Origin of the sequence: Acinetobacter lwoffii (genome assembly GCF_022967985.1) — a bacterium.
Taxonomy (GTDB): Bacteria; Pseudomonadota; Gammaproteobacteria; order Pseudomonadales; family Moraxellaceae; genus Acinetobacter.
Map to the genome: position 1 here is coordinate 1 of NZ_JALJVC010000007.1, position 115,343 is coordinate 115,343.

The window sequence follows — 115,343 nt, forward strand, 5'->3', positions numbered from 1 at the left end:
TAAACCATTAATTCCCATATATTTTTAATTAAATTCCCATGTTTTAAACTATCGATTCCCAGTTAAATAATTCGCCTCTTTATAGTTCTTACTAAAATATGCTCACGCAAAAGTCTCCTTGTAATTAATTGCGTAAGTGAAAATACTGTATTTTTTATAGACATAAAAAAACCATGCCTAAAAGCATGGTCTTCAATTGAGTATCAGTTAATTAGCGCATCCACTCTTTGACCTTTTCCCCATACCACTCCATCAACCTTACTCTCCCATCCCAGTACTGTGCTCGATTATAGGCCGAGCGAATTCTATTTTGAGGTAAATGGGCAAGCTGGCGCTCAATGGCATCTGGATTAAACAGATTCGATTCATTTACGATAGTACTGAATAGAGATCTAAAACCATGTGTGGTCATCCGACCTGCATAGCCCGAACGCTTGATCACAACCCAAATAGACTCACTACGCATTGATTCTTTGTTATTCAAACGATGTGGAAATAACAGTTCCTGATTATGAGTAAGCCTCAAAGCCTTTAACTCAGTAATCATCATATCCGTCAACGGTACAGGATGCTGAAGACGGTTCTTCATACGCTCTTCAGGGGTATCCCACTTACACCCTTCCAGATCAAATTCTTCCCAGCGTGCTTGTAGCAACTCACTAACCCAAACACCTGTCAGCATAATCAGAATAATGGCATGATGTGTCTGAGCATCACTTGGGTATGCTCTTACTTTTCTTAAAAATTCAGGCATTTCAGAGGCAGTAAGCGAAGCCAGGTTTTTAACTCATTTGTTCTTGAGAGCATAAACCAGATCACTTGCTGGATTATCATAACGATAGCCATGTGCAATTGCATACTTCATGACCATGCCGCAACGAGACAAGGTACGTTTTACAATTTCAAGCGAGCCTCTAGCTTCGATCTTCTTAATGATCTGTAGAATCTCAGGTGCCTGAATTTGATTAATATGCTTATTAGCAAGAGCCATATAAAGCGCGTACATTACTAGGGTGTGTCCTCATTTGGCTTTGCACCAAATAAATATACAGGCTATACGAATCATAGATTTATAATTGCGTGCCAGTTTATCAAATCGAGTTGCAATAGCACGGAAATGTTTTAATCTCGAAAATGCATTTTCAACTAAGTGTCTTAATTTATATAGATATTTATCAAATTCCTCATTCGATCTCTTACTGTTTGATCTCAATGGAATAATGGGAATCATATTTTTGTTCTTGGCATATATTCTAATGTGCTCAGCATCATACCCCTTATCAGCAATGAGATAAGTTGCCTCGTCTACCGTATCAATCAGTTGTTTTGCAACTTGACTGTCGTGGACGTCACCCTCAGTGATTTTAAAATCAATCGGTAATCCATTCGCGTCGGTTGCAAGATGTATTTTTGTTGTTCGTCCACCGCGTGATTGTCCAATTGCTCTTTCGAAACCATGCCGAGCTCCACTTGCATGTTGATGCACGCGTATGTAGCTTCCGTCAATGAATACCCATTCTTGATCCAAGATGCCTCGTAATCTAAAAAAAATTTATCCCACAATCCCTTGCTTGCCCAACGATTAAAGCGATTGTAAGCAGTTTGCCAAGGACAAAATTCCTGGGGAATATCACGCCATGTGGCGCCTGTACGCAGTTTCCATAAGACCGCTTCCATGATATTTCTACTATTCTTTGAACAGTAACAACCGTGTAATCGCATAGTATCTTGAATTTGCTGCCAGATATCATCAGTGAGAAGAGTGCGTGCCATTGGAAAAATATAGAAATGAAAAGAGCTTAAAGGGGGGATTTTACGTATTTAAAACCAATTCTTCAAATGAGGACACGCCTAATATGTTTGGATGACCAGGTTTCTTTTTGATTATTGAACCAATTCTCTGCGACTTCCTTAAAATAAGGCTGCTCTTGCTCAACCTCAGTTGTATTTTTGAGTTTATATCTCAGATCAAGCGCGATCTCCCTTGCACGCTTTAAACTTAGCTCAGGGTAGATACCTAATGCCTTGGACTTCCTTTGTCCATTTTCCGCATATCTGAGAGACCAATATTTTTTGCCATTCGGATCGATTCGTAAAGACAGACCATTAATATCAGAAAGGCGGTACTGTATTTTCCAGGGGTAGTGCTTTTTTACACAGCACATCGGTAAGCGACATATCTTTGTCCCAATTTTGACCCCCTAAAGCAAAAATAGGGTCAAACAGCTTAGAATAGGGTCGGCAATGCAGCCAATAAAAAAGCCTTTAAACATTGAGTTTAAAAGCTTTTTTAGATTCAGATGGATTACTTCGGAAAGAATTTTGGTGGGGCGGCGGCAACTTAACTGAAACTACAATTTACTAATATGTATTAAATTAATTACTCTACATTTTTATACATTAATTGATCCAAATAATCAGACCATGATTGCATCATCACTGTACGTTCTTCTAAGTACTTAGTACGGTTGTACGCTCGACCATGCATATCGCGAACCTGATGTGCAAGTTGTTGTTCTATACGTTCAATAGGAAATTTTAGAACTTCATCTAATAAAGTTCTTGCCGTAGCTCTAAAGCCATGCCCTGTTGTCTCACCATTTTTAAAACCATATTGTTTCAATCGTTTATTAATAGTTGATTCACTGATGGTTTTCGTTTTATCTCGCATAGACACAAAACAATATTCGGTATATCCAGTAATGCAATACAATTCTTGGAACAGCTTCAAGACTTGATCAGACAAAGGAACAATATGTTGTAGGGCTGTCTGATTTTTGGTCTTAGGCGGTGTATAACTCCATGTTCTATTTTTAAAATCGATATCTGCCCATTTTGCTGCACGTAATTCTCCAGGACGCACAAATACATGGGGTAAGATTTTGACTGCATAATCAATAGCAATATCCCCACGACCTGCATGTGTATTGATATTCTTTAATAGTTGTCCTAGCTTTTGCTTATCAGTAATAGCCGCTCGATGCTTAGTTTTACCCACCTTCAAAATACCGCTAATTTGGTCAGCAACGTTAAATTGACATAAACCCAAAGCAATCGCATACCGAAACACCTGAGATGCTTTACTTCTCATTCGCTTTGCTGAGTCAGTCTTACCTTGTCTTTCATAAAGACGGCATACTTCCAAAATTTGAGTGGCTGTTATCGAATCAATGGGGAACTCACCAATAGCAACATAAAGCTTATCCCAGATAAACTGATTCCGACGTTGTGTACTTGGTTCCAGCTCTTCTGTCTTACGGTATTCATCTGCTACTGATCTAAAACTATTATTTCGACATTGGGACTGTTTATCTTGCTTTTGAATTGCTGGGTCAATATTCTGCGCAAGCAGTTCTCTAAACTCACTTCGTTTTGCGCGAGCTCTGGCCAATGTACAACTTGGATAAATACCGATAGCTATAGTGGCTCTTTTCTTAGAGATTGGGCGAATATAATCAAAACGCCAATATGCCCCACCTTTTCTATCTAACAATAGATAAAGACCACCACCATCTGAAAGCTTAATATTCTTTTCAAATGATTTCTTTTGTATTGATATTGCAGACTTAATTTTTGAGTCAGTCAGACTGATAACTAATTTAGGCATTTTTACGGTATATTTTTGTCAGAAATGGAATGTACCGTAAAAAATACCGTAAAAGATTACGGTATCCTAAAACGCCTTTGGATAGTATCGGACAACCCAGTTACGTAAGTTATTAATTTTTAATAATATTAGGATTAAATCGGATGTGATCAAACGAGGAAATGGTGCGCTCAGCGGGACTCGAACCCACGCCACAGGCTTCGGAGACCTGTACTCTATCCAGTTGAGCTATGAGCGCATCTTTTTTGGATCGCGCACATCATAACAAAAAAAAGCATAAGGTAAAGCAACTATCTCTAACTTCATCATTTTTATGCTTAAGCTTTATACAATGTTCCAAAACAGCAACACAGAATTGCACGTGAATCACTTGGCTTATTTTGCGAGATCACTCACAATATCTCAACTTTTCACCATTTGAGATATTCATGACTGATGCACTGATCTTAAGGGATGTGTCAAAGACCTATCGCAATGGCTTTCAGGCATTGAAAGGAATTAACTTAAATGTACCAGAAGGTGAATTTTATGCGCTATTGGGTCCTAATGGCGCAGGAAAATCTACTACCATCGGTATTATCAGCTCATTAACAAAAAAAACCTCCGGTACAGTCGAAATTTTTGGTCATAATCTGGATACCCACCCCTCTCAGGCCAAACAGTGCCTAGGCGTAGTGCCTCAGGAATTCAACTTTGCCCAGTTTGAAAAAACCTTTGATATTTTGGTGACTCAGGCAGGCTATTACGGCATTCCTAAAAAAATTGCACAGGAACGGGCGGAGCTTTATCTGACCAAACTGGGTTTATGGGAAAAACGTTCCACTCAGGCCCGCATGTTATCCGGCGGGATGAAACGTCGCCTGATGATTGCGCGCGCCATGATGCACGAACCGAAACTGCTAATTCTGGATGAACCGACGGCAGGCGTTGATATCGAGTTGCGTCGTTCGATGTGGGAATTTTTAAACGAGATGAATGAAAAAGGCACCTCTATCATTCTGACCACGCATTATCTAGAAGAAGCGGAAATGCTGTGTCGCCGCATTGCGATTATCGATCGCGGTGTGATTAAAGAAGACACCACCATGAAGAGCTTCCTAAGTCAGCTCAATGAAGAATCGTTTATTTTTGATCTGGCCGAACCGATTGAACCTTTGCATCTGGATATCATCGGCGTGCGATTTAACCTGATCGATCCGATGACCTTAGAAATTACCATGGACAAGGCGCATAGCATGAATGATCTGTTCCAGTTACTGGAATCACAGAATATTCAGGTACGCAGTATGCGCAATAAATCCAATCGTCTGGAAGAACTTTTTGTGAAAATGGTCGAGAAAAATCTGGATGGAGCTGCGCAATGAACATTAATCAACTCAGCGTAGCTTTATATACCATTATCTATAAAGAAGTCCGTCGCTTTATGCGCATCTGGCCACAGACCCTGTTGCCACCTGCAATTACCATGAGCCTGTACTTTGTGATTTTTGGTAATCTGGTCGGCTCACGCATTGGAGAAATGGGCGGCTATAGTTATATGGAGTTCATTGTGCCCGGTCTGATTATGATGGCCGTGATCACCAACAGCTATGCCAACGTCTCGTCTAGCTTCTTCAGCTCAAAATTCCAGAAAAGTATTGAAGAACTGATCATGAGTCCGGTACCGATGCATGCCATTTTATGGGGTCATGTATTGGGCGGTGTGATTCGTGGGATACTGGTTGCGATCATTGTCAGTGCAGTGAGCTTATTTTTTGCCGATTTATACATCACCAACTGGTTTGTGACTATATATACAGTCTTGATTACTTCCCTGCTGTTTTCCTTGGGTGGTTTTATCAATGCCGTCTATGCCAAATCTTTCGATGATATCTCGATCATCCCGACTTTTGTGTTAACGCCACTGACCTATTTAGGGGGTGTGTTTTATGCTATTTCGAGCTTAAGCCCATTCTGGCAAAATTTATCTTTAATTAATCCTGTCGTGTATATGGTCAATGCGTTCCGCTATGGCATTTTAGGACATAGCGATGTCAATGTTGCCATTTCACTGACAGTGATTACCTTGTGTTGCGCCGTGCTGTATGCAGTGGCCTATCATTTACTCTCCCGTGGTTCAGGAATGCGTGAATAATGAGTGTAGAACAATCTCTCCTTGGTAAAGACACCAATTACCCGACAGAATATCAGCCTGATGTTCTGTTTCCGATTTCGCGCGCGCCTGCCCGTGAACAATACGCACATGTCGAAGCGATTCAGCAAGGTGCAGACTGGTGGCATGTATTTGAAATTTCCTGGTTAAATTCAACCGGTGTGCCGCAAGTGGCTATTGGCCGCATTAGCTTGCCAGCGTCTTCGCCGAATCTGATTGAATCCAAATCCTTAAAACTGTATTTCAATAGCCTGAATTTTGCCAAGTTTGAATCTCAAGATGCCTTTATCACGACGGTCCAAAAAGATTTATCTGCTGCGGCTGAAGCTGAAGTTAAACTGCAATTGTTTCAGGTCGATGAATTAGAGATCAGCAAGCCGGAAGGCATCTGCATTGACGAGCTGACACCTGAGCGCCTAGAAAATCATCCAGATGCCAGTTTATTGGCTTTGGATTCGGATGATGCAGCAGAAGGTGAAATCCAGCTGTATTCACATTTACTCAGAAGTAACTGCCCAGTCACTGGCCAGCCGGACTGGGGAACAGTTTTTATACGTTATCAAGGTAAAAAACCTTGTTATAAGAGTATTTTAGCTTATATTATTTCCTACCGTCAGCACAATGGGTTCCACGAACAATGTGTGGAGCAGATGTTTGCCGATATCTGGCAGCAACTGAAACCGGAAAAGCTGATGGTCTACGCAACCTATACACGCCGTGGTGGATTGGATATCAACCCTTGCCGTGTATCGGATTTAACATGGATGCCTCGCCCTATTCGTTTAGCGCGACAATAAAAAACATTGAGGTTGAACAATGCCATTTTTTGGGTTTATTCCTTCTGCAGAGCTTTTAAATACAATTCAGACTGCACAAAAAAACAAAAATTCAAGTGAGCCGCTTTACCCATTGCGTGATAAAACCGCATTGATGATTAATGATGAAATTATTGATGCGATTCTCACCGAGCTGGTGCGTCGCTTCCCTGCCAGTGATAAACGCGATACTGCGGAAAAACTGGCTGGCTATATCAAGTCGACTGTTGCAGTTTTGCTGAAACAGTTATTGAGTAAAGCACCAAATGACGTAGTCAGAGAGTCGATTGCATTCTCTGAGCGCAGTCTGTTTAAAGATCCTGAAGGGCATTTCCGCATTGGTGAGTCACTAGATGCCAATCTGGTAACTAATTTAAAACATCATTATGCGGAACTTAAAGCCGGTCAGAGTATCGATAAACAAGCGTTCAGTAACCTGTACAAGCAATTTGGTGAAGCGACAGTCCGACATTTTATGGTCGACTTTAATAAAACCCTGGATCTTGGCATGATCAAACGCAAGGCAGCAGATATTGGTGCATCTGCAGTGATCAAGGCCATCAATATGGCAGCAGATAAAATTATTCTGAATTTGAATAAAGATGAGCTGCGTGCCATGGCTGAATATCACGATACTTTGTTCTATACAGAATAGTTTTGGATAGCATGGTTTCAAGATTTTCTACAAATCTTGAGGAATTAGCCTGACTTCGGTCAGGCTTTTTTATGATCAGTGAAATAGCTTGTTACAGATAAGCGGCTCTATAAGACAGACTGCCGTAAAAATAGCCAATCCATCGCTATTTTTGTATAAGCGGCTAGGTCTCTTATTCATCCGAATGTTATCTTTAATCTGGCACTTTAACCCCACGATTGAAAAAATTTATCAATCTTTTTCATGGCATGATTCAAATGACATCGCCAGCAACTCATCAAAAAAACTGGAAATCGTAGCAAGATGTTGAAATCGGATTTTTATAAAAAGTTTAAGCAGCTTTCAATCGCACTTACCGCATTCGGTCTCAGCAGTTTGAGTCTGGCCAACGATTTCCAATATCACCCCTCTTATGCCGTTTTTAAGCAAAACGCCATGCAGCGCTATGGGCTGAGCGCCCAACAAGTAGATTCCGCCATGAACGGTACGCGTAATTTGCCTAATATCATCAATATCATGAATCGCCCAGGTGAAAGTAAGCCTTGGTATTCGTATAAGACTAACTTCCTGGCTGAATCTACCATTCAGCGCGGCGTACGCTTTAAACAGCAATATGCAGAAACGCTTAACCGTGCTGAACAGCAGTTTGGTGTGCCGCAATCGATCATTCTGGGCATTTTAGGTGTAGAAACCGGTTTTGGCAGCAACAAGGGTTCTTTTGTCACTCGTGATGCCCTAGCAACCTTAGGGTTTGGCTATGAACGTCGTGCCCAGTATTTTCAGGATGAACTGGCTGCTTTAATTGCCTGGTCATATAGAGATGGTGTTGCCACCTCTTCTGTGGTGGGTTCTTATGCTGGCGCTGTTGGCTATCCGCAGTTTATGCCGAGCAACATTCCCAAATTCGGCGTGGACTACGATGGCAATGGTCATATTGACCTGCGTAACTCAGCGGTAGATGCGATTGGCTCGATTGCCAACTATCTGGCACAGCATGGCTGGCAGCGTAATCAGCCGATTGCCTTTCCGGCACGTTATACCGGTTCAAATCCCGATGCCGTGATTGCCAAAGATCTGACTCAACCTATGCCTTATGGTGTGTTAAAAACGCAAGGCATCAGCCCAATGAATCCAATCGTAAAAATTGACGATCTGGATCTGGTCAATGTAATTCAATTACAAGAGAATTATGGCTCGATTTACTACATCACTTATCCAAATTTTCAAGTGATTACCACTTATAATCGTAGCCGTATGTATGCTACTGCTTTGTGGCTATTAGGTACCGAAATTACCAGCCGTTAACACTGAAAATTAATATAAATTATGAAAGTCAACATTTTTATAGGTTAATTTGTACGTATTTTAAGCAATTTTAATATAATGTTACAATATTGATTATTTTTTAATCAATAATTGTTTATTTTGCGTTCTTTTTTTAACTATTTTAATTAAACACTAGACAGGGTATTGTCGGCATGAATATTATCCATTTCGTTAAATGTAGTTGCATAAGTTAAATATCAGGCATGTTTATATGGTTTTTCAGCCATTTATGAACAACCAATAGATATGCTGTTAGGAGTTGATTCGATGCATTCTTCAATTTTGAAGTCTTTTATGGCCATTGCCACGATCGTCACGCTGACGCAATCACAGGCAGATATGGTTCCGTCATCTTCATTCACCAATGAAAATGACAATTCGCGTCTTGCAACGCGAGTACTCAATAAAGAAGCTCAAAGCTTCAATTCAAATTTCACAAATTTGAACAGCCTTTCAATCACTGAGCGTTCTGGCGATAAAGTTCGCCGTGAAACCATTGCAGCGAAAATTGAACTTCCTGCAGAAGAGCCTTCAGTGATTGAAAAACTGAATACAGTGGCTTCTAATACTGTACGTAAATTCAGTCAGACAGGTACAGCGTCTTGGTATGGTCGTCAATTCCACGGCCGTAAAACTGCAAGCGGTGAAACCTTTGATATGAACGCAATGACTGCTGCTCATCGTAGCCTGCCATTGAACTGCTATATTCGTGTAACTAACCGCAATAACGGCAAGAGCGTCGTGGTTAAAGTAAATGACCGCGGTCCTTTCCATGGTAACCGTGTTGTTGATTTATCTTACGGTGCTGCGAAACAGTTAGGTATTACCAGTGCCGGTACTGCAAAAGTCAGTATTGAACGTGTCGCTGGCCCAAATTCTTAAGATTTGACCTGCAACACATTTAACAAAAGCCACAGCAATGTGGCTTTTTTTATTGTGCTCATTTTCTAGAAGAATATAAACGCTCCTGCTCAGCCCTATCTTAAAGTTCTTTCAAGAAAATTTTGGTAGGCTCATCCTGCCTAATAAAATCCCTTCACCTGCATGATTAACTTTTGACCATATCCGGATTCTGCTTTATATTTCCAGATAAGCAAAACATGTTCATGGAATGGAGCGAAGAATGAAAACAATATCTAAATGGTTTGATGAATATAGTGACAGCCATCAAAATAAAACCAACAAGCTGATTCACTGGGTCTGCGTACCAACCATCTATTTTTCGATTATTGGCATTCTGGCACATTTCAGCGCTTTGCTGACTACCCTGCTACTGGTTTTGGCTTTTATCTTCTATGCACGCCTGGATCTTGTTTTGGCAGTAGCGATGGCTGTATTAACTTTAGTAATGGCCTGGCTCATCTGGATTCTACCAGTCGGTACCGGATTCTTTATTGCTCTGTTTGTCTTGGCTTGGATTGGCCAATTTTATGGGCACAAAGTGGAAGGCAAAAAGCCTTCATTCTTCAAAGACCTCCAATTCCTCCTCATTGGCCCAATTTGGTGCATGGATGCATATTTAGGTAAAATCCTACCGAACTGGAAATCACGCCATAGCAGCGCAATTATGAGCGTTTAAACGCTATATTCGATTTATCCAATTGGAAGAACCTTATTGATAGGTTCTTCCTTGATGTTTTAACCAGCCATCGACATGTTTTCGCGCAGGGTCATGATGCGTCCAGTGAATCACCCCGCCCTTGTCACTGTATTCATATTCTCCATAAAACTCGACCTGATCCTGTTTTTGAATATTCTGAATACGCGGCGCTAGATCGATATTATGTGCAACCAGTACAGTTTGGCCATTTGGTAACTCGAGGATGAACTTTTGATGACGCGATCCTTCATGATCATCTGGTAAAACAGCAACCACCTGCCCGCTTGAACGGACCTGTAGATCACTCTGGCGATGTTGAAACGCCCGTGCAATTCGATCCAGATCATCAGTCTTTTGAGACGGTACTAAGTTAGGCTCTGAATCAAGCGTTTCAGTTGTAGTATCAGATGCGGATGGAATAAGTGGTTGGGATTGTTGTAGATCCAGGCCCAGATAAGCAGCAATCAACAGTGCAATGACTGCACCGATGCTCAGATTGGTTTTATTTGGCATTTTTATAACTTTTTTATTAAATGATGAATACATGATCTGAGCTCTATCACCAAACCCAAATCCTATTCTTGAATTGCTGATGAAGAATAAATCAACATAAAAAAGCCCCATCAATCAGATAGGGCTTTTTCTAATTCCTAAGGAATTATTTTGCAGCAGCTTGAGCAGCAGCAACTTCTTCAGCGAAGCTCATTTCTGCTTTTTTCTCAATGCCTTCACCAACTTCGAAACGAACGAAGTTTGCAACTGTAGTACCAGTTGCTTTAAGAACGTCTGCAACTTTCTTATCGTTGTCGATTACGTACATTTGACGCTCAAGCACAACTTCATTCAAGTATTTCTCAACAGAACCTACAACCATCTTCTCAACGATATTTGCTGGCTTGCCAGATTCAAGTGCTTTCGCTTCAGCAATTTCTTTCTCTTTCGCGATAAGCTCAGCAGAAACGCCTTCAGCATTTACAGCAACTGGGTTGAACGCAGCAACGTGCATTGCCAAGCCTTTACCTGTAGCTTCATCACCAGTGTAAGAAACAACAACACCGATTTTAAGACCGTGTTTGTAAACTGCAAGGTTTTCGCCTTCAACAATTTTCGCACGACGTACTTGGATGTTTTCACCGATCTTTTGAACAAGAGCGATACGCGCTTCTTCAACAGTTGCACCATCTTCTAGTTTCAATTCAGCGATTTGAGCAGGATCAGTTACGTTTGCAGCAAGTGCAGCAGCAGCAACTTTCGCAGAGAAACCAGCAAAGTTTTCGTCTTTTGCAACGAAGTCAGTTTGACAGTTAACTTCTAGAAGAAGTGCTTTGTTGCCGTCTTGAGCAATTGTGATCGCGCCGTCAGCAGCAATGTTACCTGCTTTTTTAGCAGCTTTAGCTTGACCAGATTTACGTAGGTTGTCGATCGCCAGTTCAACGTCGCCGCCCGCTTCTGTCAAAGCTTTTTTACATTCCATCATTGCAAGACCAGTACGATCGCGCAATTCTTTAACCATGCTTGCTGTAACTGCAGTCATGTTTATCTCCTAAATTCGGTAGAAAATGAATTCTTTTTAGAACAGAAACGGCCCAGAGGAGTTCTCATGGGCCGCCTGCATACATAACGCTTACTTTGCCACCATCACATGTCGCAAAAATGACAAGCTAGCGTCAAACGCATTAAGCCTCAGAAGCTGGAGCTTCTTCTGCTTTAGCTTGTGCATTTGCTTGTGATTGAGCATATTCTTTACCAGCAAGAATCGCATCAGCCATAGCAGAAGCATAAAGTGTTACTGCACGGATCGCATCATCGTTACCCGGGATAACATAGTCTACGTTGTCTGGGTTAGAGTTTGTATCAACGATACCGATTACAGGAATACCAAGGTTCTTCGCTTCTTTGATTGCAATCGCTTCGTGATCAACGTCGATTACGAATAATGCGTCAGGTAAACCACCCATGTTTTTAACGCCGCCTAAGCCACGCTCAAGTTTTTCCATCTCACGAGTACGCTCTAGAGCTTCACGTTTAGTCAGCTTAGCGAAAGTACCGTCTTGAGATTGAGTTTGAAGGTCTTTTAAACGGTTGATAGATTGGCGAAGTGTTTTCCAGTTCGTCAACATACCACCTAACCAGCGGTGATCTACATATGGTTGACCAGCGCGTTGAGCTTGTTCACGGATGATCGCAGAAGCTGCACGTTTAGTACCAACGAACAAAACTTTGTTCTTTTTGCTAGCCAAGTTGTTAGCAAAGTTCAAAGCATCATTTAACGCAGGAACAGTGTGCTCAAGGTTGATGATGTGAATTTTGTTACGCGCACCAAAGATGTAATCACGCATCTTTGGATTCCAGAAACGAGTTTGGTGACCAAAGTGCGCGCCAGCTTGAAGAAGGTCGCGCATGCTTACGTTGTAATCTGCCATTTTCTTTACCTTAAAGTTTGGGTTAGGCCTCCATATACCCGCATTCTCCACCCTAAAGGGCACCCAGAGTAATGTGTCGATATATGTGCGGATTTTTTTGCCTCATCGCACAAAGCCCGTGAAATTTATTCACGAAAAAGCATTTGATAAAATGGGCGGCTATTTATACCATAGTCACACACAAATTTCCAAAAGTTTTTAGAGATCATGAACAACACTTACCAAGCGCCACGTCGACTTATCAAAACCCCTGACGAAATTGAAAAAATGCGTGTGGCAGGGCGACTGGCGGCAGAAGTATTGGATATGATCAAACCGCATATTGTTCCAGGTGTTACTACGCTAGAACTTGATACGATTTGTCATGACTATATTGTTAACCAACAACAAGCCATTCCAGCCTGCTTAGGTTATGGTGCAGCACCAGGTCGGCCTGCTTTCCAGCATGTGATTTGCACTTCTGTGAATCATGTGGTGTGTCACGGCATTCCATCGGATAGCAAAAAGTTGAAAAAAGGTGACATTCTGAATATCGATGTCACTGTGATTAAAGATGGCTATCATGGTGATACCAACATGATGTACATCGTCGGTGGTGAAACATCTATTCTTGCTAACCGTCTATGTAAAGTAGCGCAAGAAGCCATGTACCGGGGTATTGAAACTGTAAAACCAGGGTCAACCATTGGCGATATTGGCCACGTGATTCAAAAATATGTCGAATCTGAACGTTTTGGTGTGGTACGTGAATATTGTGGTCATGGAATTGGCACGACTTTCCATGACGAACCACAAGTATTGCATTACGGCCAGCCAGATACCGGGATGATTTTAGAAGAAGGCATGACTTTTACCATTGAGCCAATGGTCAATGGCGGCGACTGGAAAACCAAATTACTCGGTGATAAATGGACAGTGGTCACCAAAGATCACTCATTGTCGGCACAATATGAACATACAATTCTGGTGACTAAAACCGGCGCGGAAATTTTAACAGCACGCCCGGACGAAGATTTGTCACGCTTTAGTGCGTAACCACAACATCAACAACACAAAATGGTCACTTTAAAGTGGCCATTTTTATTTTATATTTCATGCATCAATATGCATGACCGAGATGTAACAAGTCTCTCCTCGCCTGCTCCCAGCGCATCGAAATTCAAGATAAAGTTCGGTCAATACACCATTTTTTCCTTAAAGTTTTCCAAATTCTTTTGCCCTATCTGCACCATTTTAGGCTAAGATAATGTGCTTTTTATTTTTTAATCCCTATAAGAAGGAATACTGCCGTGGACGTACGTCTCTCTGATCGTGTGAATGCCATCAAACCGTCCCCTACGCTTGCTGTGACTAACAAAGCTGCTGAATTAAAAGCTGCAGGTCATAACGTGATTGGTTTGGGCGCAGGTGAACCAGATTTTGATACCCCTCAACACATCAAAGATGCAGCAATTGCAGCGATTAACAACGGTTTCACCAAATACACCGCTGTTGACGGTACGCCAGGTCTTAAAAAAGCCATTATTGCTAAATTCAAACGCGACAATAACCTAGACTATGCAGCAAACCAGATTCTGGTTTCTTGTGGTGGTAAGCAATCATTCTTTAACTTGGCACTTGCTTTGTTAAACAAAGGTGATGAAGTGATTATTCCTGCACCTTTCTGGGTAAGCTACCCGGACATGGTGATCATCGCTGAAGGCGTACCAGTTATTGTGAAATGTGGTGAAGAACAACGTTTCAAAATCACCCCTGAACAATTAGAAGCTGCAATCACGGACAAAACACGTCTAGTGGTATTGAACAGCCCATCTAACCCTACAGGTATGATCTACACTAAAGCTGAGCTTGAAGCGCTGGCTGACGTACTTCGTAAATACCCAGAAGTGTATATCGCATCTGATGACATGTACGAACCAATCCGTTGGGATGACGAGTTCTACAACATCGCAACAGTTGCACCAGACCTTTATGACCGCACGATTGTGTTAAACGGTGTGTCTAAAGCTTACGCAATGACTGGCTGGCGTATCGGCTACGCAGCGGGCCCTGCTAAACTGATTGGTGCAATGAAAAAGATCCAGTCTCAATCAACTTCTAACCCAACTTCTATTTCGCAAGTTGCTGCTGAAGCTGCATTGAATGGTCCTCAAGACGTTCTTGAACCAATGATTGAAGCATTCAAACGTCGTCATGACCTAGTTGTGAAAGGCTTGAATGATATTCACGGTATTTCTTGCTTGCCTGCTGATGGCGCATTCTATGCATATGCCAACATCAAACCGTTGATTCGTGCCAAAGGTCTTAAATCTTGCACAGAATTCTCTGCATGGTTACTGGAAGAAACTGGTGTTGCAGTGGTTCCTGGTGATGCATTCGGTCTTGGCGGTTTCATGCGTATCTCTTACGCAACGGCTGACGAAGTACTTGTTGATGCACTTGCACGTATCAAAAAAGCTGCTGATTCTATCGAAGGCGTTGATGCTGCGATTGCTTCAATCGAAGCTGAAAAAGCTGAAAAATAATCTAGCTTGCTAGATAAAAAAACCCGCGAATTTCGCGGGTTTTTTTATGTTCTTCAACATGTATTAAACAGTGAGCCGTATTCGCTTATAGCTCAAGTATTTCATGAGTAAACAAACAAAACATAGACTTGCTGCAATCGTGTACGCAATACTCAACATCCACCAAAAACCATGAATCCCCAATGCATTGCTTTGCCAATTGAACAGTGTCATTGGATGATACGCCACATACCAACTACCCCCTAAGCCCACGACCAACACCGTACTGATAAAAATAAACATTGGTCTGACAATTTCACGCCAGCAACGTAGCATTGCCAAACTAATCACCAGTAGCGCATCAAAGATATGCATCCAACACATTAACAAGATCAATGCCAAGGCTAATGCAATCACCTGCGCATCATTGCTAAATAACCCCACAATCCAACTATCTAAGCCCCAAATAGTCAACACGACAACGATAGCTATTAGCATCACAGCCATCAGTGCCCGCTTACTGAGTTGCCATGCAGCATCAATCTGCTCCGCACCGATTTTAGTCGACACCAAAATACCGAAGGCGGATGCCATCGACATCGGCAACATAAACATCAGGCCCAATAAACCAAGCATCACCTAATGTGCATTCACTACAATGTCACCCAAAGGCAAGATCAGCAAAGCAATCGCGCTGATGGCAAATACATCCACAAAAGTCACCACCGCATTGGGCAATCCAATTTTTAAAATTTTCAACAAAGTCTGCCAGTGAAAGAAAACACCAGACCACTGGATCTTTAACTTCTGCTCAAGGAAGAAAAAATAGTAAACAAACAACAGTACCCACTGCACAATTAAATGTGCCATGAATGCACCTTCAACCCCATAGCTTGTAACATAACCCTCAATGCCATAAATCAAGACATAAGCCAAAGCCACTTTGAGCAGTAAATAGATCATATTGGCGTAAAACACACGCTTAGCCTGCCCACAGGCTTGGGTGAAAATATATAAAATACGCAACAATAAATGCGCTGGAATCGTCCAAGCCAACAGCCACAGACATGGCACAATCAATGCCTGTAAGGCCGCACCTGCCTTTAAAAAATAAAGTAAAGGAGTCGCATGATTAAACAAGTACATCGCAACAGCAGAAATCACCAGTACAATCAAAATACTTTGCTTCAGGATACGTTGGATGTCCGCATAATCCTGACGTCCATTGGCTTCTGCCAGCTCTTGCATCATGCCCTGTAACACCCCAATACCCGTCACAAAGCACAAAGAATAAACAGACAAACAGACTGCCAATGCAGCCACATGCTGAGGTGAAAAATGTGATAGAAAAATCACGTCGAACAAACCACTTAGCATAATAATGGCATTACTGAGAAAAATAGGCACCCAAAGATGCAGAAACTGTTTCATCACCCTATCACTCGATTTTTTAATTCTTTTATAAGATTCGTTTTTTTTGGCAGATTATTTAGATCTGAGATATTTCATTAGAAATGTATACCAGTATCGTGCAATAAATTATTCTATTTCTTATTTTTTATAAAAATGATTTTACTCAGGTGCAGGCAATGCACTTCTTACAAAATAATCCGCCATTCCTATACCAGATTGCTATTATCGATGTCACAATTTTGAATTAAACCTCAATAACTCAAGAATAATGAAAGGAAAAGTACAATGAACCCAAAAGAAATGAGCGGTTTAGCATTACTGGAAGCGATGCGTGATGAAAAAATCCCGGCCCCAAGTATTAGCGAAACCATGTCGATGCAACCAGCAGTGATTGAAAGCGGACATGTAGAATTTAAGGTCAAAGCTGATCATCGACATTTAAATCCGCTTGGCGGCGTCCATGGTGGTTTTGCTGCAACCGTTTTGGATACCGTGACAGGCTGCGCGATTCATACTTTACTTGAAGCAGGTGTCGGTTATGGCACCATTGATCTGAATGTAAAGATGTGCCGCCCTATACCTCAGAATGAGCCACTGAAAGCCGTAGGAAAATCAATTAATCTCAGTAAAAATTTAGGTATTTCTGAAGGTCAGATTCTGGATCAAGAAGGTCGCCTGTATGCCCATGCCACTGCGACCTGTATGATTATTCGGACTGAATGAAATTGCTAGCCTGCACAACTCATCAGGTAATTCATTTAAATAATACTGCTTTTCGCCTGCCCCGCTTCAACAAATGACAAGCGTGGTCGAGTTAAGCCTTGAAACTCAAAATAATGCTTGGAAACATTGGCTAATTCCACATCTTGTGTTTGTGTTATTGAGGCTTGCCACGCTTTAGACTGATTGGTTCCCGTCAAAAGATTCCCAGAAATGGCATAGATATAAAGATCTTTGTCTTGCTCTTTCAGATAGTCTGCATTCAGGAAAACTTCAAAGTTAAATTGACGTTCAGTTTCTACCAACCATTTTTCTGCAAACCATAATTGCAGCAAATCACCTAAATAAAGTGATTTTTGCGCCAAGGGCCATAGCGTGATATAAGCGTCTTTAACCGGGATATAATACTGTGCAGGATCAGCAATAATTTGCAGATAGTTTTCTTGATAATAAGCCAGTTGAGAGAAAATTTGAGGGATGCTGAGCGTATTCATTCGCTGTCTCCGGTTTAGCCATTTTTGTGCTGGCAAGTAGGTTTAAATCCACACTGTTTGACCATTTGGTCAAACGACTTTATGGTTTTAATCTAGCAAGTGAAATTTATTCTGACAAGTATTTTTCGTGAAATTTATGCAATTGCCTAAATTAAAAACAGACAGGCTGTATTTATAATAAATATGATAATTTTTGCTTGACCCCTGTCAAAATCTCTCTATAATCGCTTTCAGATTCTCCAATAGCTCAGTCGGTAGAGCGACGGACTGTTAATCCGCAGGTCCCTGGTTCGAGCCCAGGTTGGAGAGCCAAATTCAAGAAAGCCCACTCATAATGAAGTGGGCTTTTTTATTACTTAAAATTTGACGGCTTGTTATTTTCAAATATTTAAAATAAATAATTATTTTCAATCCCTCATAAAACTCGATATATAAATACCCCTCTTTTAAAATTTCGAGATATAAAAAATCCCCCATAGATGGAGGATTTTTAAGCTGTCACCGAGATTAAGCCGCTTGAGCCGGAACACCGCTATGAAAACGGAAAGTTTCATCAGGCGTGAGAATTAGCTGTTTTTCAACTTCACGAATATGCAGGATTCGCTCCTGAATATCCTCTTTCGGATTTTTCAGTTTCGCTGTGGTAGCCACATCCATCGCCAAAGCCAGATAGTCTTCAAAATGGCGAGATTCGGACTTGAGCAGGTAGCGGTAGTAACGTGCTAACTCATCATCAACACGCGAAGCAAGTGCGTAGAAACGCTCACAGGAACGTGCTTCCACAAAGGCACCAATCACCAAGACATCAATCAAGGCTTCAGGCTCAAAAGTGCGGATTTCCTTACGCAAACCACCAGCATAACGCCCTGCACTCAAGTTCTGCCAAGCCTGACCGCGCTTGTTCATCAATTCAAGTACTTGCTCATAATGCAGCATTTCTTCACGCACCAGCTGTGCAAGCTTTACCTGTAGGTCAACAAAATAGCTATAGCGGAACATCAGGTTCATGGCCGTGCTGGCTGCTTTTTTTTCACAGTTGGCATGATCCTGCATCAAGATTTCAAGATTTTCGACTGCCATATCCAGCCATGCTTGCGGTGTTTCACAACCGAGGAACGCAATCACCGGCAGCATCAGTTCATCATAATTAATATTCGACATAACGACTCTGATCTTAACGCGCTGACTTAATCACGGCTTTCATTTGCTGAACGGCTTGTGCTAGGCCAACAAATACTGCATCTGCAATTAAAGAATGGCCAATATTCAGCTCATGAATCTGTGGAATCGCAGCAATTGGCGTTACGTTATCCAGATTTAAGCCATGACCTGCATTCACCACCAAACCTTTAGATGCAGCATATTCAGCACCTTTCACAATGCGTTCCAGTTCCGCTTGTTGCGCTTCTGGAGTTTCTGCATCGGCATAGGCGCCTGTGTGAATCTCAATCGTCGGTGCACCACAAGCAACTGCTGCATCAATTTGTGCAAAATCGGCATCAATAAATAAAGATACATCACAACCAATGGCTTCCAGCTCTTGAGTCGCGGCTTTTACAGCATCAAAATTACCCACGACATCCAGACCACCTTCAGTGGTCACTTCCTGACGTTTTTCAGGAACAAAGCAAACATGCTGAGGCTTGATTTCCTTGGCAAAGGCGATCATTTCATCTGTTACCGCCAACTCAAGGTTCATACGGGTTTTTAACGCAGGACGCATACGACGCACATCGTCATCCTGAATGTGGCGACGGTCTTCACGCAAGTGCAAGGTAATGCCTTCTGCCCCTGCCTGTTCGCAGATCAATGCAGCATTGACTGGGTCTGGGTACGTCGTACCACGTGCTTGTCTTAATGTTGCGACATGGTCAATATTGACACCAAGTAATGCAGCCATAATCTTTTCCTAACTACGATTGAGATTGAGAGTTTTGAATCCAGAGTTGTCGACTTTTTAATGGTCGATCACCAAGCAAGGCCGTGATCACCTGTCGATACAGTTTCGTCAGTAATTGTAACTGTTCCGGATTAAAATCCCCACCATTTTCATGCGTCAACATGCTTAAAATCTGTTGACCAGATAGGGTGGAGCGTAAGGCTTTGGCCGATGGCATAAAGCCGGCATTGAGCTGAAAATAATAGTGCTGTTGTGGATCAATCTGCGCCTGATTGGCATCTACCGAAAAATCCAGACCATAACCGAGTTCTTCCAGCAAAACATACTCAAACTGGCGCAAGATCTGTTTTAAATATAAATTTGGATTAGATTGTACGGATAATTGCTGTAATGCAGTTAAGGTCTCAGCATATTTGGCAAAAGTTTGCGGCATTTCGACTTCTAAAGGACATAACCGCAACAGGATTTCATTCAGATAAAAACCTGAGAAAAAGGCATCGCCAAAAAAGAAAATCGGCTGATTGACAATTTCCAGTTTAGTAAAATTTTTGAGTTCGGATTTACCTGAAGCCTGCAAGCGAATGGGCTGATACTGTGGTGGTGGCATTTGCCTGAGAATACCATCTACCCTGCCATATTCTTGGGTAAATAAATGCACAATATGACTGCGTTCACGGTACTTACGATGATGAATCAAATAGCCATGCAGTACTTCATTACGCATAAGCGGGTACTTTAATCCTTATCTTTTTTTGATTTTTTATCATCTTCTTCGTCATCCCCATCCGGGATCACTGCACCCACAACAGCCGCAGTACCTTTGACTGCGACTTTTGTGGTTTTATAAGCCACCTTGACAGGAACCGTGACCACTTTATGAATACAGCCTTGCAGGAATAAAACACATACAACTACTGCTAACACTTTTATCATCACGGCATTCCTTAAAGGGTCTTACAAATTTTTATCGCTTAGATATCACTATAACCTAAGCTTTTTAATGCACGCTCATCATCAGACCAACCACCTTTGACTTTCACCCAAAGGGTTAGCATGATTTTTTGCTCGAACATTTTTTCCATGTCGAGACGCGCATCCATACCGATTTTTTTCAGTTTGACACCTTTTTCACCAATCACAATGGCTTTTTGGCTCGGACGATCGACAAAAATCGTGGCATCAATATACGTACAGGCTGCCTTCATACGACCGGTTTTTTCATTCAAGACCGGTTCTTCAGTTTTGAAGGATTCGATCTGAACGGTCAAATCGTATGGAAGCTCTTCACCCAGTTGGCGCATGATCTTTTCACGGATAATTTCAGATGCCAGGAAACGCTCTGAACGATCGGTTAGTTGATCCAGCGAGTACAGTGGTGGCTGGAATGGAAGATACTTGGCAATCGTGTCACGCAAATGTTCAAGATTGGCACCACGAAGCGCAGATACCGGTACGATTTCTGCAAAGTTCATCAGCTTTTCGCGTTCACGAATCAGCGGCAGAGCTTCGTTCTTGTTTTCAAAAGTATCCAGCTTGTTAATCACCAGAATGACTGGCATTTCAGCATTTTTTAGCTTTTCCAGAACCAGGTCATCGTTTGGCGTCCACTTTTGTGCATCCACTACGAATAAAACCAGGTTCACATCACGCAAAGCCGAATGTGCCGCACGGTTCATCATTTTATTGATGGCACGGACTTCTTTTTTATGCATCCCAGGTGTATCAACAAATACTGCCTGAGATTTTTCACGTGAATCAATCCCCACGATTTTATGACGTGTGGTTTGCGGTTTACGTGAAGTAATCGAAAGTTTCTGACCCAGAATATGGTTCATTAAGGTAGATTTACCCACATTCGGGCGACCTACAATGGCAACAAAACCACTGCGATAATCCGATGGGATTTCGGTGCCTTGTGCGCTAAAAAATTGACTAATAAGGTCGTGACTGTCGCTTTGCGACTCGTGATCAGCATCAATGTGATCGGAATGAGTAGTCATTAAGACTTATGCTCCAAAAGTTTCAAAATATCCGCCGCAACGGCTTGTTCAGCAAAACGTCGACTCGCGCCTTCGCCTTGCATAGTCGGCAATCCCGCAATCTGGCATTCCACTTTAAAATGCTGATTGGGTGCATCACCTTGAATATCTACAACCTCGTAAACTGGGAGAGGTTTCTTACGTGCTTGTAAATACTCTTGTAAGCGAGATTTAGGATCTTTAAGCTGATCTGTGGGCTCAATATGATCTAAATAGGGTTCGTACCATTTTAACACAATCGGTTCTAGCACAGTGAGATCACCGCAGTCGACATAGATTGCGCCAATAATGGCTTCTACTGTATCTGCCAGTATAGACTCACGATGATGACCACCAGATTTCAATTCACCGGTACTGAGAATTAAATTCTGGCTCAGTTTTAAATCATTGGCGATTTTTCCTAATGCTTCCTGACGAACCAGGGTTGCACGCATACGCGTCAACCGGCCTTCATTTTCACTTGGATAGGCATTAAAAAGATAATTCGCAATGATCATCCCTAAAAGAGAATCGCCCAGAAATTCCAGGCGCTCGTAGTTGTGTTTATGACTGACTGAACGATGAGTCAATGCCAGTTTCAGCAAATCAGCCTGTTTAAACTGATAGCCGATCCGTTTGGCAAGACGTTCATCATTTAGCTTTGACTGTGCTTTGATCAAACTCTTTCTCAAACTTCATCACTAAATCGATATTCATTATGAAATTTTTACGAATTTCATAATTCTTGTGCACCTGTAAACCATCGGTATTGGTGACTTTGGCAATTTCATCAAACTTCAGATCACGAATATTATTCATTTCTAAACGCTGACTCATCTGTTGACGGAATGTTTCTGGCGTTATATTGGCTGGAGCATTTTTTAACAGCGCCTCAATCTCACCATCGACCATACGATCATCGAAGTATGGTCCCCACACCGCAATCGCCACTTTTGCAAGAAATGCAAAGCCCACGATTGCAATTAAAACCCCAATATAAGAAGCACCTTGTTGATGTCTCATTTTTATTTTCCTGATTGAAACAATTAATCGATTGTTCCGTTTCGACCAAACGATGGCAATTTAAAGCCAGGTTCTTTATGCATCCAGATATAGAAGGCACGACCTGTTAAGTTTTCTTCCGGAACAAGCCCCCAGAAACGACTGTCAGCACTCTGATCGCGATTATCCCCCATCGCAAAGTAATGACCTTCTGGTACTTTCACTTCCCAATATAAACCATTTTCACCTGAATATTTACCATTTTCCAAGTAGTTAATAAAAGGTGCCTGACGAGCGACATTCACGCCTTCCAGCTCACGCATGGTAAAGGTATGCTCACCCAAGGTTTCTTTATGATAAATGGCATTTGGAGTATCTAAACGGTCTTTTCCGCGGCTAAATTCTACTGGAACTTTCGCTACTTTTTCACCATTAATGCTCAACTGGCCATGATCATAAACAATATGATCGCCTGGCAAGCCGACAATACGCTTGATATAACTGATGGTCGGTTGCGGTGGATAACGGAACACTGCCACATCACCACGTTCCGGACTGCCGGTATCAATAATTTTGGTATTGACCATAGGCAGTTTGATGCCATAGTCAAATTTATTCACCAGAATAAAATCGCCGGTTTCCAGCGTCGGCACCATCGAATCGGATGGAATATTAAAAGGTTCATATAAAAATGAACGCAGTACCAGCACAATGGTCAGTACCGGCCAAAAGTCATAAGCCCAGGTGATAATGAAATTCTCATGGCCCTTGCCTCGGGTTTGTCTTTGTTTCAAAACAAACTTGTCTAGCAACCACACTGCGACAAAAAACAGGGTCGCAGGCACAAGAATCAAATTAAAATCAAAATCCATGGGCTTATATCCTTATTATTTTAGCGTTCGACTTTTAATACGGCTAAGAACGCTTCTTGCGGGATTTCTACGCTACCCACCTGTTTCATGCGTTTCTTACCTTCTTTCTGTTTAGACAGAAGTTTTTTCTTACGTGACACGTCACCACCATAACACTTCGCCAATACGTTTTTACGCATCGCTTTCACAGTCGAACGTGCAATAATTTGGGCACCAATTGCTGCCTGAATCGCGACATCAAACATTTGACGTGGAATCAGGTCTTTCATTTTTTCAACCAGTGCAATACCACGATGACGTGCATCATTACGGTGGCAGATCATCGCCAAGGCATCGACTTTTTCACCATTAATCAGCACATCTACTTTTACCAAAGATGAGCTTTCAAAACGGACAAAATTATAGTCGAGTGATGCAAAACCACGTGAACAAGACTTCAATTTATCAAAGAAGTCCATGACCACTTCGGCCATTGGAATTTCGAAAGTAATAGAAACCTGATTCGCCATAAACTTCATGTCTTTTTGCACACCACGGCGCTCAACACACAATGTCATGACATTACCCAAGTACTCTTGCGGCACAAGGATATGACATTCAGCAATCGGTTCACGCAGATCTTCAACCGTTGAACCATCAGGCATTTTGGATGGACTGTCGATATAAATCGTCTGTCCATTCTTCATCACCGCTTCATAAATTACAGTTGGTGCAGAAGAAATCAGGTCAAGATCGTACTCGCGTTCCAGACGTTCCTGTACGATCTCCATGTGCAGCATGCCCAAGAAGCCGCAGCGGAAACCAAACCCGAGTGCATCTGAACTTTCAGGTTCAAAGAACAAGGCCGAGTCATTGATTTGCAGTTTATGCAATGCTTCACGGAAAGGTTCAAAATCGCTGGCATCAATCGGGAATAGACCGGCATAAACCTGCGGTTTCACCTTTTTAAAGCCCGGTAATGTTGCCACTTCAGGTGTCGCTGCCAGAGTAATCGTATCACCAACCGGTGCGCCGAAAATATCTTTAATACCAGCAATCACAAAGCCAACTTCACCCGCTTCCAGCATACCGGTTTCAGTATGTTTCGGGTTAAAGATCCCCACGGAAGTAATGATATGCGTTTGACCGGTTGATTTAATCAACATTTTGTCGCCTTTACGCACACGCCCCTGCTTGACCCGAACCAAAGAAACTACACCAAGGTAGTTATCAAACCATGAATCCACAATCAGCGCTTGTAACGGCGCTTCGCGATCACCCTCAGGTGCAGGAATTACATTGACCAGTGTTTCAAGCACACCTTCAATACCCAAACCTGTTTTTGCAGAACAGGTCGGCGCTTCTGTGGCTTCAATCCCGATAATGTCTTCAATTTCCTGAATCACACGTTCAGGTTCAGCTTGCGGCAAGTCGATCTTGTTCAGTACCGGAAGGACTTCCAGACCTTGTTCAATTGCGGTATAGCAGTTGGCAACAGACTGTGCTTCTACGCCCTGTGCTGCATCTACAACCAGCAAGGCACCTTCACAGGCAGCGAGCGAGCGTGATACTTCATACGAGAAGTCGACGTGCCCCGGTGTATCAATAAAGTTCAACTGATACTCTTGACCGTTGGGATGAGTATAGTACAAGGTTACCGAAGTGGCTTTAATGGTAATCCCACGTTCGCGCTCAAGCTCCATTGAGTCAAGGACTTGAGCCTGCATTTCACGATCTTGCAAGCCGCCACAAGTTTGAATAAAGCGATCCGCTAGGGTCGATTTACCGTGGTCAATGTGCGCAATAATCGAGAAGTTACGAATGTTTTTAATATCAACAGATTTTTTAGCTTGCGCCATGGGTTACCTTGAGAAAAAACGCGCTATGTAATTTAAAAATATTACATAACAAAAGCCGAATAGAAATTGCGAAGGATTATAGCAGAATGGTGATCTAGAAAAAGAATTATATTTTTTCCTTTATTCCCTATGTCGCGTACACATCAGTCAGATGAAGTCTCGATCGCCATGATTAGAAAATAGCTCCCCAACTCCACTTCTTCCTCAATATTATCCAGATGTACTGCTCAAACTGGAAAATTTTGTCTCATTAATCCAGATGTAAAGTTGAAAAATCAAAAGGATTTACATGTTCTGAAAGTGGCTGATAAGCTTGAGTAAAAGTTGGTGACATGCGTTTTGGACGTCCGGTGGCCATTTCAATACAGGCCCATTGTGTACTTCCGGTAAATAACACGGTCTGATCCTGTGGTCGATAAAATGCGTATTGTCTAAATGAATACAGGGCATTGATATCATTCAGCCAGGTGCGCAGAATAATCTCGTCTCCTTCAAAAGCTGCCTTGCGATATTGCACCTGATGCTCAACCGCAACCATGGCATGTTTCAGTTCCACATATTGCTTTAATCCCAAGCCCAGTTTTTCAATATGAGCTGATGCGACATCCTGCATCCATTGCACATAGACCACATTGTTCACATGACCCAAGCCATCAATATGTTTGGCTTGTACCTTTAAAGAAAGATCAAAAATACCGCTCACTTTGCTGTTATCCTTTCCATGATTTTAAGGCTATAGAGTCTACCGAATTTATCGCTGGGGTAAATTGCAAAAAATAAAAAACCGCTTATACAAGCGGTCTTTCATGAAAATCTAGCAATTTTATGAGATCCGCATTCCGACCACTGCAAGCTGACCCTGACGAATCAAGGTGACACGCGCGATGCTACCCTTTTTCAGCTCAGACACCTCTTGCACAAACTGATTGGAATTCAGTACTGTCTGGTTATTAATTTGAGTGATCACATCATTCGGCATGATTCGTGCTTGTGCAGCAATACCGCCTGGACGTACATCCTGAATCACCACACCGCCTTTGATTTCCAAACTCGCTAACTCTGCCGGACTAAGATCACGAATTGAAACCCCGATCACTGGCCCTTTGTTGGGTTGAGCCTGCGTGCTTGCTTTTGCTGGGGTATCATCTGGTGCCGCACTTAAAGTCGCTGCAATACTACGACGTTTATCATCACGCAAGATTTCAAGTTGTACCTGCTGCTGAGGTGCAGTACGGTTCAGATAGTTTAATAACTCGCTGGTACGTGAAATTGGGGTACCGTTGTATTTCAAGATGACGTCACTGGCACGCAGACCTGCACGTGCAGCCGGAGAGTTTGGTGCAACCTGAGTTACCAGAGAACCTTCTGGTTTAGGCAGGTTATAAGACTCAGCCAGATTACGGTCGATATCCTGCAAACTCACCCCCAGATATGAACGTGTCACTTTGCCGTTCTTCTTCAATTGATCTGCAACTTCCATCGCCACATCAATCGGGATCGAGAAGGACAAACCCATATACCCACCGGTTCCACTAAAGATCCGTGAGTTAACACCAACTACTTCACCACGCTGGTTAAACAGAGGACCACCGGAATTACCTGGGTTTAGAGCTACATCAGTCTGGATAAAAGGTACTGCAGTTTCACCCATCATGTTGCGCATTTTGGCACTGACAATTCCGGCAGAAGCGGAATAATCAAAGCCAAATGGCGAACCAATGGCGAGTACAGGCTCACCAACACGTAAGCGTCCGACATCTCCTGTCCGTAATTCTGGGAAATTCGAACCATTTACCTTCAGCAAAGCTACGTCAGTTCGTGCATCACTACCGACAACAGTGGCATCAATTTCACGACGGTCATTCAGGGTAATTGTAACTTTGGAAGCATCCTCAACCACATGATGATTGGTTAGCAGATAACCATCCTTGCTGATAAAGAATGCACTGCCATAGCCCGTCTTTTCCTGTGGCATACGCTGCTGCGGAATAATCACCTGATTGCCAAAAAAGCGGCGCAGAATTTCTGGAACTTGTTGTTGTAAGAGCTCTTCTTCGCTCATTTTTTTAACGACATTGACACTGACTACAGCAGGACTGACCTGCTCCACCAGATTTGAAAAATCAACCGGCGTAACCGCCTGCAACTGTGCAGCACTCATGGTGAGAGTGGCTGCAAATAATCCTTTTTTTAAGTCTAGAATTTTCATATAAATTATTCACTCAAATTATTGATAAATTTATGTAAATAGGTTTTATCACAAACACTGTAAAGTTTAAGTAATAATATGTTTCAATACTTTATTCTGGGCAATATCTCATTATTAAAGCATTAAGTTAAGGCTTTGATTAATTTTTTTCATCAATAAATGAGCACTTCAACGCTTGCCTTTTGTACAAAAAAGCGCTGTTATTACCAAACTTTTTTAAAATTAGCTGATGGACATGTCTAATTTATCCCTTACCCATCAATTTGACGTCATTATTGTGGGCAGTGGCGGTGCTGGTTTAAGTTTAGCCTTATCGCTCCCAGATCATTTTAATATTGCAGTCTTAGCGAAATCCACCCTGACAGATGCCAGTACCTTTTATGCTCAAGGCGGCGTGGCCGCAGTATTGGATGAAATGGACTCAATTGAACAGCATATTGATGACACAATGATTGCAGGCGCACAGCTATGTGAAATGGATGCGGTTAAACAGACGGTAGAAGGTGGCAAACCTTCAGTTGATTTCCTGCTGAAACACGGCGTGCAATTTACTCTGGATGAACAGGAACAGTTACATCTCACCCGTGAAGGTGGTCATTCACAGCGCCGAATTATTCATGCGGCCGATGCGACTGGTCGTGCCATTTCCACCACCTTGGTACAACGGGCCCAAGAAAAACAGAATATTAAAATCTTTGAAAATTATATTGCGATTGACCTGATCTGTTCACAAAAGCTCGGTTTAGATGGTGATAATCGCGCGTTGGGTTTATATGTGCTGGATGAAAACACTGAGAAAGTGCATACCTTCTTGGCTCCATTTACCGCCCTTGCCTGTGGCGGTGCTATGAAAGCTTATCTTTACACCTCAAATCCCGACATTGCCACGGGTGATGGTATTGCCATGGCTTATCGTGCCGGCTGCCGGGTCGCCAACATGGAATTTAACCAGTTTCACCCGACCTGCCTTTATCATCCACAAGCACGTTCTTTCCTAATTACTGAAGCAATGCGTGGTGAAGGCGCTTATCTGCGTCTGCCCGATGGTGAACGCTTTATGCTGCGTTTTGATGAACGAGCCGAACTCGCACCGCGTGATATTGTGGCACGTGCTATCGACTATGAAATCAAGCGTCTCGGTATACGTCATGTCTGGCTGGACATTACCCATAAAGATGAAAGCTTTGTCAAAGAGCATTTCCCTACCCTGTATGCCCGTCTGCTTGAACTAGGGATCGATATTACCAAAGACATGATTCCAGTTGTTCCGGCAGCCCATTATACTTGCGGTGGTGTTGTGGTCGATGAACATAGCCAGACAGATATTGCCGGACTCTATGCGATTGGGGAAACCTCTTATACTGGCCTGCATGGTGCTAACCGTATGGCCAGTAACTCACTTTTAGAATGTTTTGTCTATGGAATGAGTGCAGCCAAGCACATTCAGGAAAATTTCAAGGCCGATCAGCCAGCTCCTGCAGTTCCAGCTTGGGATGATTCTCAGGTGACCAACCCGGATGAGGATGTCGTGATTCTGCAAAACTGGGATGAGCTACGTCAGACCATGTGGAACTATGTTGGCATTGTCCGCACGACCAAACGCCTGGAACGTGCGCTACATCGTATTGAAATGCTGAAAAAAGAAATTACCGAGTACTATCAGGATTACCAGGTCAGCAAAAATCTGATCGAGCTGCGCAATCTGGTGCTGGTGTCCGAGATGATCGTGCGCTGCGCCATGCACCGTAAAGAATCTCGCGGTTTGCATTTCACCCTGGATTATCCCGAGCTGCTACCAGAATTACGCAAAACAGTCCTCGTCCCACCAAATTTTGAAGTGGAAACGCCTTTGGTGAATTGTTAAAAGTAGATGGAGATAACATCCTTGGATGATATCTCCTTTTCTTTTTAGATTTTTATCTGCTCAAAGTTAGCTTAGGCTATTTACAGTCAATCTTTTATATTTCAGATAATTAACGTTGTGGTGGAATTGAATATGTTCCGGTCACATGCGCCACAGGTTCATCCTGATCAATCGAATAAATCCAGACTTCTCCCACAATCAATGCTTTGCCCACCTTGATGAGCTTACACTCTCCCCGTATATCTGTTCCACCTGAAGGTTTACGTAAAAAATTGATATTCAAGTTAGTGGTCACAGCCAAACCAACCAATCCAATTTCACCCAGAATCGCGACATAAAGAGCAAAATCCGCCAAGGTCATCATGGTTGGGCCAGAAACTGTGCCGCCTGGGCGCAATTCTTCTGATCTCACCTGATAAAGCAGAGTGGCTCCACGCGGAGAAACGGCTTCAATCCGGCATTTCTCCAGACTTTGCGGAAATTCTTGTTGTAAAAATTGTTCTATCTCAGTTTTGGTCGTTTTCATATGATTAAAAAATCTTGTATATCAGTCTTAATATAGAAGATTCTTCACAGATAAACCTAGAGAAAAATTAAATAAAAAGTATTTTAATTCCAAGCTTATTTTAAATAACTTAAGGCCTGCTCAAATACTTGCTCAGGCGTTTGAGTTGCATCCAGACGTTTGATCCGTTCAGGATGACGTTGCCACAAGCTTTCATATCCTGCTCTCACTTTCTCAAAGAAAGTGACTTTCTCCTGTTCAAAGCGATCCAGCGCACCACGTTCACGTGCTCGGTTCATCCCCAGTTCAATCGGTGCCTCTAGCCAGAAAGTAATGTCCGGCATACGTGCGACAAAGTGGTCATTGAGTAATTGCAACTTGGTTTCGCTCAGACCCCGACCTGCACATTGATAGGCAAAGCTGGCATCGCTAAAACGGTCACACAGGACAATTTTCCCGGCTGCTAATGCGGGCAGAATCACTTGTGCCAGATGCTGGGCACGCGCCGCATACATTAATAACAGCTCGGTATCATGCGCCATGGTTTCTTCATGATTCACTGTCAACAATAGCGAACGAATCTGCTCGGCCATCGGGGTTCCACCGGGTTCACGAGTCAAAATGACATCTTTACCCTGTGCGATGAAATCTTCATAAATCGAACGAATGAGCGTGGTTTTACCTACACCTTCTGTGCCTTCAAAGCTAATAAACATACTCATTCCTTATTTTTCGAGCGTAAAATCGTCAGATATTCCTGTACGGCTTTATTGTGGTCATTCAGATTGCTCGTGAATTTATGCCCACCATTACCGGTAGCGACAAAATACAGGTTGTCAGAATTATCCGGATGCATGGCTGCTTCAATGGCTTTCTTGCTTGGCAAGGCAATCGGTGTTGGCGGCAAACCTGAAATGGTATAGGTGTTATACGGCGTCGGTGTGCGTAAATCCTTGCGAGTAATATTGCCGTTATAGCTGTCACCCATGCCATAAATCACTGTTGGATCGGTCTGTAAACGCATGCCAATTTTTAAACGGCGTACAAATACCCCAGAAACCTGTTCCAATTCACGATCCACACTAGTCTCTTTTTCAATGATTGAGGCCATGATCAGCGCGTCATATTTATTCTGATACGGCAGATCAGTTGCACGTTTCGCCCACGCCTCATCCAGTGCTTTCATCTGGCGCTGATACAGATTGGTCAGAATTTTACGGTCAGTTTCACCTTTGGCAAAGAAATAAGTATCCGGTGCAAACAGCCCTTCAGGATGTGAAAACGGAATATTCAATTCTTTGAGTAATTGCTCAGTAGGCAGATGCAGTACTTCTTTGGTGACTAAATCATTTTTCTTCAGGGCATCAATCAGTTGCTTAAAAGTCGTTCCTTCAATCACCAGAATCCGGCTCATCTGGGCATTGTCTGCATCGGAAATCATCTCCAAGACCTGACGGATGCTCATGCCCTGGCGCACTTCATACACGCCCGCTTTCATGCTGTCATGAATCATGATGCGCTGATACAGCTTGAGAATGATCGGAAAACTCACCTGATTTTCTTTGGCCAGACGATCAATAAAACCGGAATAGGTTTGACCAGATTCAATCGCGAGCAGCTGTTTTTTTCCTTCGACAGGATACTCCTTCCACAAACTGCTTTTCAGGATCAACGCCAAGATCAAAGCAATCCCCATCAGGACCAAGGCAATTCCTTTGAAAGATGAGGAGAATCTCGCTTTATTTTTCTTTTTGGCTTTAGGTTTGGAAGCTGACATATTAAGACATCTGGTTCAATCGAAGACGGTTAAAAATTTCAATACAAGCATCGCCATCCAAGGTTCGCTGCTCAAATTGCGTGACAATTTTCATCGGGCTGAGTGCATTGCAGAAAAACAGGCTTTGAATATGGTTGATTTCATCCATATCGATACAGCGTTGCTGACAGCTAATTCCCTGATCTTGCATACGTTGTAGAATTTCTGCACGCATGACACCGAAGACGCCATTATAACGAAGTTCCGGCGTAATCCATGTATTGTTTATACGAATGAAACAATTACTGCTTACCCCTTCGACAACACCGCCCTGTACATCTGTCACCAGGGCCTCAGGCCAGCCGCTTTGATCTGCTTCCTGTTTCAGCAAAACCTGCTCTAGACGGTTTAAGGTTTTTAGCCCTACCAGACTCGGCATCGTCAGTCCTAATGCCTGCTGTAAAATGCCACTTTGAATCTGCTCAAACTTAAAATCCTGTACGGTTTGAGGATAATAAAATAGCCAGAGATCTGCAGGATGATCCGGCAAGCTATAACCGCGCTGACCAATTCCACGACTCAGCACGATTTTCAATGTGCCATTCAGTTCATGTTCTGATGCACGTAAAATCTGTAAGCTTTCTGCAATCAGATCAAGATTGGCATTCAGGCTTAATTTCTGATTGCTAATGTGCAAACGTGCCAGATGACGATCATATAATTCAATCCGGTTATGCCGAATCCGGGCCGTGGTAAAACAGCCATCACCATAATGAAAGCCACGATCCAGCACATCTATCTGGCTGACCTGTTGGGCATTTTTTAAATACAGCATATTTTACAGCCTCTAAAATGAAAAATTGAGCAGTCAGATTCAGGCTTCACCTATATATCTTTTTTACTCACATCCAATTCTTTTTTAATTATTTTTTATGCAAAAAATCTCAAGCTATTCTTGCCTCATCTAACAAAAGCTAAAAAACTTGAGGCAAAAAATGAACACGCGTAAATTAAAAATTGGGGTACTGGCAGCGCTACTTTCAGCAAGCGCCTTAAGCGTTTCAGCAAAAGATTTCCTGAACGTGTCTTATGACCCGACTCGCGAATTGTACGACAACTTTAATAAAGAATTCAGTGCTTACTGGAAAAAAACCACTGGTCAGGAAGTCAATTATAAACAGTCACATGGCGGTTCAGGCAAACAGGCACGTGCCGTGATTGACGGACTGGATGCCGATGTTGTAACACTGGCACTGGCAGCAGATATTGATGAAATTGCAGAACGTGGTTTGCTGCCTAAAGACTGGCAAAAGAAATTCCCGCAGAATTCGACACCCTATACTTCAACCATCGTTTTTCTTGTACGTAAAGGCAATCCAAAAGGAATCAAAGACTGGGGAGATCTGGTTAAACCAGGCGTAGACATTATTACCCCGAACCCAAAAACTTCAGGTGGTGCACGCTGGAATTATCTGGCTGCCTGGGCGTGGGCCAAACACCAGAAAGGTGGCAATGATGCCAAAGCACAAGACTTTGTCCGTCAAATCTACAAACAAACCAAAGTACTGGATTCGGGTGCACGTGGTGCTACCACGACTTTCGCTGAACGCGGGATTGGGGATGTATTACTGGCTTGGGAAAATGAAGCACATTTGGCCGTCCGCGAACAGCCGGGAAAATTTGAAATCATTACTCCTTCTCTGTCTATTCTGGCTGAACCACCCGTGGCAATCGTAGAAAAAAATGCCAAGAAAGATGGTAATGAACATCTGGCCAAAGCCTATTTAAATTACCTCTATTCACCTGCTGGACAGACTGTGGCGGCGAAAAACTTTTACCGTCCACGTAATGCGAATGTATTAAAGCAATACAGTACCGTATTCAAGTCCTTAAAACTGGTCACCATTGATAAAGAATTTGGTGGCTGGACCAAGGTTCAGAAACAGCATTTTGACAATGGCGGTGTGTTTGATCAGATTGTCAAAGCCAATCACGCAAAATAATACTTTAAATGCAGTTCATTATGGCCTTTATTCATAAGGCCATTCTTATTTCAAACACTTAAGAGCTTATTTATCTCTTTTTTTCATATAAAATTCATTTTTAATTATTTTTTATGCATAAAGAATAAGTTTATTCTGCGCTTATGTTACAGAACATATCAGAGATTCAGTCCAGATGAGCATTTCAAACACATTAAAACTTGGGGTTTTAGCAGCTGTTATCTCGGCAACCTCATTTGGTGCAGCAGCACGTGATTTTCTCAATGTATCCTATGATCCGACCCGTGAACTGTATGAAGATGTAAATAAGAATTTTGGCAAATATTGGGAAAGCCGTACCGGTCAAAAAATCAATTTCAAGCAATCGCATGGCGGTTCAGGCAAACAGGCACGTGCCGTGATTGATGGTCTGGATGCAGATATCGTAACGTTAGCATTGGCTGCCGATATTGATGTGCTGGCAGAAAAAGCTAAACTGTTACCTGCGGACTGGCAAAAGAAATTGCCGCAAAACTCGACGCCTTATACTTCAACCATCGTGTTCCTGGTGCGTAAAGGCAATCCGAAAGGGATTAAAGACTGGGGCGATCTGGTCAAACCGGGCGTAGCAATCATTACCCCGAATCCGAAAACATCAGGTGGCGCGCGCTGGAACTATCTGGCGGCATGGGCATGGGCCAAACATCAGGCCGGTGGCAATGACACGACTGCACAAGAATTTGTTCGCCAAATTTATAAAAACACCAAAGTCCTGGATTCAGGTGCGCGTGGTGCAACTACCACCTTTGCCGAGCGTGGGATCGGTGATGTCTTGCTGGCCTGGGAAAATGAAGCGTACTTAGCGATTCGTGAGCAACCAGGTAAGTTTGAAATTATCACGCCAAGTCTGTCTATTCTGGCTGAACCGCCAGTGGCGATTGTAGAAAAAAATGCAGCGAGAAAAGGCAATAAGCATCTGGCTCAAGGTTATTTAAACTTCCTGTACTCGCCACTGGGTCAAGACCTGGCAGGCAAACATTATTATCGTCCACGCAGTGAAGTAGCTTTAAAGAAATATAATCATGTGTTCAAACCACTCAAACTGGTGACGATTGATCAGGAATTTGGCGGCTGGAGCAAGGTACAAAAAGCCCACTTTGAAAATGGTGGTGTATTTGACCAGATCGTTAAAGCCAACAGCGCGAAATAATCCTCCAGGCTGATTGATACAGGAGCATCGACATGATTCATACGCTTATCGTTCCCGGTGTAGGTGGCAGTGAATATAACCACTGGCAAACCTGCTTACAGCACCGGCTGATGCGATGCTCCCGTGTGCAGCAAAAGGACTGGAATCATCCGGTACTGGATGTCTGGGTGGCAGAATTTGTCAAAACTCTGCAAGCCATTCCAGCAGAGGTTCAGATTGTCGCGCACAGCTTTGGCTGTCTGACCAGTATTGCGGCCCTTGCCCGACATCCGGAACTCAATGCAAAAGTAAAAAATCTGGTATTGGTGGCCCCGGCCAATCCGGCACGGTTTGGGGAAAATGGTTTTGCGCGCGACAGTCAGACAGACTACAGCACCTATTTTCAACAGCTCAAGCTTCAGGTGCCCACCACGTTATTGATCAGTGAAAATGATCCCTGGTTAAGTTTTGAAGATGCGCACATACTGGCCCAAGCCTGGAAAATCAAACCGATCAATTTGGGCGCAGTCGGTCATGTCAATGTCGCTTCTGGTTTTGGCCCTTTTCCTGAAATTGAACAATATCTGATTTCAGAAAACCCTATGCGCCATATCAGCAAATTTGATGAGAGCAAGTATTATTTTAAATTTGCATTTTAGTCGCTGCAAACTATGCTTGTGCCAAATTTATTTTCTAATTTCGCTGGTTATTTTTAATCAGCATTCTCTCTTTTGAGGAGTAATCATGTCGCAGCGATCCCGAGTGCTGCCAGGATTTGGTCTTTCTCTAGGCTTTACCCTAGCGTATTTGTCATTAATCGTTTTGATCCCGCTGTCAGCTGTTTTTATTAAATCACTGGGCATTGGTTGGGATGGCTTATGGGAAATCCTGAGCTCTGAACGTATCTTGAAATCATTGCAGTTAAGCTTCACCGCAGCCATTGTCGCTGCACTGGTCAATGTAGTATTTGGCCTGTTACTGGCGTGGTGTCTGGTACGTTACAGCTTTCCGGGCAAACGTATTGTCGATGCCCTGGTAGATTTGCCTTTTGCCTTGCCCACTGCGGTTGCGGGTATTGCCCTGACCTCTTTATATGCACCGACCGGCTGGATTGGTCAATATTTAGAACCGATTGGCATTCAAGTCGCTTATACCCCGATTGGTATTACACTGGCATTGATCTTTATTGGTCTGCCTTTTGTAGTGCGTACGGTTCAGCCAGTCCTTAGCGATCTGGAAACCGAACTGGAAGAAGCTGCATCTGCATTGGGTGCCAACCGTTTTCAGATTGTGACCAAAGTGATTTTCCCAATTCTGCTGCCTGCGCTGATCACTGGCTTCGCTTTAGCCTTTGCCCGTGGTGTCGGTGAATATGGTTCAGTGATCTTTATTGCTGGTAACCAGCCTTTTGAAACGGAAATTGCACCCTTAATGATTATTTCTCGCCTAGAAGAATATGACTATGCCGGTGCAACCACGATTGCTGTCGTCATGCTACTGATTTCCTTCGTGATGCTATTCCTGATTAACTTATTACAGGCATGGGCTAGCCGTCGTACCGGGAGAACTGCGCGATGAGTTTAAATACCAACAGCAATGCGCTGGCTGAAAAGTTGCAATCCCGTGATGCAACCCGTGAGCCAACTTGGGTACGCTATACGCTGCTCACTATTGCGCTGATTTTCTTTTTAAGCTGCTTGATTCTGCCCTTGATTCTGGTTTTTGTTGAAGCCTTTAAACAAGGGGTTGGCGTTTATACCCAAGCGCTGGTGCATCCGGATACTCTGTCGGCAGTAAAACTTACCTTGCTGACTGCTGCAATCGCAGTACCGCTTAACGTCGTATTTGGTGTTGCGGCAGCCTGGTCTGTGGCGAAGTTTAACTTTCCCGGTAAATCATTCCTGACAACCATTATTGATCTCCCCTTCTCGGTTTCACCTGTAATCGCGGGTATGATGCTGGTGCTGATTTTCGGTACCCAAGGCTGGATGGGCTCTTGGCTGATGGATCATGATATCAAGATCCTTTATGCAGTACCTGCGATTGTTCTGGCGACTATCTTCATTACTGTACCTTTTGTTGCGCGTGAGTTGATTCCGTTAATGGAAGCACAGGGGACCGAAGAAGAAGAAGCTGCGATTGTACTCGGTGCATCTGGCTGGCAGACTTTCTGGAAAGTGACCCTGCCCAATATCAAATGGGGTCTGATCTACGGCGTGATTCTGTGTAATGCGCGGGCTATGGGTGAATTTGGTGCGGTGTCGGTGGTTTCTGGCCATATCCGTGGTGAAACCAACACCTTACCGCTACACGTCGAAATTCTTTATAACGAATATACCTTTAGTGCTGCGTTTGCCGTGTCTTCGCTTCTGGCTCTCCTCGCAATTGTGACCCTGATTTTAAAAACATGGGTGGAACTGCGCCAGGAAAAACAAGACAAACGTAATGAAGATTCAACAGTTTCTTAAGGAATGCCCACATGAGTATTCAAGTACAAAATATTGAAAAACACTTTGGTGCATTCCATGCACTTAAAAATATCTCGCTGGATTTCCCGGATGGTCAACTGGTCGCACTTCTTGGTCCATCAGGCTGTGGTAAAACCACTTTGCTACGGATTATTGCCGGTCTGGAATCAGCAGATGGCGGCCAAGTGATTTTAGAAGGTCAGGATGCCACCAATGTTCATGTGCGCGAGCGTGAAGTTGGCTTTGTATTCCAGCACTATGCCCTATTCCGTCATATGACGGTATTTGACAACATCGCCTTTGGTCTGCGTGTGCGTCCACGTAAAACCCGTCCATCAGAAGCGGAAATTAAAAAACGTGTTACACGTTTACTCGACTTGGTTCAGCTTGGTTTCCTGGCTGACCGATATCCAGCTCAACTTTCTGGTGGTCAGCGTCAGCGTATCGCTTTGGCACGTGCTTTAGCAGTTGAACCGCGTGTATTATTACTGGATGAACCTTTCGGCGCACTGGATGCCAAAGTCCGTAAGGAGCTACGTCGCTGGTTACGTACCCTGCATGACGAATTGCATATCACCTCGATCTTTGTAACCCATGATCAGGAAGAAGCACTCGAAGTTGCAGATCAGATCGTAGTCATGAACAAAGGGAATGTAGAGCAGATCGGTTCACCGCGTGAGGTCTATGAAACACCAAAAACTCCATTTGTATTCGACTTTTTGGGTCAGGCGAACCGTTTTGAAGGTCAGAACCATGGCGGCCTTATTCAGCTCGGTGAAGACCGCATTCAATTCGAGGGTGCAAAAAATGCCGCTCAAGGTGAAGTGATTTTATTCGCGCGCCCAGATGAGCTACGCATTCATGCACAGCCACACGACAATGCCATTCAAGCGACCTTCATTCGTGAATTATGGATCGCGGGTAAAGTAGTTGCAGAGCTAAATGACCGTCAAGGCAACCTGATCGAAATTTTACTAACACCTGATGAAGCGAGAGCGCATCAATTCCGCCCAAATCAAACCGTGTGGTTAAGTGCGGTGAATTTGCATTTATTTGAAAACCAGGTCGCTTAAGATCAAAAGATGGGGCTTTAAAATGCCCCATCCTCTTCTAGGGTAAGAGAATTATGAATTTCCAACAATTAAGAATTATACGAGAAACGGTTAGACAAAACTTTAATTTAACAGAAGCTTCCGCTGCGCTTTATACTTCACAGTCCGGGGTAAGTAAGCATATTAAAGATCTGGAAGATGAACTGGGGGTACAGCTGTTTATTCGCAAAGGTAAACGTCTACTGGGCTTAACCGAACCGGGCCAGGCACTTTTAGGCATTGTAGAACGCATGCTGGTCGATGCCGACAATATCAAACGTCTGGCCGATGATTTCAATAAAGTCGATGAAGGCACATTGACCATTGCCACGACGCATACCCAGGCGCGTTATGTGTTGCCACCAATTGTCAGCCAATTCAAAAAAGAATTCCCTAAAGTTCATTTGATTTTGCAACAGGCCAGCCCGGTTGAAATCACGGAAATGTTACTGCAAGGTCAAGCGGATATCGGTATTGCGACCGAAGCACTCACCACTGAAGATAATCTGGCCAGCGTGCCTTACTATAACTGGCAACACAGTATTATTACCCCGCAGAATCATCCACTGGCAAGCAAAGAACACGTGCTCATCGAAGATCTGGCGCACTACCCGATTATTACCTATCATGGTGGTTTTACCGGTCGCTCCAAGATTGATACCGCCTTTGAAGAAGCTGGTTTTGATGTAGATATTGTGATGTCCGCGCTTGATGCCGATGTCATCAAGACCTATGTAGAAATGAATATGGGCATCGGCATTGTCAACGATGTGGCCTATGACCCGGAGCGTGATTACCGTTTAAAGCAGATTGAAACCGATATTTTCGGCGTAAATACCACCTGGATTGCAGTGCGTAAAGGTCATTTATTACGCGGTTATGGCTACGAGTTTATTTCCCTCTGCTCACCAGACGCAGATATTAAGGCACTGAAAAAAGTGGCTTATCCAGACGAATAAAGTGCAATATTTTAAGTTTTTAATCAAAGAGGCTACATCGCCTCTTTTTTATTTTTTGAGTAGATAAAGAGTACAAATTTCAAGCATAATCACATGCATAATAAATTGAATTATACCAAGATGATCAATAATAAATTTGCTCTTTTCTGCATGGGGTTGTTTTTCTCTGAGTCAGGTTATGCAGCAGCGTTTGAACAATCTGGTCAGTCCATTCAATCTTTTTTTGAAGAAAATCATTATGCTGAAGTTTCTCTAGCTTGGGTCCGCCCTGATATCAGCGGTCAGGTACAACATACCGAAGAGCTGCAACAATTAGGCATCACTGATTTTTCTACAGGAAATCTTACCCATAGCGAATGGATTTCCAATGCCGCATTAAAAGTCCAATTGAATCCTCAAATGTCGTGGGGACTGATTTACGATCAGCCTTATTCTATAGATATCGCTTATCATTATGATCCTGTTTTTGCAGGTGCAACACTTCCAATTGAGGCTGCTACCATTCAGTTTAAGAGCCATAATTTGACCTCATTAATTGGCTTTCAACCAGACGATAACTGGAATTTTTATACAGGGCTAAGTTATCAAAGCTTAGAGGGAAATTTATATTTATCCGGGCAGACATTTTATATATTCAATGGTTATCGGGCCACATTTGAACAAGATCCCGCTTGGGGCTGGCTTGCAGGAATCAGTTATCAGATTCCAGAATATTTTTTTAGAACCGCACTGACCTATCGTTCTGCAATCACTCATCACAATAAAACCACTGAATCGATTGTTGTCGGTACGAATCCAGCACCTTATACAGAAATTCAAACTCCTCAGTCAGTGAATCTAGATTTTCAGACAGCTTTAACTGATCAAAATGCGCTCTACGGCACGCTGCGTTGGTCAAACTGGCAGAATTTCGTGATCCAGCCGCCTAAATTTGGCACTGTAATTGACTATGCGGCCTTACAGCTCCCTGAAGTAAAACCTTTTAGAATGATTGATTATCGTAAGGATCAATGGTCTGGAAAAATCGGACTTGCCCATCAATGGCCATCTTTTGGCATAAATTCTATCGAGCTTTTATGGGATTCTGATACAGGAAATCCGGCTTCAACCTTGAATCCGAGTGATGGCTATTGGGGTATCGGACTAGGTCATCTTTATAAGATTCAAGAAACCTGGGATATGGCTACTGGACTATATTATTTAAAGTTTCAAAAACCTGAAATTTCCTCATCCGAACCTATTACGCCACAGATTGCAGGTTTATCTGCAGTTTCCGATAATAGTGCCTGGATTCTAGGTTTGAAACTGGGTTATCACTTTTAAAATTGTTCTAAAAATACAAAAAAACGGGCCGAAGCCCGTTTTTTATAAGACTAAAACTTAGAAGCGGAAGCTGACACCCAGTTTCGCTACTGGTAGCCATTCGTATTCATTGTCGTTACGAATTTCGCGTTCTTCATTTCTTAAAGCTGTGTCAATATCAGGTGCACTTGGGTCAAGTGGCGTAAAGTTACTTGTAGAAGCTAAATTAACTGTTGGATTGCCGTTATAGTATGCACCAATCTCACCAAAGACACCCCAACGATTAGTAATTGCTGGAGAGAAACCGATCCCTACATAAGGAGCGATATTGTTTTTGTAAGATAAGTCACCAGTTACACGACCTGTAGTTCCACCGACAGTTTGATAACGGTTACCGTCTACAGTAATAGTACCATCAGCACCCGTACGACCTTCTAAACCATAATCATTATCAATATAACCTACACCTGCTGCCATGTAGAACCAGTTCGCCCAAGGACGAATTTCAGCATTTAAATAGGTTAAGTTATTATCCATATCTAGGTCATATTTAGTCCCATTAACTGAGATATCATCAGACCAGGAAATATCACCGCCGTTATAACCTAAAGTGACACCTACATATGGGTTAGCACTCCAGGAAATTGCACCACCATAACCGGTAGTACCGACTTCAGCACGAACAGAAGCTGGTTTAAAGAAAGAGAATTCAGCAACGCCTTCATCTGTTACGATTGTTTCATCAGCAGCCATCGCAGAACTCGCTGCTAGAGCTAAGGCTGATACTGCCAAAATATTATGTAAAGATTTCATTATTTCTCTCCTCAAAAGAACTTATTTTGATCATTAGTTATTCGTGATAGGCTCAATATAAAGGACTTAAAAAATATTTTTTATTCGCATTTTGCTCATCTTTTGTTATTTTTTGATACAAATTAATTTTTCTTGTTCAGAACCAAGCGTTTTCTAACACTTCTCCTACATTTCAACATAATGAAAAAGTACACTTATCACTTTAATAATTTCACGCTTTCTACACTTTTGGTTATTTTTCATCTATTTTTAGTCCTTTCAACTATTTTTCCTGCAATATAGTGTAAAATCTAGAAAATTTTTTTCTGGAAGGAAGATCATGTCGCAGCTTTCAACAATCATTGAACAAGCGTTTGAAGACCGTGCGAATTTTACAGCTGCAGATTGCTCTGCTGAAATCCGTCAGGCAGTTGAGGAAGTAATTGCTGGTCTGGACAATGGTACTTTACGTGTTGCTGAAAAAATCGATGGTGAATGGGTTGTTCATCAATGGATTAAAAAAGCGGTATTGTTATCATTTAAATTGAACGACAACAAACCAATGGAAGCTTGTGATCTTCGTTTCTATGACAAAGTAGAGACTAAATTCTCAGGTTGGACTGAAGAACAATTCAAGGCTGCTGGCGTACGTGTTGTACCGCCTGCTGTTGCACGTAAAGGTTCTTTCCAGGCCAAAGGCGTGATCTTGATGCCTTCTTATGTCAATATCGGTGCTTATGTAGATGAAGGCACGATGGTTGATACTTGGGCAACTGTAGGTTCATGTGCGCAAATTGGTAAAAATGTTCACTTGTCAGGTGGTGTAGGTATTGGTGGTGTGCTTGAACCGCTTCAAGCAAATCCAACTATTATTGAAGATAACTGCTTTATCGGTGCACGTTCTGAAATCGTTGAAGGCGTAATCGTTGAAGAAGGCTCCGTGATTTCAATGGGCGTATTCATTGGTCAATCAACCAAGATTTATGACCGTGCCACTGGCGAAATTCATTATGGTCGCGTACCAGCAGGTTCTGTCGTTGTTGCAGGTAGCCTTCCATCTAAATGCGGTACTTACAGCTTGTATGCTGCCATTATCGTGAAAAAAGTTGATGCACAAACTCGTTCCAAAACAAGCCTGAACGATCTATTACGCGAAGACTAAAATGTCTTAACTTAGAGGATACATTCGTGTTCCTCGGAGCTTCAACCGCTCCTCGTCTCTACGATTAGTAATAATCGTAGGGATTTTTATTTTTATACCCGGTTATTTATTTCTCATTGGTTAGTTTTGTTATGAATATGCTTCGATCTTCCGCAATTCCTGTCTCTGATCCGTCTGCGGGTTTACGCATTACGGAGATTTTCTATTCATTGCAAGGTGAAGCCAATGCCGCAGGACTGCCAACAGTATTTATCCGTTTAACCGGTTGTCCATTACGTTGTAGCTATTGTGATACCACCTATTCCTTTGAAGGCGGTGAGCGTCAGTCTCTGGACGATATTATCCAGACCACGCTTGATTTTAAAACCCCTTATGTCTGTGTGACCGGTGGTGAACCACTGGCGCAGCCCAATGCCCTACCCCTGATGCAGCGACTTGCGGATTTAGGATGCGAAGTTTCACTTGAAACCAGTGGCGCTTTAGATGTGTCCAAAGTGGATTCACGTGTTTCCAAAGTCCTCGATTTAAAAACACCAACTTCAGGTGAAGTTGCACGGAATTTGCTTTCTAATCTCGATCATTTAACTGCACATGATCAAATCAAGTTTGTGATATGCAATCGTGAAGACTATGAATGGTCAAAGCAGCAGTTAGAGCTGTACCAACTTCAAGACAAAGTGAGTACAGTTTGGTTTTCGCCTGCATTTGCGGTTGAAAAAGGTGCGGTTCGTTTACCACCACTGGCACGTGATTTGGCTCAGTGGATTTTAGAAGACCATCTCCCTGTTCGTTTCCAGTTACAGCTACACAAGTTGTTATGGAATGATGAAACTGGTCGTTAATTTTTTGTAAAGTATTTTTTTGGAGAATCAGCTTATGCGCCCTCGTGCCATTGTCCTGTTATCTGGCGGATTAGACTCAACAACATGTCTGGCTTGGGCGCAGGCACGCTATGAATGTATCGCACTCAGTTTTCGATATGGTCAGCGTTCAACGACCGAGCTGGATGCAGCAAAAGCTTTAACACAACGTGCGGGTGTGGAACATCGAGTGATCAATATTGATCTGGGTAATCTGGGTGGTTCAGCCCTTACCGATCATAGTATTGAGGTACCTGACCACGAACAGGCTGGCATTCCGATTACCTATGTTCCAGCACGTAATACTATCTTCTTGTCTTACGCCTTAGCAGCAGCTGAAGTATTCGAAGCTGAAGCGATTGTCATCGGAATTAATGCGGTTGATTACTCCGGTTATCCGGATTGCCGTCCGGAATTTATTGACGCATTTGCCAACATGGCACGCCTTGCGACCAAGGTTGGCGTAGAGGGTCAGGCGCTCAAATTTGAAACACCTTTGTTACATTTATCCAAAGCAAATATTATTCGCTTAGGTATTGAACATGGCGTAGACTACAGTCAAACGGTGTCATGCTATCAAGCAGATGACCAAGGACGTGCCTGTGGCAAATGCGACAGTTGTCGTTTACGTAAACAGGGTTTTGCGGACGCAGGTGTTGAAGACCCGACACGTTATATACCGTAATAACAAGGTAGAGTTTATGAAGAATTTAAAATCAAGCATCGTGCTTTCAGCAATTGTTTCAGCTGCTGCTATGTTCGCAACTACGGCTCAAGCGGCTGATGACAAATTACAACAAGCTTATAAAAGCACCAATGTAAAATCTGCATTGATCAATGTTTGTAAAAATGAAACTGGCAAAAGTAAAAAATTGACGGCTGCTGAAGTCAGCAAATATTGTGGTTGTGCTATTGAAGCAGATGGAAAATTAACCAATGCACAAAAATGGGAAATTCAAAGCACTATTAACCAGAAGAAAAGCCCAGGCACTTTAGCTTTTGTACAGAAGCAGAATAAAGATCTTCAAGCATGCTTTGGTCCACAGTTAACAGGCAAACTGAAAACTTTGACTGAAGAAGCAATGAAATCAGCTCAAGCGGCACCAAAGAAATAAGATCTGATTATTCTTTGATAAAATAAGCCACTATAATGTGGCTTATTTTTTTGAAAAAATTTAAAGAAAACAGGAGTTTTTATGTCTGAAATTAGTTTGCTTGACCAGAATTTTCCTGCGACGACAGGCGAAATCAATTTAACCCAGTTAAATACAGAATGGCTGGTGATTTATTTTTATCCTAAAGATTCTACGCCAGGTTGTACCACTCAGGCAGTTGGCTTTTCCTGTTTAAAAGACCAGTTCGATGCTTTAAACACCACAATTCTTGGCGTATCCCGTGATTCGGTAAAAGCGCATCAGAACTTTACTGAAAAGCAGAATTTGAGTATCAATCTGATCAGCGATAAAGAAGAAATTTTGTGTCATCATTTTGATGTGATTAAAGAAAAGAACATGTATGGCAAACAAGTGATGGGCATTGAGCGTTCGACTTTCATTTTCCATAATGGTCAACTGGTGAAAGAATACCGTAAAGTGAAAGCAGCCGGTCATGCTGAGCAAGTGCTGGAAGATTTAAAAGCTTTGCAAGCTGCTTAATTGCATGCTTACCGTATAGACAAAAGCTCGAAATATTCGAGCTTTTTTTACAATAACGTTCATATCATCAAGTATTTTATATCTACCCTAGTTCATTTCACACTGGCCTGATAGATGAAGATTAACTTTATCCCCTACCCCGGCAATTCCTTTTTTCATACCAAAATCCCTACGGTTAATCACGGCTGATGCCTGAACATCAAGCAGGTTGGCATTTGACATACTGGGTTTAAACGTGGTTTCAAAAATCACAGGTTTGGTCACACCACGTAGGGTTAAATGACCTAAAACATTGTATTTGCCATTACCCAAGTCTTTAAATTGGATACTTTTAAAAATTACAGTCTTATATTTTTCTACATAAAACAGGTCTTCGCCCAAAATCATATGTTTAAATAGCGGCTTACTAAAGCTTAAACTTTCCACATCCATGACCAGATGGGTTGAGGCATTTTGCGGTGCTTTAGCATCAAACTGCATCGTGGATTGAACCTGATTGAACTTGGCTTTAACTACAGTAAGACCCATCGACTTGATCTCAAAACCGACATCACTTTTGGGAGTTAAGGTCCATGATCTTGCAAAAGACTGACTGGTCAAAGCTAAACAGATCGCCAAGCTAAGGAGCCCAGTTTTTATTGTTGTTTTCAATTTTAAATCCACCTTGTTTAATTTCTTATTGATCGGATTTAAGTACACGGCTTAATCTGAAACTAAATTTTCTTGTTTTTGAGCGAACAGGTTTTCGTTATTTTTATACCAGTTTATTGAAGTTTTTGTAAAATCATTCATGACTAACGGACAAAATACTTGCTTTGATTTTTCTCTAATAAGTGGCCCTGCTAGCCTAGCAGGAGACTGGTTTCATCTTATAAAATTTTGATTTTATAAATTTTTTATACAAACCAGATCCTTTATTTTAAGTTCAATTTATATTGGAAATATCCATGTGCTTGCAGCACTGAAAAGAGTTGTTTTCTACGCTGCCTATTCACGATCACTATCTAAAATGACACGCTTAGACAACTCTTAACCGATCTATCAGCTTTCGTAGCCTGAATCAAATACTGAGAATTAATGACACTGCGACGCCCCACATGGTACAGGCAATAATAGCATCCAGTATTTTCCATGCTTTTGGATGTTGGAACCAAGGGGTCAATATCTTTGCCCCATATCCCAAACTAAAGAAGAAAAACCAGGAAGCACAGACAGCGCCTAAAGCAAACCACCATTTTCCTAAAGCGTATTGGGTTGAAATTGATCCAATCAATATGACTGTGTCTAAGTAAACATGCGGATTCAGCCAGGTAAAAGCCAGGCAGATCATCAGTACTTGTAGAAAATGCTCTGTTAGCTGACCACTTGGTGCCAAAACCTCTGTTGATTTAAATGCGCTGATCGCATGATGTAAACCATAATAAAATAGGAATCCTGCGCCAATATATTTAGAAAATATAACAATATCCGGATAATGTTCAATGACGCGCGCAAAGCCCAGTACGCCAAGCAGAATTAAAATGGAATCAGACAAAGCACAAATCACACAGACCCAGAACACATGCTGCTGTTTTAAACCTTGTTTTAATACAAAAGCATTCTGTGCACCGATACTGACAATCAGGCTCATTCCCACAGCAAAACCACTCACCATATAACTGAACATCACATTCCCCTTTTTTTGAATAAATGAATTATGCAAAAAAATGAGTGCGATTAATTAAAACTAAGTTAATATCAATTTAACTAAATTATTTTTAGATAACAGATATGCTGAATGCAAAACAATGTGATGCTTTTTACGCAGTTGCAAAAACGGGAAGTTTCGATCTTGCTGCCGAGCAGCTAAATATTACTGCCTCGGCAGTGACCCTTCGTGTTCAAAGTCTGGAAAAAAAATTGGGACAATTGCTTCTGGTGAGAGATCGGCCTTGCCGTGTGACTCAATCCGGACAAACTTTATTGCATTATTTACAGCATCAACGTTTGCTAGAACAGAATCTGATGCAGGATCTGGGTGGACAGCTGCAACATGAAGGTTTCTACTGCCTGAATATTGCCACCAATGCTGATTCACTCGCGACCTGGCTATTACCAACCTTACAAACCCAGCTGATCCAGCATAAAATTGTGCTGCATTTTCAGGTAGACGATCAATCACAAACCCATCATCTGTTAGAAGCAGGTCTCGTCAATGCCTGTTTGAGTACTGAAGCCAAGGCAATGAAAGGTTGTCGGGCGGAATTGATCGGACAGATGCAGTATCGTCTGGTCGCCACCCCTAAGTTTTCCCAAAACTGGTTTCGTCAAGGTGTACATCGGGATGTGCTACGCCTTGCCCCTGCCATTATTTTTAATGAAAAAGATCAGCTGCATACTCAGTATATCCAGCACGAATTTGGGCTGAACCCGGCACAATATCCACACTTTTTTATTCCATCGACCCATGCATTTTTTGATGCGATTGTCATGGGTCTAGGCTACGGCTGGTTGCCAGATTATCAAACCCGGCATTTACTGGAATCAGGCCAATTGCTTGAACTTTCCAAGGAGATGCGGATTGAAGTCCCTTTGTATTGGCATCACTGGAAAGAACAGTCTCCTGCTCTGGCAATTCTGGGTGAATGTTTAAAACAGCATGCTCAAACGGCCATGAATCAGCCTATTGACAGCTGATCAAGTTAGGCCAGATTGCTTTTGTCGTTCTGGGCAAATTTTTCACTGAGCTGCTGATAGGTTTCAGTGAACTGGAATTGCTCCAGAAAATTAATCGTACCTTGTGGAAATTTATCTTGTTGAATTTCGCCACGATAATAAGCTTCACGCATTGGTGTCGCGGATAAGGCATCTTCCAGGCTGTCAAGTTCGACCATTTCCCATTCTGGGAAAAACTTTAAATAATAAGAAGAATCATCTTTAAAATGCCCGATCAGTCCGATTTTGGCATCCGGCTCAATGACCTGATTCACCAGCGATTTCACCAGTTTTTGCCATTTCTCATCATTATAAACATCAATGACTTCTACGAATTTGATCCGCGCCTGATCTTCAGCACTAAAATTTGACAGAATCATGGCTTCACGCTCCGAAGCCAAAAATGGATTCTTGATATTGCGTTCATTTTGCGCAGAACCGAGAGCCAAAATCACATGTTGACTGTGCTGCAGGGCAATATTAATCGTTTGCATGTGTGCCAGATGAAAAGGCTGAAAACGGCCAATGAAAACCAGATAATCAAATGTATAGTTCATAAGGGATCAGTTTTTTTATGACTCATGAGTTGTGCTGCCCCAATAAATATGCGACATAATCATTCCCATAAAATCAAATTAAGTTTAAAGCAAGGATAGTACGATGACACTGAGCTGTATTCAACAACCTCATGAGCATTTGAATGCGAATTTAGAACATGGTGTACTTACTTTGGCCATCAATCGCCCGGAAGCGAAAAATGCGTTATATAGCGAGCTGTATCTCTGGATTGCGAAAGCCTTGGATGAAGCTGATCAGGCACCTGAAGTTCGTGTAGTTGTATTACGTGGTCAGGATGCAGACTTTAGTGCGGGCAATGATATGCAGGATTTTATGAAATCTGCCGCGAAGAAAGGTCAGGCACCTGCTGCTGAAGGCCCGCCATTTGTTTTACTGAAATCTGCCGCAAAATTTTCCAAGCCATTGATTGCAGCCGTGCGTGGTGTTGCAATCGGCATTGGCGTGACAATTTTACTGCATTGTGATCTGGTTTATAGTGACAATACTACTCTGTTCCAGATTCCATTTGTCAGTTTGGGTCTATCGCCTGAAGGCGCATCAAGCAAATTACTGATTCAACAGGCAGGCTATCATAAAGCAGCTGAATTATTGCTGACTGCGCAAAAATTCAATAGCGAAAAAGCGCTCGACGCAGGTCTGGTGAATAGCATTGAAGAAGATGTTTACACTAAAGCAGCAGCACAAGCTGCCCAGCTCTCTGCCCTGCCATTAGCATCACTGGTGCAATCCAAAGCCTTGATGAAACACAATGTGAATGAAATTGTGGAATGGATTGACCATGAAGCAGAAATTTTCATGCAGCGTGTAGGCTCGCCAGAAATGCTGGAAGCGGTTCAAGCGTTTATGCAAAAACGTAAACCTGACTTCACACAATTCAACTAATTTTCAAACTTATGAGTTCAACGAGGTGGTTTAGACTGCCTCAATCTTTTATTTTTCCAAGAATCTGAAGTATGCCAAATCAAAACTCCCAAACCTCTTCCCAAACAACAGATAGTTCAAATCCAGAAAAGAAACGTTATTACGAACCTGCACCTCAAGATATAGATATAGATAATTTTCGTAAGGTGATTGAAAGCCGACGTTCGGTGCGTAAATTTACCAAAAAGCCAATTCCCGTTGAAGTGCTGGATGCCTGTCTAGATCTGGCATTGTTGGCACCAAATTCATCGAACTTGCAGCCTTGGACTTTTTATGTGGTACAAAATCCGGGCAAGAAAAAAAGTCTGGTCAAAGCCTGTATGAGTCAACTGGCAGCTAAAACAGCTTCTGAGCTAATTGTCTGTATCGCACGTACCGACCGTATTGATGAAATGGCAAAACGTAATGTGAATGAATTTCCATTTCCAGAAGCTCCGCCCGCGATTAAGAAATACTATAAATATATTCCCTACAACTATAAGACTGGTTATCTGAATGCTTTTGGTAACTTTAAGAAAGTGGCTTTCAAAGTTGCCCGTACACTGGACAAACAAATGCCAGTGTCTGCTTTCAGCCCAGCTGATGCGAAACTCTGGGCAACCAAAACGACGGCGCTTGCTTGTGAAAACCTGGTCTTAGCTTTACGTGCTTATGGTTTTGATAGCTGTATGATGGAAGGTTTTGATGAGCCGATGGTTCGTGAAATTCTGAAATTAAATGATGAACAGTATCCAGTCATGGTAATTGGTGCGGGTGAACGTGCTGAAGATGGAGTATTCTTCCCGCAGTACCGTTTTGATCGTGAGCTATTTATTCAGAAGGTTTAGGCTTCACATCTATAGAAATTAAATATCTTAAATCTGATAGATCTCTTGTGACATGGATGTCACATAATTCACTCTTTATACGCTAAAAACTATACATAACCCGAATCCTGTTTAAGCCAATGACGTCATAATTTGAATTGTTAGCTTATTTTGATGAGTGAGTTGGTATGCACATAACGATGCATAAGTCCCACTTAAAAAGCCTGCCACACTTCTAGCTTTACTCGTCACCAAATTGTATTGCCCTTTCAATAAGCTGAATAATGTTTCTATCTTATTGCGTTGCCTTAGGTGATATTCATCTGATGTACAGAGTTGAATAGCCTGCATATTCTTCCGATGATAAGTAATTAAATCAATACCTTGATCTTTCAATCTACTTTTTAGTTCTTGGCTGATATAACCACGATCTGCATAGAGCTTTGCTTCTAAGCCCTCAACCAAATGCTCAACCATTTTTATGTCAGCCACATGCCCATTGGATAATGCTGAACAAACTATTTCTCCAAGTTGATTCATCACAACATGTAATTTACAGCCGTAGAACCAGCCCATTAAGCTTTTACCACGAGAAGCAATTTTAGATAATGATTTATGGCGTTGAATCCGTTGGTTTTTACAGACAGGTAAAGTGGTTGAATCAACCCATAAATATTGGCTCCGTTGACCTTTCATTAAGGCTACATGTAAAGCATGTAGTGTCAACTGATGCATATTAATGAGGTGAATCATCCGTTGGTAACAGGGTAAGCTATTAAATAAAGCGCTTTTATCTTCCTTTAACCATGTGAAAAATGCTTTGAAATTGTTGAAATGAGAGCATTTATACCAAATGGCGATAAAACTAATTTCAGAGATAGTCAGTTGGGGCAGTTCGAATTCTTACAGCATGACAACTTTGTTTGAGAAATGTCCAATAAGTTGCTTCAAATTTAAGAAAGAAATCATCAATTATGCAGAATAATTCAGTACTATTGAACATCAGGACGAGAGCTTTAAGTTTGGTGTGGTAACTCAACTGATGGCTCTAGTCCTCTTATTTTTCAAGTCAATTTCTTATCCGAGATTCAGGTTATTTAAAAATAATAGATATCTTTTATAATTAAAAAATAATCATCTGTTTAATTCAAATAATAAATCATTTTAACTGGATCAAAGCCAATTACGGGACAGCATTAACATTTAAAGCAGCAACAGGGGTTGAAGCACAATGAAAAAAATAATGCTTTTAATAAGCTCAACTATTAGTCTAATCCTATCAGGCTGTTCAACTATGCCAATGAAAAATTCAATATCATTTCAGATAAATGATCACTTAAAAGGACAGGATGTGGTTTATAGAAACAAATACACCTTTCTTGCGCAATTCGTTACTGGTACGATGCTGACCATAAGCTGGATATTGAATTGCGAAATCAATGACCGCCAGCTCTTTAGCATCATCTACACGGTTTTTTAGATTTGGTACTCGACGGGACTTATTGATTAATGCATCAATGTCACCAGACTGTACTAACTCATGATAGCGATAGAAAGTATCTCTAGAGACACCCATCACTTTGCATGCTCTAGAAACATTTTGAAGCTCTTCAGCTAAATTGAGTAAGCCGACTTTGTGTTTGATGATTTGATTGTTAGTATGCAACATAAGAAAGTTACCTTTGTTTAATTAAGATTTCGACACCTTTATCAAAACGGGTAACTTTCTCTTTTTCAAGAAGAATGTACGATCAAGTCTGAACTAATACAGGTAATCGTAGTCGAGGTAAGAAGATCCACTATATTATCTCCCTGAATCCTGATGGTAGCTACGATATAGAAACCAAATTGTACTGGGTCTCAAAATATCAGGAATTCTGGAATTGAATTTCAATTGTAAACCTTATGATAAAGCCCGTGTGATTTCAGGTAGGCTTCTGCTTATATAGCTATCTGTAAACAACTCAAGCTTATATTGTTCTCAGTTTCCGATAATCAATCCAGTTACAATGAAACCCGATGGGTACACGTACCGGCAAATGAATGGTTGCAACCGGTCCTGTCGTCATCTGCTGTGCATCCAGAATCACCACTTTGGATGGGCGTCCATCTAAAGCATGAACATAAGACATCAGCCAACCATCATTTTCGGCTTGAGCCCCTTGCCGTGCGACGAATATCACCTCTCCTGTCACCCAGTTTTCTGCAAAAGAATAGCTTTCTGAATTGCCAGTTTCCACATCATGGCTCAAAAGAGTATTGCTGCTGACATGAGAAGGATCATCAAACTCGCCAAAGGAAATAGTGTAGACATAGCGATAAGGCCGTCCGGTATAAGCTTCATTAATCCGTGGGAATTCTTGTTTCATCTCGGATAATATCGTCCGCACCACTTTTCCAGTACCGTGTTCAAAAATAAACCGCTCCAGCCGAATATCCTGATCTTCAATCGGTCCCTGAATCGAACTGACCAATGCTTTGGGGTGCACCACCGCATCCATAACCACATCACCAGAATCCAGCTCATAAGCATTCACGGTATGAAAAATAAAACAGGGATCAATCTCATACCAGCGAATATCAATTGCCTTACCGCCAAAAGGCAATATCCCCATGCGTGCCTGCCGTTTTGGATTCCATTGATATGGCAACATTGAACCCTTTAAAGCACTGCATACAGAAAAGTTCACATTCAGGTCCAGAATCAGAACCTGGGATCTGGTAATAGCACAATCATGAATCATCGGACCATGTTTCACTGGAATGTCGACGTGATGTTTCAATTTTCCTGTGGAATCTATCTGTAGATAAAAAAACTTTGTTCTGACTTAAAGCATCATAACAAATCGCATGAATATCGCCCGTTTCAGGATCAATATGCGGATGGGCAGTAAATGGAAAATCCTGATCATCTTCAAACAAATGATGTCGTTTTGACTCCAGTGCGGCATTCAACTCAACTGGATAAGCTCCCGCTTCTATCAGTGCCCAGATTTTTCCGGCAAAGTGGATAACATTGGTATTGACTGCATCCGCGACACCTCGGGTTTTACCTGGAATTTGTGGTCGATGAAGTTTTTTCTGCACACTGGCAGAACCGATATAACTGCTTTTATACCAATGTGTCTCGCCACCCTTCAGTCTGAGCGCATGCAACATACCATCGCCCGTAAACCAGTGATAGTTGCGTGGGTTTTTAACATTAATAGGATTTGGACCAATCCGCATTAATGCGCCATCCAGTTCTGCAGGAATTTGCCCTTCAACCTTTAAATTTGTGGAAAAGTGTTCCTGCCGCTCTGGTGCAAATATACCTTCCAGATAGGGATTATCCGGTGAATATGGAATGCGCTGATGCAGGATTTCTGTACCGTACTGGATAGATTTGCTGAGAGTATTCTTAAGCACGCTGCTCAGCGGTTTTGGCCACGGCATTGTTATTTTCCTTATTATATTTTTTCTTTGGATTATTCTGGCAGAGATGATAATAACAAAAACAGGTTGGATAGTTTCTGAATCTAGACTAACGGCGCGCCAAGTCAAACGCGCCGCAGCAGAGCATCAATTTTATAATTTTAGACTTTGATATCCAGAAGTTGAATAAACTCAAAAGCTGGCTCTTCATAAGGATGGCTTTCTTTCAGCGCCTTGGCCACTTTGACTGCCTTTTCATCCGGCACCAGAATTTCTACCCGCCATTCTTCCACCTGTTCCAGTTTACCCACTTCACCAATATGAGGATCTGCACCTTCCTGCGGCTTAAACTGTCCGGTTCCTAAAACCTGCCAGGCACAGTCCGTATACTCACCAATGCCGCCTGCCCCTGCTGCAAATATCGCATTCTTGGTGTCTTCCAAATTTTCATCCGGTACGTAATAAATCAGCTTTAACATATATTCCTTCCTGCAATTCAGATACTTGTCGTATTGTTAAGGGCTTGGGTAATCATCTTCAATGCAGGATTTTGGGAATTCTTGTTAAATGTTGCATACAAGCCCAGTTTTGGCAGTGCCTGATCAGTCTGGACAATTTTCACATGATCATTCAAAAACCGCAGTAAATATTCAGGCGCAAAACTAAAGCCCATTCCCATATTGGTCAGATTGATGTGTTGCAAGACATTGGTCACCCACAACAGCTGTTCATGCTCAAGCTGATCAATGCAGAGTAGTCTATCCAGCTTTTCATAAAATACGGGCGAAGCATTCTGCTCGCACATAATCATATTGTGATTTTTCAGTTCCTGTAATTTCAGGATTCGATCTGTAGAATGTAAGTGCTGAGCGGCTATCAGATAAATTTGCTCGGTTAATAAATGAATATTCTCAAAATCTGGATGGTCCAGATGAAAGCGGGTAATACATAAATCCAGTTCAGCATTTTTTAGCCGCTGAATCTGTTCCATACAGGTCAGGCTATGCAGATGGATTTTTAAGTCCGGCATGGTTTTTTTAAGCTGGGCCAGAATCTGTGGCATCACTTTTATTTCTGCGACATTCAGGAAGCCAATGTGAATCTGGTTATTTTTCTGCTGCGCAACCTGACGCGCTGCTGCTACTGCCAGTTTAGCATTTTCCAGTGCTTTTTCGGCATAGATCTGAAAAGCCTGCCCTTCATCGGTGAGTTTGACCTTTCTGGATGAACGATCAAACAGCATGACGCCTACTTCCTGCTCCAGATCCTTAATTTACTGGCTTAATGACGGCTGAGCGGTAAACAGTTTTTCGGCAGCCTTGGAAAACTTTGTTGCTGCGCCACAGTAATAAAATAGCGTAAATGTCGAAGTTCCATAGCCTGCCCGGTTTCTGATCAGGTCAGCATCTTAAGATTATGACCCACGTATTGCAAATAAGAATAGGTCGATAGTTTATATGAATATCGCTATATCAACAGATCCTGTTTTACTAGACTGCCTGATTATATAGATAGCTTGTTCTTCACCTATACACATGGAGTCTTGTATGACACAACACTATGACACTGATGTTCTGATCATTGGTACCGGTCCTGCAGGTTCAACATTAGGTTTGGCTTTGGCGAATTATGGTATCAAGGTACAACTGTTTACCCAGTTTAGCTGGCTGGCCAATAGTCCGCGTGCCCATATTACCAATCAGCGTGCCATGGAAGTATTACGTGATTTAGGTATTGAAGAACAGGTTAAAGAGATTGCAACACCATGGGAACAGATGGGTGAAAGCCTGATTACCACCAGTCTGGTCGGCGAAGAAATCGCCCGTTTAAGTGCATGGGGTACCGGTGATGAACGTCATGGTGACTATATCCAAGGCAGTCCATGTCCATTAGTCGATCTGATTCAGCCAAAAATGGAAGCTTTACTGGTGAAAAATGCCGGTGAACGTGGTGCAATTTATAACTTCAATACTGAATACCTGTCACATGTGCAGGACGAAGATGGCGTGACTGCTACTTTCCTGAACCGCATTACCAATACTGAATTTAGCTTAAGAGCAAAATATCTGGTGGGTATGGATGGTGCTAAATCTCGTGTATTGGAACAGCTCGGCTTGCCACTGGAAGGCGTGATGGCACGTGCCGGTACCGTCTATGTGACCTTTAAAGCTGATCTTTCTCAATACGTTCAGCACCGTCCTGCGATTCTGCAATGGATCGTGAATCCTGAAGCCAGCTTTGGCGATCTCGGTATGGGATTGTTACGTGCCATTACGCCATGGAATGAATGGATCATGGGTTGGGGCTTTGACATTTCCAAAGGCGAACCACAAGTTACTGAAGAACAGGTCCGTGCCCGCCTGAATGCTTTTGTTGGTACTGAAGTCGAAGAAGTTGAAATCCAGAAATTATCGTACTGGTATGTGAACCAGACCTGGGCCACTGAATATTCTAAAGGTCGAGTGTTCTGTGGTGGTGATGCAGTACACCGTCATCCACCATCGAGTGGCCTAGGTTCAAATACCTGCATGCAGGATGCCTTTAATCTAGGCTGGAAACTGGCATACGCGGTAAAAGGCTGGGCTGCACCTTCCCTGCTGGATTCCTATACCACCGAGCGTGCACCGGTCGGCAAGCAGATTGTAGCGCGTGCGAACCAGTCACGTTTTGATTATAAATACCTGAAAGAAGTCTTTGGTTTTGATCAAGGTGTGACGACTCAGAAGCAAATGCTGGAACGTATCTTTGCGGAAGATGAGCAAGGTGCTGAAATCCGTCAAAAACTATTTGAAGCTTTGGAAATTAAAAACTTCGAATTTAATGCACAAGGTGTAGAACTGAACCAGCGATATAGCTCCAATACGGTGCTTGCAGAATCCGAGCCTGAGATTTTTGAAAAAGATGAGCAGCTTTATTTACAGGCAACCACTCGCCCAGGCGCTAAAGTTCCGCATACTTGGCTGATCAATGCCAAAGGTCAAAAGCAGTCGACACTGGATATTACGGGTAAAGGTCGTTTTACCCTGCTCACAGGTTTATCCGGTAAAGGCTGGAAACAGGCGGCAGAAGCATTGGATTTGCCATATCTGGATGTGACTCAGATTGGTTCACGTGACTATCGTGATGTGTATGGAACCTGGAATGCCAAGTCTGAAATTCATGAATCTGGTGCAGTACTGGTTCGTCCGGATGGTTATGTGGCTTGGCGTTATCAGGACAGTACCAATAAAGCTTTTGATTATGAAAATACGCTGAAAGCAGTACTCAAACAGGTTCAGCTAGTTATTTAATGAATAATTTTTGAAAAGACCACCTTCGGGTGGTTTTTTATACTTTTAAAATAACAACATATACTGACTCTCAGCCTTTCTTGAAGCCACTTTGTTCTAAAATTTCCTTCCTAAACTCACTAATTGATTAAAACTCATTTAATCGCAACCATTTCACCCATACCAATACACATATACGATTGATTTTGTGATAAATTTCACATTAATGCAGTTTAGCTAAACTCATTCAGGTTTAGTCATACTGTTCTGCCTTGTATAGCTAAGACACATTCATTTTGTTGATCTGTGGTTCAAACTTCTCCCCCCACTCATTCAGCAAGATATGTTCTTTATGAGATAAGCACATGTCATGGCAAATCTCTCCCAGATATTCGACGGCTTTAGGAATGGTCGAAAACTTAACTTCAAGTTTTGATCCTCTCATTGATACCGCGAATGCAATGCCAATGACATGCCGGCCTGAAACACTTAAACGCAAAAATTTCATGTTTTCAAATCAAAAGAATGGATGATCTTGATTTGAAAATAAAACCTAAATTCAGGATTTCCCCAATGTTATTTAATTGGTTAAAACAGTTATTTTCATCACTTTTCAAGGGATTTAACCCATCCAAAGCGGACAATCCACAAAATGAAACGGCGTTAGATTTGGGTAATCGTCACTCGATTGATACCACCTCTAAACATGATGAGGTGGGTATTCCTTTTTATCCGAATCTGATTAAACATTTGGAACTAGATCACCAACAACTTCTGAGTCTATACAGCAACATTGGCAATTCTTTAAATCTAGAGGAATATCATTTACTGTCTGATCAATTAGCTCAATTCAAACAAGATTTTAAAGCGCATTTAGATGCTGAAAATATCAAGTTTTATGGTTACTTGGAACAAGGCTTAAAAGAACAAAGCCAGGTATTTTTATCTTTACGTCAGTTTAGAAAGGAAATGCGTGTCATTGAACGTACTGTAATTAAGTTTATAGATTATTGGATGGATTTTGGGGTAAACCGAGTATCTGCTGCTGAATTCAGAGCAGAATATGAAGCGATTGGTTCTGCATTGGTGCAACGTATTGAGCGCGAAGAAAAAGAGCTCTATACCTTGTATAATCGTATTTAAGTAGCTATAAAAAAGACCATTCTAGGGTGGTCTTTTTCATTTATGATTGTTAATTAATAAAATCTATAATTTTTAAATTATGACAAAACATGGAAATACATCAGAAATTTTACTAACAACTACTGAAAACCTCAGTGATGAAATTTTATTTAAGACTGCAAATAGCTTCCTTGAAGATGCTGTTAAGTCGATTCCTTTTGCATCTCTCATTACAGGTTCAATTGAGACTTATACTAGATTTCGAATATTAAAAGAGCAGAAACAGCTTTTAGCTTTTATCCAAGAAACAGAAAATCTCGATAATGGTTTTGTCGAGAAGTTCTTTAAACAAAAATCTAATGCAGAAATTGGTCTGGAAATTTTAGGTATTCTGGATCAAACCTATTTAGAACGCCAAGCTCGTATGGTTGGCCGTGTAACTCTACTTTTAAAAGATAAAAAAATATCAAAACAAGAGTTTGATAAATATACTTATATTATTACGAAGTTAAATAATCACTTAATAACTCTTATCGAAAATTTATATCTTGAATATTCTATAAATCCTCATCAACGAATCGTAAGTATTCCTTTAGCTAATATGGATCTAATTAGCTTTGGTTTCATTAAAAAATTAGCAGATGGCTCATGGTTTTCAGAAGCTCAAAATAACACCCCTTATGACTATAAAATTCAGGAGGAGTATTTCTTTTTTTATAAATATATTTTCAAGGACTAAGTAACATCACATGCCCTGCGACATGGATGTCGCCCGTCAGACTGTGGGACATGGACGCCCATCAGGCTGAGAAAGGATTTTGGTTACCTTACGGAATATATTCCTCATCCTTCAAAGTAACAATTCCATCTACACGCTATACGTAAAAAAACCACCTTAACGGTGGCTTTTTAAAATCTTATGATCAAGAACCCTGTAACAAATAACTACCTACCAAAAACAGCATCTGTAAACCAACAACAAAACCGAATAACCACCAACCTTTCTGACGCATTGCTGCCTTATCCATTATTCTGAGTGTCTTAGCCATGTCATCACCTCATCTTTGAGAATTGATACTGAACCGATCTATTCCATCTTTCTTTTATAGTGCAATAAAGTTGTGCATAAAACATACCATAGCACTTTATATACAATATGAAAGCAAAATCTAAACCAAGTCCGTAAGGAGAAGGAAAATTAAAAAATCAAAATCCTTAAAAAACAAAAAGCCACCTAAAGGTGGCAATTGATGAAGATAGTCTAAACAAAAGCTGAAAGATTTTCCAGTTTTGCAGCTATTCCAGTGATTTCTTCAATAAAAAAGGGCTGCTTCCGCAACCCTTTTTCAAGCTAAAACAAATTAGCCAATAAATTCACGTGCATTACGGAACATACGTAACCAAGCACCATCCTGATCCCAGTCTTCTGGTTTCCATGAATGCTGGATCGCGCGGAAGTTACGTTCAGGGTGCGGCATCATAATCGTTGCACGGCCATCCTGAGACGTTACACCGGTAATACCTTCTGGTGAACCATTCGGGTTCAATGGATACTGTTCAGTTGCATTACCATGGCTGTCAACATAGCGTAAAACGACCTGATTCGATGCATTCAGTGCAGCAAAGTTTTCCGCCGTTGCAACTGCCCGACCTTCACCATGTGCCACAGCGATCGGCAGAATCGAACCTTGCATGTCTTGCAACAAGACTGAATTCGATTTTTCCACACGAACGTTCACTGCGCGCGCTTCAAATACTTCAGACGTATTGCGGTGGAAACGTGGCCAAGCATCCGCACCCGGAATTAATGGAGCCAATTGAGACAACATTTGACAGCCGTTACAGATACCGAGCGAGAAGGTTTCTTGACGGTTAAAGAATTTCTCAAACTGGTCACGCAATTTAGCATTGAACAATACTGATTTCGCCCAACCGCCGCCAGCGCCCATTACGTCACCATACGAGAAGCCACCACACGTCACCAGACCTTCAAAATCATCCAGGCTGATACGACCTGCCAGCAAGTCACTCATATGTACGTCAACAGTATTGAAGCCCACTTTGTCGAAAGCTGCCGCCATTTCGATATGACCATTGACACCCTGCTCACGCAGAATTGCCATATTTGGACGACGCAAGTTAATGAAAGGTGCTTCAATCGCTTCATTCAAGTCGAATGTGGGTTGGGCGATAATACCTTGGTGTGCTTTATCGGTAATTAAGGCAAATTCCTGATCTGCAGTTTGTACGTTGTCACGCAGGCGTTGGATTTGATGAGAAACTTCAGTCCATGCCACTTGCAGATCAGCACGTTCAAGTACCAGACCATTTACAGACAATTGGTCAGAATTATTTACAGTACCAACCACTGCAATTGCATCTTTAAGCGTAGATGCTGCAACTTCAGCTTGTAATGCTTCCCAGTCTGCTTTGGCGATTTGAAGGACAGCACCAATTTCTTCAGCGAATAAGCTTGCAGTTGATTGATCTTCTAGTGCTACACCCAGACGTGATGCGAACATCATTTCTGCAACAGTCGCTAGTAAACCACCATCACCGATGTCATGGTATGCCTTGATCAGACCACGGTTGTTCCAGTCTTGAACCAATGCGAAGAATGCCTTGAAATCATCGAAGCTATCTACATCAGGAGTCACAGAACCGATTGCTTTATACACCTGCGCCAGGATCGAACCACCTAAACGGAATTGACCTTTAGACAGATCAATACGAACCAGTACAGATTCAATATCTTTTAATTCAGGAGTCAGTGTTTGACGTACATCAGTCACTGGTGCAAATGCAGTGATCACACCTGACATTGGAGAAGTCACAGACTTGTCTTCACCTTCGTCATTCCAGGTGGTACGCATAGACAATGAGTCTTTACCGACCGGAATCGCGATACCGAGTGCAGGACACATTTCCATACCGATAGCTTTCACGCCTTCGAACAATGCCTGGTCTTCGCCAGGTTGACCCGCAGCAGCCATCCAGTTTGCAGACAATTTGATGTCGCTGATTTTTTCAATCTTCGCAGACATGATGTTAGAGATCGATTCAGCCACAGATAAACGTGCTGATGCAGCAGGATTCAACAACGCTACTGGAGGACGTTCACCCATTGCCATTGCTTCACCGGTGTAACCGACAAGACTTGTAGTTGTTACTGCAGCATCCGCGACAGGAACCTGCCAGCGACCCACCATCTGGTCACGCGCGACCATACCGGTAATCGAACGGTCACCAATACTAATCAGGAATGATTTAGAAGCCACTGTCGGGTTTTTCAGAACGCGATAAATCGCATCTTTTAAATCCGTAACTTTAGCCGCGTCAAAATCATCGCCTTTACGTTCAATCGTTTCATAGGAACGGCTCATACGCGGAGTACCGCCAAGCATCACCTGCATTGGCATATCCACCGGTTTGTTGCCGAACAATGGATCTTCAACGGTTAAGTGACGTGCTTCAGTCGCCTCACCCAGTACTGCAAACGGACAACGTTCACGCGCACAGATTGACTCAAATAATTCTAAAGAAGATGGACGAATCGCCAATACATAACGTTCTTGCGCTTCGTTTGACCAGATCTCCATTGGCGACATGCCAGGTTCTAAAGATGGAATCTTACGAAGATCTAGCACCGCACCCAATTCGTGATCATTCACCAGTTCAGGCATGGCATTTGATACACCACCCGCACCGACATCATGTACCGACACGATTGGGTTGTGGTCTTCCATGCGCCAGCAAGTATCGATCACTTCTTGGCAACGGCGTTCCATTTCCGGGTTTTCACGTTGTACTGAGGCAAAATCAAGGTTCTCGCCCAATTTGCCGCTATCTACAGAAGATGCAGCACCCCCGCCAAGACCGATCAGCATGGCTGGACCACCGAGCACGATCAATAAGTCACCCGGTAAGATCGGATCTTTTTCAACGTGATCTGGACGGATATTTCCGTAACCACCAGCGATCATGATTGGCTTATGGAAACCTTTAACATCGCCATTGACGTTTTGTTCAAAAGTACGGAAGTAACCATTTAAAGCTGGACGACCAAATTCGTTATTGAACGCAGCACCACCCAATGGGCCTTCAATCATGATTTGTAACGGCGATGCCATACGCGATGGTTTGCCGTAGTTTTCTTCCCAAGGCTGTTCAAAGCCCGGAATATTCAGGTTAGATACGGTGAAGCCGGTTAAACCTGCTTTAGGCTTACCACCACGACCGGTCGCACCTTCGTCACGGATTTCACCGCCTGAACCTGTCGCTGCACCGGCAAATGGTGCAATCGCAGTTGGATGGTTGTGGGTTTCCACTTTCATCAGGATATGCGCGGCCTGGCTCTTGTATTTATAAACCTGATGACCATTGTCTTCTTGGGTTGGATAAAAACGCTGGGTATCCGAACCAACAATCACCGAAGCGTTGTCTTTATAAGCCGACAATACGTCTGTTGGTGATTCTTTATAGGTGTTCTTGATCATCTGGAACAATGACAATGGCTGAACTTCACCATCAATCGTCCATTCTGAACCGAAGATTTTATGACGACAATGCTCAGAGTTGGCTTGAGCAAACATCATCAGTTCGATGTCATTTGGATTACGGCCTAGCTTGATGAAAGCTTCAGTCAGGTAATCAATTTCATCCATTGATAATGCAAAACCAAACTCGTTGTTGGCTTTTACAAGTGCTTCTTTACCTTCACCCAGAATATCAATCGAGTTCAGTGGTTTTGGCGCAGTTTCCACAAATAATACCGCAGCATCTTCAATCGCATTGAATACGCTTTCGGTCATACGGTCGTGAAGTACTTGCAATGCTTCTTTAGAAAGCTCTTTTACGCCCTTCAAAGTAAATAAAACGCCGCGTTCAAGTCGATGAACCGGCGTATTACAGTTTTTGAAAATGTCCGTCGCTTTAGAGGACCAAGGAGAGATGGTTCCGACGCGCGGTGTGACTAAAATCTGGATTTCATCACTTGCAGCCTGGTGCAATTCAAAAGATTGACCATCGTTGAGAAGCTGTAAAGCTGATTGCTGTTGTTGCTCGCTGAGCGCTTGGTCAAAGAGGTAGACCCATTGACTTTCAATTGATTGAACAGAACTAATTGACGTCAAACGCGATAATAGTTGAGTTTTCTTAAAAGAAGAATGTGCGGGTGCACCGGCAACGATAAACATGCTGATTTTGGCTCCACGGGATGGTCTGAACAACCATGCCACAATGTGACTTGAGAGAGCGCATATTCTACTGTGAAATAAGGAAATCGGCTAGATGCCAAATCAGAAAACTACGTCTGAAATATCCTGGACTTTTAAAATATTTCGTTTATTTTCAGTCAGGAAAATTGAATGTAGTCGCACAGGTTAACACATTTTTTTCAAGAAAAATCAAAACCGCTTCAGAATAATTTTCTGCATAAAAATTGTATTATTTTTCAACAACAATCGGGACAAAATCAAATTCAGGTTTTATTGTCATGACCTGCCAAAATTCCTATTTAGGCCAAAATGAAATACTTGATTACAAGATTTAATGAAGTCGTATTTTTTGCAGACTGTTTTTGATTCTTTTGATTGACTCTTAACTTTGACTTCTAAGATTAGAAAACTGGTTAAAGGTCTTCTGCCGTTTTCTGTACTACAAGGAACAGTTCTCCGCTGATCTCCGCCATTACAGTAACAGAGGCAAATTACTCCCCTCTATGAAAGAATAATTAATACTGAGTGGTATTTTAATCTGACATCATCTGCGGGGAAAAAACCGGACATCCATTCTCACCTTCTAAAAGAATAAAAATAAAGTTTCTTATTTGGGCCTTTTATTTTTTTATATTTGATTTTTATCTTCTCAGATCATAATTAAGCGAAATTTACTCATCTAAAAGACCAAAAAATATATCGACAAAATCCCCCACCATATCCAATATTTTGAAATTTCATCATTTATTCATGAGCTCTATTATGCGTAAAAAACACAATATAAATAGCAAAATACCACTTATATTTATGAGGAAATTTACCAGGAATTATGAGGCTTATATAAAAAAATAATGAAGAAATGATTAATAATAAAATTTTGTTACCTTTTTTATTTAATCCGTATTCTCAGGTTTTATTTAACTCGAAAAGTTTAAAATAAATATTTGTAATGGCTGAAAAAATATAGAAAATTTTCTTTTTTATTCAACTAACAGAATAACAGGCCCACACGTCTATATCAGCTAAGAATCTTACCAAATAGACACTTCATCAGTAAATTTGATGATTTTATGTTAAGCTCTAGCCGAATTGCTGAGGAATTGTCCAAATTCTGGGCCTGGCAATGGTTTTTCCTTTCTGCTGTAGAGATGAATATAAATTCTATATTCGGACACTAATTTTTTGATGTTCTATAGCTTCACTGCTCTGTCTATTTTAGAGCCTTAATCTGTCACCAATGATTTAATTTTCAAAAACAAAAGGTGACCCGCTTAAGGAGTATGTATGTTTCAATTCACTAGTACAGCAACTGTACTATTGATGGTGCTTTTCTATGGCATCACTTTTTTACTATCGTTACGTATTAAACAGAAAAATGAGAATGTTGATGGCTACATGGTCTCGAATGGCTCCATCGGATTTGGAATGTCTGCGGCCAGTATGACCGCCACCTGGATCTGGGCCGCCTCGTTTTATGCAGCAGCTTCATCCGGATATACATACGGCGTTTCCGGTGCCCTACACTATGGTTTGTGGGGTGCGCTGATGATTTTATTTATCTATCCCTTTGGCAAGCGCTTTCGTGAACTGGCGCCTAATGCCCACACCTTGGCAGAAATCATGCATGCCCGGCATGGCAACCAAAGCCAGATGATTCTGGCGGGTTCCAATATTGTGGGTAGCGTGATCAGCCTGATGGTGAACTTTACCGCTGCCGGGGCACTGGTTGAAATTTTATCTCCTTTAAGCTTTATCCATGGCGTGCTGATTACCGGTATCGGTGTACTGTCCTATACCCTCTGGTCGGGCTTCCGTTCCTCAGTCTTTACCGATTTTGGTCAACTGGTGGCGATGATTGTCGCGGCTGTGATTATTATTCCAACCTTATTTTTCACCTTAGGCGGACCTTCCCTGTTTCAAAGCGGGATTCATAACCTGCAACCGGAACAGCTGGATTTTTTCTCTAAAACGGCCTTTCTGGAACAAGGCGCGCCTTTTTTTGTTGCTGTATTGGCCTATGCAATTGGTAATCAGACCATTGCCCAGCGCCTGTTTGCAGTCCGTGAAGACCTGATCAAACCGAGTTTTATCACTGCAACCATTGGTTATGCTGCAATTGTCATTGGTCTAGGCATGCTGGGGTTATTGGCACTATTTACAGGTATTCAACCTATTGATGGCAACCTGAATAACCTGATTCCGCAAATGGCAGCGACTTATCTTTCTCCATTTATGGTCGCGCTGTTATTCATCATGGTGATTGGAGCCCTGTCTTCTACCGCTGACTCGGATCTGTCTGCCCTGTCTGCGATTGTCATGACGGACATTTATGGCAAACAGATTGCGAAAAACCGTCCTGATCCAAAGAAAATGCTGTTTATTGGCCGTATGACCATGATCGTTGCCACCATGCTGGGGATTGTGATTGCCACCTTGAAGTTTGACATTTTGTCGATGCTGATTTTTGTAGGTGCACTTTGGGGCTCTATTGTGTTCCCGGTGATTGTCAGCCTGTATTGGGACAAGGTGAATGCCCGGGCCTTTAACTGGTCAGTGGGCCTCGCATTTTTCAGCTTTCTGATAGTACGTTTTGAATGGCTTCCGATTCAGGGATTGATCGCACTTGGCTTTGAACTCGTTGCGACCCTGGGGATTGGTGTGGTGCTGGGTCTGATGACCTTTGGTTTCTTTGGCAAGAAAGTGGGTCTGGTCGTTGGCATATTGGCCAGTATTGGCTTCATGCCATGGACCATCGGCTTCTTGCGTGAATACGGCACCTTGTTAAGCTCACTGACAGCGTATGGCAGTAGTGCGCTGGTATGTACTGTGTTGACGCTACTCTACAGCAAAGAACGATTTGATTTTAAACAAATCAACAAGATGGTGATTGAATTTCACCATCTATCTGAGAAAAGTAAATAAGGAGATTTCAGATGACAAGTCAATTATTGACTCTATATGTACTTTTTTGGCCATTGGTGGCAAGCCTGGTCTTGTTCACGATTTGCCTGAATGTCTATAAAGACACACAACAGGCCAAGAAAAATGGCGAAGAGCTAATCTGATTCTTCGCCTTAAACAAAAAGCAGGCCATTGAGTCTGCTTTTTTATTGTTCATTTGATGATTTCGATTTTTAATTCTTAGTTTTTTCCAGCTGACTGAAATAACAATATGCAGCAAGACAATTCATGTCGCACTGCCCTAGTCCCCGAACCAGTTTTTTGGCATGATGCAAATAGTGGATCACTGAATAATGATAAATGACTCAAATGCGTTGGTTAGAACTGCTTTCGACAGTTCGGATTGGTAGTAAAAAGCAGAGCACTGAACTGGCACGCAGCCCGTTTCATAAAGATTATGACCGTATTATTTTTTCGCAAAGCTTCCGGCAGTTAAACCGCAAAACCCAGGTCCATCCACTGACCCAGCACGATGGCATTCATACCCGTTTGACCCATTCGCTGGAAGTCTCCTGTATTGGCCGTTCACTGGGTATGCTGGCTGCCGAGAAAATCAAAGATAATTTACCTGCCTGGATTTCTCCGGCTGATGTCGGTGCCATCATTCAGGCTGCCTGTCTGGCACATGATATTGGCAACCCGCCTTTTGGTCATGCCGGTGAATACGCCATTCGGGAATGGTTTGACGATGCTTCTCATACCGACTTTTTAAAAGATTTAAGTCCTGAACAGGAAGCCGATGTCCGCCAGTTTGAAGGCAATGCCCAAGGCCTGCGCCTGCTGACCAAGATTGATTATCATCCCTATGATGGCGGCATGCGCCTGACCTATGCCACGCTCGGCGCCTATCTTAAATACCCATGGCTCTCTGAGGCGATTGACCCGACTGGTAACACCCCGGCCAGCCGACGTCCAAAATTTGGTTGTTACCAGTCTGAAAAAGAAATTTTGCAGGAAATTGCTGAACAGCTAGGTCTAATCCAGCTTGGTGAATATCATTATTGTCGTCATCCGCTGACCTATCTTTTAGAAGCTGCGGATGACATCTGCTATGCCCTGATTGATCTGGAAGATGGCATTAGCCTGAATATGCTCAGCTATGCCGAAGTCGAGCCAGTTTTCCTGAACTTGCTGGGAGAATATGGCACACCTGAAGAAATCAATCTGCCTAATACCACCTGGCAACAAAAAATTGCCGCCTTACGTGGTCGGGTCATGAAACGTCTGGTAGATGAAGTCACCACAGCCTTTGCCCGACATCAGCAGGAAATTCTGATGGGCCAATTGCAAGGCTCATTGCTGGGTTATTGTAGTGCCGACATTGAGATTGGCATTAACCGGGCCAAAGAACTGGCGCGAGACAAGATCTTCGAACATCCACAAAAAGCCGGTCTGGAAATTATCGCGCATCAAAGTCTGCAAACGATTCTGGATGCCTTTATTCCACTGACCACGCCGCACAAAACTTTAAGCTTTAAAGAGCAGCGTTTAATGGCTATTTTAAAACGCTCGGGTGCGCAGTTTAGCGCTGATCATTATGACAACATTATGCAGGTGCTAGATATTGTCTCCAAGTTCTCGGATCATCAGGCTTATAATCTGGCGCAGGAACTGCATGGCAATAAAGCCGGGTTACTCTAATGCGAACGAGCGCCTGATGATAATCTCAGCAAAATCACTGTTTTTGAATGATAGAGTTTTGCCTTTATCGAAAATGCTGACTACTATGCCTGTATTAAATTTGAGTATGTATAAAAAATGATTGGATGCCTGATTGGGGAAGTACTGGCGCTGGAAGCACCGACTGTTTTATTAAATGTAAACGGCGTAGGTTATGAAATTGACACCCCTTTAACCACTTTCTGTCAGTTGCAAAAAGGCCAGAAAATTACCCTGTGGACCCATCTTGCTGTTCGTGAAGATGCCCAGTTACTTTATGGCTTTATCAATGCGCAGGAAAAAACCATTTTCCGTACCTTATTAAAGGTGAACGGTGTTGGTCCGAAAATGGCGCTTGGTATTCTTTCCACTTTAAGTGTGGAAATGCTGATCCACACCGTTGAACATGAAGATATCAACACTCTGGTCAAAGTTCCGGGGGTGGGTAAAAAGACTGCAGAACGCCTGATGATTGAATTGCGTGACCGCTTTAAAGCCATGGCTTCAGGTGCTGCACCAAGCAATTCAACTGCACCACAAATTCAGTTTATGGGTAATTCAGCCGTGGCTGAAGCGGAAGCTGCATTACAGTCCTTGGGCTATAAACCTGCTGAGGCACAAAAACTGGTGAATGCTGCCAAAGGTGAATTTACCGAAGCCAGCGATATTATCCGCGCAGCGTTGAAGTCGATGAATAAATAGAGATGATATCCAAGTTACAGGATAAAATCTGATACGCGTAAAAGTCATTCGCAACTGTTTGAGGCAGGAGACATTTATAGTTAAATGTTTCTGCGATATATTCGATAAGAATCAATATTCGACGAGTTTTGCGAATGACGGTGGTTTTGCTTACTTTTGCCGAAACAAAAGTAAGGCGAACCGCAGGTTAATACTCAGATATAAATCTGATTGGAAAGACTCTGCAAAAATTCAATTCCTCGCCTAGGCGAAAATCTTAGGATTCAGATCCATATTTGAGGCCGTGTCAAAATTACCAGCTCAAAGGATCACCAAAACATTGGTATATAAACGTTATGCAAGACCGTCTCATCAGTGGTTCTGAAAAACCCGAAGATCATTTTGATCGTGCCATCCGCCCGACTTCCCTCGATGACTACATCGGTCAGCCGGTGGTTCGTGAGCAGATGGAAATTTTCATTGGCGCAGCCCGTGGCCGTGAAGAAGCCCTTGATCACACCCTGATTTTTGGCCCGCCAGGTCTGGGTAAAACAACGTTGGCCAATATTATTGCCCGAGAAATGGGTGGCAATCTTAAGTCAACTTCTGGTCCGGTTCTGGAACGTGCCGGCGACTTAGCCGCGATGCTAACCAATCTGGAAGAAGGTGATGTCCTGTTTATTGACGAGATTCACCGTCTTTCACCCGTGATTGAAGAAATCCTGTATCCGGCAATGGAAGATTATCAGCTCGACATCATGATTGGTGAAGGCCCGGCTGCGCGCTCGATTAAACTGGATTTACCGCCATTTACGCTTGTTGCAGCAACCACACGTGCAGGTCTACTCACCTCTCCGCTGCGTGACCGTTTCGGAATCGTGCAACGTTTAGAGTTTTATTCGGTTGAAGATTTAACCCATATTGTCAAACGTTCAGCCAATTTGATGGATGTACCTATGACTGGAGATGGCGCAAAAGAAATTGCCCGTCGTTCACGAGGTACACCTCGTATTGCCAACCGTTTATTGCGTCGTGTGCGTGACTACGCTCAGGTCAAAGGGACTGGTGAAATCAATCAGGATATGGCCCAACGTGCTTTGGACATGCTCAAAGTCGATAAAGATGGTTTAGATACGCTCGACCGCCGCTATTTATCTATGCTTCTTGAGCGTTTTGATGGCGGTCCTGCCGGTGTTGAAGCCTTGGCCGCAGCCATGGCAGAAGATTCAGGCACGTTGGAAGATGTCATTGAGCCTTACCTGATTCAGCAAGGTTATGTGATGCGAACCGCGCGTGGTCGTATTGCCACCAATATGGCGTATTTGCAGTTTGGAATGACACCACCTGAGCCGAAAGACAGATAAAATAGAGAATTAAAAGCAGCTTAGGCTGCTTTTTTATTGAATATAGATTTCAAATTTTTAATAAGAGAATCTACTACAATGTTTAGAGCTTTGAAACTATCAGCAATACCTTCTTTATCAATTACCGCGGTAATACACATGATTTGTAGCTGAGTGAGATAACGCTCAAATTCGTCCCATTCAGATACTAATTCATGATCTTCCTCTACTAACATTTTTAAATGAGTACTGATACGAGCTATTAAAGGGAATATATCATCTTCTAAATTCCTTAATTCTGAACGCACATCTTCGTATTCATTATTTTTGAACCAGTCTTTCACATCATTTAATACTAAAGCTACAGAGCCTAACAATGTAATGTATTTATGCACTAATGGTTTCAATACAGCAAGATCGTCTATTAACTTAAGTTTCCGACCTCTATAAAATTCTTCTTGTAATTCAACTCTTTTTAACTTTTCTTGACTTTCTATAAGTTGTTTAGTCATATTTCTATGAGATTCTGCTGCTTCTTTAATATCTTCACTTACTACTTTAAAAGATAGTTCTGTGAGTTGAAAACTTTTACGTCCATACCAATAAGCCAGCCAAGTTGCCAGACTACCTAAAATTAGTGCAATAATCACCGATAAAGCAAATGATGAAATCGCTGTCGTATCAGTAGAACTTACATTTAAATCAAGCGGAATCTTCTTACTTTCGGAATCAGCTTCGATGTGAGTTGCATATAAAGGCTGTTGTGGCACTGTCCATGGCTGCTGAATCATCACTTCATTATTATTTCCTTCTGCCACACGTTACCCCTTTATATTTCAAATAGATTACTTATTTATCATATTGTAAACATTTTCAAAGCATTACAAAAGAAAAAGCCAACTGACCATGCCTGAATCAGTTGGCAAAAGCACAAAACAAAAAACTATATAAAGAAATTATTTCTCTTCTTTTTTAAACTCCTTAAAATCCGCTTTACGAATCATCGCATGAATACCCTTGGTTCGATCGACCACTTGAGACACTTCAAAGTCAGTGGCAGCACTTAAGTAAGCATAGGCAATTTCTTCCGAAATTCCATATTCATTGACTAGGAAGCGAATCGCTTCACGGGTGGATTTACGCATAGCTTCGTCCAAGTCTTCATCCAGACCCGGCGTAATCCAGAATTCAGCATTTTCAGCCAGCGGCTGTTTAATCTCTGCACCCGGAATTTTATCCTTGCCCGATTTAAGCAAAGTGAATTTTAAAGTCGCACGTGCCGATCCTTCCAAAGCAGTTAAAGCCACCTCACCATCACCTTGTACAAAGTGACTATCACCTGTATAGAACAAAGCACCTGGCACTTGTACAGGATAATAGGCCGTAGCCCCTGCTCCTAATTCATTGATGTCGATATTCCCGCCATAAAATGATGGTGGTACAGAGTGCACAGGCTCACTGGTATTTGGTGCAACGCCCATCGTGCCCATAAACGGATTCAGCGGGAAACGAATCGCTTTACCAGATTCAGTTTTTAAAACGCCTTCCCATACACCATCCGCATTTTTCTCAATTGGGGTAAAAATGGACACGTTGCCATAAGCATCAGGATTGGCTGGAGATGCATGCTCATGTTTCTGACGTTTCGGGAATTCGGGTAAGGTGCCTTTGCCATGACGGTTTGAAATCACGCCATAAGGTACACGCGGTTCAACTTTTAAAATCTCCACCTTTAGAATATCGCCCGGCATTGCCCCTTCTACATAGACAGGCCCGGTAATAATGTGTGGTCCATCTTTATGGAAATCATGTTTCAATTTGGAATTCGTGATCAGCTTGGCTTCATCCAATACATGCTCAGGCTTGACGCCTTTTGATGTGAAATATTTCTCTGCATTGCGGCCTTGATCTTCCAGCAGCCCTTCATGCGAAACTGTATCGAAAGTAACTGTGCTACCTGAAGGTACAGTCAAAACAGGTTTTGCATCTTTATTTGGCAGATAACCCCACGTAATCGTATTCAAGGTACTCGGCACATAATAATGACCTTTATATTCACCACTTTTGAGTAATGTCGGTTTATTTTCCAGCTGTTTCAGTATTTTAAAGTCTTCAGCCCATATGCTTGTTGAAATAAAACTTAAGCTTGAAGCCACTGCCAGAGATAAAGCCAAAGGTTTTAACATGTGTTCAATTTCCATCATAAAAAATATTACGGAAGAGTGAATGCAATCTAAGTGCCAAAATAAGTTTAAGAGGTTTAAAAAATCTTCACTTCATCCGAGTTGTTGATATAGATGTGATCGTTTTTAATCCCTTTTCAGCCTGAAATTTTTATGATTTTCATACCTTATAAATATAAACAATCAATTTAGATACATATTTTTACAATGTAAAAGAGCAAGTAAAGCTCTTTGAGAACAGATATTAACACCCAGAATACCTTTAAAGTATCAAAAAATACTTAGAGGGTTTTGGTCGAAATTAGATCAGTATGCCATCCTAAAGAATCACTTTAACCATTTCAAATTCTTAAGGTTCTCCCGAAGTATGAACATGTATAAGCAGATATCCCTTTGTCTCCCTCTTCTTTTCTGTAGCCAGTTCAGTCTGGCCGACTGGATTGATGACTCTGTACACGCTGCTGAAGCACACACCATCAAACTACGACAGCATATCCACCAGCACCCAGAACTGGGCAATATGGAATTTAAAACCTCGGAGCTGATCCAAAAAGAATTAAAATCCTACGGCATTGAAGTACGTAAAGGCTATGCCAAAACCGGTGTAATCGGCGTATTAAAAGGTGCAAAACCCGGCCCCGTGATGGCCTTACGCGCAGATATGGATGCCTTGCCAATTAAAGAAACTGCAACGGTGCCTTTCGCCAGCAAGCAAAAAGCCATTTATCAAGGTAAAGAATCTTATGTGATGCATGCCTGTGGACATGATGCACATACCGCCATGTTATTGGGTGCAGCCAAAGTTCTGGCCGCCAATAAAGATAAAATTGCGGGGACAGTGGTATTCGTATTCCAGCCGGCTGAAGAAGGCGGTGCAGATATCGATAACTTCACTCATGGCGATCAGATTGGCTCACGCAAAATGATTGCCGACGGTGCCTTGAACAATCCAAAACCTGAAGTGATTTTCGGGATGCATGTCATGGCAGGCATGCCAAGTGGCAATATCTTCTACAAAGATGGTGCGATTTTGAATAGTGCCGATCATTTACGTATTCAGGTGAATGGCAGTCAGGTACATGGCTCCATGCCTTGGGCAGGTAAAGACCCGATTTATGCCTCTGCCCAGATGGTGACCAATTTACAAAGCCTGATCAGCCGTAAAGCCGACCTGACCAAAGGGATGGGTGTGGTCAGTATTGGCAGTATTCAGGGCGGCACTACCGGTAACGTCATTCCAGATCAGGTCAATATGGTCGGGACTATTCGTTCCAATAGTGAAGATGTACGTCAGGGCATTTTAAAAGACTTGCCGAAAATGCTGGAACACAATGCCGCAGCCAATGACGTTAAGGTGAAAGTCGAAATTGCACCTTATGCACCAGTGACCACCAATGATAAAACCTTGACTGAATTGATGCGCCCAACCTTGGCGAGCGTGCATGATGAAGATAAATTGCATGTTTTAGACAACAATGCCAGCGCCAGTGAAGATTTTGCTTATTATGGCCAGCTCATGCCATCGCTCTTCGTGTTTGTTGGTGCCACACCAGCAGATCAGGATCCGGCAAAAGCCGCACCGAATCACAACCCGAATTTCATTGTCGATGATGCGACCTTGAAAACCGGTGTCGAAAGCCATGTCCGTTTTATTCTGGACTATCCAAAAGTAGCTGAGCAGGTTCAGGCCAACTGGAAACAGAAAAATAAAGGCTAATCTTCTATTACTAAAAATGCGCGGCTCCAAGGACTCGCGCATTTTAGTATCTGCTGCTGTTTTATAAATGAGCTGTTAAGCGCTTAGTACTTCATCTTAGTGACTTCTCTCCAGATTTGACACCTTGTGCCATTGGTCTCAAGACTCACAATGCTAAACTTTGAACCGCTAAATTGCTTGACTGTTGGCAGGAATCCGGCAAACTCTAATCCCTTTCCTGCATCTAAAAACAAGCAAAAATTTCGAAAATCTGCATGGAACAAAACTATGGCGAATCACTTTGAATTCAATATCCGCGTTTATATTGAAGATACTGATGCGGGTGGCATTGTCTATCACGCCAATCATATTCGCTATATGGAACGTACCCGTACCGAATGGTTACGTGCCGCTGGAGTGAGCCATTACTGGCATCAGACAGACTACAATTTTGTGGTGCATAAAATTAATGTCAAATACATGCGTCCGATCCTGATGGATGATTTAATTACTGTTACGGCACGTGTCATTTCATGTAAAGCTTCATCATTTGTATTGCAACAAAATATTTATCGTGGTGAAATCATGCTTGCATCAGGTGAGGTTGAGTTGGCATGTATCAGTGCAGAGATGCGACCACGTCGACTCCCGGATGAAATCCGCGAACTAATTCAAAAAGAATTGGAACAAGACTAAAAAAATTTATTGGCACACGTAACAACTATGGCGACTCAGTTAGAATCATCTCTTCAAGTTTCAGATCTTATTTTACAAGCAAGCCCTGTCGTACAACTGGTGATGCTTTCTCTCCTGTTAGCCTCAATATATAGCTGGTATCTGATTGCCAGGCTCTATATGAGTTATAAAAAAGCCCAGGCCGATGATGAACATTTCCAGAAAATCTTCTGGTCTGGTGCTGAGCTGAATACCCTGTATAACAATGCACAACTCAACTCCAAACGCACTGGCCTTGAAGATATTTTCTATCAGGGTCTGGGCGAGTTCCTGAAACTGAAAAAACGCCATGCGCCGACTGCCCAGTCGATTGAAGGAACAGAGCGTATTCTGCGTGTCGGTTTAAGCCGTGACCAAGGTCATCTGGAACAAGGTCTGGGTGCATTGGCAAGTATTGGTTCTGTTGCACCTTATGTTGGTCTGTTCGGTACAGTCTGGGGCATCATGAACGCCTTTATTGGCCTGGCAGATGTTGATCAGGTGACACTGGCGACGGTCGCACCCGGTATTGCAGAAGCCTTGATTGCAACTGCGATCGGTCTGTTCGCAGCCATTCCAGCGGTATTGGCTTTCAACCATTTTACGGCCAAAGGTGAAACGGTCTACTCTGACCGTGCACTGTTTGCTGAAGAAATGGTGGCGCTATTGCAACGTCAGTCTGTGGGCGTAACTCAGGACAAAGACTAATGGCGATTCAAGGTTCAGGACGCTTTCAGCGTATTAAAAAACCACTAAAAAGTGACATGAATGTCGTACCGTATATCGATGTGATGCTGGTACTGTTGGTGATCTTTATGGTCACTGCCCCGATGATTACCAGCGGCATTAAGGTTGACTTGCCTCAGGCCAATGGATTGCCGATCGAATCCAAGGACGCCCCCACCATCGTCACACTGAAAGAAGATGGTTCATATTATCTAGAATATAAAAATCAGGCGACTGGCCCAGTCACATTGGAAGAATTGACGCGTACGCTTGTTGATGCCCAAACCCAGGCGCAAAATGACAACAAGGTGCTGAATGTCGTAATCAATGGCCACAATACTCGTCCTTATGGCGATGTCATGGCCTTGATGTCCAGCCTGCAGGATGCTGGCCTTTCTCAAGTCGGTTTACTGACCAAGCCATTAGAATAAAGTATGAAAGACTATAAAAAGCCACCATTTCAGAAAAAAGCCATCGCACTTGGATTCACCTTAGGCATCCATGCAGTGGCTTTGGTGGGCTTACTTTATCTGGGCATGAGTAATCCCCCTGAACCGCCAAAACAGATCAAAACCGTTCTGATCAAGCCAGAAGACCTTAAACCGGTGACTCGCGAAGAAACCGAATTTGAGGAAACTGCACATAAAAATGTCGCAGAAGAAATTACCCAGACTGCTGAACCCAGTATAGAACCTGCTCCAGTGGTTCCAACGACGGCGCCTGCCACACCTCCTGCTCCACCTGCACCTAAAGTCGATACACAAAAAGCCCAGCAGGAACTGAAAGCGGCAGAGGCAGCACAAGCCAAGGCTGCGCAGCAAGCAGCGGAAGCAGCAAAACGTGCCCAAGCCGCTGAACAGGCCAAACAAGCAGCAGCCAAAGCCAAAGCGGATGCAGCGCAAAAATCAAAGGCGGAAGCCGAAGCTGCACGTCAAGCTGAACTAAATGCACAGCGCAAAGCCGATGCTGCTCAAAAAGCCAAACTGGAAGCACAGAAAAAAGCTGACTTAGCTGCCAAGCAAAAAGCGGATGCTGCCACAAAAGCCAAAGCAGAGGCTGATGCCAAACGTAAGGCTGAAGCTGCTGCTAAAGCAAAGGCAGATGCGGCAGCAAAAGCCAATAATGATGCAGCGGCGAAACGTAAAGCAGACGCTGATGCGAAAGCTAAAGCAGACGCGGCAGCCAAGGCTAAAAATGATGCAGAGGCGAAACGCAAAGCGGACGCTGATGCGAAAGCTAAAGCCGATGCAGCGGCTAAAGCAAAAGCCGACGCTGATGCCAAACGCAAGGCAGATGCCGATGCTAAGGCCAAATCTGATGCAGATGCCAAGCGCAAAGCAGATGCCGAAGCAAAAGCCAGAGCTGATGCAGATGCCAAAGCTTCAGCCGCGAAACAGGCTGCTGAAGAAGCTGCACAGAAAAAAGCGGAATCAAAACGGATTGCATCCACTGCGAAGCGCGATTTTGAAAACAAAATCAAACGCGCCTGGGATACACCAGTCGGATCATCAGGCCAGCGTGCCACTGCACGTGTAACCCTGAATGATAATGGCGGTGTGGTCTCGATTATTGTGAATTCAAGTGATTCAGACATGAAAGCCAGTGTAGAAGCTGCAGTTCGTGCTGCTGCACCTTATCCAATGCCATCCGATCCAGATGCACGCCGTGAAGCAAGAAGCTTTACTTCAACCTTTACTGCGCAATAAAAAACGGAGCCATCACATAAATAATGTTGTGATGGCTTTTATTTTTTAAGCTAAACTTCACTTTAAATTGATTAAATAATATTCGCTTTTCACAGTGTCATAACAGTTTGGTCATAAATTCATGGTTTTATTCTATTAAATCCATGCGATGATGTAGCCCAAGCACCTATACAATAAATCCGTTGATTTGAGTAAATAACGAATGATGGAAAAGACTCGCAAACATCTACTCTGCCTCGCAATCATTAGCGCTTTAAGCCCTGTATTGGCAACCCAGTCTTATGCCCAATTGCATCTGGAAATTACCAAGGCACCTGAGGCAGCACCTAAAATTGCCGTTGTACCTTTCAGTCAGGATCAGAGCATTTATCCGATTGTTGAAAATGACCTGAATCGTTCTGGCCGCTTTACCAGTGCTTCAAAAAACCTGCCTGCAACAGCGACATTGAATAATCCGAATGCAGAAGCTTGGGCATCGGCTGGTGTTCCCTATGTGGTCACCGGCTCATCCAAGACCACAGCCGATGGTTCTTTTGAAATCCAATATCAGCTCTATGATGTCGAAAAAAAACAATATCTATTAAATGAATTGCTGACTGTTCCAGCCTCACGCACCCGTCAGGCAGCGCATATGATCAGTGATGCCATCTATCAGGCATTGACCGGTATTCCGGGTGACTTTAGCGGACGTATTGCCTATGTGCTGCGTAATCCTGCTACGCCGGAACAACGCTATACGCTGCAGATTGCCGATACCGATGGCGAACAGCCAAAGACCATTTTGACCTCGCGTGATCCGATCCTTTCTCCAGCATGGACACCAGACGCCAAAAAAATCGCTTATGTGTCCTTTGAAACCAAACGTCCGGCGATTTATGTACAGGATCTGGCAACAGGTCAACGTGAAAAACTGGCCAGCTTCCGCGGTTTGAATGGCGCGCCGAGCTTCTCTCCAGATGGCAAGAGCATGCTGTTTACTGCTTCTATGCACGGCAATCCGGAAATCTACCAGATGAATCTGGAAACGCGTCAGCTACAACGCATGACCAATGACAGTGCCATTGATACTGAAGCACGTTATTCGCCAGATGGAAAATCTTTTATTTTCACTTCTGACCGTGGTGGTTCTCCACAAATTTATCGCCATGATCTTGAATCAAGTAGCAATAAACGCCTGACCTTCCGTGGTGCATTCAATGCGCGTGGTACGCTGAGCGCAGATGGTAAAAAACTTGCATTAGTTCATCGTCCAAGCGGCAGTAACTATCGAGTTGCGGTTCAGGACATGACCTCCGGTGTGAACAACATTCTGACACCAACGACGCTGGACGAATCACCAAGCTTCTCGCCAAATGGCCAGATGGTGGTCTATGCCACCCGTGAAGGTGCACGCGGACTCTTGTCGATCATGTCGCTGGATGGCCGCTTCCGTATGAATTTGCCAAGTGAAACGGGCGAAGTGCGTGAACCGGCTTGGGCACCAAAATAACATTTTTATATTGATAAACCCTTTACCCCATAATCAAACTTCATGGAGATGAAGATGAACAAAGTAAAATTATTTGCCTTACCACTTTTAGCAGCAGCTGTTGTCATGACAGGTTGTGCGAGCCGTAAGCCTGCCGCTGAAGTTCAAACGGGCGGTTTAGATACGACTGGTACAACAACTGTGAATACTCAAGGCCTGAGTGAAGATGCAGCACTGAATGCACAAAACATGGCAGGCGCTTCTGCAAAAGGTGTTACTGCAGAAAATAAAGCATTTTTGGCAAAACGCGTGGTGCATTTTGACTATGACAGTACTGAACTCAGCAATGAAGATCTAAATACGCTGCAAGCCCATGCGCAGTTCCTGATGGCCAATGCCAATTCACGTGTAGCACTCACCGGCCATACCGATGAACGCGGTACCCGTGAATACAACATGGCACTTGGCGAGCGTCGTGCCAAAGCAGTAGAAAGCTTCCTGGTGACGACTGGTGTTAATCCTGGTCAACTAGAAGCAGTCAGCTATGGCAAGGAAATGCCAATCAATGCGGGCCATGACGAAAATGCATGGAAAGAAAACCGCCGTGTAGAAATTAATTATGAAGCGGTACCACCATTGTTGAAATAATTTTCATTCATGATGGTTTCATCAAATAAAAAGCACTCAATCATGAGTGCTTTTTATTGGCTTCAATGAAAGAATCGGTCTACTTTGGAAGCTGATCTTGTTCAGCCGGATGCATCGATTCGATCAGGTCATGTTTATTGAATTGTTTGTACTCTGGTTTTGCTTCATAATCCCGCCAGGCTTCTTTCATCTTGTCTTCAGAGATATCATCTAAAGTAATGCCTTCGCTTGGCGTTGGAGTCGCATCAAACTTCAATGTTGTCATATCTGTGCTCCTATTCTCAATTTTCCTTTGTCTTCAACATAGCACTTTCCGCAGGAGTTGCAAGGGCAAAATCGATACAAATAATCCAGTTTAATTTTTCTTTTAGTACGTTCTCATCTAAAATATAGCCGCATATCGTTTTGATCATTTTTTCCCGATTTAAGTTTTGGAGTTTCCCCTATGTCATACCGCACTTTATCCCAGTTTTTACAACAACAAAGCGGGAATCTCACACCTGAACTAGCACAAGTTATTGAAACAATTGCAAACACTTGCAAAGACATTGATCAGTTACTGCAAAAAGGTGCTTTAGCGGGTGTATTGGGAAGTGCACAGCATGAGAACGTTCAAGGCGAAGAGCAAAAGAAACTGGATGTCATTTCTAATGACTATTTGATTGATGCCTTGCAGCAACATCCAAATGTGGGTGGTTTGGCCTCAGAAGAACTGGATGAATTCACCCCTGCACAAGAAAATGGTCAATTTCTGGTATTGTTCGATCCGTTAGACGGCTCAAGCAATATCGACATCAATATGTGTGTTGGTACCATTTTCTCGATTCTTCCTGCGAAAAATGCCGTGACTCAGGCAGAAGACTTTATGCAAGCCGGTGTTCATCAGGTAGCTGCAGGTTACGTGCTTTATGGTCCATCGACCATGCTGGCATTGACCGTCGGCGCAGGCGTAGTGTTCTTTACCTATGACCCTGAAACTCAAGAATTCCTACTGACTTCTGAAGCCATTCAGGTAGCTGCAGATACTAAAGAATATGCGATCAATGCGTCGAATCAGCGTCATTGGGAAGCACCAGTACAGCGTTATATCGATGAATTGTTAGCTGGCAAGACTGGCCCTCGTGAAAAAGACTTCAATATGCGCTGGGTTGCCTGTATGGTGGGCGACATTCACCGTATTCTTTGCCGTAGCGGTATCTTCATGTATCCATACGACCTTAAAGATCCGGCTAAAGCAGGCCGTCTGCGTTTAATGTACGAAGCCAACCCAATGAGTATGCTCATGGAACAGGCTGGTGGTGCATCGACTACAGGTCGTGTCCGTATTCTTGAAATCGAACCGACAGATCTACATCAACGTGTGCCAGTGATCATTGGTTCTAAAAACGAAGTTGATCTTGTGACCAGCTACCATAACTAATTTTTATAACGGCAGTCGATATTGAATCGGCTGCCGTGGATTATATCTCCCATGCCAACTTTTTTTCTTGATTCAAAAGACAATCCAAAGATTAAACACTTACGTGGTTTAATCGAACAAAATACCTATCGTAAAAAACAGGGGCAAACGGTTTTAGAAGGCACACATCTATCTCTTGCCTGGCTACATGAAAACCGTAAAATTGATTCGATTTTCACCACTGAACATGCACTTTCACATCCTGATTTCGAGAAAATTCTCGCAAAATACACAGGTATGGTCTTTGTTCTGAGCGAGTCTTTATACAAAGATTTAAGCACCTTAGGAACATCTTTAGCCTGTTTAGCTGTGGTCACTCTACCGACAGCAAATTATGCATTGGATTTTAAAGCAGACACTTTGATTCTGGAAAATGTACAGGATCCGGGTAATGTAGGCACCCTGCTTCGCTCTGCTGCTGCTGCCGGTATTGAACAGATTGTGTGTACCAAAGGTTCTGCATCGCTCTGGTCTCCACGCGTATTACGTGCTGGTATGGGTGCACATTTCACATTACAAACCTTTGAAAATATTGCGCTTGAACAAATTCTTGAGCAATTTCAAATCCCTGTCTATGTAACCAGCTCACACCGTGCTGAAAGCCTGTATTCAAAAGACTTACGTAAACCTTGCGTGTGGATTCTGGGTAATGAAGGCCAAGGCGTATCTGATTATGCGATGCAACATGCTGAAGCCGTGAGCATTCCGCAACCCGGTGGTCAGGAATCACTGAATGTCGCAATTGCAGGTTCGATCTGTTTCTTTGAAATGGTACGTCAACGTATCTAATTAAGGATTTAGGTTACAGTGTTTTAATACGACCCTGCCAGTGTATAAAATAGATTAAACTACAAAAATAATAAACTTAATTGTCAACCAAACCAGGATTCCCAACGTTATATGATTATGAACTTGGGAATAATGGTGGGTGTCCAATGACAGGATTTTCCATCTCTATGGATTTAGCACCAAAACAGTTGCAAACACACGATGTAAGTATTCTGAAGAGTACGGCTGAAGCACGTCTGAAGAATTTTATGCAGGATGTGACTGGGCGTGCCTTGGTGATGATGGAAAGTGCAACTCAAGGTCATCATGGTATTGCTATGGATCTGGTTCAGGAAGCTTTCATTTCCTTACACAAATCCTATGCAGAAAAAAGTACTGAAGAATGGTATCCCCTGTTTTATACCATTCTCAACAACAAGTTACAGGACTGGCGTCGTAAAGAGTCACGGCGTGGTCAAATGTTTTCATTTTTCAAGAAAGTCAGTCTCGATGACGACGAAATTGAATTTGATGATGTCGTCGATGAATCAACACCAACGCCGCTGGACTTTCTCGATCAGGCAGTTACTGCTGAAGAAATCCAGGAAGCGATTGCAAAATTGCCTGTGCGTCAGCAGCAGGCATTTATGCTAAGAGCTTGGGAAGGATTTGATACGCATACCACCGCACAGATTATGAACTGCACAGAAGGCAGTGTAAAAACCCATTACCACCGTGCTATCCAAGGCTTACGCGCCTCTTTAGCACATTTAAATCCATATCTGGGAGGGTCATCCGAATGAATCAAGATGATTTCTTAAAACAAGTAACTTCCAAACTTGATGGACTGGCACAACAACATAAAGACAAACCTGTTGTCATGCACCATGTTCTTGAAGAAATTCAGGATTCAAAACATTCACGCTTTGCATTTCTAAAAATGTCAGGTTTTGCTTTGGCAGCTGCGATTGCAGGCATTGTGGTATTACCGAATCTTTCGGACCATAACGAGCCGCAAACTCAAATGGTGTCAGTCCCAAAACTGTCTCCGCAAATGCTTGAAGATTTAGAAATGTTAATGGTTTTAGGTGAGGACAAAGTTCCACATGGCAGCTAAAAAATTGGCGATTGCTTTTTGTGCATTCAGTTTTCTGCAAACCAGCTTTGCAGGATTTGAACGTTTTTGGCTATTTTCCAAGGATGCGAATACCCAAGTAACTGATACTTGGGATAGTCTTTCTGATTCTGAACAATTGGCACTGATTAAACGTTATCAATCTTTAAAAGAAATCCCCGAACAACAACGTGTTAGCTTACAGCAGCGTATGGACTGGTTTACTCAACTCCCTAATGCGGAAAAACAAAGAATGCGTGAGACTTGGCAAATGATGAGCAGTCAGGAACGCAAAGAACTGGGCGCACGTATGCAAAAAGCGTCTCCTGAGCAACGCCTTGCCATTCGCGAAGAATACATTCTCAAATATCAGCAAGTGACTCAGCAGCCTAACTCGCATTAAACACTTAATATAAAAAAGCCTCTATATGGAGGCTTTTTTGATGTTTCAATCATATTTTATTTTCTTAAGCGTCGATAACCTGCAAGCCCTAATAATCCTAGTAGCCCCCACATTCCAATTGCCCCACCACCACTTGAGGACGTATTCGTATTTTTAACTGTATTACGTAACAAGATTGTCGCTTTTTCTGACATTTTTTCATCAGCATCAAAAATCGCATAATCCATGCTGTAATTTGCCTGGCTTAAATTATTTTTTACACTAAATGTCAGCTGTCCACCATAACAGGTCTGATTTTGATAGGTATCAGGACATGCTCCTTGTCGCTCTGCCTTCAGTGAAACTCCCGCAGGCAGCTTAACAATATGAATCGGGATCTCTTTTCCATCTTTATCTTGATAAAAAGCCGACTTTCCTGATGGTAGAGGCCCATCCCCATCATCACTATCATTTTCAAGCGGATTTACCGTCACTGTAAGATTATTCTCTGGACTAAGCCGATATTCATCATCTTTTGCAATCGGTGCAATGTTGTTAAAAGCTGCTCTTAAGAGGCCAGCACTGCTTACACCTGTAGCCTGGTCTTTAAGTGTATAACTACAGAACTCCATATCAACCGAACTGGTCTGCTTACCATCAGTGCGATACATCATGATCCGGTTTAAATCAGGTTTCCACTCACATTTAAGATTTGGATCATTGGGATTTCCTTCCACAGTGGTCGAATTACCAGTACCAATTAACTTACCAACACCTAAAGTTTTTACACTGACCTCATAATTTTCTGAATTTAAGGCTTTAATTTGAATCTTATCATTGGTTAGAGTTTCTTGAGGCATAGCCAAGATAAAAGGATTAATATAGATTGCACGATATTTCTGATATTGCTTGGTATATTTAAGCAAATCCTGATAACTTTTCAATTCTTCCTTTAAACCAGGAAGCTCATTTTCTGGAGTATTTTTATCAGCAATGATTTCTTCGAGATCATCTATATTCTCCTGATAAAAGTCATTGAGTTCTACCAAACTCTTATTTTGCAAGTCCGTAATATCGGCTGCAGTCAAACGTCGGATTTCAACTGAGCCGATCTCGCAAGTATTTTTTGCACTTGGATCAAATGTTAATGTGGATCCAATCACACGATCAATACCACGCTGGTCTTGTTCAATACAGCCACTCACCCCGATATCTACCAAATCCGTTGCGGTCTGATTATCACGCGGGTAATACAGCCCTAAATAGCGATTATCAATAGCAGGCTCAATATAATTTGTTAATAAACTGCTGATTATATTATTAGAGACATCAAGATTATTTGAAGTAGTATCTTCGTCTAATTCTGGCAATACGCAACGTGATGGCCCAGTCGTTTGAATTGCATTTCGAATTGTAGAAAATTCAACACGTTGTGCCTTGGTCGGATTTCCCTGATTTAAGGCATATTCACAAGACAGGCCTTGGTTAAAGGCTAAAACATTGAAATTAAAATACCTAAACCCGGTATTGTCATAAAATAAAGTAGATTGGGCTGTATTTTCAACAATAGTATTACTTAATGCAGTTAAACTGGAGAATTTACTGAGGGGACGATTAACTTCATTCGTCATACGCACAATATGTCCTGTGGTACTTGCAGTATTCTTCGCAATAGTAGAGTTAACAATTTCTACTGTAGCATAGCCACAAAAATCAATAATACTGTTAGTAAGATCTGAACCATTTTTAACAATGCTACTGGAATTAATTTTCACATTGGTTTGAGTTGTACCTAAATTTCCCTGACAGTCCATCGCCAGAACACTACCATATGAACTCGCCTGATTTTTTTGAATCAAAGAATCCTGAATGACAATATTCCTTTCCGTATTCATTGCTACACTATAAATCGCCCCACCTTCTGCAGCTGCTCGGGAATTTACTATTTCACTGGTATTAATACTTAAAGGCCCAGCTACATAAAAAGTACCGCCATTACCTTTATCCAAGGTATTTATTGCTGCATAACCATCCTTTAAAATCAGATGATGAATTTCCAGACTGGATTGACTGGCCATACTATTAAATAATCTGGTTTTCCCCTGGCCTGAAATAGTACTTTTTAAAGCCTCCCGGGTTGGATATAACAGCGTAATCGGACTACGACTAGCATAGTTAAGTGGAGTTTTCCCATAAATTTTGAGCGCTGACTCTACGATCAGCTCTTTATCTAATTTATACTCGCCTGCTTCAAGCTGAATCACATCTGCAGCTGAACCATCCAATCGAAGCGTACGTCCTACATTACATCCGCCATAAGATTTATCCAGTTTTGCAGTTTTAATGGCTTCTCGCAAAGAACAGGCATTATTATTCTCGCCATCTTCATCAGCAAAAGTAGTCACATATATCGTTTTATCTTCGGCTGCCATCAAACTCATCGCAGATAAAATCATGGCAGCAAGCAGTCCTTTTTTATAATTTTTCATGATTTTTCCTTAATCTTTTAATCCACGGCGTAAACCTATTAATCCGAGTAAAATCAGTAGTCCACCACCCCCCCATGAGCCGCCTGAAGTTTTGACTGCTTTGTCTTCCATTTCATTTTTTGGCTCCTGAACAATTTGAGTAGTAATAGTCAAATAAGGTTTACTTTTATTAAACCGTGTAGATGAGGTCACCACTTGTAGTTCGAAAATATCTGCTCCATGCCAGGTAGAATCGGGGGTATAAACGACATTGCCATGAATATCGATGATTGTTTTACCCTTGGAAGCTGTTTTGGTTTGTACCACTTTCAAACAGCCATCTTGCCAAGGCTCACCCGTCGGATTCTGACCAACAATGGCATTACACTGTTCTTTTGGAATTAAATCACTATCTCCCAGATAAGATTCTATTGAAAACTTGGCAATTTCACCCTTTAACAGATCTTGTCCCACCAGACTGCCTGAGATTGGTATTGTGATTTCAACAGCACCCCGATCACAAAACAGGTTATCCATCAAACGATTAATCCCGCGCTGATCTGCCGCCTCACATGCTACTGTTGGATTTGCCAGACTCAATCCTGTGCCTCTATTCACAATCGGCGATTCATTCACAAGGATATAGTTCAACAAAATTCGTGGGCGCATATAACCGAGAAATTGTCCTTTAGGAACGCTGTATGGACAAAGTATGGCATTATTATTTTCTTGTAGGGTCTGACAAGCACCTTCACTTGTATCTGAGGATTCAGCAAAAAGTCGTGTACCATTCCAGAACTGGTTCGGCGCGACGGCATCCCCTACACCACACGAGGCTGTCAGCAGATTGTTTTGCGACACAGACTTGTCACCAGTGATAATTTGGCAGTCCTGTGTACCATTTCTTAAAATAATACTATTCGCTACATAAGCTCTGCCATACGGCGCATGGATACGTAAGGCAGTATTTTCATTATCAACCATGGTGAGATTATTCAATCCCATCCCGTCCAGGACATTAATGAGTACACCCTTATTTTTTAGTATCGTACTACTTAATACCTCCCCACTAATACCTTGATCTTTACTGGAGTCAGCAAACTGTCCTGCACTATAAATATTGGTCGCGGAATTATCCAGTGTCTGGTTATTTTTAAGTACACTTTGATAAATGAGGAAAGCAGGTAGCTCGCTATACAGGATCCCGCCTCGTTGGGCTTTGTTATTTTCGATCAGACTATTTTTAATTTGTGCACGGCTTGTTAAGTTCTGACCAAACTTGCCAGCATTATAAATTGCCCCACCCAAGTTGGCAGCAGCATTAAATAGACGGTTATATTCTAGAATTAGCTGACCTTTATTATAAATTAGGCCACCTTGTTCAGCACAACTGGTTTTACCACAGCCTTCAAGATCCAGTTCTTTCAAATTTAACTGAACCAGTGTATCTGTACTGTTGATCCGGAAAAGGTTATCGGTACCTTTCATTTGAATATGAGCATTATGCAAACCTAATGCTTTTTCATCCGTACTGAATTCACCATCACTTTCTGCGACCGCACGGATGGTAAGAGATTTTTTAATCGCAATATGCTGGTTCAACACATAGGTATTTTTTTCTTTTAAAATAATGGTACTGGATGAGTTCTCCCCACCACACCCCATAAAACCTGATTTAGCTAAGCCACGGTTAACATACTCAACAGCTTCTCGAAGTGAACATTCCTTGTCATCTTTTTCAATATCTTCTGTAGTGGTTACAATAATATCTGCACTATACGACTGCCCCGCTATACATAGCAAAGCTATGCCTATGCTCTTCTTGAGCATAACCTTCTCCTTAATTTTTATTTCTTTCTTTTTCTTCTAAAGTTGCAGAATCCTTGCAACAGCGAATTATTTTGCCTTACTGTGTCATAGACTGAGTAATTACTCAAGAATTTTTATGATTTACCGATATTCGTCAATCAAGGCATATATCTGCCGCAGATTGGCATTGCTAACTTTTAACTTTTCCCCTTTAAGTAGTTGAATAATCTGCTCTAATCTTTGAAGCAGCACTGAAGTTTGATGCGGCCCATGGCTGAGTAAATAGTCAAAGATTTGAGGGTCTAAATGGATCCCACGACGATCGAGTACCGAGGAAACCAGCGCATAGCGATCAGCATACAAACTGCCACTCGGAACACGGGTACTGACCGCCTGCGTGAGACGGGATTGTAAATCTGGCAATTCAAGTTTGAGTTCGATAGGTGCAAAACGTGACGAAAACACCAACTGCCCACCACCTTCATTATTATAATTAATTAAGTGAAAGACGGCGCGTTGCCAATGGGGTACGCCACTAATCGCTTCGATATCATCGAGTGCTACCAGATCAAAACGATCCAGAGAGGTAATCGCCTCAGTGGGTGCATCTAAAAGCTCAAGCAAAGATACCTGAATTGCAGATTTACCTACTTCCAGATAAGAGTCACAGATGGCAGACAACAAATGACTTTTACCTGTACCGGCTCCCCCATAGACATAAAAGCGGTTGATCAGGCCTGCATGTAATTGACGGACAGCATCAATGACATGCCCCCAACCCGGCCCTGAAAAATCACTGATTCGGGCATCGAGCTGAGGTTCTATATCTAACTGCAATTGACGCATACGATTTTTTGGCCTTATGAGTCTTTACGATGTGGATCGTGAATTTTACTTGAGTTCTCCTCTGCTTGCAGCGGTTTTTTCTGTGGCTTTTTCATTTCAATATCAACATCTAAGTCTGCTGTTTCAATATTGATTGAACCGGTAGATGCATCTTGTATGATAACAGCCCGATCACCATAAAATGGCGTATGTTCATAATACTCACGGATATGCCGTAACAGTACCACAATCACGGCTGCAACTGGTAAAGCAATCAGCATGCCCAAGAATCCAGCCAATTGTGCACCTGCCAGAACTGCAAACACTACAGCTACAGGAGAAAGACCGATTTTATCACCCAACAGGAATGGTTGCAGAATATAGCCTTCGACTGCCTGCCCGACCATAAAGACAATCCCGACCAATACCAGTTGCCACCAGTCGATTCCAAACTGGAAGAAGGTTGCAATAACTGCGGCAATAATTCCAACCGCAAAACCAAGATACGGAATGATACTGCACAATCCGGCAATCATCCCGATGATCAAGCCAATCTCTAGGCCAATCAGTTGCAGTCCCACTGCATAGACCACACCCAGCAGAACCATGACCAGGAACTGACCTTTGACAAAGGCACCTAACACACTATGACATTCACTCACAATAGTTAAGGTTGTTTTTTCATAAGGACGGGGAATTAGACGACGTAAGCTGTCCAGCATACGATCCCAATCCAGCAAGAAATAAAAGGCAATAATCGGAATCAGGACAATCGTGCCACCAATCTGGATAAAGTTCAGACCAGATTGTGCCAGTTTCAGCAGCATTGCTTGAATACTATCTGCGCTATAATTGGTCTGAACATAGTCCATTACTACTGAGGAAATCTGATCGGTATCGATTTCCATCGGAACCAGATTAAAGCTATCGGAAAGCCAAGGTAAGAACGTGTAATTGATCCAGTGAATTCCGGCCGGAATGCTATCACGCGCATACATCAGCTGCTGCCAGACCAGTGGCACCAGATACCACATCACCAATGTAACCACGATCCCAATCCCGATAAATACAATACTGATCGAGAGCCATCGAGCCAGCCCGATGCGGTGTAAAACATCGACCAGTGGACTAAATAAATAAGCAATTAGAAAAGCTGCAACAAAAGGAACTACAACTGGTTTAAGCAGATATAAAACCCAAAGTATCAATGCTATACCAGCAAGTATAAGAATGCGCCGTAAAGTACGATCGACCATAGAATCTTGCCTTTTCTCTATTAATCATTCTAAAAATTAAAATATTTCAATAAAGATAGCATTTTAGGCCACAAATACCATAAGAGTTTTACATATTCAGGTTATAATCGCACCCGCGAATGCGGAGACTTCATTATGAGCAACTCAACTTCTACCCCAAACACTGGTTTAAGCTACAAAGATGCAGGTGTCGACATTGAGGCGGGCGACGCGTTAGTCGATCGTATCAAATCTGTCGCTAAGCGTACCTCACGTCCCGAAGTTATGGGCGGTCTAGGTGGCTTTGGTGCACTTTGTAAAATTCCTAAAGGTTATGAAGAACCTGTTCTCGTATCTGGCACAGATGGTGTTGGTACAAAATTACGTCTGGCACTGAATTTGAACCGTCATGACACAATTGGTCAAGACCTGGTTGCAATGTGCGTGAATGACCTTCTTGTCTGTGGTGCTGAACCACTGTTCTTCCTTGATTATTATGCAACTGGTCACTTAAATGTTGATGTTGCTGCAAATGTAGTCACTGGTATTGGCGCTGGTTGTGAACTTGCTGGCTGTGCATTAGTTGGCGGTGAAACTGCTGAAATGCCAGGCATGTATGAAGGCGAAGATTACGATCTTGCAGGTTTCTGTGTCGGTGTTGTTGAGCAAAGCAAAATTATTGATGGCTCTAAAGTCAAAGCGGGTGACGTTTTAATTGGTGTAGCTTCTTCAGGTGCGCACTCAAACGGCTACTCACTGCTTCGTAAAATCTTAGACGTAAAAAACGTTGACCTGAATCAAATCATCGATGGCCGCCCACTTGCAGATGTTGCAATGGAACCGACACGTATTTATGTCAAACCAATTCTTGAACTGTTAAAACACGTTGATGTACATGCAATGGCACACATCACGGGTGGTGGTTTACCAGGTAACTTACCTCGCGTACTTCCAAACGGTGCTCAAGCGCTTGTAAATGAATCTTCTTGGGAATGGCCTGAGCTATTTAAGCTTCTACAACGCGAAGGCGGCGTAGAACAGTTTGAAATGTATCGTACTTTCAACTGTGGCGTCGGCATGGTGCTGGTTGTTGGTGCAGCAGATGCAGACAAAACTGTTGAATTACTCAACCAGCTTGGTGAAAAAGCATGGGCAATGGGTCAGATTCAAGACAATGCTGAATCAGTTGCAGGTGCAGACGAAAAAATTCGTGTGATCTTCGCGTAATTTCGCATGACTAAAATTGCTGTACTTGTTTCAGGTAGCGGATCAAATCTGCAAGCCTTGATGGATGCCAATCTTTCAGGGCAAATTGTGGGCGTGATTTCCAATAAACCTGAAGCCTTTGCTTTAACGCGTGCACAACAGGCAGGCATACAGACTGCAGTTATTGAACACAAGCAATATCCGAATCGTGAAGCTTTTGATGATGTGATGCATCAACAGCTTTTGGAATGGGATGTGGATCTAGTGGTACTTGCCGGCTTTATGCGAATTTTAAGTGAAAAATTTGTGAAAGTCTGGGAAGGGAAAATGTTGAATATTCATCCTTCCCTGTTGCCTTATTATAAAGGCATGCATACGCATCAGCGTGTACTCAATACCGGTGATGTTCTGCACGGTTGTACAGTGCATTATGTCACTGCTGAACTGGATGCAGGACAAGCACTTGCTCAAGGCGTTCTTAAGGTTTCTCACCACGATACGGTAGAAAGTTTGGCAACACGTGTGCATAGCCTCGAGCATGTAATCTATCCACAAGTCGTAGAATGGATTTGTAGCGGAACGATTCAACATACTGAAGATGGTGTGCTGTATCGAAATGAGAAAATGCAAGCGCCTGTTCAATTCTGCAAGTTTTAAAAAAGTTTAGAAATAAAAAACGCATCCTCGGATGCGTTTTTTTATTTCCAATACATTCGATGACTCAGGCAGACTGTTGCTGAATCAATTGCTTTACCAAGCTCGCGACTTGATCAGGTTGTTCCAATGGGAACATATGCCCGCCATCGACTACGGTAAAAGGAATACCAAACTTCTTTTGCACTTGCTGCGGGAACTTGCGGGCCAGAAATGGACCTTTCTCGGCAACGACCAAATGCACAGGAATTTTTGGTTTTGCCTGAGGCAACCACCATAGCGATGGATTGGTTCTAAAGACTGCCACCTCATCCATTTTAGGAATAGTGAGTTCTACCCCGCCTCGGATGGGATCCTCTTGCAAGGCATAATCAATATAAGCTTGGAAGCAATCTGCATCAAAATCCTGATAAAAACCTTTAGGGCGCAGCAATTCAGCGGCTTGTTCACGTGAATCCCAATGGTCACGACGGCGTTTGGACAGACCGGCTGGAGACATTTTATCCAAAGCTTTTAAGCGCAAAGTCTTGGCAATATGCAAGGCAAAGGCTTCTTTGCCCATAATCATCGGCGGGTCCAGCATGATCATTTGCGAAAACAGCTCTGGGCGCTGCAAAGCCGCCTGCAGAGTTAACACGGATCCCAAAGAATGCCCCAGACCAATGACAGGTCGCCCATGTGACTGGCGCACAATACTATCAATCACTTGCTGGGTCAGGCTTTTCCAATGGTTATCAATCGGATAACGCTTATCTGGCCCTAAAAGCGGCACATAGATAATATCGTAATCATCTTGCAATCCATCAAACAGCTTTTTATAGACTTTGGATGGCACGCCATTGGCGTGCGCGAAATGAATCAGTGGTTTCATTGCAGTGTCGTGCTGTTTTCTGACTGAAGCTTCTGTGCAACCGAAGAAGCAATTCCATCCCCAATCGATGACCCCATACGACCCAAGACTGATTCAAATGGACTATATTCAATGGTGTAATTCAACGCTTTTTCAGTTTTCAGTTCACGTTTCAAGGTATTTAAGCTACCGATACGATCCGCAATACCTAATTTCACCGCCTGATCACCGGTCCAGAACAAGCCAGAGAAAATGGCAGGATCATTGGATTTCAACTTAGCCCCACGTCCCTGTTTCACTGCATTAATAAAGTGACCATGCACATTATCTAGCACACCCTGTACATGAGCTTTTTGCGCAGGATCAACTGGCTGAGTCATCGACAGTAAGGCTTTGTTTTCGCCTGAGGTCATAGTGCGATCTTCAACACCTAATTTTTGCAATAGATTAGTCACGCCATAATTCGGCATGATCACCCCAATTGAACCGACCAAGCTCGATGGATTGACAATAATTTCGTCCGCAGCTGAAGCAATATAATAAGCACCTGAAGCCCCAGTATCGCCAATCACGGCATACAGTTTTTTCCCAGGATACTGTTTTTTCAGATACTGAATTTCCTGCCAGATTTCATCCGACTGTACCGGCGAACCGCCAGGTGAGTTAATATTCAGCACCACTGCTTTACTTTGTTTATTTTCAAAGGCTTTTTTCAATGATTTGATAGTATTGCTACTGTTCACACTCTGTTTGTCAGCAGCAATCGTACCCACTATATCCACGACTGCGATATGCGAACCCGCAGCAGCGCTAGCATCTGAAGAAACTGAACTACAGCTTTTGCCTAATGCCAAAATGACGACAAGCAGATAAGCAAAAGTCAGAAATTTAAAGAAAATTCCCCAACGGCGCGCACGGCGCTGTTCTTCAACAGAAGCTAAAACTGCTTTTTCCAGCAGTTTCCATTCCGGACCAGTCGGTTGAACTGGCTGTTGCATATTTTGTATTTGATTTTCAGGTTTTGGTGGCCAATCGGACATAAATAATCCAATAAATTGATTTATATTGAATCCATTATATACACTGAATCGGGTAATTCTGTCTAAACAAAACGTTTTCGCCTATAATAAATTTTGTTCTCTTTTTTTGTACTTAGACGAAATCAATGACGAAACAGGGCCCACGGAATTCAGCTTACGGATTACTCAAATACATTAGCCGCCAACCGCTTCCGGTTTCTCGCTGGATGGCCCGTATTCTGGCCTTTATTGTGAACAGTTTTAAAGTCACTAAAACTTCGGAAGTCATTCGTCTGAACCTTGAAATCAGTCTTTCAGAACTGTCTAATCAGGAACGTGAACAGATTAACCGTGCTGCGGTTCGCAATGAATTAATGTCATATTTCGAGTTCTTTACTATTTGGGGCTCAAGCAATCAGAAAAATCTTAAACGCGTTCATCGCGTTATTGGCGAAGATCTACTTCATGATGCCATTGCACAAAATAAAGGCCTCGTGTTAATCGTGCCGCATTTTGGTACCTGGGAAATTATGAATGCCTATATTGCCCAGTTCACTTCAATGACCATTATGTATAAACCTGTGAAAAATCAGGCTGCAGATCAATTTGTACGGGCTGCCCGTAGCCGGGAACAGGCGCATCTGGTACCGACTGATGAATCGGGCGTCCGTCAGATTTTTAAGGCCTTAAAACAAGGCGGCACTACGGTCATCCTGCCGGATCATACCCCGAATATCGGTGGTGAATATATTCCATATTTCGGTGTGCCTTTAGCTACGAGTAATTTGAGTGCTAAGCTGATTCAAAAGACCAAAGCGCGCGCCCTGTTTTTATATGCTCTACGTAATACTGCAGATGGATTCGATATCTTTATCGAAACGGTTGATGAAAAAATTTATAGTGGCAATGCCAATCAAGGTACGCAAGTCATTATCAACAGTATTGAAAATTTAATTCGCCGCCATCCGGAACATTATCACTGGAGTTATAAACGCTTTAATGCGCATCAAGATTTAGGAAATCTCTATAAACTTGAACATGAACAAGCCCTGGACAAAGTAAATGCGTTGAAAACACAAGAACTACATGAAGTTTCGCCCATATTGGAATCAGTCACTTAAGGGCTGACGATACAACCACTGCCATTCATGTCGTTCGGCAGAAAGCACCAGTTTTGAGCCTTGTTGCTGGAAGTGCACACTCCCCTGTTCTGCTGTAGTCAATAAGGGAATATTAAGTGCTTTCAACCGTTGCTGCGTCAGTTGGCTCGGGTGGCCATATCGATTAAATTTCCCAGCCGAGGCAATCGCCAGTTTAGGCTGCAAAACTTCTAAAAATTGATAGGCTGAACTGTGCTGACTGCCATGATGGCCGAGTACCAGCACATCGACCTGAAGTTCGGGATAGTCTTGGAGCAGCTGATATTCAGTTTCCCAACCCGCATCCCCCATCAGTAAAAAGTTTTGGTACGGTCCGGCATTTTTAACTTGCAGATATATCACACAAGATCGGTCGTTTTTATTGAAGTTTGGCGTATTTAACTGCTGCTGCCGAGGTGCCAGAATTTTAAAGTTAATCTCTTCAGACCATTGCCATTGCTGTCCTTCATAACAAAACTGAAAGCTTGAAGAAGTAGCGGTTTCAGGCATCTGATTGGATGACACTTGCTTGATGTTTAATTGATCTTTAATGCTGAAATAAGCACCGCTATGATCCTGATCCAGATGAGTCAAAATTAGTCGATCCAGTTCTCCAACACCTTGCACAGATAGAAACGGCATAATCACTTGCCGGCCAATACTGAATTTTTCTTCATTATAATAACCACCCATGTCAATCATCATGCTGTGTTGCCCGTCACGAATGAAGATGGCCTGTCCCTGCCCGACATCCAGAACAGACAGCTGAAATGCATGCTGATTAAGTTGAGGAATGCACAGCGGTACACAGGCAATTGCTGTCCAGCTTTTGGGCACTAAGCCACGCGGCAAAAAGACAATTAACAAGCCCAAAATACATAGAGCAATCATCCAGACATTCATGGCTACCGGAATCAGTTGTGGCGCAAACAGCCGATCAAGCAGATTCAGAAATGCCAGCAGCATATGAATAAAAATATCATTGAGCTGAAACAGCAGACTCGAAAGTGGTTCAGAGATGAAAAATAATAAAGCCGCCAGAATATCTACGGGAACTATCAGCAGGCCAATCCACGGGATAGCCACCAGGTTACTTAGCGGCGTAATCCAGGCGATCTGCTTAAAGAACAGCATCATTAAGGGAAACAGGGCCAGAAAAATTTTCCACTGCGACTCCACTAAAACTTTCATTGCAAAATACAGCCATTGTAATGCTGTTTGTATTGTTTGATGCGGTTGCTGCTGAATGGTTTGATAGATTCGCAGCAAGACAAAACAGGCTCCATAAGACAGCCAGAATGCGGCCGACAAAATGCTAAAAGGATCAAAGAGCAACAATAAGGCAGCACTTAAAATCAGCAGTTTTAATGGCTGCACACTTTGCCTAAACAGCAGGGTGAAAGTCACAATCACACAAATCAGTAAAGTGCGTAGCGCCGGAATTTCAAAACCGACAAAGGCACAATACAACAGCACACATAATAAAAAAGGCAGACTCAAAAAATACTGCCTTGGCCATTTCAGATAAATCTGCGGCGCGTACCTTGAAATCAAATATTGCAACGTACCACAGACGATAAAGGCAAAGATCAGCACATGTGGTCCGGAAATTGCCAGTAAATGGCTCATGCCAAAACGCTGGAATTTCTGCTCAGTTGATTGATCCAACAAACTTTCATCACCACTTAATAGAGCCAGTAACAAGCCTTTCTGCTGTACGGGTTGTCTGGCTACAAACTCTCTTAAGGCCAGTCGCTGCTGTTCTACCCAAAGCAAAAATCGCTGATTCAAATTTTTCTGCTGACGTAAATGTTGAGCATGACCTAGTGCATAGAGTTGTTGCAGTTGCAACTCTCGGATATGTTTAATCCTAAATCCGGCCATAACATTTTGCTGCAATGCCCACTTTTCTGCATCAAAAGCACCCGGTGCGGCATAACTATGGTTAGGTCGAATCTGGCCTTGTAATAAATAATAGTGTCCCAGTTCAAGAGTCTGCTGTTTGGTTTCATCATTTACCAATCTGGATGTAGCAGGATCTGAGATTGGCAGAAAACCCATCCACTTAACTGTAGTGCCATCAAGGTTAAGCACATGTAAGGCTTGCTGGATATTCTGATCGCCCAGTTTATTCAGCTCTTTAATATACACCACGATTTCTTTTTCAAAAACCTCGTGCTCTCGCTTGGATAAACGTTCAGCCAATTGCAGATTGGCATAAGCGTGGCCTAAAAACAGTCCTAAAAGCAGGCCGGACCCAGTGATCAACAGGCTTCGCAGCGGTGTATTCGAAATGAACTTTAATTTATGGCAACTCATATACCACAACAGCGCAACGATCAAAACTACCGTCCCGCTCAGTTGAACAGACAGGAAACTTTTCCCCATACAGGCAAGGCCTAAAATCCAGCCGATACACAGCCACTGCAACATTAAATCTTGTTCTATCTTGTTATTATTTTGCCCAATAATAAAGCCCACCGGAGTGAGCTTCAATCAAATGCGAATATTCTCGTTATTTATGGTTCAATCCAGAGACCATCCTGCATATGTAAAATCCGATTTGCTGCATGGGCTAGCTGTTCATCATGCGTCACAATCAGCATCGCCATATTGAACTCACGTTGCAATTCGGTCAGCAGTTCAAAAATCTTTGCTGCAGTCTTGCGGTCTAGATTTCCGGTCGGTTCATCGGCCATCATCAGTTTAGGTTTACCGACCACTGCACGCGCCAAAGCTACACGCTGACGCTCACCTCCGGATAATTCACCCGGCTTGTGAGTCAGACGATGCGAAAGACCAACACGTTCCAGCAAATATTCGGCCTGCTGTTTGGCTTCCTTAAACTTCATGTTGTCGCGTAACATCAGCGGCATGGCCACATTTTCCAGTGCCGTAAATTCTGGCAACAGGTGATGAAACTGATAAACAAAGCCCAAATGCTCATTCCGCACATAACCGCGTTCTGCTTCAGACAAGGTATCAAAACGGCGGCCATTCACCATGACCTGACCTGACGTCGGGCGATCCAATCCACCCAAAACATGTAATAAGGTACTTTTGCCTGAACCACTTGAACCTACAATCGAAACAAACTCACCTGCTTTTACCTGTAGCGACAAGCCGCGAATCACATCGACAGTGGCCTTGCCATCGGTAAAGGATTTGTGAATATTCTGGGCATCTAAAATCAGATTACTCATAACGCAAAGCCTCTGCCGGTTGAATTTTTGCTGCACGTAAAGCCGGATAAATTGTCGCGACAAAACTGAGTGCCAGTGACAAGCCTACAATCACCAAGACATCCTGCCAGCGCAGATACGAAGGTAAGTAGTTAATAAAATAGGCATCAAACATATTCAGGCCTAAAGTATTGTTGAGCCAGCCAATAAAGCTACTGATACTGGTTGCCGCAATAATCCCGAGGATGGCCCCTGCACAAGTTCCAATCACCCCAATCACGGTACCTTGCACCATAAAGATTTTGGTAATGGTGGCAGGTGAAGCCCCCAAAGTCCTTAAAATGGCAATGTCCGATTTTTTATCCGTCACCACCATCACCAGTGAAGACACAATATTAAATGCCGCGACTAGAACGATCAGGAATAAAAGCAGGCTGACCATGGCTTTTTCCATCTGAATCGCGCTGAACAGATTACCATGGGTATAAGTCCAGTCCGAAGCATAGAAATTCCCCGGCAAATCACGCACAATTTCCTGAGACACTTGTGGTGCCAGGAAAATATCATCCAGCTTCATACGCACACCCTGCGCACCATCCGGTAGACGCAGCAAGGTCGAGGCATCATTTAAAGCGATATAACCCATCATCGAGTCAACTTCAGCACCAATACTGAAGATTCCCACCACTTTAAAACGCTTGAAACGCGGGACGACACCAGCTGGTGATGGGGTGGCTTCTGGCAAAACCAGAGTAATATTGTCATTTAAACCCACACCCATGGCATCGGTCATTTGCTTGCCCAAAACAATACCAAATTCACCTTTTTTCAGGCTGTCGATACTGCCCTCAACCATATGGTTTTGTATAATTGAAACTTTTTTCTCATACTCGGGTTCAATCCCGCTGACCATAATGCCGGCGACCTGACCCTGTGCGGTCAGCATGCCTTGTAATTGAGTAAAAGGTGCGACTCCCTGGACATGTTCATGCCCTTCAATTTGTTTTGCAAGTTCTGGCCAATTTGTTAAAATTTGTGTGGAGGAAACAGTCGCTTGAGGTATCATTCCTAAGACACGATTCTTTAACTCTCGGTCAAAACCATTCATCACAGACAAGACTGTAATAAGGACTGCCACACCGAGTGTGAGGCCGATCATTGAGACCAACGCGATAAAAGAAATGAAGTGGTTACTACGCCGTGCGCGAGTATATTTCAACCCTATATACAGCGAGATTGGTTTGAACATAACCATCTAGTCCGAGGTAATAAATTATGGAAAATGTACAGCATCCAAACGGATTTACGGAAAGACGCGTCATGTCTCGAATCGATGCTGCCTTACGAATTAATTATCAGATTATTTCCGATGATGTTGCCTTGAATGATCCTTACGATCCTAACTTCGTGTTGCCCCGCTATTTTCTACTACTTGCAGAACTAGATCAATTTGATCATGCGGTTAACTACGAATTAGAACAATTATCTGAAAAAGATCAACAAATTGCTCGAATCTTATCCTTATTTAATCAAAAGTTAAACCTTATTACCGGTTCTTTGTATGACGCAATTGTACAAAGCATGTTACCTGTACCGGAACAGGTGAATTTTTCGGAAACCGGTTTTAGCTTCTTTAATGAGCGCCCTATCGCTGAAGGCACCTATCTGCACGTGACTTTGAGTCATCCAGAAAATTTCTTCCATATTGCAGCAACCGCTCAGGTGGCCTACAGTCGCGAAGAAGAAAATGGCAAATATCGGACTGGTGCATATTTTATTACCATGCATCCCCAAGACCGTGTCAAACTGGGTGAATGCGTCAAGGCTCACTTTGTTTAAATTACTGCTTTAGTCAGTGCTGCTGGGTGATGAAAGGCGAGCGTTATAGCTCGCTTTAATTTCTCTGGAAAAATATAACAACAAACCAGCCAGTAAGATAACGACGCCAAAGACTGCTCCACCCGATAATTTTTCATCATTCAGAATCACCCCGACAAATAAGGCCAGCATCGGCGTCAATACGGTGGTCAATGACAAAGTGGTCGCCTTGATTTTCTGCACCAGTTTAAAATAACAGAACATCGCAATCAGGGAAGCCATGATTACAGCATAACTGAGTCCAATCAGCGATTTTGCCTGTGGGATCTGGGTTGGTGCAAATTGCCAGATAAATGGCAACATGGTACAGGCCATGACCGCTGAAACAGCAATAGAACCGGCCGCTTGTGCCATAGGTTCGAGAGGTGCATTAACTTTTTTCACCCAGAACATCGAAACACAGTAAATAAAAACACTGAGCAACATCAGGCCTATGCCAATCGGCTGAATATGCTGATCTTTGCCACCGACACAGATAATGCCCAGACCCAGCAAGGCAATCGCCATACCACCCCACTGCGAAGGATAGAGCTTAAGCTGAAATACAAAACGGCCAATTAAACCGGTAATAATCGGCGCCAGTCCGAACATCAGGGCAATAATGCCTGAACTCAGATAATCCGTGGCCAGATAAGTGAAAATCTGTGAGCCGATAAAACTGCATGCACCAGCCAGGTAACTGTGCATGGATAATTTATCTAAGGGAAAACGGGTTTTAAATAGCCACAACAAGGCAAATGCAAAAGGCAAAGCCAAAAAGAAACGCAATGCCAAAGCCCAGAGCGGATGCAAATCCGTCACACTCCAGACAATAGCTAGCGGTGTCGTCGCCCAGATAAAAACCAATAAAAGATAGGTGGCAATCATATTGGTTTGTGTGGGCATGCGAGTCACTCTGAATAAGGCTTAAAGCGCGGAAGTTTTACGTTTTTGTTTTTGGATGGTCTGATCGAGTGCGCTGGAAAATTCGCGTTTATCCCGTTCTGAAATCGGTGGCGGACCGCCCGTTTGCACGCCCGCTCCGCGTAAGCTGTCCATAAAATCGCGCAGATGTAAGCGCGCTTTGACATTGGCCGTAGTATAAATTTCACCACGGGGATGAATCGCAATTCCGCCTTTTTCAATCACTTCCGCAGCCAAGGGAATATCTTGGGTCATGACAATATCATGCTCTTTCATGCGCAGAATAATTTCTTTATCTGCAGCATCCGCCCCACTCATCACCTGAATTGAATTAATTCTGACCGAAGGTGTGATTCCGACTGGCTGATTGGCAACAAAAGTGACTTCCAGCTGATAGCGATCCGAAGCACGAATAATCACATCTCGCAGCATACGAGGCAATGCATCGGCATCGACCCAAAGTTTGAATGGCAACACAAGGCTTCCCATTAAGGTATAAATCATGGTTATTCTAGCAAATTGAGACGATCAGGTTGATGATTAAATCGCTCCATTTTCATAGTATCTGTCATCAGTATTTTAAAAAGTATGTGCTCGGTAAAACTGGCGTGATTCACGCGAGAAAAAAAATTGACTTCATTTGACTGGCATTTTAATTTTAAAATTCATTCGATTGACTTGAAAAATCGCAATGACCCTCGATTAACTATAAATACATCATCCAAGATCAATTGTGCATATGAAAAATCAGAATAGCCCAGAGATCATCACCATTGATGATCAAAATTTCGGTAGTCATGTCGAACACTGGACCTTGCTCACCGACAACCCTGGCACAGATGTACCACAGTGGTTAGGCAAAGCTCTTGATGAACCAATCATGCCGATGGGCCTTTGTACACAAGAATGTGATATGGATGCAGAGACTTGGCTGATTCAGGGACCGAGTAAAGCTGCGGTACAGTTGAGTCAGGTGATTGCCGTCGAAAACAACAAACCTCAAGCAGTAAAAACTGCATTTCCGTGCTTTGACAGTCCTTATCAGGTGAAAGCCACGATTGACCGGATTATTAGCTGTAAATCCAACACTCAGGCTGTATTGCGCCTAAATTTAGGTGCTAACAATATTATTTACGCTTTCGATAGCCTGTATAGCGTCAATCACCCGCATTATGAAAAAGACCAGTCCTATGTGGTAAATCTGAATGGCTGGGCCTATGAACTTGAAGCGGTTGCAGATCATGAGCATCTGGTGGTTGATGATCCGGCTTCGATCAAGCACCACCGTGCCTTGAACGATATTCTGGCTGCCAATAATGGTGTAGCGCCGGATAATTTGCAGGAACAGATTGATGCCTGGCAGCCGCAGTCCGAAGAAGATAAAGAACCTGTCACCGTAGATTTTTCTAAAATGGTGGCTTATCTATACGGCGAAACCATGGGTCAGGAAGATGAAGCCTGGTTCCAGGGCAATATTGTCGGTAAAACGACTATGCAGTTTATGGGTCAGGACTATACCCTTTATGATGTCACCCTCATTCATGATGAAGGCCAGCCTGCGACCTTGATCCGGATTGCAACGCGGAATGACCAGTACAGAGACTTCCAGATTGGCCAGTATATTCGTGGCAACTTGTGGATTCAGGCCAATATTTATAGAAAAGCGGCCTAAGTTCAAACAGAAAAAGAAGATATTCATTTTGATGGGTATCTTCTTTTAATCCATCTATATCCTTATTTGTCATTTTAATTTTTGATTATTTTTTATACATATTTTCTGGCTTAATAATCTATTTAAATTCATTAAAAACCGAGTTATCCACATTTTTAAATTCAAATAAATTCATTTTAAATATTTAAAATAACCCTAAAAACCTTGTAAAAATAAGCGATTGATTTCTCATATAAATAATCTGTTGTCATACAAATCTAATATTTAAATAAAAATGAAATTTATGCTCTTTAATTAAAAATGTACTTTATTTAATCAATTTTTTATGATAAAAATACTCACAACAAATTAGTATTAACGATAAATAGATCGGACAATAAATATCTATGAAAATCGTGCAAGAAGAAACATTACAACAGGTCGAGCATCATCTTAGCTCCCGCTATAATATTGATATGATGTCCTGCCTTTTTTTCATGTTGGGGATGCTGATCTGCGGATTCATCCTGCATACTTTTATTTTCTAAAATTATTGTATTCATAAAAAACCCAGCCTGTGCTGGGTTTTTTCGTTTCAGGAATTAACCATTGCGTTTGGCAAAGTCATCCATAAAGTTCACCAATGCCTGCACGCCCTCTAAAGGCACGGCATTATAAATACTTGCGCGCATACCGCCAACCGAACGGTGACCAGCAAGATTCAATAAATGCTGCGCTTCAGCTTCTTTCAGGAACTGTTTCTCAAGATATGCATTAGCCAAAGTAAATGGTACGTTCATGATCGAACGGTTTGCTTTTGCAATCGGATTCGCATAAAAATCGCTTTGATCGATATAACCATAAAGCAAGTTAGCTTTCTCAAGGTTCACTTTGTGCATGGCATCTACACCGCCATTTTCTAGCAACCACTCAAACACCAGACCAGACAAGTACCATGCATAAGTTGATGGTGTGTTAACCATTGAGCCATTTTTCGCTTGATCTGAATATTTCAAGATGCTTGGAATTTCAGGTTTAGCTTGATCAAGTAAATCTTCACGAATGATCACCAGCGTTAAACCAGCAGGCCCGATATTCTTTTGCGCACCCGCATAGATCAAACCAAATTTAGAGACATCTACTGGCGCAGATAAAATACTAGATGAATAATCGCAAACTAATGGCTTGTTTGTTTCAGGAATTGAAGCAAATTGCAGACCGCCAATGGTTTCATTATCGGCATAATGCACATAAGCTGCATCATCAGAAAGATTCCATTCGCTTTGTGCACTGATCGCATATTTGCCATCAATTTGGATACCTGCTTTTACAACATTGATATCGCCATAACGCTGCGCTTCTTTCAAGGCTTTTTCAGACCAGATACCGGTATCGATATAGTCTGCTTTGTTGTTTTTGCCAAGCAGGTTCAATGGAATTGCCGAGAACTGTAATGATGCCCCACCCTGCAAGAACAATACTTTGTAGTTCTCAGGAATATTCATGAGTTTACGTAAGTCTGCTTCCGCTTTTTCAGCCATGGCAACATAGTCGGCACTACGGTGGCTCATTTCCATGATCGAAAGACCTTTGCCGTGCCAGTCAAGCATTTCAGCTTGAGCTTTTTCAAGTACGGCAGTCGGTAATGCAGCAGGACCAGCACAGAAGTTGTACGCGCGCATGATTTTTCCTTTCAGAGTGAAACACAATAAAATGATGGCATTTAACCATATCTGGCAGGGTCTTGCACAAAATTATTTCAATCTATGAGTCAAGATAGAGTCAAAAAATCAATGTAGATTCACAAGATAAATTGACCAGTATTTTAGCCTGCTGTTTTTATCATCTTTGAACTAACAATTGAAAATATTCAAGATTAAGCCATTTTTTGATTCTAGATATTCCATTAAAAACAGCCGATAAGTATTTGAAATACAGATGTAAAAGAAACAATACTATAACTTTACACTAGTTCTATCTACGAACTTTTAATCTATACTAGCCGGATAACATCACCGGCTTTAAATCAGTTTAGCGACTTTATGAACTTAAAGAAAAATAAAAGACAGCTTGTCTGGGGTTTAAATCTGCTTGCATCAATGATGTATGGCAGCTTTGCTCATGCGCAGAGCATCAGCTTTCAGGACGCTGAACGTCAGTTGTTGCAAAATTCTTATAGCAGCCAAGCCTATCAAAGTCTGGAACAGGCCTCAAAACTTGAAGCTGAAGCGGTGAAAGGTATAGGTCTGCCACGAATCGATCTGAATGTTCGTGCGTATGCCTTTCATAATGAACTCGATCTACCTTTGGGCGCATTAAAAAATAATTTAGAGCAATCCTTAACGGATGGTGTCAATAATAGAATTGATGAACTGAACTTAGGTGATCTGGCTGACCCGTTAAAAAATAGTTTAAGACAACCTATTCAAAATGGGGTGGGCTTAATTCCTGATAGTTCGCATGTCGTGCTGGATGACCAGGTGATTCGTCCGACGATTTCAGTCATGATGCCGCTTTATACCGGTGGACTGACAAGCAGCGCCAAAGAAATCGCCAATATTCAGGTCGGTCGTAGTCAGCTCAGCAACAAACAGCAGCAAGACACGCAGCGTTTTGAACTGATTCAAAGTTATTTTAATGTACAGCTTCAAAAGCAACTACATGCAGCAGCACTATTTAACCTGAATGCCATGCAACAGCATTATCGCAATGCCTTAAAGATGGAACAGCAAGGTTTTATCAGTAAAGGCCAGCGCATGCAATTTGAAGTGGCACGTAATAATGCCGAACGCAGCCAGCAAAACACGCAAGCCAATTTGAATGCTGCCCTTTTCCATCTGAATAATCTGCTTCAAGAAAGTAGCATCACTGAGCTTTCAACGCCTTTATTTGTCAATAAAACCGAGCCACAGGCCTTAAATCATCTGCTGAAAACCTTTAGTCAGAACTCTGCGCTGATTCAAAAAATGCAGCTGGATACCCAATTGGCTCAAGCCAATGTCAAAGCCCAGCAAGCGGCAAAAAAACCGAATGTTTTTGCTTTTGGTGAATATAGTCTGGATCAAAATGAAAACTGGATTGTCGGGGTGGCTGCCCGTTATAACTTATTTTCCGGAATTGATAAAAATAAAAATATTCAGGCTGCCGAACTCAAACGCTCTGCTACAGAACTGCTTACTGCACGCACCCAGCAGGAAATTGAAAATCTGATTTATAAATCTTATAGCGAAGCACTCAGTGCACAGCAAAGTGATGCGCTTCTGGCACAAAACTTGAAAGCCGCACAGGAAAATTTACGCATCCAAGAATTGTCTTTTAAAGAAGATATGGGCACCGCCACACAGGTCATCGATGCACAAAATATGCTGAGCGGATTACGAGCTGAAACTGCCTTGAATGCCTACAAATATGTGATGTCACTGGCCACCCTATTACAAAGCCATGGCTCGATTGCAGAATTTCCGAACTACATCCAACATACCAACACCCACTATATTCGCTAATGGAGCCGAACATGAACGAAGATCAAAAACCCAATGATCCTGTGAATGAAGCGGCTTCATCCAGCGATATAGAAAAATCTCCTGCGCAACAGGTAGAAACAAGAACTGGAATAGAAAATAATGCGGCGACTTCGACCGAGCATGAACAAGCTCCTGAAATCTCCAAAAAGAAAAAATATTTATTGCTTGCCCTGATTCCAGTTCTGCTGGTAGTCATCGCTTTTGGATTGTGGAAAAGCTACCAACCGGCTCCGCTGGAATTGCAGGGTCGTGTAGAAGCTGAAACGGTTCAGGTGGCGACCAAAGTGCCGAGCCGCATTGAAGAAATTTATGTAGAAGAAGGTCAGCGGGTCAAAAAAGGCGATGTACTGGTGCGCTTAAACAGCCCGGAAATTCAGGCCAAAAAACAGCAAGCCGCAGCGGCTTTACAATCTGCGCTAGCCTTACAATCGACTGCTGAACGTGGTTCGCAGGAAGAAAATATCGCCAGTCTGTATGCCAACTGGCAATCGCTGAAAGCACAGCAAAATTTAGCCAAAGTTTCTTATGAGCGTGGTGCAAATTTATTGAAGGAAGGTGTGATTTCACGCCAGCGCCGTGATGAATTGTATGCAGCCAGTCAATCAGCGGCGCAAATGACAGAGGCGGCGTATCAGCAATATGCACGTGCCAAACGTGGCAGCACTTCGCAGCAAAAGAGTTCCGCCGATGCACAGGTAGATATTGCCCAGGCTGCGCTGGATGAAGCCAATGCTTTAGAAGCAGAAACCCAATTAGTAGCACCTGTAAACGGAACGGTGTCTAAAACCTATGGCAAAGTCTCGGAGCTGGTAGCTACCGCAGTCCCTGTGGTCAGCCTGATTGAAGATCAAATGTGGGTGAGCCTGAATATTCGTGAAGACCAATATGCCCCGTTTCAGAAAATGAGCAGTATTGAAGGTTATATTCCCGCCCTAGATAAAACCGCCACTTTTAAAATCAAGCAGATCAGTGCTGAAGGTGAATTTGCCACCATTAAGACCACACGCCAAACCGGCGGTTATGATGTGAGAAGTTTTAAGCTGCATCTTGTGCCCACACCAGCGATTCCTGAACTGAAAGTTGGGATGAGCGTGTTATTTAAACTGAAAGAGACCCGATAATGTGGACGGGTATATGGCGCGAACTGCGCTATCTGCTCCGCGAAAAATGGGATCTGTGTCTGGTCACGCTCGCACCTGCACTGGTGATTATTTTATTCAGCAGCATGTTTGCTCAAGGGAAACCGGATCATTTACCGATTGCGATTATTGATCAAGACCAGAGTGCGCTGAGTCAAAGCATTTATCAGCATGTGGCGCTGAATCATACTCTTAAAATTGCTACGGTGTCGGAACAAACAGCTGAAATTGAGCGCCTGTTAAATCAAAATAAAATTTGGGGTTATATCCATATTCCCAGCGGTGCCGAGCAACGTCTGGTTCGTGCCCGGGATGCTGACATCAGTATTGCCTTTAACCAGAGTTATTTCAGTATCGGAAATACCATTTCCTCTGCCATGCTGGTCAGTACCCTGCAAGCACTGGCTGAATTTAGCGGACAGCAATATCTGGGCAACCGGCTGCCTTCTCTCGAAGCACCGTCACCGCATATCAAAATATCGCCGCTGTATAATCCGCAGCTGAATTATGAATTCTATCTGGAACTCTATGTCATTCCGGCAATTCTGCATTTACTGCTGTGTTGTTGTGTGGCATTTTCCGTCGGTCAGGAACTGAAGCGGCAGACCTTAACAAGCTGGATTAGCAACTCATCCATCTGGATGGCATTACTGTCTAAGAACCTGGTCTATGTGGCTATTTTTAGTCTATGGACCTGGATCTGGATGTTCTGGCTGATTGAAATTCGCGGCTGGTTTGTTGCCGGCTCGCTCGCTCTGATTCTATCGGCACAATTTCTGCTATATAACGCTTATGCATTTTTAAGCAGTGCAGTGGTTCTGGCAACCAAAGATTTAAGTAAATCTTTTGGCATCATTGCGGTCTATGGTGGCTCATCTTTAAGTTTTGCCGGTGTGACTTTACCTTTAAATAATGCGCCCCTATTCACCCAGTTTTGGTCCAATATTATTCCGTTCACGCCCTATGCCAAATTACAAACTGAACAATGGGTGATTGGTAGTCCATTGCATATTTCACTGCAAGCTGGATTAATGCTGCTGATCTATGCCCTAGTCTACGCTCTGCTGGCTTATCTGTTTCTTAAAAAAATCGCCAAAGGAGCAACACCATGAAATCCCTTTGGTTTTACTATCTACAAAGCTTTAAAGATATCGTCAGTCACAGCACGATCTTTACCACGCTGATTCTATCCGTCTTGTTTTACAGCTTTTTTTATCCAACCGCTTATCAGGCACAGCAAGCTGAAGCCTTACCGATTATTATTGTCGATGAAGAACAAAGTAGCTTAAGTACCCGCATTATTGGTCAGGTGGCACAAAGCCCCAATGTCGAAATTCAGGCGATTACCGGAAATTTTGCCGAAGCCAAACAATGGATGGAATCTCAAAAAGCCGATGGTATCTTGTTACTACCGGACAATTTATCGCAAAGCTTAAGGCATGGTGAAACAGGCGGAATTGGACTGTATTTAAGCACGGCCAACTTTTTAGTGACCAAACAAATTGGTCTGGGCTTAGCCACATCGGTTGAGCAAACTTTAGCAGACTATACTGAACGCTTTGGTGAGGTCTCGGATTTTTCACCTGCTCTTTCTGTACATCAAATTCCTTTATTTAATCCACTGTCCGGCTATGGCAGTTATGTCTTTCCTGCGGTTGCACCTTTAATTATCCACCAAACCATTCTTTTGGGTTTGAGTATGCTGATTTTAGTATATCGGGAAAGAAAAATAGAATTGAATGCAAATGCATTGATTGGGATGTGTTTAGCGGTATTTACTATTGGCTGTCTAGGATGTTTCTATTTATTCGGTTTTAGCTTCTGGCTATTTGATTATCCGCGCGGTGGCAACCTGCTCGGGATGCTGCTGGCTGTTCCAGTTTTTATCTACACGATAATTGGCATGACCTGCCTATTTGCCAGTTTTCTGGATCTGCCAGAACGTGCGGGTCATGTCATTGTATTCACTTCCATTCCACTGTTCTTTTTATCTGGTGCGGCCTGGCCGCATGCTGCAATGCCTATCTGGATGCAAGTCGTTGGCGAAATCCTGCCTTCCACCCAAATTGTGCAGATGTTTATTCAACTCAATCAGATGGGTGTACCTACCGCACTGGTCTTGCCTAAACTGCTCTATCTTGGAATGATCGGCAGCTTGTGTTTTTTCTTGGCTTATCGACGTTTAATTCCCAATCATCAAAGTAGATAGAGCATTATAGCAATGCCCTTATTCCACTTATTTATTCGACTCGCCAAAGACCTGAATATTGAAATTACGAATCTTGTTGCTACCATTCGGCTTATCAAAACTCACATCATACTGAACCAGATTCTCCGGATAGGCAATTTCATAACTGACCTTATATTGTCCAGGCTGATTGGTTGCTTCTTCAATCTCTTTGGTCATTAAAGTCTTAGACTTGTATTCACCTTGAGGAATTGAACGTGAAAAGTGTTTCATCAGCTTTTCATTATCCTTAAACTGGGTTTGCAACTGCGGTTCTAACTGATCCAGAAATTCCTCATATTTCCCGTCACGCAAATCCTCATAAGCCAGCTGTGCCGCCTTTTCCTGTTCAGGACTCGGATTCGGAATATTGTCCATTGAATTACAGCCAGTCAATGCAACCGCTGCTGCCAACAACATTAATTTAGTTTTCATCGCTTACCCTTATGCAGTCAAGGTTTATAAAAAAGGACGCCGAAGCGCCCTTTTTATCAGTAAAAAACTTATTCTTCTACTGAATTTTCACCATCTTTTGCAACTTGCTCAGTTTCAGCTGCTACATCTGTTTCTGCTACTAAAGATTCTGCACCTTCAATCGCTTCAACAAACTCATCTTCTTCAACCGCTTCAATTGAAACCACACCAACCAGCAATTCCTCATTACCTAAGCGGATCAGACGAACACCCTGTGCATTACGACCGGTTTGCGCCACTTCAGATGCACGGGTACGAACCAGCGTACCACCATCAGAAATCAGCATCAGTTCTTTAGACGCATCGATGGCAACAGCGCCCACCAATTGACCATTACGTTCAGAGGTTTTGATCGCAATCACGCCCTTACCGCCACGTTTCTTGGTTGGGAAGTCGTCTACTGGAGTACGTTTACCATAACCGTTTTCAGATGCACACAGTACTTCGCCAGTTTCAGGTACAACAACCAGTGATACGATTCGGCTAATCAATGCTGAATCTGAACCATCTTCGTCATCAGACTCGATCTCAGTTTCGTCATTTTCTTCTAGCTGTGCAGCTGCACCAATGGTCACGCGCATACCACGTACACCTTTGGCAGAACGGCCCATTGAACGCACATCAGTCTCTGCGAAGCGAATGGCTTTACCTTCGTTCGAGAATAACATGATTTGCTGTTCGCCGTCGGTAATCGCTACACCAATGAGGGTATCGTCGCCATTCAGCTCAATCGCACGTAAACCGTTTGAACGAACATTCGAGAACTGTTCAAGCTCTACACGTTTAATCGTACCGTATTCAGTCGCCATAAACACATAGAAGTTTTTACGTACCGCTTCAGCCTGCTGAGCAAAGCCATTGATGATGTCATCATCAAGATCTGTTGCAGAAAGCTCCAAGCCCAACTGTTTCAATTGAATACGCAATGCATCAGAAATATCATCCGCACCATCTTCAGATTCTGTCAGCGCTGCTTCAAGCTCAGCAAAATGAGCATTGATCACTTCATTGGCTTGCAACTGCGCTGCATTGGCTTTTACAAATGCCTTGAAGTCAGCCAGACGCTCTTTAAATTTCTTCGGCGCGTCAATCACCGGCAAGATCGCAGTAATGGTCTCATTTTCATCCAGTGGCAGCAAGTTCACCATTGGGCGACCTTTGGCACCACGTGATGCTTGTGGTACTTCATACACTTTTAGACGATAGACCTTACCAACATTGGTAAAGCAAAGTACCGTCGCATGACTTGACGTCACAATCAGATGTTGAATGTAATCATCTTCTTTCATGCTGGTCGCAGACTTACCACGGCCACCACGACGCTGTGCAGCGTAGTCAGACAATGGTTGAGTTTTCGCATAACCTGATTTCGATACCGTCAGAACCATTTGCTCTTCAGGAATCAGATCTTCACGAGAGAAATCGATACGTGACTCGACAATCGACGTTTTACGTGCATCGCCATATTGCTGAAGGATCAGTGCAAGCTCTTCACGAATCACGTTCATCAACAGATTAAAGTCATTTAAAATGGCAGTTAATTCAGCAATTTGTGACAGAATTTCACTATATTCCGCATGTAACTTGTCTTGTTCCAGACCAGTTAAACGATGCAAGCGAAGTTCCATAATTGCATTCACCTGGGTTGGTGACAGACGATAAATCTCGCCTTCCAAACCAAACGGGCGACTTGGGTCTTCACCTTCAATCTCATCCGGACGCACAGAAACTGAACCGGCTTTTTCCAGCAAGGCCAAAACACCGCCACCTGCCCACTCACCTGCCTGCAAACGCTCACGCGCTTCAGCCGGATTCGCAGAACTCTTGATAGTTTCGATGATGGCATCAATATTCGCCAAGGCAACGGTTAAACCTTCCAAGATATGACCACGTTCACGCGCTTTGCGTAATTCGAACATGGTACGACGGGTTACCACTTCCTGACGGTGACGGATAAACGCTGCAATAATGTCTTTCAGGTTCATCAATTTTGGTTGGCCATTGTCCAGGCAAACCATATTGATGCTGAAAGAGTTTTCAAGTTGTGTGTTCTGGAACAGGTTGTTCACGATCACTTCGGCGTTTTCACCGCGCTTCAGGTCAATCGCGATACGCATACCGTCTTTGTCAGACTCGTCACGAAGCTCTGAAATGCCTTCGAGTTTTTTCTCTTTGACCAGTTCAGCAATACGCTCAATGGTTTTTGCTTTATTGACCTGATATGGAATTTCAGTGAAGACAATCGTGGTACGGCCATTCTTCGGATCTTCTTCGAAATGGTATTTACCACGGATATGCAAACGGCCCTTACCAGTACGGTACGCATCGACGATACCTGATTTACCGTAAATGATGCCACCTGTCGGGAAATCCGGACCAGAAATATGTTCCATCAATCCTTCGATGCTGATCTGAGGATCATTAGCATAGGCCAGACACGCATTCACCACTTCAGTCATGTTATGCGGCGCCATATTGGTCGCCATACCGACTGCAATACCGGTGACACCATTAATCAACAAGTTCGGAACACGGGTTGGCATGACCTGAGGAATACGCTCAGAGCCATCGTAGTTGTCTTCCCACTCGACGGTATCTTTTTCAAGATCCGCTAACAGTTCGTGGGTCAGTTTACGCATACGTACTTCGGTATAACGCATTGCTGCTGCGCTGTCGCCATCGACCGAACCGAAGTTACCTTGACCATCAACCAATTGGTAACGCAAGCTGAAATCTTGCGCCATACGTACAATGGTTTCGTATACGGCAGAATCACCATGCGGGTGATATTTACCGATCACGTCACCGACTACACGTGCAGACTTTTTATAAGCTTTGTTATAGTCATTGCCTAATTCGTGCATTGCGAAAAGCACACGACGATGAACAGGTTTTAAACCATCTCGTACATCGGGCAATGCACGTGACACAATCACGCTCATCGCATAATCGAGATATGAGCTTTTAAGTTCATCCTCAATGGCAATCGGTCTAATTTCCGATACGCTCATGCATACTCCTTATTCTACAAGCCAATTTTGGCTTGTATTTATATGTCGTAAAACTAGCAAAATCATTAACTCAAACGACTGAGTTAAAAACTAAAATACAGCCCTAAATTATAGCATAAACACTTGTATTTTTGTGTCGAAATATTCAGCTTAACCTTGTTAATTATCTTCATTTTAGTGATCATTTTCTTGTTATTTCAAAACAGAAAATCAGTGCATCCAGACAGGATTTTTCAATACTCAAAATTTTGAGAAATACAGGAGTACAAAAACAAAATGCGCCAATCAACTGGCGCATCTTCATCGTTTTTTCTATATTTTTATTGTGCCTGGTTCAGTACTTTACGATAGCTCAGCACAGCCACAATCAATAAAACTGGCAATAACATCTCCACCCCTTCCTCAATGGTCATAATCATGATTTGAGTATGCGGCACCAACTGGATGCCGAATTCATCTTTCAGGGTTGAGGTCGTGCGATCCAGCACCTTGCTTAGTCCGCCACAGGCAATGGTGAGGAAGATAAAAAAATGTGCAATATTCAAAGAATCTTTCATGCTTCGTATGGTTTGAACCAATTTTTTCGCCAATACCAGAAAGACAAAAATAATCCCAAGCAATAAAATAAATCCGAGCAGCTTATCCATGAGCGGAATTTCAGCACTGCGATAGAAATTAGTTTTGATAAAACTCATTTCAAACACCTGCTTATGAAAATCCATTTCCCGTAATCCCAACAATGTCGCTGCTATAGCCGTAAAGACTCGGGTATTGAGTTTGATTTCAACATTAAGCAAACACAGCACTGCCAGCAAGTACCATAACCATGGGCTCATGACTTCAAAAGCGCCTGATTCACTAAATAAATACTGAGTTACCGAAGCTGGTGCATTCAGGGCAGTATGAATACAAATACCCAGATAAAGCGCAATCAGCAGAAAACTAATGAACAGGATATGGGCGGCTTTGGAAAAGGACATGATTAAAAACAGGAGAAAAAGCAAACCGGGATTTTATCACTTTTCATGCAAATGAAATACTCTAGTTTCGACTGTCGAGTATTTTTAAAATTTTTGCATAAAAAAACGCCCTTGGACAAAACAGTAAAGCATTGCTTTCACTGCCTGCGCAAGAGCGTCTTTTAAACTGTGTTCAGGAATTAGATTTTAGAAACCAATTCAGGAATAACAGTGTTCAGGTCACCGACTAACCAGTAGTCAGCGACTGCATTGATTGGCGCTTCTTCATCTTTGTTGATCGCAACGATCACTTTAGATTCTTTCATACCTGCCAAATGCTGAATCGCACCAGAGATACCTACAGCGATATACAGATCAGGTGCAACGATTTTACCAGTTTGACCGACTTGCATATCGTTTGGTACGAAGCCAGCATCTACCGCAGCACGTGATGCACCTTGAGCAGCACCAAGCTTGTCAGCCAATGGATCAAGGATCTTGTGATAATTCTCACCAGAACCTACACCGCGACCACCAGAAACCACAATACGCGCAGCTGTCAGTTCAGGACGTTCAGATTTTACGATTTCTTCATTGATAAACTTAGAAATACCCGCATCACCCGTAGACGCAGCAGCTTCAACAGCAGCAGAACCGCCCTCAGCAGCTACAGCATCAAATGCCGTACCACGAACAGTCGCCAATACGATGTTTTCGCCTGATTCTACAGTCGCAATTGCGTTACCTGCATAGATCGGACGTTTGAAAGTCTTAGGACCATCTACCGCGATGATGTCAGTAATCATGCTTACGTCAAGAAGCGCAGCTGCACGTGGTAAAATGTTTTTACCAGTTGTTGTAGAAGCAGCAAGGATATGTGTATAGCCTTTACCTAATTCAGCAACAAGTTTAGCCACGTTTTCAGCCAATTGGTTTGCATAGGCAGCGTCATCAGCAAGTAATACTTTGCTTACGCCCGCAACTTTAGCCGCCTGGTCAGCAACTGCCTGAGCGCCAGAACCAGCAACCAATACAGTGATATCACCACCGATTTTTTGCGCCGCAGCAACAACGTTTAAAGTAGCAGCGTTTAATGCTTTGTTGTCGTGCTCAGCGATAACTAAAATACTCATGATTTTTATCCTTCTGTATTAGATCACTTTCGCTTCGTTTTTCAATTTTTCTACAAGCTCGTCTACAGACTTCACTTGTACGCCAGCTTTACGCTCTGCAGGTGATTCAACTTTCACTGTCTTCAGTTTAGTTGCAGGGTTTACACCGAAATCTGCAGGTGACTTGGTATCAAGCGGTTTTTTACGCGCTTTCATGATGTTTGGAAGTGCCGCATAACGTGGCTCGTTCAAACGCAAGTCAGTAGTAATGATTGCTGGAAGTGTCAACTCAACAGTTTGTAAACCGCCGTCTACTTCACGTGTTACTTGTACTTTGTCGCCATCTACTTTCACTTCAGAAGCGAATGTACCTTGACCTGCACCCATTAGAGCACCAAGCATCTGACCAACCTGATTCGAATCATCATCAATTGCTTGCTTACCCAGAAGGATCAATTGTGGTTGTTCAGCGTCAACAACGCCTTTCAGAATTTTAGCGATTTCCAGCGCACCCAGTTGGCTGTCATCAGCTTCAACCAGAATACCGCGGTCAGCACCAAGCGCCATTGCAGAACGGATCTGTTCTTGGGCTTCTTTAGGACCAATAGAAACAACAATGATTTCTGAAACAGTTCCTTTTTCTTTTAAACGAACCGCTTCTTCCACTGCGATTTCACAGAATGGATTAATTGACATTTTAACGTTAGTTAAGTCAACACCACTGTTGTCCGGTTTAACACGAACTTTAACGTTGGCATCAACCACACGTTTTACAGCAACAAGAGCCTTCATGTAATCCTCGGCTGTTTTAGCAAATGTAAATGTTGAGAAAAGTTAGTGTAACTCTTCACTTAAATTTTTTTAGGTGCCCTATCTTGCAATGTGTACGGCATTTCGGTCAAGTCACAATTCAACAAAGAGGTGTAAAAATGCGTAATTTTCCCTGAACGATGCGTTCACAATTAATTGTTATCGTTTTATTACAATGAAATGTATCAATATTTACTTAAAATTTAACCATTGATTTATATTATTTTTTTATCTGATTAATCACATCAGAAGTTTTGATTGATCACATTTAATTTAAATTGATTTAAAGCAGCTTGCAGCAAAACAGCCGGGATATACGTATGTCAGCTTTTGTCATTTTGGACAGAATTCTTTTTGAGAGCGAATTAAACCTAATATAAAGACAAATTGACCAAATAATAAACCAGCGCATTGAATTCTACGCCGACAAAGTGAATATTTAATTTCAAATCTTCACAATTATAAAAAAAGCATACTGCGAACAGTATGCTTCTTTGCAATCCGATTAATTAATGATTAACCAGCTTGCGGCAAGTGCCAGTAAACCACCAGAAGTTCCATCTACCCATTTTTGTTTACGTTCATCCATTTGGGTTTTTTGGCTGA

109 protein-coding genes, 2 tRNA genes and 6 pseudogenes (1 of these 117 running past the window's edge) are annotated in these 115,343 nt (G+C 42.6%); 57 read left to right on the top strand and 60 right to left on the bottom strand.

The window, feature by feature from the left end:
- Nucleotides 1-211 precede the first annotated feature (211 nt).
- The 5 genes and pseudogenes from MWG72_RS05675 to MWG72_RS05695 all read right to left on the bottom strand — a co-directional run.
- Nucleotides 212-997 (bottom strand): annotated as a pseudogene (locus MWG72_RS05675) (tyrosine-type recombinase/integrase); the annotation flags it as partial.
- Nucleotides 998-1,021: 24 nt separating this feature from the next.
- Nucleotides 1,022-1,773 (bottom strand): IS5 family transposase gene (locus tag MWG72_RS05680; RefSeq protein ID WP_420908502.1). Its coding sequence is split into 2 segments (ribosomal slippage): nucleotides 1,022-1,539 and nucleotides 1,539-1,773, totalling 753 coding nucleotides; the frame shifts between segments, so codons are not numbered across the junction.
- A gap of 71 nt (nucleotides 1,774-1,844) precedes the next feature.
- Nucleotides 1,845-2,178 (bottom strand): annotated as a pseudogene (locus MWG72_RS05685) (Arm DNA-binding domain-containing protein); the annotation flags it as partial.
- Between the two features lie 202 nt (nucleotides 2,179-2,380).
- On the bottom strand, nucleotides 2,381-3,607 hold the full coding sequence (locus MWG72_RS05690; RefSeq protein WP_247143427.1) for a tyrosine-type recombinase/integrase: 1,227 nt from the start codon (nucleotides 3,605-3,607) through the stop codon (nucleotides 2,381-2,383).
- 162 nt (nucleotides 3,608-3,769) lie between these two features.
- Nucleotides 3,770-3,845: transfer RNA gene (locus MWG72_RS05695), tRNA-Arg, on the bottom strand.
- 190 nt (nucleotides 3,846-4,035) lie between these two features.
- On the opposite strand from MWG72_RS05695, the gene MWG72_RS05700 reads away from it, so the two are divergent.
- The 7 genes from MWG72_RS05700 to MWG72_RS05730 all read left to right on the top strand — a co-directional run bounded on the left by MWG72_RS05700 (nucleotide 4,036) and on the right by MWG72_RS05730 (nucleotide 10,134).
- On the top strand, nucleotides 4,036-4,971 hold the full coding sequence (locus MWG72_RS05700; RefSeq protein ID WP_247143428.1) for an ABC transporter ATP-binding protein: 936 nt from the start codon (nucleotides 4,036-4,038) through the stop codon (nucleotides 4,969-4,971).
- Nucleotides 4,968-5,741, top strand: a complete 774-nt coding sequence (locus MWG72_RS05705; RefSeq protein WP_004279041.1) for an ABC transporter permease — start codon at nucleotides 4,968-4,970, stop codon at nucleotides 5,739-5,741. Before MWG72_RS05700 ends, MWG72_RS05705 begins: the two co-directional genes overlap by 4 nt.
- Complete coding sequence (gene queF, locus MWG72_RS05710) at nucleotides 5,741-6,556, top strand: NADPH-dependent 7-cyano-7-deazaguanine reductase QueF (protein WP_004645602.1); 816 nt, start codon at nucleotides 5,741-5,743, stop codon at nucleotides 6,554-6,556. Before MWG72_RS05705 ends, queF begins: the two co-directional genes overlap by 1 nt.
- Before the next feature lie 19 nt (nucleotides 6,557-6,575).
- Complete coding sequence (locus MWG72_RS05715) at nucleotides 6,576-7,229, top strand: hypothetical protein (protein WP_004645603.1); 654 nt, start codon at nucleotides 6,576-6,578, stop codon at nucleotides 7,227-7,229.
- A 303-nt stretch (nucleotides 7,230-7,532) separates the two neighbouring features.
- Nucleotides 7,533-8,534: a lytic murein transglycosylase B gene (gene mltB, locus MWG72_RS05720; RefSeq protein ID WP_153566585.1), complete on the top strand. Its 1,002-nt coding sequence runs from the start codon at nucleotides 7,533-7,535 to the stop codon at nucleotides 8,532-8,534.
- Between the two features lie 288 nt (nucleotides 8,535-8,822).
- Complete coding sequence (locus tag MWG72_RS05725) at nucleotides 8,823-9,437, top strand: septal ring lytic transglycosylase RlpA family protein (RefSeq protein WP_004279046.1); 615 nt, start codon at nucleotides 8,823-8,825, stop codon at nucleotides 9,435-9,437.
- Between the two features lie 241 nt (nucleotides 9,438-9,678).
- Complete coding sequence (locus tag MWG72_RS05730) at nucleotides 9,679-10,134, top strand: Mpo1 family 2-hydroxy fatty acid dioxygenase (RefSeq protein ID WP_044112162.1); 456 nt, start codon at nucleotides 9,679-9,681, stop codon at nucleotides 10,132-10,134.
- A 33-nt stretch (nucleotides 10,135-10,167) separates the two neighbouring features.
- Here MWG72_RS05730 and MWG72_RS05735 read toward each other — a convergent pair whose 3' ends face one another.
- From MWG72_RS05735 to rpsB, 3 genes are all read right to left on the bottom strand, one after another.
- Nucleotides 10,168-10,668 (bottom strand): DUF3465 domain-containing protein, encoded by a 501-nt coding sequence (locus MWG72_RS05735; RefSeq protein ID WP_153566586.1) that lies wholly within the window; start codon nucleotides 10,666-10,668, stop codon nucleotides 10,168-10,170.
- A 145-nt stretch (nucleotides 10,669-10,813) separates the two neighbouring features.
- Complete coding sequence (gene tsf, locus MWG72_RS05740) at nucleotides 10,814-11,689, bottom strand: translation elongation factor Ts (protein WP_004279049.1); 876 nt, start codon at nucleotides 11,687-11,689, stop codon at nucleotides 10,814-10,816.
- A 142-nt stretch (nucleotides 11,690-11,831) separates the two neighbouring features.
- Complete coding sequence (gene rpsB, locus MWG72_RS05745; RefSeq protein WP_004279050.1) at nucleotides 11,832-12,578, bottom strand: 30S ribosomal protein S2; 747 nt, start codon at nucleotides 12,576-12,578, stop codon at nucleotides 11,832-11,834.
- A gap of 207 nt (nucleotides 12,579-12,785) precedes the next feature.
- Between rpsB and map the strand changes: the two genes are divergently transcribed.
- Nucleotides 12,786-13,613, top strand: a complete 828-nt coding sequence (gene map, locus MWG72_RS05750; RefSeq protein ID WP_247143429.1) for a type I methionyl aminopeptidase — start codon at nucleotides 12,786-12,788, stop codon at nucleotides 13,611-13,613.
- 254 nt (nucleotides 13,614-13,867) lie between these two features.
- On the top strand, nucleotides 13,868-15,103 hold the full coding sequence (locus MWG72_RS05755; protein WP_247143430.1) for a pyridoxal phosphate-dependent aminotransferase: 1,236 nt from the start codon (nucleotides 13,868-13,870) through the stop codon (nucleotides 15,101-15,103).
- Nucleotides 15,104-15,166: 63 nt separating this feature from the next.
- On the opposite strand, the gene MWG72_RS05760 is transcribed toward MWG72_RS05755, so the two are convergent.
- Both MWG72_RS05760 and MWG72_RS05765 read right to left on the bottom strand, forming a co-directional pair.
- Nucleotides 15,167-15,718, bottom strand: coding sequence for an MATE family efflux transporter (locus MWG72_RS05760; RefSeq protein WP_247143431.1), 552 nt, complete (start codon nucleotides 15,716-15,718; stop codon nucleotides 15,167-15,169).
- Between the two features lie 3 nt (nucleotides 15,719-15,721).
- Complete coding sequence (locus MWG72_RS05765) at nucleotides 15,722-16,513, bottom strand: MATE family efflux transporter (RefSeq protein ID WP_247143432.1); 792 nt, start codon at nucleotides 16,511-16,513, stop codon at nucleotides 15,722-15,724.
- Between the two features lie 267 nt (nucleotides 16,514-16,780).
- On the opposite strand from MWG72_RS05765, the gene MWG72_RS05770 reads away from it, so the two are divergent.
- Nucleotides 16,781-17,218 (top strand): PaaI family thioesterase, encoded by a 438-nt coding sequence (locus tag MWG72_RS05770; protein ID WP_247143433.1) that lies wholly within the window; start codon nucleotides 16,781-16,783, stop codon nucleotides 17,216-17,218.
- 35 nt (nucleotides 17,219-17,253) lie between these two features.
- Here MWG72_RS05770 and MWG72_RS05775 read toward each other — a convergent pair whose 3' ends face one another.
- A complete protein-coding gene (locus MWG72_RS05775) occupies nucleotides 17,254-17,709 on the bottom strand; it encodes a hypothetical protein (RefSeq protein ID WP_180086185.1) in 456 nt (151 codons plus the stop codon).
- Nucleotides 17,710-17,945: 236 nt separating this feature from the next.
- Between MWG72_RS05775 and MWG72_RS05780 the strand changes: the two genes are divergently transcribed.
- A tRNA-Asn gene (locus tag MWG72_RS05780) sits at nucleotides 17,946-18,021 on the top strand.
- Between the two features lie 195 nt (nucleotides 18,022-18,216).
- Here MWG72_RS05780 and MWG72_RS05785 read toward each other — a convergent pair.
- From MWG72_RS05785 to MWG72_RS05835, 11 genes are all read right to left on the bottom strand, one after another.
- Nucleotides 18,217-18,870: a MiaE family protein gene (locus tag MWG72_RS05785; RefSeq protein ID WP_005103794.1), complete on the bottom strand. Its 654-nt coding sequence runs from the start codon at nucleotides 18,868-18,870 to the stop codon at nucleotides 18,217-18,219.
- Between the two features lie 13 nt (nucleotides 18,871-18,883).
- On the bottom strand, nucleotides 18,884-19,609 hold the full coding sequence (pdxJ, locus tag MWG72_RS05790) for a pyridoxine 5'-phosphate synthase (protein WP_004645617.1): 726 nt from the start codon (nucleotides 19,607-19,609) through the stop codon (nucleotides 18,884-18,886).
- 13 nt (nucleotides 19,610-19,622) lie between these two features.
- Nucleotides 19,623-20,333: a DNA repair protein RecO gene (gene recO, locus MWG72_RS05795; RefSeq protein ID WP_071852270.1), complete on the bottom strand. Its 711-nt coding sequence runs from the start codon at nucleotides 20,331-20,333 to the stop codon at nucleotides 19,623-19,625.
- An 11-nt stretch (nucleotides 20,334-20,344) separates the two neighbouring features.
- Nucleotides 20,345-20,542 carry an NF038104 family lipoprotein gene (locus MWG72_RS05800; RefSeq protein ID WP_005263469.1) on the bottom strand — a complete coding sequence of 66 codons (198 nt, stop codon included), beginning with the start codon at nucleotides 20,540-20,542 and terminating at the stop codon, nucleotides 20,345-20,347.
- Nucleotides 20,543-20,580: 38 nt separating this feature from the next.
- Entirely contained in the window at nucleotides 20,581-21,609 is a 1,029-nt protein-coding gene (gene era / locus MWG72_RS05805) for a GTPase Era (protein ID WP_004279061.1), read from the bottom strand.
- Nucleotides 21,609-22,307 (bottom strand): ribonuclease III, encoded by a 699-nt coding sequence (gene rnc / locus MWG72_RS05810; protein ID WP_004279062.1) that lies wholly within the window; start codon nucleotides 22,305-22,307, stop codon nucleotides 21,609-21,611. The genes era and rnc overlap by 1 nt, the downstream gene beginning before the upstream one ends.
- Nucleotides 22,279-22,650, bottom strand: a complete 372-nt coding sequence (locus MWG72_RS05815; RefSeq protein WP_243475045.1) for a DUF4845 domain-containing protein — start codon at nucleotides 22,648-22,650, stop codon at nucleotides 22,279-22,281. The genes rnc and MWG72_RS05815 overlap by 29 nt, the downstream gene beginning before the upstream one ends.
- Before the next feature lie 23 nt (nucleotides 22,651-22,673).
- Nucleotides 22,674-23,501, bottom strand: coding sequence for a signal peptidase I (gene lepB / locus MWG72_RS05820; RefSeq protein WP_247143434.1), 828 nt, complete (start codon nucleotides 23,499-23,501; stop codon nucleotides 22,674-22,676).
- Between the two features lie 20 nt (nucleotides 23,502-23,521).
- Nucleotides 23,522-25,339 (bottom strand): translation elongation factor 4, encoded by a 1,818-nt coding sequence (lepA, locus tag MWG72_RS05825; protein ID WP_004731667.1) that lies wholly within the window; start codon nucleotides 25,337-25,339, stop codon nucleotides 23,522-23,524.
- 250 nt (nucleotides 25,340-25,589) lie between these two features.
- Complete coding sequence (locus MWG72_RS05830) at nucleotides 25,590-26,042, bottom strand: acyl-CoA thioesterase (protein ID WP_243475047.1); 453 nt, start codon at nucleotides 26,040-26,042, stop codon at nucleotides 25,590-25,592.
- A gap of 120 nt (nucleotides 26,043-26,162) precedes the next feature.
- On the bottom strand, nucleotides 26,163-27,548 hold the full coding sequence (locus tag MWG72_RS05835; RefSeq protein WP_114540889.1) for a Do family serine endopeptidase: 1,386 nt from the start codon (nucleotides 27,546-27,548) through the stop codon (nucleotides 26,163-26,165).
- A 229-nt stretch (nucleotides 27,549-27,777) separates the two neighbouring features.
- Here MWG72_RS05835 and nadB point away from each other — a divergent pair, with 229 nt between their 5' ends.
- Entirely contained in the window at nucleotides 27,778-29,412 is a 1,635-nt protein-coding gene (gene nadB, locus MWG72_RS05840; protein WP_247143435.1) for an L-aspartate oxidase, read from the top strand.
- Between the two features lie 109 nt (nucleotides 29,413-29,521).
- Here nadB and MWG72_RS05845 read toward each other — a convergent pair whose 3' ends face one another.
- The 4 genes from MWG72_RS05845 to pabC form a co-directional block, all read right to left on the bottom strand.
- On the bottom strand, nucleotides 29,522-29,938 hold the full coding sequence (locus MWG72_RS05845; protein WP_071852276.1) for a PaaI family thioesterase: 417 nt from the start codon (nucleotides 29,936-29,938) through the stop codon (nucleotides 29,522-29,524).
- A 95-nt stretch (nucleotides 29,939-30,033) separates the two neighbouring features.
- Nucleotides 30,034-30,633, bottom strand: a complete 600-nt coding sequence (gene tmk, locus MWG72_RS05850; protein ID WP_247143436.1) for a dTMP kinase — start codon at nucleotides 30,631-30,633, stop codon at nucleotides 30,034-30,036.
- Between the two features lie 2 nt (nucleotides 30,634-30,635).
- Entirely contained in the window at nucleotides 30,636-31,694 is a 1,059-nt protein-coding gene (gene mltG / locus MWG72_RS05855; protein ID WP_247143437.1) for an endolytic transglycosylase MltG, read from the bottom strand.
- A gap of 1 nt (nucleotide 31,695) precedes the next feature.
- Entirely contained in the window at nucleotides 31,696-32,508 is an 813-nt protein-coding gene (gene pabC, locus MWG72_RS05860; RefSeq protein WP_005247525.1) for an aminodeoxychorismate lyase, read from the bottom strand.
- Nucleotides 32,509-32,668: 160 nt separating this feature from the next.
- On the opposite strand from pabC, the gene MWG72_RS05865 reads away from it, so the two are divergent.
- The 8 genes from MWG72_RS05865 (at nucleotide 32,669) to MWG72_RS05900 (ending at nucleotide 40,685) form a co-directional block, all read left to right on the top strand.
- Nucleotides 32,669-33,676, top strand: coding sequence for a sulfate ABC transporter substrate-binding protein (locus tag MWG72_RS05865; protein WP_005265774.1), 1,008 nt, complete (start codon nucleotides 32,669-32,671; stop codon nucleotides 33,674-33,676).
- A gap of 175 nt (nucleotides 33,677-33,851) precedes the next feature.
- Complete coding sequence (locus tag MWG72_RS05870) at nucleotides 33,852-34,865, top strand: sulfate ABC transporter substrate-binding protein (RefSeq protein ID WP_174894321.1); 1,014 nt, start codon at nucleotides 33,852-33,854, stop codon at nucleotides 34,863-34,865.
- Between the two features lie 32 nt (nucleotides 34,866-34,897).
- Complete coding sequence (locus MWG72_RS05875) at nucleotides 34,898-35,503, top strand: RBBP9/YdeN family alpha/beta hydrolase (protein ID WP_004645632.1); 606 nt, start codon at nucleotides 34,898-34,900, stop codon at nucleotides 35,501-35,503.
- 85 nt (nucleotides 35,504-35,588) lie between these two features.
- A complete protein-coding gene (gene cysT / locus MWG72_RS05880; RefSeq protein ID WP_004279076.1) occupies nucleotides 35,589-36,422 on the top strand; it encodes a sulfate ABC transporter permease subunit CysT in 834 nt (277 codons plus the stop codon).
- A complete protein-coding gene (gene cysW, locus MWG72_RS05885) occupies nucleotides 36,419-37,312 on the top strand; it encodes a sulfate ABC transporter permease subunit CysW (protein WP_004279077.1) in 894 nt (297 codons plus the stop codon). The genes cysT and cysW overlap by 4 nt, the downstream gene beginning before the upstream one ends.
- 11 nt (nucleotides 37,313-37,323) lie before the next feature.
- A complete protein-coding gene (locus MWG72_RS05890; protein WP_004279078.1) occupies nucleotides 37,324-38,385 on the top strand; it encodes a sulfate/molybdate ABC transporter ATP-binding protein in 1,062 nt (353 codons plus the stop codon).
- 53 nt (nucleotides 38,386-38,438) lie between these two features.
- Complete coding sequence (locus MWG72_RS05895) at nucleotides 38,439-39,362, top strand: CysB family HTH-type transcriptional regulator (protein WP_148334599.1); 924 nt, start codon at nucleotides 38,439-38,441, stop codon at nucleotides 39,360-39,362.
- A 93-nt stretch (nucleotides 39,363-39,455) separates the two neighbouring features.
- Nucleotides 39,456-40,685, top strand: a complete 1,230-nt coding sequence (locus tag MWG72_RS05900) for an OmpP1/FadL family transporter (protein WP_247143438.1) — start codon at nucleotides 39,456-39,458, stop codon at nucleotides 40,683-40,685.
- Between the two features lie 57 nt (nucleotides 40,686-40,742).
- On the opposite strand, the gene carO is transcribed toward MWG72_RS05900, so the two are convergent.
- Nucleotides 40,743-41,477 (bottom strand): ornithine uptake porin CarO, encoded by a 735-nt coding sequence (carO, locus tag MWG72_RS05905; protein ID WP_005247539.1) that lies wholly within the window; start codon nucleotides 41,475-41,477, stop codon nucleotides 40,743-40,745.
- A gap of 319 nt (nucleotides 41,478-41,796) precedes the next feature.
- On the opposite strand from carO, the gene dapD reads away from it, so the two are divergent.
- The 5 genes from dapD (at nucleotide 41,797) to MWG72_RS05930 (ending at nucleotide 45,133) form a co-directional block, all read left to right on the top strand.
- Nucleotides 41,797-42,618, top strand: coding sequence for a 2,3,4,5-tetrahydropyridine-2,6-dicarboxylate N-succinyltransferase (gene dapD / locus MWG72_RS05910; RefSeq protein WP_004645637.1), 822 nt, complete (start codon nucleotides 41,797-41,799; stop codon nucleotides 42,616-42,618).
- A 131-nt stretch (nucleotides 42,619-42,749) separates the two neighbouring features.
- Nucleotides 42,750-43,460 carry a 7-carboxy-7-deazaguanine synthase QueE gene (gene queE, locus MWG72_RS05915; RefSeq protein WP_247143439.1) on the top strand — a complete coding sequence of 237 codons (711 nt, stop codon included), beginning with the start codon at nucleotides 42,750-42,752 and terminating at the stop codon, nucleotides 43,458-43,460.
- Between the two features lie 34 nt (nucleotides 43,461-43,494).
- Nucleotides 43,495-44,163, top strand: coding sequence for a 7-cyano-7-deazaguanine synthase QueC (queC, locus tag MWG72_RS05920; RefSeq protein ID WP_005097579.1), 669 nt, complete (start codon nucleotides 43,495-43,497; stop codon nucleotides 44,161-44,163).
- A gap of 16 nt (nucleotides 44,164-44,179) precedes the next feature.
- A complete protein-coding gene (locus MWG72_RS05925; protein WP_005097581.1) occupies nucleotides 44,180-44,593 on the top strand; it encodes a hypothetical protein in 414 nt (137 codons plus the stop codon).
- 81 nt (nucleotides 44,594-44,674) lie between these two features.
- Nucleotides 44,675-45,133, top strand: a complete 459-nt coding sequence (locus tag MWG72_RS05930; protein WP_004645641.1) for a peroxiredoxin — start codon at nucleotides 44,675-44,677, stop codon at nucleotides 45,131-45,133.
- 87 nt (nucleotides 45,134-45,220) lie between these two features.
- Here the strand turns inward: MWG72_RS05930 and MWG72_RS05935 are convergent, their stop codons facing one another.
- Both MWG72_RS05935 and MWG72_RS05940 read right to left on the bottom strand, forming a co-directional pair.
- Nucleotides 45,221-45,784 (bottom strand): YceI family protein, encoded by a 564-nt coding sequence (locus MWG72_RS05935; protein WP_005106431.1) that lies wholly within the window; start codon nucleotides 45,782-45,784, stop codon nucleotides 45,221-45,223.
- A gap of 409 nt (nucleotides 45,785-46,193) precedes the next feature.
- Nucleotides 46,194-46,799, bottom strand: a complete 606-nt coding sequence (locus MWG72_RS05940; RefSeq protein ID WP_247143440.1) for a LysE/ArgO family amino acid transporter — start codon at nucleotides 46,797-46,799, stop codon at nucleotides 46,194-46,196.
- Nucleotides 46,800-46,903: 104 nt separating this feature from the next.
- On the opposite strand from MWG72_RS05940, the gene MWG72_RS05945 reads away from it, so the two are divergent.
- Nucleotides 46,904-47,809 carry a LysR family transcriptional regulator ArgP gene (locus tag MWG72_RS05945; protein WP_247143441.1) on the top strand — a complete coding sequence of 302 codons (906 nt, stop codon included), beginning with the start codon at nucleotides 46,904-46,906 and terminating at the stop codon, nucleotides 47,807-47,809.
- A gap of 5 nt (nucleotides 47,810-47,814) precedes the next feature.
- Here the strand turns inward: MWG72_RS05945 and MWG72_RS05950 are convergent, their stop codons facing one another.
- A complete protein-coding gene (locus MWG72_RS05950) occupies nucleotides 47,815-48,384 on the bottom strand; it encodes a nicotinate-nicotinamide nucleotide adenylyltransferase (protein WP_247143442.1) in 570 nt (189 codons plus the stop codon).
- A 103-nt stretch (nucleotides 48,385-48,487) separates the two neighbouring features.
- On the opposite strand from MWG72_RS05950, the gene MWG72_RS05955 reads away from it, so the two are divergent.
- Together MWG72_RS05955 and MWG72_RS05960 are read left to right on the top strand one after the other, a co-directional pair.
- Nucleotides 48,488-49,288 carry an enoyl-CoA hydratase-related protein gene (locus tag MWG72_RS05955; RefSeq protein ID WP_071850389.1) on the top strand — a complete coding sequence of 267 codons (801 nt, stop codon included), beginning with the start codon at nucleotides 48,488-48,490 and terminating at the stop codon, nucleotides 49,286-49,288.
- A 71-nt stretch (nucleotides 49,289-49,359) separates the two neighbouring features.
- Nucleotides 49,360-50,154 carry a nitroreductase family protein gene (locus MWG72_RS05960; RefSeq protein WP_247143443.1) on the top strand — a complete coding sequence of 265 codons (795 nt, stop codon included), beginning with the start codon at nucleotides 49,360-49,362 and terminating at the stop codon, nucleotides 50,152-50,154.
- Nucleotides 50,155-50,265: 111 nt separating this feature from the next.
- On the opposite strand, the pseudogene MWG72_RS05965 reads toward MWG72_RS05960, so the two are convergent.
- The 5 genes and pseudogenes from MWG72_RS05965 to MWG72_RS05990 form a co-directional block, all read right to left on the bottom strand.
- A pseudogene (locus MWG72_RS05965) lies at nucleotides 50,266-51,136 on the bottom strand (IS982 family transposase).
- A gap of 357 nt (nucleotides 51,137-51,493) precedes the next feature.
- Nucleotides 51,494-51,802 (bottom strand): annotated as a pseudogene (locus MWG72_RS05970) (helix-turn-helix domain-containing protein); the annotation flags it as partial.
- Between the two features lie 301 nt (nucleotides 51,803-52,103).
- Nucleotides 52,104-53,568, bottom strand: a pseudogene (locus MWG72_RS15620) (carotenoid oxygenase family protein).
- A 140-nt stretch (nucleotides 53,569-53,708) separates the two neighbouring features.
- Nucleotides 53,709-54,026, bottom strand: coding sequence for a YqfO family protein (locus MWG72_RS05985; RefSeq protein WP_168730829.1), 318 nt, complete (start codon nucleotides 54,024-54,026; stop codon nucleotides 53,709-53,711).
- A gap of 17 nt (nucleotides 54,027-54,043) precedes the next feature.
- Nucleotides 54,044-54,924 (bottom strand): annotated as a pseudogene (locus MWG72_RS05990) (LysR substrate-binding domain-containing protein).
- A gap of 170 nt (nucleotides 54,925-55,094) precedes the next feature.
- Here MWG72_RS05990 and MWG72_RS05995 point away from each other — a divergent pair.
- Nucleotides 55,095-56,837, top strand: coding sequence for an FAD-dependent oxidoreductase (locus MWG72_RS05995; protein ID WP_247143446.1), 1,743 nt, complete (start codon nucleotides 55,095-55,097; stop codon nucleotides 56,835-56,837).
- A 259-nt stretch (nucleotides 56,838-57,096) separates the two neighbouring features.
- Here the strand turns inward: MWG72_RS05995 and MWG72_RS06000 are convergent, their stop codons facing one another.
- The gene (locus MWG72_RS06000) at nucleotides 57,097-57,324 is read right to left on the bottom strand and encodes a hypothetical protein (RefSeq protein ID WP_247143447.1); all 228 of its coding nucleotides are present in this window, start codon (nucleotides 57,322-57,324) and stop codon (nucleotides 57,097-57,099) included.
- Between the two features lie 65 nt (nucleotides 57,325-57,389).
- On the opposite strand from MWG72_RS06000, the gene MWG72_RS06005 reads away from it, so the two are divergent.
- Both MWG72_RS06005 and MWG72_RS06010 read left to right on the top strand, forming a co-directional pair.
- Nucleotides 57,390-57,959 carry a hemerythrin domain-containing protein gene (locus MWG72_RS06005; protein WP_247143448.1) on the top strand — a complete coding sequence of 190 codons (570 nt, stop codon included), beginning with the start codon at nucleotides 57,390-57,392 and terminating at the stop codon, nucleotides 57,957-57,959.
- Nucleotides 57,960-58,038: 79 nt separating this feature from the next.
- Nucleotides 58,039-58,677, top strand: a complete 639-nt coding sequence (locus tag MWG72_RS06010) for a hypothetical protein (RefSeq protein WP_247143449.1) — start codon at nucleotides 58,039-58,041, stop codon at nucleotides 58,675-58,677.
- Between the two features lie 184 nt (nucleotides 58,678-58,861).
- Here the strand turns inward: MWG72_RS06010 and MWG72_RS15515 are convergent, their stop codons facing one another.
- Nucleotides 58,862-58,987, bottom strand: coding sequence for a KGW motif small protein (locus tag MWG72_RS15515; protein ID WP_005103832.1), 126 nt, complete (start codon nucleotides 58,985-58,987; stop codon nucleotides 58,862-58,864).
- A 312-nt stretch (nucleotides 58,988-59,299) separates the two neighbouring features.
- Entirely contained in the window at nucleotides 59,300-63,133 is a 3,834-nt protein-coding gene (gene purL, locus MWG72_RS06015) for a phosphoribosylformylglycinamidine synthase (protein WP_247143450.1), read from the bottom strand.
- A 1,305-nt stretch (nucleotides 63,134-64,438) separates the two neighbouring features.
- Between purL and MWG72_RS06020 the strand changes: the two genes are divergently transcribed.
- The 5 genes from MWG72_RS06020 to ruvB all read left to right on the top strand — a co-directional run bounded on the left by MWG72_RS06020 (nucleotide 64,439) and on the right by ruvB (nucleotide 69,819).
- A complete protein-coding gene (locus MWG72_RS06020) occupies nucleotides 64,439-66,076 on the top strand; it encodes a sodium:solute symporter family transporter (protein WP_247143451.1) in 1,638 nt (545 codons plus the stop codon).
- A gap of 11 nt (nucleotides 66,077-66,087) precedes the next feature.
- On the top strand, nucleotides 66,088-66,219 hold the full coding sequence (locus tag MWG72_RS06025) for a putative transporter small subunit (RefSeq protein WP_004645659.1): 132 nt from the start codon (nucleotides 66,088-66,090) through the stop codon (nucleotides 66,217-66,219).
- A gap of 196 nt (nucleotides 66,220-66,415) precedes the next feature.
- Nucleotides 66,416-67,756, top strand: coding sequence for a deoxyguanosinetriphosphate triphosphohydrolase (locus MWG72_RS06030; RefSeq protein WP_005103835.1), 1,341 nt, complete (start codon nucleotides 66,416-66,418; stop codon nucleotides 67,754-67,756).
- 117 nt (nucleotides 67,757-67,873) lie between these two features.
- Nucleotides 67,874-68,476, top strand: a complete 603-nt coding sequence (gene ruvA, locus MWG72_RS06035) for a Holliday junction branch migration protein RuvA (RefSeq protein ID WP_004731726.1) — start codon at nucleotides 67,874-67,876, stop codon at nucleotides 68,474-68,476.
- Nucleotides 68,477-68,811: 335 nt separating this feature from the next.
- Nucleotides 68,812-69,819 (top strand): Holliday junction branch migration DNA helicase RuvB, encoded by a 1,008-nt coding sequence (ruvB, locus tag MWG72_RS06040; protein ID WP_034436251.1) that lies wholly within the window; start codon nucleotides 68,812-68,814, stop codon nucleotides 69,817-69,819.
- A gap of 20 nt (nucleotides 69,820-69,839) precedes the next feature.
- On the opposite strand, the gene MWG72_RS06045 is transcribed toward ruvB, so the two are convergent.
- On the bottom strand, nucleotides 69,840-70,616 hold the full coding sequence (locus MWG72_RS06045; protein ID WP_247143452.1) for a hypothetical protein: 777 nt from the start codon (nucleotides 70,614-70,616) through the stop codon (nucleotides 69,840-69,842).
- Nucleotides 70,617-70,754: 138 nt separating this feature from the next.
- Nucleotides 70,755-71,984, bottom strand: coding sequence for an acetamidase/formamidase family protein (locus tag MWG72_RS06050; protein ID WP_039901925.1), 1,230 nt, complete (start codon nucleotides 71,982-71,984; stop codon nucleotides 70,755-70,757).
- 370 nt (nucleotides 71,985-72,354) lie between these two features.
- On the opposite strand from MWG72_RS06050, the gene MWG72_RS06055 reads away from it, so the two are divergent.
- The 7 genes from MWG72_RS06055 to pal all read left to right on the top strand — a co-directional run bounded on the left by MWG72_RS06055 (nucleotide 72,355) and on the right by pal (nucleotide 78,939).
- Complete coding sequence (locus MWG72_RS06055; protein ID WP_247143453.1) at nucleotides 72,355-73,698, top strand: amidohydrolase; 1,344 nt, start codon at nucleotides 72,355-72,357, stop codon at nucleotides 73,696-73,698.
- Between the two features lie 267 nt (nucleotides 73,699-73,965).
- Nucleotides 73,966-74,373: a tol-pal system-associated acyl-CoA thioesterase gene (ybgC, locus tag MWG72_RS06060; RefSeq protein ID WP_004645668.1), complete on the top strand. Its 408-nt coding sequence runs from the start codon at nucleotides 73,966-73,968 to the stop codon at nucleotides 74,371-74,373.
- A 27-nt stretch (nucleotides 74,374-74,400) separates the two neighbouring features.
- Nucleotides 74,401-75,099 (top strand): protein TolQ, encoded by a 699-nt coding sequence (gene tolQ, locus MWG72_RS06065; protein ID WP_004645669.1) that lies wholly within the window; start codon nucleotides 74,401-74,403, stop codon nucleotides 75,097-75,099.
- Nucleotides 75,099-75,548, top strand: a complete 450-nt coding sequence (gene tolR / locus MWG72_RS06070) for a protein TolR (protein WP_005103851.1) — start codon at nucleotides 75,099-75,101, stop codon at nucleotides 75,546-75,548. The genes tolQ and tolR overlap by 1 nt, the downstream gene beginning before the upstream one ends.
- A 3-nt stretch (nucleotides 75,549-75,551) precedes the next feature.
- On the top strand, nucleotides 75,552-76,823 hold the full coding sequence (tolA, locus tag MWG72_RS06075; protein ID WP_247143454.1) for a cell envelope integrity protein TolA: 1,272 nt from the start codon (nucleotides 75,552-75,554) through the stop codon (nucleotides 76,821-76,823).
- Nucleotides 76,824-77,028: 205 nt separating this feature from the next.
- Nucleotides 77,029-78,312: a Tol-Pal system beta propeller repeat protein TolB gene (tolB, locus tag MWG72_RS06080; RefSeq protein ID WP_171056997.1), complete on the top strand. Its 1,284-nt coding sequence runs from the start codon at nucleotides 77,029-77,031 to the stop codon at nucleotides 78,310-78,312.
- 54 nt (nucleotides 78,313-78,366) lie between these two features.
- Nucleotides 78,367-78,939 carry a peptidoglycan-associated lipoprotein Pal gene (gene pal / locus MWG72_RS06085; protein ID WP_004279115.1) on the top strand — a complete coding sequence of 191 codons (573 nt, stop codon included), beginning with the start codon at nucleotides 78,367-78,369 and terminating at the stop codon, nucleotides 78,937-78,939.
- Nucleotides 78,940-79,018: 79 nt separating this feature from the next.
- Here the strand turns inward: pal and MWG72_RS06090 are convergent, their stop codons facing one another.
- On the bottom strand, nucleotides 79,019-79,204 hold the full coding sequence (locus MWG72_RS06090) for an NF038105 family protein (RefSeq protein WP_004645674.1): 186 nt from the start codon (nucleotides 79,202-79,204) through the stop codon (nucleotides 79,019-79,021).
- A 180-nt stretch (nucleotides 79,205-79,384) separates the two neighbouring features.
- On the opposite strand from MWG72_RS06090, the gene MWG72_RS06095 reads away from it, so the two are divergent.
- The 5 genes from MWG72_RS06095 (at nucleotide 79,385) to MWG72_RS06115 (ending at nucleotide 82,683) form a co-directional block, all read left to right on the top strand.
- Nucleotides 79,385-80,359 carry a class 1 fructose-bisphosphatase gene (locus MWG72_RS06095; protein WP_044112048.1) on the top strand — a complete coding sequence of 325 codons (975 nt, stop codon included), beginning with the start codon at nucleotides 79,385-79,387 and terminating at the stop codon, nucleotides 80,357-80,359.
- 51 nt (nucleotides 80,360-80,410) lie between these two features.
- The gene (locus tag MWG72_RS06100) at nucleotides 80,411-81,187 is read left to right on the top strand and encodes a TrmH family RNA methyltransferase (RefSeq protein ID WP_004279118.1); all 777 of its coding nucleotides are present in this window, start codon (nucleotides 80,411-80,413) and stop codon (nucleotides 81,185-81,187) included.
- Nucleotides 81,188-81,354: 167 nt separating this feature from the next.
- Nucleotides 81,355-81,969, top strand: a complete 615-nt coding sequence (locus MWG72_RS06105; RefSeq protein WP_004645678.1) for an RNA polymerase sigma factor — start codon at nucleotides 81,355-81,357, stop codon at nucleotides 81,967-81,969.
- On the top strand, nucleotides 81,966-82,283 hold the full coding sequence (locus MWG72_RS06110) for a hypothetical protein (RefSeq protein WP_004279120.1): 318 nt from the start codon (nucleotides 81,966-81,968) through the stop codon (nucleotides 82,281-82,283). The genes MWG72_RS06105 and MWG72_RS06110 overlap by 4 nt, the downstream gene beginning before the upstream one ends.
- On the top strand, nucleotides 82,273-82,683 hold the full coding sequence (locus tag MWG72_RS06115; protein WP_005252453.1) for a DUF3106 domain-containing protein: 411 nt from the start codon (nucleotides 82,273-82,275) through the stop codon (nucleotides 82,681-82,683). The genes MWG72_RS06110 and MWG72_RS06115 overlap by 11 nt, the downstream gene beginning before the upstream one ends.
- Before the next feature lie 56 nt (nucleotides 82,684-82,739).
- On the opposite strand, the gene MWG72_RS06120 is transcribed toward MWG72_RS06115, so the two are convergent.
- The 4 genes from MWG72_RS06120 to cxpE all read right to left on the bottom strand — a co-directional run bounded on the left by MWG72_RS06120 (nucleotide 82,740) and on the right by cxpE (nucleotide 89,020).
- On the bottom strand, nucleotides 82,740-85,151 hold the full coding sequence (locus MWG72_RS06120) for a CSLREA domain-containing protein (protein WP_247143455.1): 2,412 nt from the start codon (nucleotides 85,149-85,151) through the stop codon (nucleotides 82,740-82,742).
- Between the two features lie 9 nt (nucleotides 85,152-85,160).
- Nucleotides 85,161-86,960: a rhombotarget A gene (rbtA, locus tag MWG72_RS06125; protein WP_247143456.1), complete on the bottom strand. Its 1,800-nt coding sequence runs from the start codon at nucleotides 86,958-86,960 to the stop codon at nucleotides 85,161-85,163.
- Nucleotides 86,961-87,080: 120 nt separating this feature from the next.
- Nucleotides 87,081-87,785, bottom strand: a complete 705-nt coding sequence (gene hda, locus MWG72_RS06130) for a DnaA regulatory inactivator Hda (RefSeq protein ID WP_005103862.1) — start codon at nucleotides 87,783-87,785, stop codon at nucleotides 87,081-87,083.
- Nucleotides 87,786-87,799: 14 nt separating this feature from the next.
- Complete coding sequence (cxpE, locus tag MWG72_RS06135) at nucleotides 87,800-89,020, bottom strand: chloramphenicol efflux transporter CxpE (RefSeq protein WP_247143457.1); 1,221 nt, start codon at nucleotides 89,018-89,020, stop codon at nucleotides 87,800-87,802.
- Nucleotides 89,021-89,155: 135 nt separating this feature from the next.
- On the opposite strand from cxpE, the gene purM reads away from it, so the two are divergent.
- Nucleotides 89,156-90,226, top strand: coding sequence for a phosphoribosylformylglycinamidine cyclo-ligase (gene purM / locus MWG72_RS06140; protein WP_247143458.1), 1,071 nt, complete (start codon nucleotides 89,156-89,158; stop codon nucleotides 90,224-90,226).
- A 6-nt stretch (nucleotides 90,227-90,232) separates the two neighbouring features.
- The gene (gene purN, locus MWG72_RS06145) at nucleotides 90,233-90,862 is read left to right on the top strand and encodes a phosphoribosylglycinamide formyltransferase (protein WP_247143459.1); all 630 of its coding nucleotides are present in this window, start codon (nucleotides 90,233-90,235) and stop codon (nucleotides 90,860-90,862) included.
- Nucleotides 90,863-90,926: 64 nt separating this feature from the next.
- Here purN and MWG72_RS06150 read toward each other — a convergent pair whose 3' ends face one another.
- Nucleotides 90,927-91,730, bottom strand: a complete 804-nt coding sequence (locus tag MWG72_RS06150) for an alpha/beta fold hydrolase (protein ID WP_247143460.1) — start codon at nucleotides 91,728-91,730, stop codon at nucleotides 90,927-90,929.
- A complete protein-coding gene (sppA, locus tag MWG72_RS06155) occupies nucleotides 91,727-92,749 on the bottom strand; it encodes a signal peptide peptidase SppA (protein ID WP_247143461.1) in 1,023 nt (340 codons plus the stop codon). The genes MWG72_RS06150 and sppA overlap by 4 nt, the downstream gene beginning before the upstream one ends.
- Before the next feature lie 125 nt (nucleotides 92,750-92,874).
- Between sppA and MWG72_RS06160 the strand changes: the two genes are divergently transcribed.
- Nucleotides 92,875-93,849 (top strand): lysophospholipid acyltransferase family protein, encoded by a 975-nt coding sequence (locus tag MWG72_RS06160; protein WP_247143462.1) that lies wholly within the window; start codon nucleotides 92,875-92,877, stop codon nucleotides 93,847-93,849.
- On the opposite strand, the gene MWG72_RS06165 is transcribed toward MWG72_RS06160, so the two are convergent.
- From MWG72_RS06165 to MWG72_RS06175, 3 genes are all read right to left on the bottom strand, one after another.
- Nucleotides 93,838-96,300: a DNA internalization-related competence protein ComEC/Rec2 gene (locus MWG72_RS06165; RefSeq protein ID WP_247143482.1), complete on the bottom strand. Its 2,463-nt coding sequence runs from the start codon at nucleotides 96,298-96,300 to the stop codon at nucleotides 93,838-93,840. The two genes, MWG72_RS06160 and MWG72_RS06165, sit on opposite strands and share 12 nt — an antisense overlap.
- An 86-nt stretch (nucleotides 96,301-96,386) precedes the next feature.
- Nucleotides 96,387-97,070, bottom strand: a complete 684-nt coding sequence (gene lolD / locus MWG72_RS06170) for a lipoprotein-releasing ABC transporter ATP-binding protein LolD (RefSeq protein WP_247143463.1) — start codon at nucleotides 97,068-97,070, stop codon at nucleotides 96,387-96,389.
- Nucleotides 97,063-98,298 carry a lipoprotein-releasing ABC transporter permease subunit gene (locus MWG72_RS06175; RefSeq protein ID WP_004645695.1) on the bottom strand — a complete coding sequence of 412 codons (1,236 nt, stop codon included), beginning with the start codon at nucleotides 98,296-98,298 and terminating at the stop codon, nucleotides 97,063-97,065. The genes lolD and MWG72_RS06175 overlap by 8 nt, the downstream gene beginning before the upstream one ends.
- A gap of 26 nt (nucleotides 98,299-98,324) precedes the next feature.
- On the opposite strand from MWG72_RS06175, the gene MWG72_RS06180 reads away from it, so the two are divergent.
- The gene (locus MWG72_RS06180; RefSeq protein WP_004279140.1) at nucleotides 98,325-98,888 is read left to right on the top strand and encodes a PilZ domain-containing protein; all 564 of its coding nucleotides are present in this window, start codon (nucleotides 98,325-98,327) and stop codon (nucleotides 98,886-98,888) included.
- Nucleotides 98,889-98,897: 9 nt separating this feature from the next.
- Here the strand turns inward: MWG72_RS06180 and MWG72_RS06185 are convergent, their stop codons facing one another.
- On the bottom strand, nucleotides 98,898-99,812 hold the full coding sequence (locus MWG72_RS06185) for a DMT family transporter (RefSeq protein WP_004645697.1): 915 nt from the start codon (nucleotides 99,810-99,812) through the stop codon (nucleotides 98,898-98,900).
- Between the two features lie 21 nt (nucleotides 99,813-99,833).
- A complete protein-coding gene (locus tag MWG72_RS06190) occupies nucleotides 99,834-100,319 on the bottom strand; it encodes a YaiI/YqxD family protein (protein WP_247143483.1) in 486 nt (161 codons plus the stop codon).
- A gap of 250 nt (nucleotides 100,320-100,569) precedes the next feature.
- On the opposite strand from MWG72_RS06190, the gene MWG72_RS06195 reads away from it, so the two are divergent.
- Nucleotides 100,570-101,502 (top strand): hypothetical protein, encoded by a 933-nt coding sequence (locus MWG72_RS06195; RefSeq protein ID WP_247143464.1) that lies wholly within the window; start codon nucleotides 100,570-100,572, stop codon nucleotides 101,500-101,502.
- 410 nt (nucleotides 101,503-101,912) lie between these two features.
- On the opposite strand, the gene MWG72_RS15520 is transcribed toward MWG72_RS06195, so the two are convergent.
- A complete protein-coding gene (locus tag MWG72_RS15520) occupies nucleotides 101,913-102,044 on the bottom strand; it encodes a hypothetical protein (RefSeq protein ID WP_005103875.1) in 132 nt (43 codons plus the stop codon).
- 39 nt (nucleotides 102,045-102,083) lie between these two features.
- Nucleotides 102,084-103,163 carry a 3-phosphoserine/phosphohydroxythreonine transaminase gene (serC, locus tag MWG72_RS06200; protein ID WP_121980404.1) on the bottom strand — a complete coding sequence of 360 codons (1,080 nt, stop codon included), beginning with the start codon at nucleotides 103,161-103,163 and terminating at the stop codon, nucleotides 102,084-102,086.
- A gap of 360 nt (nucleotides 103,164-103,523) precedes the next feature.
- Here serC and MWG72_RS06205 point away from each other — a divergent pair, with 360 nt between their 5' ends.
- From MWG72_RS06205 to MWG72_RS06220, 4 genes are read left to right on the top strand one after another with little or no spacing between them, the layout of a single operon-like run.
- Nucleotides 103,524-104,984 carry a TolC family protein gene (locus MWG72_RS06205; protein ID WP_213687517.1) on the top strand — a complete coding sequence of 487 codons (1,461 nt, stop codon included), beginning with the start codon at nucleotides 103,524-103,526 and terminating at the stop codon, nucleotides 104,982-104,984.
- A gap of 11 nt (nucleotides 104,985-104,995) precedes the next feature.
- The gene (locus tag MWG72_RS06210) at nucleotides 104,996-106,126 is read left to right on the top strand and encodes an HlyD family secretion protein (RefSeq protein WP_247143465.1); all 1,131 of its coding nucleotides are present in this window, start codon (nucleotides 104,996-104,998) and stop codon (nucleotides 106,124-106,126) included.
- Nucleotides 106,126-107,256, top strand: a complete 1,131-nt coding sequence (locus MWG72_RS06215) for an ABC transporter permease (RefSeq protein WP_247143466.1) — start codon at nucleotides 106,126-106,128, stop codon at nucleotides 107,254-107,256. The genes MWG72_RS06210 and MWG72_RS06215 overlap by 1 nt, the downstream gene beginning before the upstream one ends.
- The gene (locus MWG72_RS06220; RefSeq protein WP_247143467.1) at nucleotides 107,253-108,353 is read left to right on the top strand and encodes an ABC transporter permease; all 1,101 of its coding nucleotides are present in this window, start codon (nucleotides 107,253-107,255) and stop codon (nucleotides 108,351-108,353) included. The genes MWG72_RS06215 and MWG72_RS06220 overlap by 4 nt, the downstream gene beginning before the upstream one ends.
- A gap of 27 nt (nucleotides 108,354-108,380) precedes the next feature.
- On the opposite strand, the gene MWG72_RS06225 is transcribed toward MWG72_RS06220, so the two are convergent.
- The 6 genes from MWG72_RS06225 to MWG72_RS06250 form a co-directional block, all read right to left on the bottom strand.
- On the bottom strand, nucleotides 108,381-108,806 hold the full coding sequence (locus tag MWG72_RS06225) for a DUF3887 domain-containing protein (protein WP_247143468.1): 426 nt from the start codon (nucleotides 108,804-108,806) through the stop codon (nucleotides 108,381-108,383).
- Between the two features lie 68 nt (nucleotides 108,807-108,874).
- Nucleotides 108,875-111,856, bottom strand: a complete 2,982-nt coding sequence (gyrA, locus tag MWG72_RS06230; protein WP_247143469.1) for a DNA gyrase subunit A — start codon at nucleotides 111,854-111,856, stop codon at nucleotides 108,875-108,877.
- Nucleotides 111,857-112,176: 320 nt separating this feature from the next.
- Nucleotides 112,177-112,836 carry a hypothetical protein gene (locus MWG72_RS06235; protein ID WP_195725745.1) on the bottom strand — a complete coding sequence of 220 codons (660 nt, stop codon included), beginning with the start codon at nucleotides 112,834-112,836 and terminating at the stop codon, nucleotides 112,177-112,179.
- Nucleotides 112,837-113,015: 179 nt separating this feature from the next.
- Nucleotides 113,016-113,948 carry an FAD-binding protein gene (locus tag MWG72_RS06240; protein ID WP_004280494.1) on the bottom strand — a complete coding sequence of 311 codons (933 nt, stop codon included), beginning with the start codon at nucleotides 113,946-113,948 and terminating at the stop codon, nucleotides 113,016-113,018.
- Between the two features lie 18 nt (nucleotides 113,949-113,966).
- Complete coding sequence (locus MWG72_RS06245; protein WP_004731799.1) at nucleotides 113,967-114,719, bottom strand: electron transfer flavoprotein subunit beta/FixA family protein; 753 nt, start codon at nucleotides 114,717-114,719, stop codon at nucleotides 113,967-113,969.
- A gap of 523 nt (nucleotides 114,720-115,242) precedes the next feature.
- Nucleotides 115,243-115,343 carry the 3' end of a LysE family translocator gene (locus MWG72_RS06250; protein WP_247143470.1) on the bottom strand. The gene runs 505 nt beyond the window's last position, so the window shows 101 of its 606 coding nt (coding positions 506-606); the start codon falls outside the window, past its right edge; its stop codon occupies nucleotides 115,243-115,245.

Coding starts and splice junctions, on each gene's coding strand:
- MWG72_RS05690 (WP_247143427.1), bottom strand. CDS start 3,607: ATGCCTAAATTAGTTATCAGTCTGACTGACTCAAAAATTAAGTCTGCA.
- MWG72_RS05700 (WP_247143428.1), top strand. CDS start 4,036: ATGACTGATGCACTGATCTTAAGGGATGTGTCAAAGACCTATCGCAAT.
- MWG72_RS05705 (WP_004279041.1), top strand. CDS start 4,968: ATGAACATTAATCAACTCAGCGTAGCTTTATATACCATTATCTATAAA.
- queF (WP_004645602.1), top strand. CDS start 5,741: ATGAGTGTAGAACAATCTCTCCTTGGTAAAGACACCAATTACCCGACA.
- MWG72_RS05715 (WP_004645603.1), top strand. CDS start 6,576: ATGCCATTTTTTGGGTTTATTCCTTCTGCAGAGCTTTTAAATACAATT.
- mltB (WP_153566585.1), top strand. CDS start 7,533: ATGTTGAAATCGGATTTTTATAAAAAGTTTAAGCAGCTTTCAATCGCA.
- MWG72_RS05725 (WP_004279046.1), top strand. CDS start 8,823: ATGCATTCTTCAATTTTGAAGTCTTTTATGGCCATTGCCACGATCGTC.
- MWG72_RS05730 (WP_044112162.1), top strand. CDS start 9,679: ATGAAAACAATATCTAAATGGTTTGATGAATATAGTGACAGCCATCAA.
- MWG72_RS05735 (WP_153566586.1), bottom strand. CDS start 10,668: ATGCCAAATAAAACCAATCTGAGCATCGGTGCAGTCATTGCACTGTTG.
- tsf (WP_004279049.1), bottom strand. CDS start 11,689: ATGACTGCAGTTACAGCAAGCATGGTTAAAGAATTGCGCGATCGTACT.
- rpsB (WP_004279050.1), bottom strand. CDS start 12,578: ATGGCAGATTACAACGTAAGCATGCGCGACCTTCTTCAAGCTGGCGCG.
- map (WP_247143429.1), top strand. CDS start 12,786: ATGAACAACACTTACCAAGCGCCACGTCGACTTATCAAAACCCCTGAC.
- MWG72_RS05760 (WP_247143431.1), bottom strand. CDS start 15,718: ATGCTTGGTTTATTGGGCCTGATGTTTATGTTGCCGATGTCGATGGCA.
- MWG72_RS05765 (WP_247143432.1), bottom strand. CDS start 16,513: ATGAAACAGTTTCTGCATCTTTGGGTGCCTATTTTTCTCAGTAATGCC.
- MWG72_RS05770 (WP_247143433.1), top strand. CDS start 16,781: ATGAACCCAAAAGAAATGAGCGGTTTAGCATTACTGGAAGCGATGCGT.
- MWG72_RS05775 (WP_180086185.1), bottom strand. CDS start 17,709: ATGAATACGCTCAGCATCCCTCAAATTTTCTCTCAACTGGCTTATTAT.
- MWG72_RS05785 (WP_005103794.1), bottom strand. CDS start 18,870: ATGTCGAATATTAATTATGATGAACTGATGCTGCCGGTGATTGCGTTC.
- pdxJ (WP_004645617.1), bottom strand. CDS start 19,609: ATGGCTGCATTACTTGGTGTCAATATTGACCATGTCGCAACATTAAGA.
- recO (WP_071852270.1), bottom strand. CDS start 20,333: ATGCGTAATGAAGTACTGCATGGCTATTTGATTCATCATCGTAAGTAC.
- MWG72_RS05800 (WP_005263469.1), bottom strand. CDS start 20,542: ATGATAAAAGTGTTAGCAGTAGTTGTATGTGTTTTATTCCTGCAAGGC.
- era (WP_004279061.1), bottom strand. CDS start 21,609: ATGACTACTCATTCCGATCACATTGATGCTGATCACGAGTCGCAAAGC.
- MWG72_RS05815 (WP_243475045.1), bottom strand. CDS start 22,650: ATGAGACATCAACAAGGTGCTTCTTATATTGGGGTTTTAATTGCAATC.
- lepB (WP_247143434.1), bottom strand. CDS start 23,501: ATGGATTTTGATTTTAATTTGATTCTTGTGCCTGCGACCCTGTTTTTT.
- lepA (WP_004731667.1), bottom strand. CDS start 25,339: ATGGCGCAAGCTAAAAAATCTGTTGATATTAAAAACATTCGTAACTTC.
- MWG72_RS05835 (WP_114540889.1), bottom strand. CDS start 27,548: ATGAAAATTCTAGACTTAAAAAAAGGATTATTTGCAGCCACTCTCACC.
- nadB (WP_247143435.1), top strand. CDS start 27,778: ATGGACATGTCTAATTTATCCCTTACCCATCAATTTGACGTCATTATT.
- MWG72_RS05845 (WP_071852276.1), bottom strand. CDS start 29,938: ATGAAAACGACCAAAACTGAGATAGAACAATTTTTACAACAAGAATTT.
- tmk (WP_247143436.1), bottom strand. CDS start 30,633: ATGTTTATTAGCTTTGAAGGCACAGAAGGTGTAGGTAAAACCACGCTC.
- mltG (WP_247143437.1), bottom strand. CDS start 31,694: ATGTCAGCTTCCAAACCTAAAGCCAAAAAGAAAAATAAAGCGAGATTC.
- pabC (WP_005247525.1), bottom strand. CDS start 32,508: ATGCTGTATTTAAAAAATGCCCAACAGGTCAGCCAGATAGATGTGCTG.
- MWG72_RS05865 (WP_005265774.1), top strand. CDS start 32,669: ATGAACACGCGTAAATTAAAAATTGGGGTACTGGCAGCGCTACTTTCA.
- MWG72_RS05870 (WP_174894321.1), top strand. CDS start 33,852: ATGAGCATTTCAAACACATTAAAACTTGGGGTTTTAGCAGCTGTTATC.
- MWG72_RS05875 (WP_004645632.1), top strand. CDS start 34,898: ATGATTCATACGCTTATCGTTCCCGGTGTAGGTGGCAGTGAATATAAC.
- cysT (WP_004279076.1), top strand. CDS start 35,589: ATGTCGCAGCGATCCCGAGTGCTGCCAGGATTTGGTCTTTCTCTAGGC.
- cysW (WP_004279077.1), top strand. CDS start 36,419: ATGAGTTTAAATACCAACAGCAATGCGCTGGCTGAAAAGTTGCAATCC.
- MWG72_RS05890 (WP_004279078.1), top strand. CDS start 37,324: ATGAGTATTCAAGTACAAAATATTGAAAAACACTTTGGTGCATTCCAT.
- MWG72_RS05895 (WP_148334599.1), top strand. CDS start 38,439: ATGAATTTCCAACAATTAAGAATTATACGAGAAACGGTTAGACAAAAC.
- MWG72_RS05900 (WP_247143438.1), top strand. CDS start 39,456: ATGCATAATAAATTGAATTATACCAAGATGATCAATAATAAATTTGCT.
- carO (WP_005247539.1), bottom strand. CDS start 41,477: ATGAAATCTTTACATAATATTTTGGCAGTATCAGCCTTAGCTCTAGCA.
- dapD (WP_004645637.1), top strand. CDS start 41,797: ATGTCGCAGCTTTCAACAATCATTGAACAAGCGTTTGAAGACCGTGCG.
- queE (WP_247143439.1), top strand. CDS start 42,750: ATGAATATGCTTCGATCTTCCGCAATTCCTGTCTCTGATCCGTCTGCG.
- queC (WP_005097579.1), top strand. CDS start 43,495: ATGCGCCCTCGTGCCATTGTCCTGTTATCTGGCGGATTAGACTCAACA.
- MWG72_RS05925 (WP_005097581.1), top strand. CDS start 44,180: ATGAAGAATTTAAAATCAAGCATCGTGCTTTCAGCAATTGTTTCAGCT.
- MWG72_RS05930 (WP_004645641.1), top strand. CDS start 44,675: ATGTCTGAAATTAGTTTGCTTGACCAGAATTTTCCTGCGACGACAGGC.
- MWG72_RS05940 (WP_247143440.1), bottom strand. CDS start 46,799: ATGTTCAGTTATATGGTGAGTGGTTTTGCTGTGGGAATGAGCCTGATT.
- MWG72_RS05945 (WP_247143441.1), top strand. CDS start 46,904: ATGCTGAATGCAAAACAATGTGATGCTTTTTACGCAGTTGCAAAAACG.
- MWG72_RS05950 (WP_247143442.1), bottom strand. CDS start 48,384: ATGAACTATACATTTGATTATCTGGTTTTCATTGGCCGTTTTCAGCCT.
- MWG72_RS05955 (WP_071850389.1), top strand. CDS start 48,488: ATGACACTGAGCTGTATTCAACAACCTCATGAGCATTTGAATGCGAAT.
- MWG72_RS05960 (WP_247143443.1), top strand. CDS start 49,360: ATGCCAAATCAAAACTCCCAAACCTCTTCCCAAACAACAGATAGTTCA.
- MWG72_RS05985 (WP_168730829.1), bottom strand. CDS start 54,026: ATGTTAAAGCTGATTTATTACGTACCGGATGAAAATTTGGAAGACACC.
- MWG72_RS05995 (WP_247143446.1), top strand. CDS start 55,095: ATGACACAACACTATGACACTGATGTTCTGATCATTGGTACCGGTCCT.
- MWG72_RS06000 (WP_247143447.1), bottom strand. CDS start 57,324: ATGAAATTTTTGCGTTTAAGTGTTTCAGGCCGGCATGTCATTGGCATT.
- MWG72_RS06005 (WP_247143448.1), top strand. CDS start 57,390: ATGTTATTTAATTGGTTAAAACAGTTATTTTCATCACTTTTCAAGGGA.
- MWG72_RS06010 (WP_247143449.1), top strand. CDS start 58,039: ATGACAAAACATGGAAATACATCAGAAATTTTACTAACAACTACTGAA.
- MWG72_RS15515 (WP_005103832.1), bottom strand. CDS start 58,987: ATGGCTAAGACACTCAGAATAATGGATAAGGCAGCAATGCGTCAGAAA.
- purL (WP_247143450.1), bottom strand. CDS start 63,133: ATGTTTATCGTTGCCGGTGCACCCGCACATTCTTCTTTTAAGAAAACT.
- MWG72_RS06020 (WP_247143451.1), top strand. CDS start 64,439: ATGTTTCAATTCACTAGTACAGCAACTGTACTATTGATGGTGCTTTTC.
- MWG72_RS06025 (WP_004645659.1), top strand. CDS start 66,088: ATGACAAGTCAATTATTGACTCTATATGTACTTTTTTGGCCATTGGTG.
- MWG72_RS06030 (WP_005103835.1), top strand. CDS start 66,416: ATGACTCAAATGCGTTGGTTAGAACTGCTTTCGACAGTTCGGATTGGT.
- ruvA (WP_004731726.1), top strand. CDS start 67,874: ATGATTGGATGCCTGATTGGGGAAGTACTGGCGCTGGAAGCACCGACT.
- ruvB (WP_034436251.1), top strand. CDS start 68,812: ATGCAAGACCGTCTCATCAGTGGTTCTGAAAAACCCGAAGATCATTTT.
- MWG72_RS06050 (WP_039901925.1), bottom strand. CDS start 71,984: ATGTTAAAACCTTTGGCTTTATCTCTGGCAGTGGCTTCAAGCTTAAGT.
- MWG72_RS06055 (WP_247143453.1), top strand. CDS start 72,355: ATGTATAAGCAGATATCCCTTTGTCTCCCTCTTCTTTTCTGTAGCCAG.
- ybgC (WP_004645668.1), top strand. CDS start 73,966: ATGGCGAATCACTTTGAATTCAATATCCGCGTTTATATTGAAGATACT.
- tolQ (WP_004645669.1), top strand. CDS start 74,401: ATGGCGACTCAGTTAGAATCATCTCTTCAAGTTTCAGATCTTATTTTA.
- tolR (WP_005103851.1), top strand. CDS start 75,099: ATGGCGATTCAAGGTTCAGGACGCTTTCAGCGTATTAAAAAACCACTA.
- tolA (WP_247143454.1), top strand. CDS start 75,552: ATGAAAGACTATAAAAAGCCACCATTTCAGAAAAAAGCCATCGCACTT.
- tolB (WP_171056997.1), top strand. CDS start 77,029: ATGGAAAAGACTCGCAAACATCTACTCTGCCTCGCAATCATTAGCGCT.
- pal (WP_004279115.1), top strand. CDS start 78,367: ATGAACAAAGTAAAATTATTTGCCTTACCACTTTTAGCAGCAGCTGTT.
- MWG72_RS06090 (WP_004645674.1), bottom strand. CDS start 79,204: ATGACAACATTGAAGTTTGATGCGACTCCAACGCCAAGCGAAGGCATT.
- MWG72_RS06095 (WP_044112048.1), top strand. CDS start 79,385: ATGTCATACCGCACTTTATCCCAGTTTTTACAACAACAAAGCGGGAAT.
- MWG72_RS06100 (WP_004279118.1), top strand. CDS start 80,411: ATGCCAACTTTTTTTCTTGATTCAAAAGACAATCCAAAGATTAAACAC.
- MWG72_RS06105 (WP_004645678.1), top strand. CDS start 81,355: ATGGATTTAGCACCAAAACAGTTGCAAACACACGATGTAAGTATTCTG.
- MWG72_RS06110 (WP_004279120.1), top strand. CDS start 81,966: ATGAATCAAGATGATTTCTTAAAACAAGTAACTTCCAAACTTGATGGA.
- MWG72_RS06115 (WP_005252453.1), top strand. CDS start 82,273: ATGGCAGCTAAAAAATTGGCGATTGCTTTTTGTGCATTCAGTTTTCTG.
- MWG72_RS06120 (WP_247143455.1), bottom strand. CDS start 85,151: ATGAAAAATTATAAAAAAGGACTGCTTGCTGCCATGATTTTATCTGCG.
- rbtA (WP_247143456.1), bottom strand. CDS start 86,960: ATGCTCAAGAAGAGCATAGGCATAGCTTTGCTATGTATAGCGGGGCAG.
- hda (WP_005103862.1), bottom strand. CDS start 87,785: ATGCGTCAATTGCAGTTAGATATAGAACCTCAGCTCGATGCCCGAATC.
- cxpE (WP_247143457.1), bottom strand. CDS start 89,020: ATGGTCGATCGTACTTTACGGCGCATTCTTATACTTGCTGGTATAGCA.
- purM (WP_247143458.1), top strand. CDS start 89,156: ATGAGCAACTCAACTTCTACCCCAAACACTGGTTTAAGCTACAAAGAT.
- purN (WP_247143459.1), top strand. CDS start 90,233: ATGACTAAAATTGCTGTACTTGTTTCAGGTAGCGGATCAAATCTGCAA.
- MWG72_RS06150 (WP_247143460.1), bottom strand. CDS start 91,730: ATGAAACCACTGATTCATTTCGCGCACGCCAATGGCGTGCCATCCAAA.
- sppA (WP_247143461.1), bottom strand. CDS start 92,749: ATGTCCGATTGGCCACCAAAACCTGAAAATCAAATACAAAATATGCAA.
- MWG72_RS06160 (WP_247143462.1), top strand. CDS start 92,875: ATGACGAAACAGGGCCCACGGAATTCAGCTTACGGATTACTCAAATAC.
- MWG72_RS06165 (WP_247143482.1), bottom strand. CDS start 96,300: ATGTTGCAGTGGCTGTGTATCGGCTGGATTTTAGGCCTTGCCTGTATG.
- lolD (WP_247143463.1), bottom strand. CDS start 97,070: ATGAGTAATCTGATTTTAGATGCCCAGAATATTCACAAATCCTTTACC.
- MWG72_RS06175 (WP_004645695.1), bottom strand. CDS start 98,298: ATGTTCAAACCAATCTCGCTGTATATAGGGTTGAAATATACTCGCGCA.
- MWG72_RS06180 (WP_004279140.1), top strand. CDS start 98,325: ATGGAAAATGTACAGCATCCAAACGGATTTACGGAAAGACGCGTCATG.
- MWG72_RS06185 (WP_004645697.1), bottom strand. CDS start 99,812: ATGCCCACACAAACCAATATGATTGCCACCTATCTTTTATTGGTTTTT.
- MWG72_RS06190 (WP_247143483.1), bottom strand. CDS start 100,319: ATGGGAAGCCTTGTGTTGCCATTCAAACTTTGGGTCGATGCCGATGCA.
- MWG72_RS06195 (WP_247143464.1), top strand. CDS start 100,570: ATGAAAAATCAGAATAGCCCAGAGATCATCACCATTGATGATCAAAAT.
- MWG72_RS15520 (WP_005103875.1), bottom strand. CDS start 102,044: ATGAATACAATAATTTTAGAAAATAAAAGTATGCAGGATGAATCCGCA.
- serC (WP_121980404.1), bottom strand. CDS start 103,163: ATGCGCGCGTACAACTTCTGTGCTGGTCCTGCTGCATTACCGACTGCC.
- MWG72_RS06205 (WP_213687517.1), top strand. CDS start 103,524: ATGAACTTAAAGAAAAATAAAAGACAGCTTGTCTGGGGTTTAAATCTG.
- MWG72_RS06210 (WP_247143465.1), top strand. CDS start 104,996: ATGAACGAAGATCAAAAACCCAATGATCCTGTGAATGAAGCGGCTTCA.
- MWG72_RS06215 (WP_247143466.1), top strand. CDS start 106,126: ATGTGGACGGGTATATGGCGCGAACTGCGCTATCTGCTCCGCGAAAAA.
- MWG72_RS06220 (WP_247143467.1), top strand. CDS start 107,253: ATGAAATCCCTTTGGTTTTACTATCTACAAAGCTTTAAAGATATCGTC.
- MWG72_RS06225 (WP_247143468.1), bottom strand. CDS start 108,806: ATGAAAACTAAATTAATGTTGTTGGCAGCAGCGGTTGCATTGACTGGC.
- gyrA (WP_247143469.1), bottom strand. CDS start 111,856: ATGAGCGTATCGGAAATTAGACCGATTGCCATTGAGGATGAACTTAAA.
- MWG72_RS06235 (WP_195725745.1), bottom strand. CDS start 112,836: ATGTCCTTTTCCAAAGCCGCCCATATCCTGTTCATTAGTTTTCTGCTG.
- MWG72_RS06240 (WP_004280494.1), bottom strand. CDS start 113,948: ATGAGTATTTTAGTTATCGCTGAGCACGACAACAAAGCATTAAACGCT.
- MWG72_RS06245 (WP_004731799.1), bottom strand. CDS start 114,719: ATGAAGGCTCTTGTTGCTGTAAAACGTGTGGTTGATGCCAACGTTAAA.